Raw genomic sequence first — 115,343 nt, 5'->3', positions numbered from 1 at the left:
AGAGAGCCAGCCAGCAGCAGCGACAAAATCCAGCCCACAACGAGATATGGCAGTACGATGAGCAGATGATCGATTTGTCTGCCTGATACCGAACCAATCATCCAAAACAAGGCGGCCTCCAGCGATTGCTTATTCACCAGCATAATGCCAGAAGTCACAGAGGAAGCAAACGCTGCAACGGATGCGCCAGCTAGTGTGAGCCTGATCGGCTCAAAGCCGCCTCTGCCCTGGAAACCAAGCGTAAACACAAGCAGCGATGTGACTGCCGCACCCAGCAGAGCAATCCATACCATGCCGCTCATCGTCAGCGAAGAACCGAGAATGGCTAATGCGATTACGATAAACAACACCGCACCTGCGTTAATGCCGAAAATGGAAGGCGAGGCCAACGGATTTCTCGTCAGCACCTGCATGATGGCCCCCGCCATAGCGAGGCTTCCCCCTACCGCAGCCGCAATGAGCGCACGAGGCATCCGTGTGTTTGTAATGATAATATGAGCGTCGGAGTCATCAAATTGGGTATACGCCAGCCATACATCTCTAATCTCAAAGGTATGGATGCCATACAGGATACTGGCAAGCATGCCGGCAAGCAGAAGCAGAGAGCCAATGATCAAACCCGCAAGCTTGCTCCTGCGGCTGTGCAGCCCTAAAGCCATATTAATTCATTCCTTTCATCATAAATAAGCTGACGTCTGGTAGTCACGACGTCAGCTTGCGTATCCTTTATGCCAAATTACTTGATGTCAAAATAAGCAACAATCTCATCAAGCAGCAGATTTGCAGCCTTGTAGCCGCCAGCCGTATTCCAAATCGCTTCATCTACTTGCACAACCTTGTTGTTTTGCACGACATTTAATTTTTTGAATAGAGGATCATTCATCCACTCTTCCACCACTTTGGCAGCATCCGTCTTGCCGACTGCTTCTGTGACAAAATAGAACAACACGTCTCCGTCCATGCTAGGAATAGTTTCCTTGGACATGACTTCAATGAAGGAATCCTTGTCCTGCGATTCCGGACGCGCGAAGCCAAGATCGTTCAACAAAACGCCAGAGAACGTTTGCTTCTGGTAAATACGGACCTGGGAAGCTGAGAAGCGTGCTACGGATACTTTTGTATCCGCTTTGCTGCCAATTTTCGCTTTGACCTCGGCAACGCGCTTATCGAATTCAGCCATCGCCTTATCGCCCTCTTCGGTCTTATTGACCGTTTCCATATAAAGCTTGAAATTGATTTTCCAGTCTCCGCCTAAGTCTTCCGCAAAAACTGTTGGAGCGATTTGATTGAGCTGGTCATATATCTTTTCCTGTCTAACCTTGTTTCCAATAATTAGATCAGGCTTCAGGCTGGCGATCATTTCAATGTTCGGCTGCAATTCATCGCCAACTGCAGTCACATCCTGCATTTCATCCTTGATATGGTCATACCAGGGATCGCCAATCCAGGATTGGACAGCTCCGATCGGTTTAATGCCTACGGCAAGCAGTGCCTCCGTGCCTTCGTTTGTAAGAATAACGACACGCTCAGGCGTGCCTGTTAGCGTTGTTTCTCCCATCGCGTGCTTAATGACGCGCGGTGCTTCGGCAGATGCCGCATCCGTTGAAGCGGGAGCTGTTGTCGAGACATTCGTGCTCGTCGCATTAGAGCCGCCATTGGCTGAATTCGTATTTGACGTACCTGTTGAGCAAGCGCTCAGCAACAAAATAAAACAAAGCAATAGTGATGCAGCCATCGGTGTTCTTGTTCCTCTGTACATTGGAGATATTCCCACTTTCTTGTATTGATAATGATTTTCATAACCATTACCACTATAACGTCTGAGTCTGCGTGGGACAATTGCATATCTTGAACGATCGGCAGGATTATTTTGAACCTTTGCTTTAAATTGACCTAGCGACAGGCCAACCTGCTTTTTGAACATCCGGTTAAAATAACTGTCATCCGAGAAGCCAACACTCTCCGCAATCTCTTGCAGCGTGGCATCCGTATTCAGCAGAAGCTCCTTCGCCCTGTCGATGCGAAGCGCTATCATATAATCAATGGGGCTCTTCCCTACCGTTTGCTTAAACTTCCGCGACAAGTAGCTCACACTGCAATCAAGCAGCTCGGCCAGCTCATCGAGCGTGACCCGATCTGCATAATGCTCCTGAAGATAGCGCATCGCTTGCGAGACAAGATCTACCCTTTTGCCTTGAACGCCTTGCTTGCTTACCTGGCTTAACAGCTCATGTACAAATTGATAGAATAAAATTTTTATATGTAATTTCTCCAGCATGCTCGGCTGCAGCCACTCTTGCTCCATCCGCTCTACTCGATGATATAAAGGAATCGGATATTCTGGGGCAAAGCTGTATTGGAGCTGAAACGGGTTGTCCGTCTCCATCAGCTTCACCAAGGGCTGGCGTGCAGGCAAGGCCAGAATCGCTTTATAAAAAATCATATAATATTCAAAAAAGTCCTGGGCAGCAATATCCAGGCACATCCCCTTGCCACCATGCAGCACATGAAACCGATCTACAAAGCTTGCATTTCCATCCATCCACACCTGCGCGCTACCTCGAACCGTATATACGAAAGTACTCGCAGGCAATCGATAGGATCGCAGCTCATCCCCCGGCTCCATGACAGTGTGACGCACGTCCATCACTTTGATCGAGGCTTGATTCCATAGCAATAGGTGATCACTCATTTTCATTGAGCCATTTCATTCCCTTCTAAACTTGTCAGCCTAGCGATTACAACTATCATTATAAATGATAACGATTCTCATTTACAATAGATAGATGATTTTTTATCGCAATATCTCGATTAACGGCTCATCGCAAGAGCTACAGCCTGCCAATCGACCGATTTTTTGGCAAACTCCCCTTAATTCGCTCCCAATTCTTCATGTATAATGGTTGGAACAAGGAGGCCGTTACGTTGGAAATGGATCTACAGCTAGCAAAAGAAGAGCAGCTCACTTTCAAACAGGGCGTGCGGGACTGTATCCCTACTCTTCTTGGTTACATCGGCATTGGATTGGCTGCGGGGGTTGTTGGGAACTCCGCAAATTTAAGCATTATGGAAATAGGGCTATTGTCGGCGCTCGTGTATGCAGGGGCTTCCCAGTTCATTTTTTGCGCTATGGTCGCCGCCGCAAGCCCGCATTCTGCGATTATCGCCACCGTGTTTATCGTCAACCTGCGACATTTTCTAATGAGTGCGGCGCTGTCCACCCACTTCACCCGTTATTCGTTGCTAAAAAATATTGGCATCGGCGCGCTGCTGACAGATGAATCGTTTGGAGTCGCTTCACTGCGCACTTCCAAAGGCCTGCCGCTAAGCGACCGCTGGATGAATGGACTGAACGTCACCGCCTATCTCACATGGATCGCTTCCTGCCTCCTTGGAGGCTATATGGGCAGCTGGATCGGAAACCCTGAGGCGATGGGACTGGATTTTGCATTGACTGCGATGTTTATCGCACTTCTTGTTTTGCAATTGGTAGCCTTGCCTTCGTCTAAGCTGAGGCACTATCTTGTGCTCATTGCTTATACGTCTGTTGCCGTCTACGTTTTCTCTGCATTTTTCTCGATCTATATCGCAGTTCTGCTTGCAACAGTGCTATGCGCTGCCATCGGGGCGGTGACCGAAAAATGAAGGTTGATCTGAACGTATTGCTTATCATACTCGGCTGCGCCATCGTCACGTTCATTCCACGAATCCTTCCTTTTGTCGCCATACGTAAGCTAAAGCTTCCTGCTTCTGTGGTCAAATGGTTGGCGTATATTCCCGTTTGCCTGCTGACGGCTCTGATTGTCCAAGGAGCGATTCACCCCATTGAGTCCGTTCCTGCTTTGCCTGTAATTAACTGGGTATACCTCATCATGACCATTCCCACGCTAGTTACCGCCTTAAAAACGAGAAGCCTCCTGCTCACTGTGCTTGTCGGCATTGTTACCGCTGCTTTGGTTAGGTTGTTGGTTTGATGTTAGGGGGAAAGAGAGGTTAGTACTATAAGTGAGAGTGCGAGAGTCCCAGTGAGTGCCCCGCAATCCAAGGTAAAGAAGCTTGATACCTTTGCGCGTGCGAAAACGACTAACCTGATCAACTGGTTAGCTTAAACGATAGAAGGACGATTACCGGGTTCCTCCGGGCTATCGTCCTTTTTGATTTGGAGCCATGCATGTTCAATTGTTCGCCTTTGTGAATCAGTTAGCCGCCTCCATGTTGACTCTCAAACCATGGTAAAGCAGCTTGATTCATCTACATGCGCAAAATCTGTCACCCCCATTATATCCGTCAACCTATCTTGCATTCTCGCAGGTAAATGACGATTTGGGAGCTGTAATCGTTGGCTATGTTGTATTCCATACAAGATAGAAATGGTTCTTTGAGCCCTAAAGCCCCAAATCAAGGCAGGCTGCTGCATAGATACAGGATAGAGCTCAAGTAATGACTCGTTACTCTAAAGTTAATGCTAATCTGCAAGATACATTATTCCACACACTCTGCAGGATAGTATAATTCCACACACAAATGACAGAAAAGCGCAAACTCCTTTTGGCCGTATCTGAGTGAGCGATTATATCAGATTTGAAGTTACCATAGCTAACGAAAGTAAGAGAAGTAAGAGAACCAAGACAGGCACGACTAGTATGACAAGAAAGAAAACGCCATAATAGTACGCTGTTCTTCTTTGTTAAGGGAGCTTGCGTGGAGTGGTTAGGATTTAGCAGGATTTTCTCCCGTTAAAATTGCGCTATTCGCTGAGAAAAAGAAATAGATGGAATTCATCCCGTTAATCTAGCCTCTTTATGCCTTTTAGGGTTGGTTGTATGGGTTTAACAGGATAAATTCCTGCTAAATGACGCAAAAGAGTAAAATCTTCTAATATAGCGGTAGAAATTCCATCTAAAATAACAAAATCGAACTAGGAATAAGCGATTTGTCCACTGGGATACTTAGTTAGATGGAACTCGAACCTTTTCCCAGATGAGCCTGTTATTTGCATAACAATCTTTCTACATTTTAAAAAACCAGCTGAAATTTCGGCTCAAAGCCATATCTTCAGTTCCTAGCTTGCTATCAGAGTTGTATTCAACCAGCAGCTATCGCTGAGAAAAACTTATGCATACGCTCAAGATCAGTCGGATTCAAATCAAAGCCACCGAAAACTAGTCTCTTTTGGGATGAATGTTCCAAATAAACATGTCTGGATAGCTGATATTCGAGAACGAGATGCCCGCTTTGGTCCACACTTCTAATCGCAAGAAAACATTCGTCTGGACTTATGCTCGTTAGCGCTGCAGAACCTTTTCGCCCCCGGTCCATCTTTTGGAGCGCTGTAACAAACCTGGTAACTTCATCGGCTTCAAACCACACTTCCGGATTCTCTCCGCAAAACCCGTTATCGGCTACAGAAACGGAGAGACTGATACTAGGCAGATGCCGATGTTCGGATTGGATGTGTACCAGCTTAAGAACAGAGCTTTGATTGCTTGACTGTATTTTCATTTGTTACTCACCAGCTCCTCATCAACCGTGCTCTCAAACACTAAGAATGTTCCCTCTGAGCTCCATCAACGACCTCCTTCACAGTTAGGGGTCACTCACTCCGTCTTCTCGAACTTTTTCTTGTCGTGCTCACACTACTACCCGTATCTTTTCTCGCACGTTTACCCTTGCTTGTGCTTGCGCTTGCGCTCTCACTCACACTACCACTCGTGTCCTTGCTTACACTCTCGCTCTTACTAATGCTCACGCCAGTACTCGGGCTTGTCCCAGCACGTTTGCTCTTCTTCCCTGCCGTTTCTCCCATATCCAGCTCAATGCCAAACAATTCGGAAATGTCGGCATCTTCCATGACTCGTCGACTCCTGCCCTTCGACTTGCCGAGCATCGATTCCGATGTCTGCGCTAGAGACAAGGAGATTAAGTTGTCGATATCCACGCCGCGCAAGGAAAAGAACAACGCCGCATCTTCATCTAAACGAGCGCCCACGCCATAGAGCGCCGCTGCCACATGCTTGCACATTTTTGCCGAGTCTGGGCAGCTGCATGCCAGCTTAATTTCCTTAGGGGCTGGAAACAGCCCTTTGCCTTTCATCGTAAACAGCTCGGATAGCCCCTTCGGGAATTTACCGCCCATAAGCTCCTGCAGCGAATTAATTTTCCCCGCGCATTCCTTGACGATGTCATCCCATAGCATCTTAGACAAGGGGGCAATCATAATTTCGACTTTATACGGCTTAGAAGTGCTGCCTTGAACCAAAGAAGTCACATTGCCTTCGGAAATCTGAAGATCGAGTACCGCTCCATGACGAACATAGCTGCGTCCCCGATCGATTCGATTCGAATAATCAGAGTAGCTTTCCAGATTATCGCACCAGGACTTGCCCCACCACGTCTTCGTAATCGTTCGTCCCGTTATGACAATCGGTGAAATGTCCTGACCCTTCTCTTTAAGCTTTTCAACCGCTCTCTCCGCGATTCTCTTCTTCTCAGCAACAGGAACATATTCCGGGAACTCGTTGTAAAATGCCATCGTGCTCTCTCCCTTCCGCCATTATATGGACAATCGCATTAAATCCATGATTTGCTCGTTATCCATTTCCGTAATCCAGCTTTCCTGAATATCTGGAACAATCTCATCCGACAGCTTCTTCTTAGCCTCAATCATCAGATCAATTTTCTCTTCAACCGTACCCTGCGTGATAAACTTGTGAACGATCACATTTTTTAACTGCCCGATCCGAAATGCGCGATCCGTCGCCTGATTCTCGACAGCCGGATTCCACCATCTATCAAAATGAATGACATGATTAGCTGAGGTCAGATTCAAGCCCACGCCGCCTGCTTTAATAGATAGCACCATGAAAGGAACGTATTCCTTCCCTTGAAACTCCGCTACGAGCTCTTTGCGCTTGCTAACCGCCGTCTCCCCGTGAAGAACCAGTCCCTTATGCTCAAAAATTTGCTCCAAAAACGAGCGAAGCGATTCCGTAATTTCTTTAAACTGAGTAAAAATAATGACCCGTTCTCGCTTCTCGTAAATTGTCTCGCATATTTCCCTCAGCCGCGCATACTTTCCACTTTCTTCTTCCGCGTACATCTGCTGCCCCAAATACTGATCTGGATGATTGCAGATCTGCTTGAACCTCATCAGCGCCCCAAGAACAAGACCTTTGCGCTCGATCCCCTCGTCTGCCGACTCTATTTTTTTCTGCAAATCTTTGACGAGCTTGTTGTAAAGCAAGACTTGTTTTTTCGTTAAGGAGGCATAAGTCTTCATCTCAATTTTATCCGGCAGGTCGGAAATGATCGTCTTGTCCGTCTTTAATCTTCTTAGAATAAACGGGCTGACCACCTGCTTCAACCTTGCATAGCCATCTTGGGATTCACGCATATTTTTCGTAAATTGCGTAAATTCCTTGGCGGTACCAAGCAGCCCTTTGTTCAAGAAATCAAATAAGGACCATAGATCAGCCAAACGGTTCTCGATCGGCGTTCCGGTCATGGCGATTCGATAGGAAGCCTTGATCTGCTTCACCAGCTTGGTCTGCTTGGTGCCTGGATTTTTAATGGCTTGGGCTTCATCCAAAATTAACGTGTCCCATGTCCGGTTTAAGAGCCAATCATATTTGGCGAGCATGCCATAGGTTGTAATGAACAGCTCATGCGATTCCAGACTACCGTCATCCTCGGCTATTTCTTTATTTTCAGAAGGGTGATAGACATAATAGCGGAGAGATGGAGCAAATTTCCCGATCTCGCTCATCCAGTTGCCAATGAGGGATGCGGGCACCACCAGCAGCGCCTTCTCTTGATTTCGAGTTCGCACATAGTTCAGCAGCGCAATCACCTGAATCGTCTTCCCTAAGCCCATATCATCGGCAAGGCAGGCGCCTAAACCAATTGTTTTCATCAAATGCAGCCAGTTTAGCCCTCGCTCCTGATAAACCCGCAAATCGGCGTGGAAATCCGCTCCGGCAGAAACAAGCGACTCCAGCTCATTCGGGTGCCTCAAGCGATTCATCACCGATTCAAGCCATTCGCCATTCGAGATATCCAGCTCGACTACTTCCTCCGACACCTTCAGCAGCTTGCTTGCGCTTAGCTTCATTCGCATCGCATCAATTAGGGTCAGACTGGAATTGTCGTTCCATTGCTGGGCCTGTTCATACGCTTTGAGCGCCTCTTGAAGGCGCTTATGATTCACTTCCACCCACTTGCCTTTAATGAAGGCAAGCCCTTCTTCCTCTGCCAGCAGCTGCTGCAATTCAGCTTTCGAAATCGCATCTCCGCCAAGCCACAGCGCGGCATCGAAGCCGAGTAGGGCCTCGGTATTTACATAAGAAGGCTGCTTGTCCCCAATGCTGACGGACAATTTGAGCGAGTCTGATTTATTTTTCCACCATTTCGGTATGCGGCATAAGATGCCGGCTTCTTCATACTGGGCTACTTCCTTAAGAAACGTGTAAGCTTCCTCCACCGTCAAGCCGATGGGATAAAAAATATCGCCTGATTCAACAAGCTCGGCTATAAAGTCGCTCTGCTCGGATGCTTTATGGACCGTGGACAGCAGCTCTATCAGCTTCCGGCTATTTTCGCCGTATTCCAGCAAAGCGTTTTTGAGCGGAAGATGCCTGGACTTGCCCTCAGGCGAAAGCTCGGCTGCATACGTGGATAAGAAGGAGAAAGGATATTCTCCTTCCTTCTTATTTTCGACCAGATGAAAGTATACGCGCCCTACAAAATGGATGGGAGACTCACTTTCCATAAATAGCTGCGCTATGCTTCCGCTGTAGCTTTGAAGACGGTTTTTATACGCATCATGGATCGATTCCCATGCTTTCTCTATCCAGTGTTTGTCCAAATAATGCATGCCAATCATATAAGGGGCATTTTGAATGAAGCCTGCGATCTCCTCATCATCGATCTCTACGGTTGCCTGCTCTCTAAGCAATTCAATATCGGGATTTTGGACAAGCTTCCTTACAAAAGCGCCCGCTAGGCGTACAAGATAGCCCAGTGATTCCGATAAACCTTCAGAGCCTCGGACGAGTCCCAGCCAAAACCAAAATCGCTCACTATTTTGCTGGTACTGCTTATCTATTTCTATCTGGAGCGCAATAACGCCCGTATCCAGTTTCTGATTCGTTGCTTGCCAGTCCAGCATAAACAGCCCATCGGAATAAATAACCGCAATCAGCTGTTTATCTTTATGTTCATGCTTCTCACTATTCTCGATTTCCGTCATTTCAGAAGCCATTATGCATCCACTCCAATTAGTAATATGCTCTCTATGTTCTGTTCCTTCCATCATAACATATGCCTATAATACTCACCTATAAAGGGTCAATGAACCTCGCCGAAACGGTCTTCTCGCTTCGCTTAATGGCACACCAATTCCGTAGGTCTCATTGCCTATGCGAATAACGCTGAAAACTAGCAAAGTTTGTTCCAATATGTATTTTTTTCATATATACTAATCTTCTTAGAAGCCTACAAGCAAGAAGATAAATAGAGAGGAATAAGAAACATGTCCAGCAACCGAGTGACCAACCCGCTGACGCTATTCACGCGCCAATTCCAGTCCGACCGGGCGGAATATACCAAAATCTTTTCCTTATTCGGCTACCTCTTCTTTATCGTCTCCGCCTCAACGATCAGCCGAACAGCCGCGGACACCTTATTCCTCAGCAGATATGACGCTTCCGTCTTGTCCTACATGTATTTGCCCCAAGCGGCAATTCTCCTGCTCACCGGCTTTATCTATCAGAAATTATGCGGTCGTTTCAGGACCGATCAAATGGTTGTCAGCGTCATCATCACGGCCTCTGCTCTTGCGCTCCTCTCGAGAGTTGCAGTCGGGATCGGCTTTGGCTGGATCTTCCCCGTCATCTATGTCGGCTACGATGTACTCAACTTTCTCATGATCGTCTGCTTCTGGCAATTTGCCACCTCCATCATGGACCAACGCAAAGCGAAGCGCATGATCGGGCTTGTCGGAAGCGGCGGCCTAGTCGGCGGTATTCTGAGCGGCTTCGGCCTCAAGCTGCTTGTGCAGCCGCTTGGCACCGAAAATTTGATTTTCATCTATGCGGCGGCGCAGCTGCTCTGCCTATTGTTTGTTCTGAGGCTTTTGCGAGGCGTACCAAGTCCTGTAGAGTTTTTTGCAATCAAATCCAATCTCAAGAAAATCTCCAAAGCACGGACACGTGTAAAAGAAGAAAAACAAGGCTTATTCCAAAGCGTGCCCCATCTCAAATATGTAGCCATTATGGCCGGAACGCTCACGATTTCGCTTACGCTTATCGACTACCAATTCAAAGTGATTCTGCGGGGCACTCTGCAAAATGAAGAGCTCGCCAGCTTTATGGGCAGCTTCTACGGCTTTGCGGGATTGCTGGCGCTGTTTATCCAGTTATTCATCTCCGGCAAAATCATTACCCGTTTCGGCGTCATGCTAGCCATTCTCGTATTTCCCATTGCCTTGTTCACCGGCAGCTTCGCCCTGCTGCTTATGCCTGTGCTAGCCGTCGCAACTGCGGTTAAAGCAAGCGATAAAGTGCTCGGCGATACGATTTATTCCTCTGTCAGCCAGCTTATCATGTTCCCGGTCTCGCCGGAGTGGCGAGGCAAAGCCAAGGGGTTTCTCGATGGCATCGTACGCAATGGAGCCAAGGGGATTGCGGCGATTAGCCTCATTGTGCTATCGCAATGGTTCAGCATCGAGCAGTTCAGTTATTTTATACTCGCGCTGATTGGCTGCTGTATCTTTGCCGCTGTGAAAATCAAAAAAACCTATCTGAGCATGCTGCTCTCCACCTTGCAATCTAAGGGGATGGACCCACAGGACGAACCTGATTTCGTCGATCCCGCCAGCATTCAGATTCTTTCAACGGCCCTGCACAGCCATGACAAGCAAGAAGCGTTATATGCCTTCAAATTATTAAGCGGCATTAAGGAATTTGATATGAATGTGCCAATCACAGCGCTTCTCCAGCATCCGGTTCAGGAAATGCAGATCGAGGCTTTGAAATTCATACAGTCCGAAACGCCTGTAGGTGCAGATAGCTTGCTTGAAGAGCATCTCTCTAGCCAAAGCGCTGCTCTTCGCGCACCTGCCATTCTGGCTTTGGCTGCTTATGCGAAGGAAGAACAGTTGGAGCGCATAACCGCTTACTTGCATGAAGCGGAAGTTGAGATTCGGGCAGCTGCTATTGTCGGCCTTATTAAATACTATGGGATTGAGGGCATGTTCCATGCCGTTGGCGTCTTGAAGCAGCTGCTGGAGAACGGCCAGGAAGAGGAACGAATTGCTATGGCAAGCTTGTTTGGACAAATTGGCATCGCCAGCTTTTATAAACCGTTAATTCCGATGCTGGAGGATGCTTCGCCGCTCGTTCGTATCCGGGCATTGGAATCCGCTGCCGTTCTGCGGGTACCTGAGCTCGTTAAGCATGTGATTCCACTTCTTAATGACAGTAAGGTCAGGGAGCAAGCCACAGCTGCGTTAAAAAATTACGAGGAAGCCGTCATCCTCCCCTTGCTTGAAGGATACATGACTGCGAAAGAGCTCCATCTTCACCTGCCGCGCGTGCTGGAGGAAATCGGGACGCAGGCAGCGCTCGATTCCTTGCTTCAGCATTACCTGCTGTTCACCCATGAGCTTCGGGAGAAAGTACTCGAATCGGCTGCGCGGATCCATGCGGAAGATACTCAAGTAGATAAGAAACATGCGGAACATCTAATCGATCAAGAAATGGCCTACTACTTCGAATGGGTAGAGCATAGCAAGGCGATTAGCCTCACAGGCGATGAGGCCGAGCTCTCTGAAGCAATCGAACAAATGCGGCAGCGGCATGTGAAGCGGATTTTTCAATTGCTCGCCTTTCTTTACGATTCAAAGGCCATTCATGCGGTCTATACGAATTGGAAGGATGGCAATGCTAGGCAGCAGGCGAATGCGATCGAAGTCATTGACCAACTGCTGAAGGGTAAGCTGCGGACCGATATGACCAAAATCATTTTAGCAGCGGCTGTTGGCAGACATGATTCTACCTCTCTGGAGCGTAAGGAGAAAGCACTGCGCTGGTTTTATGCCCAAAACGATCCCTGGATCAATGTAAGCATCGACGACTTGAGAGCAACGGAAGAGGAACGCGCGCAAGCAACGTTAATGAAGCAGGTTCAACTGCTGAAGCGCGTCACCTTGTTTGCCGGTTTAACGGGCCGGGATTTCTATAATATCGCACAGCGGCTGCAGCCGCTATCGCTGCCCAAAGGAGCCGAAATCGTCCGCCAAGGGGAAAACGGGGATTCTCTATATCTGATTGAGCAAGGCAAGGCCGGCATCTATATTAACGGAAATAAAGTCAATGAGCTGGGCGCTTATGCTTATTTTGGAGAGATTAGCGTTATTACGGATAGGGTACGCTCTGCTACCGTCCTCGCGGAAGAGGATGTTAAGCTGTATGAGCTGACCTCGGATGCGTTTTATGAAATTATTTTCGACCGGACCGAGATCGCCATGGAGCTGATGAAGCTGTTGTCGCTTCGTTTGCGCTCTACGAATGACAAGGTCGCATCGAGCCAGCTAGAAGCTGCGTTAGAGGCGACTGTAGCTGAAGATACACCTGCGATAACGGCGCTGGCAGACGAGGACCGTAACGAAACGATGATAAGGCGCATTCTGGTGCTTCAGAAAATCAGCCTATTTGCCCATTGCTCGCAGGATGACTTTATCAGGCTTGCCCAAATGGTCGAGGAATCGGTGTATGAGGCAGGCGAGCGGGTTTGTGCAATCGGTGAGGATGGCGACAGCATGTATGGCATTATCGATGGCACGATTCAGGTGCATAAAGGCTCCGAGCAGCTGGCAGCGCTTGGCGTTGGGCAATGCTTCGGGGAAATGGCCATCATCGACGGCCAGCCCCGCTCAGCCGATTGTACCGCAAGCAGCCGCACAATTCTCCTAGAGCTGACGCGGGAGCAGGTATTTGCGTTCTGCTTCCAGAAGCTGCATGTCTTAAAAGGCCTGATGCGCGTATTGGTCGAGCGGACGCAGGATACGGAGCGGCTAAGCTAAAGTGGTCAAGCAAAAGCTCCTTTGGCGTCCATTAGACGCTAAAGGAGCTTTGACGGTGAAATAGAAGCTCATTTTATGCGTGAAGCCTTTAAATTCTTATATTTAGAAAAAGACCGTCAGGATGCATAGGCTGCATCGTTGACGGTCTTTCTCTTTCCACGCGGGGGCGGTTAGCCCATGTGCTTGACGGATGTTTTCTTGTGCTTCCGCTGCTGCTGGAGCTCGTCCAGGTAAAGCGTGAACTTCGAATCTCCGCTATAGGAGATGCACAGCCAATCCAGCGCGCGGGTCATCGCAAGGTAGAAGAGCGAGACCTCGCGCTCCTCGGCCTCCTCAAGCGAGAGCGGCATATTTTCCGCGTTTACGATGAATACCGCTCGAAAATCGAGGCCTTTGGCCTGGTCAACCGCCAGGATCTGAACGCGGTCGTTAGAGCTGCCTTTGGCCTGCGGCGTACCAGCAGCTGCTTCTGCATCGGCCACCCCTTGAAACGGGAGGTTCTGACGCCCCAGCTCCTTGCGGATCAGATCTATATAGGACATATGATAATTATTTTTCACACGGTACAAAATTGCCATTTCCGCATAAGCGACCTTCCGTTCGTGATGCAGATGCTGGATGCGGGTGGCGACAGCCTCCATCTCCTCTTTTAAACTATTGCAACGCAATATAGCCGGCTCGGGCCCTTTGCGCCGCGTGCTTTGGGGAGGGATGATATCGACGCCGTCGATCGAGCCCTCCTGCATGCTGCTGCGGAGAAGCGAATGCTGCTCATAAAAGCTCCATGCGAACTGGATGATTTGGGCGGAGTTGCGGTAATTCATCGATACGATGCGAGAGCGTTCTTTCGATTCGTGACTCGCGTGCTGCGAGCCCGGCCTCAGCATATGATGAAGAAGCTTCAACCACTCCTGATCGAACGCCTGCCCCTCATCAATGAGTATCACATCATAGGACGGCAGAATCGCCTCTTTCCTCTCCAGCTTTGCAGTAAGTTCAGCCACATCAGCCGCTCGGACATTTAACTGGTTGAACAGCCACTCATGAAAATGATAGACCTCTACATTATGCTCATGGGCCTTCTGATCCTTTTGCTCCTCGAGCATAAGCCAGTCAAACAGATCCTCGGGCTCATCCATGAGCTCGTCAATGAGATCCCGCAGGATGACGGATAAGGAATGATTGTTGCTTAGGACAAGAATTTTCCAATCGGGATGCTGCTTGGCAAGCGCCTTGGCTCGATGGGCAAGGAGGCTCGTTTGTCTAGTGCTGCCTAGACCATTGCGGCGGGTAGCGGCGAGCGGGCTTGGCCTATTTTCCGAATGGAGATCGGCCGCCTTCATCGGATGCAGCGACAGCAAGAGCTGATTCTGATCGTCCTTTTGCTGGCGATACTCGGCGCTGATGCGCACCTCTGGCTGTAGGCAAGAGCGGATCGCGTGAATTTCCTCGTGTGACAAAATCGCGCTGCTGCGGCTCCATACCGTAAACATGCTATGAATTTTCTCAATGAGAAGATCGGCTGAGAAACCCGCTTCATCAGTGTCAACCTCGTCACGGCAAAGCACAAACTCAGGCGAAATCACGTCGTACAGCTGGTACTTGTCGAAATCCTCCTGCCGCATGCGGGTGAAAACCGTACCAAAACCGCAGCGGAACCTCAGCTGGCGTCCGTTCTCCTCCGCAAGCAGCGGGTCTTGCTTCAGCCGATTGCCGACATGCCGCGCTTTGTCCTTGGCTTGCTTATAGGGGTTCGTGACAGTCTCTATCCGTCCCGAAGACGTGTGAAGCTGCCATTCGTCTTGATCAATCTGCAATAAAGCTGACCGGGTATAGTCCCAGACCTCAAGCACCACAACCCCAAGATCCGGACCGATGATGACAAAATCAAGCTGTATCCCTTCAATTTCCGGTTCGTAATAGACCAAGTAGTCATCCGCTAAATGCTCCTTCAGCGTCCGAAACAGCATTCGCTCTCCCGCAGCCGCACTCGTCCGAATCACCTCGGGGACCATGTAAGCCATCCTTTGCCACCTCCCGTTTCCGTTTTTTCTGGTTGATGATAGTATAAAGCTCGGAGCGGGAACAAGCAAAAATATTTTCCTTATCGAGGGGAATTTTCTGTTCGATATGGAGGTATATCTTGGAGTGCAGCTTTAGTCACGCAGCACTTCTCCATGCCAGCAGCCCCACAACAAAAAGAACAGGGAGACAAGCAGCACGCTGCTTATCCCCCTGTTCCTTTCAGTCGTTTCCGTTATTTATTAATAAGGTGAAGCAAATTCAATATCATTTGCGCGCTTTCCGCCCTAGAGCCGTTATCTCCCGGAGCAAACTGCTCCTTCGAGCGTCCCGTGATTAGACCAAGGTCCGCCGCTTTCGCAATCGCGGCTTGCGCCCATTCCGGCGCGGAAGCCGTATCCACGAAGCTTACGCTGCCGATTGGGGCATTCAACTTCTTGCTCAGCGCATATTCGTAGCCTCTCACGAGCAAGGCCGCCATCTCTTGGCGGGTAATGGCAGCGTTAGGAGCAAACGCAGCAGCCGATACCCCGCTTACAATTCCGGCTTGGTGAGCCAAGGCTACTTCCCCCGCATACCATTTATCTGCAGATACATCCGTAAAGGCTAGTTCGGCCTCTCCCGTGATTCGAAGCGTCCGCACTAGCAGTGCGGCGAACTCCGCGCGAGTTACGGCTTGGACTGGATTAAAGCGGTCAGCGGACACGCCTTGAATCAGCTGCTTAGCCGCAAGCTCCTTTACCGTTTGGGCGGCCCAGTGACTTGCAGGCAAATCGCTGAAGGCTTTGTTATATTCCAGCATAGCATATGAACTGAAATGATTAATCGAAGCGGTCAGCCTTCCATTTTCCAGCTTGCCGCCGATATATTGAAGCTTACCGTCATCCGTCACATAATAAATGCCGAGTAAGGACGCGTCTGCTGACGGATCAACCGCGAAAGAAATGGTGATGGGCTGCTGGAACTGGCTTAACGTGACTGTTTTACCAGCCTCGGACGTCATGCTCAAGGTAAAATCAAGCATTTCAGCGCCAGCAGTTAACTGCGCGCCTGCTTGGCTTCCAGCCTTGGCTAGCATAGCGTCAGCTTCACTTCTCGCTAATGGTTTGGCTGTCAGCGATATTTTGCTCTTGTCCACCTCATCAGCCGGAAGCTGCTGCGTAAGGCTAGCGAGCACCGTTGCCGGAATGGTGATTTCCAGATTGTTAGCTTCAAGCTTAATCGCTGCACCAGCAAGCAATTGCGCAGCATTGCCTGGTAACACCAATTCACTCATGTTACTTTCCGACTTGATAACCATCTCGCCGTTCGTATTTTTATCTGCGAGCTGCTTCTCCGTTACGGTGATCACGCCAGTCGGAGTGGCCGATGGCACTGCTGTAGGCGCAGGTGTCGTTGCCGGCGTTGGTGCTGTTGTTGGTGCTGTTGTTGGTGCCGACGTCGGTGTCGGCGTTGGTGCTGTTGTTGGTGCTGTTGTTGGTGCCGACGTCGGTGTCGGCGTTGGCGTTGGCGTTGGCGTCGCTGATGGTACCGGAGTCGGTGTTGCCTCCGCTGCTACGATAATGACGAGTTCTGCCTGTTTACCGCCATAGCTTGCCATAATCGTCGCTTGCCCGGTCTGCAAAGCTACTGCGATACCGCCATTCGCAATATCAATGATCGTCCGGCTGCTGCTTGTTAGCTGAGCCTCCTTAGTAGCATCCTTGGTGCTGCCGTCACTATATACCGCTGTCACCTTCGCTTGCGCCGACTGGCCCGGAATCATTTTTGCAGGCAATCCGCTTAGCTCCAGCTTGCTTAATGTGATTTCCGGCTTGTCAGTCGTAACTGTCAGCATATATTTGGCGCTAAAGCCTCTATAAGTAACTGATATTTCCGTCTTGCCTTCCTTCTTCGCATGAATCTGGCCCGCTTCATTAATGTCAGCGACTTCCTCATTCGAGCTGGCGTAGGCAAGCCCTACCGTTACCGGATCTTTCCAGCCTGAACTGTAGACCGCCGTTGTTACTGCCGTATCTGTCGCGCCAACCTGAAGCGCCGTTTGACCCACTAGCGTGATTTCCTTTAGTGGATCTGTTACAGTAATCACGCTTTCGGCATAAATCTCCGAATAACCGCTAACCGTTGCCCTTACTGTCGCTTGCCCCGGTGTTACCGCCGTAACTAATCCCGCCGCATCTACCGTTACTGCACCTTCTGGCGCTGCTTGAACGATGGACCAGACCAGCGCTCTCGCCGTCGCTTCCTCAGGCCATACCGCTGCATTTAATTTCAGGGACTGTCCCGGTTCAAGCTCAGCGCTTGCCATGTCCAGCTTAACGCTCTCCGGCTCAACCTTAGCAATGGCAAACCGGTCAATTTCCCTGCCGTCAACCGTTCGGCCAATGACAACAATCTCATTTTCCGTTATTTCAACAGCCGTAAAGATTTGAGCATCCTCGTCAAAAATCTGCTCCTGCCAATAACGCGGCGTAAGCGCATAGAACTTAGGGCCGGAAGAACCGCCGATGACATATCTTGTGCCTTGTCCTTCCGCGACCTTCTCGCCGCCCTTCATTGGATAAGACCTCATATAAATGTGGTCATGGCCGTTCATGACGAGATCCACGCCATGCTTGTCGAAGACCGGTACCCAGATGGACTGCACCTTTTCATTCGCGTAGATGCTGCCATAAGGCCCTTGATGGAAGAAAACAACCTTCCACTTCTTAGTTGATTTCGCCAAATCCTCATCCAGCCACTTCGCTTGCTCGTCGAAGACTTGGCTGGACATCTCCGTATTCATCACCACAAAATGCGTGTCTTTGACATCAAACGAATAGTTAGAGCCTTTTACGCTTGCGGCCCCGTTTTGCGGGTTATGGAACTGTGCCAGATAGTCGCCGGCCCCGTTCGTTCCCATGACCTCATGGTTTCCGATGATCGGTACGAGCGTCGTGTTCAGCAGCTTCTCTTGCGCCGCCTCAAACCACCAGTCCCACTGCTCCTGCTCATACCCTTTGTCAACGATGTCGCCTGCATGGACGAGCATTTCCGCATCCGGCATATAGGCCGAAGCCTTCTCCAGCGTATTGCCCCACAGCGCGAAGCCCGCTTTCGAATCGGCCTGTGAGTCCCCGATAAACAAAAACTTCATCGTATCGCCCGAAGCAGCGCTGGTTCGGAAGGTGCCTTGTGCGCTCACATTTGTCTTGCCATCGCCGACCCGGTACACGTAAAGCGTATCCGGCGCAAGCTGCGTGGCTTCCGCTTTGTGCACGCGCATCGTTCCGTCATTGTTCGTGTTGTAGATCGAGCTGAAGCCTGTTATTCTGGTCACCTGGCTGTCCTCGAAGCCTTTAAATTCCGATTGCTTCGCCAGCTCAACGACCGTATCCGTCGTAAGCGGGTCTGTCTGCCAAGTAAATTGACGAGAGGTGCTCGGATCGCTCCCCATCGTCACATTCATGTTACGCGGCGCTGATGTTCCAGCATGAGGCGAAACCTTAAAAGTCATAACTGGACTGTACGCATTACCTTTTACCGCCTGTAACGTATAGGTGCCTGCCGCTCCAGTCGCTGCCACGGTCGACAACGTACCGTCCGCGCCCGTGCTGGCATCAGCCACCTCGACTTGATTAATTAGCAGCTTTGCTCCCTCCACTGCGGCATTGCCTTGTATCTCGGTCACTTTAAAAGCGGCCGAATAACCCATTCCGATCGTATAATGATCCCAATTCAGCTTGAGCTGCGTCTTCACGCTCGCTTCCGCAGCCGCCCCGATGAAGCTAATTGGCGTCCCCGCCCCTTCGGTAGAGATAACAGCGCCGGATGTATTTTCAATGACAAACGGCTTCGATACATCAACCGCCGTCTGCTCAAGCGTGAGCGGCCCGACATAATCATTGCGAACCGTGTACTGAATCTGTCCGATCATATCCGTATCGGCAAGGTTAGCCTCATTAAGATTTAACAGGTTTAAACGAATGCTGCCTTGCTCCGCATCTAGGATAGCTTCCAGCTGGTTGGCTTGCACTTTGGCGCCGCGGATCAGTTGAATGTCTTTTACCGCTGCCGGATCAAATTGGAACGCAATATGGCCTTCCTTTAGCTTGCTTGCTTTCTCTGCGCGGACATTTAACGTGTACGTGTTCCCCGCGAACAGCTCGCTAGGCGTATCGTAGATATAATAAGGCGATCCAAGATTGACCATGAAGTACCATTCTTTAATCGTCTGATTGCCAGCCATGTCCCGAATGGCCATTTTCACCTTATGACGTCCTTCTGCAAGCGGGAGGGTTGGTTTATACGTAATAAGGCCAGCCGGCGGATGGAAGCCATGCTCTACGAGCTGGTCATCCACGTATACCCGGGTTTTGGCAGGGTCAATAAGTGTGGTGCCCGGATGCTGAACAGGGTCGTAGCCCGCATCCTCGCCATGGACCGCAATCGTCGGCGTTGCTGTTTTGATAACTGCGTTCTCTGCCGGATAAATATCCTTGAACACCGGAGGCGTCGTATCTTCCTCGAGCGGTCCGTAAATGGCGCGGATGTCATCGATATACAAGGCCCCATCCGTCTTCTTAAGGTTGCTGGTCTCCATGTAACGAACCGGCATGTCCATCGTGAGCGGCGTCGCTTTCCCTTTTGGCACAGCGACCTCTACATACTTCCAGCCGATCCAGTCCACGCCGCTCACATTATCCGTAAAATCAACCGGAATAGCCGCATTGTTGCCGTCCCTGAGCTGGGCACGCAGCCAGTGCTTCTTCCCATCCCCATAAACCCACATGCTGATTTTTTCCGGATAACCGGGAATTTGAATGCGGTTTTGTGTGGAAGAGGCGGCTAAGTAAGCGCCTGAGGTTCCCGTTTTGCCAATAAAATCATACTCCAGCTTGAGCGCCTTATTCCCGCTTCTTACAAAATCCTGATCCGTTACCTCCACAATTCTCGTGTAGTTTGCAGCCGCATTCGATGCGATGTATTTGCCGAGGCCCGCCTCAAAGTCCTCTAGCATAACCGGCGGCAGACCCACGTTCACTTCAAATGAAGTTTCCACATTGCCGTACTTCGCAAAAATTTTGCCATGCTGCCCGTTCTCCTCTGTCGCATGAAAAACACCGTTCTCATCCACGCTGCCAATGCTGCCTTCCACTCGCCATTCAAAGCTGTGGTTGTCGGCTTGCACCGTTTGGCCATTGCGCAAGGCTTTGACCATCAGGGGTGTCTTGGCTCCTGAGGTATAGGTCTTGATGACATCCGGAAATTGAAGCGCCGTTAGCTGATCGACGACCTCAATTTCCCCATGACCCTGTACAGAGCCAGCGGTTGCTGTGACGACTCCTGTTGCGGCCTTAGTACCTGCGGTGAATACGCCACTCGCATTTATAGTGCCAAGCGATGGGTCCACCTGCCAGCCGAGGTTACCTTCATACGCTGCCGGATGTCCATTGGCATCGACTCCCGCTGCTTTAAACGTATACGATGAGCCTTGCAAAATACGCTCGGCGTTCGGCTGAATCGCAAGCTTCGATGCCGCCTGAAGCTCTGGCGCGGTGTTGATGAGCAGCAGGCCGTTGCCCGTCTTCCGCTCCCCGCCATCGGAGCCTTGGTTCAGCATTTGCACCTTGTTCGTGCCCGGGAGCTTCGCTACAAATGTAGAAGATCCGCCGCCGTCGAGGTTCATCGCGTTAACGACACCCATGTCCTTTAACATTTTCGCTAGCTCATCGGTTTCAACGCCTTCGCTAAAGCCCGGTGCCCTGCCGTCAATCTCAAACAGCACAATGCTGCCATCGGCCTTCGTCCCAATCGCAGTACGCGGATGAACGCCCTCTGGCCCAACATTCAGCTGCGGAATGCCATCCTTCACAAGAGGACCTTGTCCTCCAATCGCTACCGTCACTTGGCTCCAGTCGCCATCTAAAGCAAAGTCTGCGGTTACCTCGTCACCCGTCTGAAGCCCCGCAACAACCGCGCGTGATGTGCCAGATGCCGATAATACGACCTTTCCTTGTACAAGTGGCGCGTCACCTTGATCCTTGCGGACCTCAGCCACCTTCAGCTTCATCGACTGTCCGCTTTTCACTTCCCCTTGCACGATATCCAGTACGATCTCATCGCCTAAATTGGTCGATTTGGTCGAAGCATTGTAATCCGCTGTATATAGCACCAGTTGGTTCGTATCCCTATAACGGTTAATGCTGGTCAGGTTGGTTTTCAGTCCGCCGATCGTGACCGTCTTGGTCAGCTTTGGAGCGCCATAAATGGACGAACCGTCGGCTTTCAATCCAAATGTATATGCCGAAATCGGGCTATTCAAAATGCGCCCGCCATCCATAAACAAGCCATTCGGAACACCCGTCGCAAAGCCGCTGATTTCATAAAAGTCGCCATTAATGCCCGCAATGACTCGGCTGCCCGGTGCGTCTGCGTATGCGGCCATTTCGGCGACGCCCTTCATGCCGTACACTTTCCCGTCCTTGGTGCCTGCGCGCAGCTCCAAATTCGGGTTTTTCGGATCAAACGATACCGTATGTATTTTTTGCAAGCCGCGTTCATTCTCCATATCCATCCACGTATACACCGCGCCCGGCGCCAGCTCCGCCTGACGAACGTCGATGACCTTACCGTACTCTGTGGATGGAAGTTCAGTGATCGCCGCATTAACGATTAGTGCTGGCTGTAGTAAAGAGATTAATAGAGCAAGAATGATGAATGAGTTTGTTTTCCTTAAATACCTACTCACGATTCATTTCCTCCTTATGAAATATAGCTTCCATCAATAGGAAGCCTCATAAGGATAATTATAGGCAGTGAGTATGTGTGGGGTGTTAGTGGGGGGTTAAGAGAATATGAAGGGTATAGAAAAAACGCACCCCCGACAATCCGGGAGTGCTTCCTTTCCTTCCAAGAATTTTAAGTATACGTAACATAAATCTAATACTAAGCCCTTCACATTCGTATTTTATGCCATTATCCCATCTTTGTAGAAGTAGATTTATTTGCTATACTGAGCTGCTGTACTCCATCCAAATAGGCTGTAAATTTAGAGTTTCCACTATAAGAGATATGTAACCACTCTAGTGCACGAGTAATAGCAATATAAAATAATGAGACTTCTCTTTCCTCAACTTCTTCTAATGAAAAGGGCATATTTTCTGCATTCACAATAAATACTGCTCGAAAATCAAGCCCTTTTGCGCTATCAATTGTAGATATTTTTATTTTTTCACTAGCTTTGTCAAACTCCCGTTTTGTCTCTGAATTTTCAGTAATCCATTTATAAGGAAGTCCTGCTTCCTCAACCTGCTTACGGATAATATCAATGTATGATGTTTGATAGTTATTCTTTACTCGATATAAAATCACCATTTCAGAGTAAGGAATATTTTTAATAGTGTGCAAATCTATTATATGTTTGATTACAGACTGTATTTCTTCACAAAAACTATTACAACGTTTAATTAAAGGTTCTGGGCCTTTTCTCCTTGTACTTTGTGGTGGAATAATCTCGATGCCATCTAACGATCCTTCCTGAACCTTATTTTGAAGTACGGAATGATGTTGATAAAAATCCCAAGCAAATTGCACGATTTGAGCAGTATTTCGATAATTTATTGAAAGAATACGAGAACGGCCTCTGAAATCCAGACCTGTATTTTGCAGTAAACTTGATTTCCGTTTAAAAATCGATTGAGCTCTATCCTCTACCAGCAATAGATTTTGTGTATTGGGATTAAGCATATGATTAAGAAGTCTTAACCATTCCGGATCAAAATCCTGACCTTCATCTATTAAAATAGCTTCGTAAGATGGCAATATAGCTTCTTTTCTCTCTAGCTTCTCAATAAGTACAGGTACATCAATATCTCGGACGTTTAAAACTTTTCTTAACCATTCATGAAAGTTATATACTTCAACATTATGATGCTGGGAGATAGTTTGATTTTCTTCAGCTAAATTAACCCAATCAAAAAGATCTTCCGGTTCGTCCATCATTCGATTAATCATTTGCTGCAAACTTCTAGACAATGGGATACCATAACAAAGAACAAGTATTTTCCATTCGGGATGTTGCTTGGCTAAGATTTTTGCACGGCTAGCAAGAACAAGCGTTTTTCCACTCCCTGCAACACCACGAATTAACCGATGCCTATCACCTAATTGCTTTGCCATATTTTCCTGATGCAGATCCATTGTTTTAATATTGTGCAAGGATAATAATAGTTGATCTTGATAATTCGTCTGTTGTCGGAACTCTGCACTTATTCTAACCTCAGGGAACAGATGGTATCTAATAGCTTGAATGTCGTCCTCAGATAATACATACTTTCTGTGACTCCAGATAGTAAACATACCTTGTATTTTTTCAATTAATATTTCTGCTGAAAAAATATCTTCGTCCTGATCAATTTCATCACGACAAAGAACGAATTGAGGCGAAATTACAGAATACAAATCATACTTTATAAAGTCTTCCTGTTTCATTCTTGTAAAAACTGTTCCAAAACCATAAGCAAATTTTAATCGACCTGAATAATTACCTTCTAATTGTATGAGATTATGATCCTTTTTGAGCTGGTCAACTACATGTCGAGCATTATCTCTTGCTTGTTTATATGGATTTTTCACCGTTTCCATTCGTCCAGAAGATGTATGTAATAACCATTCATCCTGATTAATTTGATATAGGGTTGATTTTGTATAATCCTTTACTTCAAGAACGACTAAGCCTAAATCAGGTCCTATAATTACGAAATCAGGTCTTCTTCCTTGAATCTCCGGCTCATAATATACTACATAGTCGCTTGGTAAATGATCCTTTAGCGTCCGAAATAATAATCGTTCCCCAGTAGTCGCACTCGTCCGAATAACCTCAGGAATCATATAAGCCATCCATTGTCACCTCTAGTCTAATTTTTCCAGTTGTGAATATTATATAGTCTTTTAGACTAGATGGATACGGAAAAATATGCTCAAAGAACTATGCGGAAGGTTTAAAGGACTAATATAGTGTGTAAACAGTCTGAATATTGCAATACGTAATATAGCTAAACTTATTTATCTATTAAAAGTTGATTAACGAACTTAATATCCGCAGGAGCAAAATCATAGTCTTTCAGCTCTTCTCGATATACCCAGCAATATTCGTCATGGTCCACAAGTTTAATTTCACCTTCTATATATGTTGCTTTATAAGCTAATAACCGAATACATGTTGTACCATAGCAATGTTCATTTTGCGCAAAAAAAGAAGTAGGCTCTATCGTTATGCTCATTTCTTCCAGTAGCTCTCTTCGAAGACAGTCTTCTGGCGTCTCATTCTCCTCTAGCTTACCTCCGGGGAATTCCCATAGCCCAGCTTGTGATTTCTCTGAAGAGCGCCTTGCAATTAATATTCGTCCCTGCTTATCATCAATGATAGCAGCAGCTACTTCAATCAATGAAATTCACATCCCTATACAATGACTTTATTAGCCGCTGGTACCAGTGCAGGCGGCATTTCGTCCATTAAACGCCAAACAAAGCTCATTGGCTTGTTTCCTTCGTGCCTTACATACTCTGCTTCACCAAGAAAAATAAATGGAGCCGTATAGTTATTTTCTTCTTTATATTCTCGGACAAATAAAGCAATTCGATTTCCAAGCTTTCGATGATGAATATAACGCTGGGCCGTGTTCGACTCTTCTGTTGTCCGGCTTTGTGTTTGCCAATGAAACAGACGCTCATTGATGGCATAATCCTCATATAAAGTGGATGGGGAAAAATCCTTGTCTGATTTATTTAATGTAATAAAAAAAATATCAGTAGCTTTAGACTCAAAATATTTTACACCCTCACGAAAGCTTGGCGCCTTTTCATCGTTCCAAAATCCGAAGGCCGACAATATCTGATCAGTTGAATACTTACAATGCAAATCTAAAGGGCAGCTATAAGGAAAGCTGTTTTTCTTATCAACAAACTCGATATGTGAGTTGTTATATTTTAAAATATCCAGTATTTCTGCTCGAAAAATTGCGTTAGATAGTATTGCTTGAATACCATCCACTATACTTTTATAGCCTTGCTTCTTTGGTTCGGTCCGATAAAAAGTATAATAAAATAAACCGAGCATTAATTGCTCCTCTTTTGTTTGAGGAGACTTCTGCTCTTCAATATAGTTAATTAGAAATGTTAACAGCCTTCTTGAATTGAGATTTAACAACGCAGGAATACGTTTGGTTAGATTCTCGATATGAATGATATCAAACGGCTCCAACAATTCAGCTTCAACCATTAGCCCGCGAAACGTCCGATTCCCTGTACGTCCACCATAAAACTCATGAAGGTTCATTCCATGATACCGAACGAAATTTTCCAATGTTAATTCCAGACCAGTATCTCCTTCGAAATATTTCATCTTATTAATAAGATTTCTACGGGTGTTCGCTACTTGCTTCAGACTTTTTAAAATATAGTCTTTTGTTTGCTTCTCAAGTTGAATGAAGCTCCCCCTTGGCAACGCTGAAAACCCGTGCTCGACATAATGCTGTACGGAATGTTTCGTTCTTCCTAGAAGAGCACGGAATTTATCATGAAAGTTATAATCCTTATGAGCTTGCCCAATGAAATCAAGTACAGTTAAACATTCCTTTCCTTCTGCCATACGCAATCCGCGTCCAAGCTGTTGTAAAAACACCGTCAAGCTCTCCGTTGGTCGAAGGAACAAAATCGTGTTTACAGCGGGAATATCAACGCCTTCATTGTATAGATCAACAACAAAGATAATCTTTACTTCTCCTCGGGTCAACCGCGCTTTTGCCTGTTCTCTATCTTCATGACTAGAACGTCCATGAAGTGCCATTGCATCAATTCCAGCATCATTAAATACCTTAGCCATATACAGGGCATGATCTACACTTACGCAAAATCCGATTCCTTTAACCTCATCAATATCTGTCACATATTTTCTTAGACTATTTAATATTTGTGTGACACGAATTTTATTATTCGTATATAGATTCTCAAGCTCATGCAGATCATAACCGCGTCGCGACCACTTCACTTGAGTTAAATCAACACTATCCGTTACACCGAAATAATGGAAAGGACATAGAAGCTTACGATCAATTGCATCGGTCAAACGAATTTCAGCAGCTATGGTGTCATCAAAGTAATTCAAAATATCCTTTCCATCCATCCGTTCAGGTGTTGCTGTTAAGCCTAACAAAATCTGTGGCTGATAGTAGTTCAGTAATTTCTGATACGAAGGTGCCGCTGCATGATGAAACTCATCTACAATGATAAAATCATAAAAATCGGTGGTCGTTATATTAGCTAACTTAAGAGAATTAAAGCTTTGAATGCTAATAAATAAATGATCTAATGATGCCGCCTGATTGCTACCAACATGAAGCTCGCCAAAATTCAAATCTTTAAGAATGTAACAAAATGCATCTCGACTCTGTTTGAGTATTTCTTCTCGGTGGGCAACAAATAATAATCGAGCCTTACCATTTCGTTCTAAGTACCGTTTGTAATCAAATGCAGAAACGACCGTCTTCCCGACGCCCGTAGCCGCAACAAGCAAGTTTTTCATTCTCCCATATAAAGTTCTTTGCGCTTCAAGCTTCTCCAAAATTTCCTTCTGATAGTCATACGGAACAATATCAAAATGAAAATTAAGAGAATTGCGCTCCTGTCCCTTTGTTCTACCAAGTGCTTGTTTAAGCAAGAGCTCATGCTCGACATCATCAGATACAAATGATTTAAACTCACGGTCATTCCAATAGCTTTCAAACGTTGCTTCAATCTTTTTGAGGACATCATATGAATCCTTCTCTGTAACCTTAAGATTCCACTCCAGACCGCTTGTTAGTGCTGGATTAGAAAGATTGGACGAACCAACATAAGCCGTAGTAAAACCCGTGTCACGCTTAAAGACATAGGCTTTAGCATGCAACCGAGTTCTGTCTATGTCATAAGAGATTTTAACTTCCGAATTTGAAAGCTTGCTTAACTCTATAATTGCTTTATAATCGGTTGCTTCCATATAAGTGGTTGTGATTACCCTCAGTCTTCCACCATTTGAAGTAAACTGCTCCAATTGCTCCATTAAGCCTCGTAACCCACTCCATTTAATAAATGAAACTAGCAAATCGATTCGGTCAGATGACATGATTTCATGTTTAAGCTCGCTCATCATATTAGGTTCAGAATGTGCGCCAGTAAACAATGAGCTTTGCGATAATGGAGTCGCAGGACGAATTACTTTTTCATTCTTAATTCCACGGATATGATTAAGCTTGGTATAGACGTAAGTAAGAACCTCACCTTGCTCTGTTAATCGAAGGTTATTATATTCTGTCTGCCCTAAGCTTTCTTTTAATGTTAATAGAATTTCATTACAAGTACGTACCTGAGCATATACAGCATCTTCATCATTGCTATTTTGCTCACGCACTACCTTCAATGCTCTTCTGGTCACTACAGCTAAATAATTGGAAAGCAACTTTCTTGCTTCCTCCGGGTCCAAGGGCTCTTTGCCAAACTCATACATGGCAGGATCCAGTGCAGAAAGCTGCTCACTTGTTACATGGTTAATAATCTGCTCGTACAGTCCTTCTTTCACAATGCACCTCTGATTCTGCTATAATGAATAGATTAGTTTATCTTAATTAATCCAAATCAACCTTCTCAGCCTTCCTCTCAAAATACCCATGAAGCCGATACTCACAAATCTCCTTAGTCCAAGCAAATAACAAATCAACATGCTCAGGTTCAATCTCCAGCTGCGGCTCAAACAACCCATTGTTAAAGGTAATCATTCCCTTTGAGCTTCTACTCCATTTTGTCATAGGCATATCTGCTATGATCGAAGCAACCTTTTCCTCATTAAATTCCTGTAGCCCCTGCTTGTCCTTATCGGAAAAGTCGATCTTTCTCCGATATTCCTTTTTGGTCAAATAATGATGGAAAAAGGGAGCAGCCTCACGTGCTGTCATGGACTTAAACCAGTCATTTGCACCTCGCTCCAACATGGTGAGCAGCAGCACCATTTTATAACTCTTGGTCATTCCCGTTGTTTCTACTTCCTTGAACCAACGTTCATACCGCACGTAGACCGACTCCTCATACACGTCCAGTTCCTTGCACCAATAAAGAAAACCGAAATAAGAGCCGAATTCTTGACGATATTCCTTGCTGCTTGCTTTCCCTAATAAGTGAAGCTCCAGATAATGCGGTCTGTGACCCACTTCTTCCTTCACTTCAAAATAATCGCTGCGCAGCTTGTCCTTGCGGGGCTGCTTCTTACGAGACAGCTCATCCAGCATGTCAACTACGCCAGTTTCTAGTTCCATCACACTCCCTGCTGGAGGAATAGGAACCAAGTTTCCTCTTTTTCCAACAGCAACTTCTACTTCCCTCGAATCAAACAAACTCAGCTTGATATCCGCATTGCGATAGTTTCCAATCAGATCGATGATTGCGCAATACTGCTTGTTCGCATGCAGCCTTAATCCTCTTCCTACCTGCTGCGTAAATACCGTAAGCGATTGCGTAGGCCTGACGAAAAGGAGTGTATCTACAGAAGGAATATCTACACCTTCGTTAAACAGATCTACCGTAAAAATCACGTGGAGTTCGCCATGATCCAGCCTGCGAATCGCTTCCTGCCTGCTCATAGAACGGGTGCCAGAGTGCAAGCTTAGACTTGCCACGCCCTGTCTCATAAAGTAATCCGATAAAAAATTAGCCTGTATAATCGACGAGCAAAATGCAATCGTTCGTGTTTGCTTATGTCGCTGCCAAGCTTTATAAATTTGGATAGCCATATCCTCTCTAAGCTGAACGGCAAGGAGCTCTTCTTCATCATACTTTGTTCCGAGCCAAGTAAGCTGAGAATAGTCCGTAGCGTCAAATATACCGTAGTAGCGGAAAGGCGAAAGCCAGCCTTTTTGTATAGCCTCGATAAAATGCAACTGATAGGCGACGTTCCCATCACAAATAGCATAAACATCCTTCCCATCCATACGATCAGGCGTTGCGGTTATGCCAAGAAGGAACTTGGGCTGAAAATAAGAAAGCACCATCTGGTACGATTTTGCCGCCGCATGATGAAATTCATCGATTACAATGAGATCAAAAGCCGCTTGTTCAAAGCGCTCGCGGTGCATCTTGGTACTTAACGTATAAATAGAGGCAAATATGAAATCCGTTTCGGTTTCCTTGTCTGAACCATTATATAATCCAGCCGTTTTGTCCGGCATAATATGCAGAAATGAATGTTTAGCTTGGTTAAGTATTTCTTCTCGGTGGGCAACAAACAGAACCCGCTTAAATCTTTCTTTGGCAAAAAAGCCAGCCAGGTACGTTTTCCCGAGTCCTGTAGCCATAACAACCATCGCTTTTTCGTATCCCTCGGCATAGGTGTTATCAAGAGCTTCCAGCGCCCCTAGCTGGGCTGGTCTTGGAGATATGACGATTGAATCCCCATCAGCCCCAACATCCTCCTGCTTACTCTCCTTATGGGGGAGCATGAGCTCCGACTCTTCCATTTCCGTTATCGCTTGAACGAGCTCTGGATATTTTTGATGATAAGCCTTATAGGCAGTTTCATAATAAGCTATCGTAGTTTCGTTTAAAGGCTGAGTAAACTCGTGATAGAAGTTTTTCATAAAGTTGTCCAGCGCCCGTCGGAACGTGAAGGGCTCGGCCTTGGCGTTTACAGCAAGGTTCCATTCCACGCCCATACGAAAAGCAGACAACGACAAATTGGACGAGCCCACAATGAACTGTCCTTGTCCGTCACCATAATCAAATAGGTATGCTTTTGGATGAAAGGAAGCCCCTTGGCTCCTCCATAATCTCGCTTCAATATCCGGGTGAATGTTCAACAATGATTTCAGGGCTTCCGGCTGCGAGACGAATAAATAGTCACCCGCCAGCAGCTTGACTTCTGCTCCCCGATCCATTGCCTCCCGCAGATACGGCGACAAGAGCCTTACACCGGAATCCATTACAAATGAAGTCAAAATATAAATGCCAGATGCTTTTCCAATACTCGGAATCAGCTCATCCGCCAAATTTTCCGTAATGAGCTTTACGTCAGGCATCCTCCACCTCGATCAGAAAGACTCGCTCTTTAAAACCGCCTCGCTTGTCTGCTTTCTCTGCGCGTATTCGCTCCAGCTCTTCTACCGTCACTCCGTGAGCTTCTGCAAGTGCATGAAGGAGCTCCATTATATCTGCTAGCTCTTCTACCGCCTCAGCATCAGTCTTCGCTTCCAGATATTCATTCGTTTCTTCCTGTAACTTAGTTCTTAGCTCCGTTAAATATTCATGTGTGTCTAGAATTTTGGTATTCAAGGCTAAGCCTTGCTTCGCTATAATTTCCGGTATCCGGTCTCGGACTAATTTATTATAAATAGGCATCGATGGCCTCCATATCAGCTAGGTTATGGTAGATTTCGACAAATTAGTACATTTGTCCTGCTTTAACTTATTAAAGAATAGGTACTTATTGTTTCCACAAAAAAAGAAGCAGCCCCCAGCTGCTCCTCCCTTAACGATTCCTAAAACGCTGAAGCAACAAATAGCCGCTTACATTAGACGTTTTTTTCTTGTACACGATTTTGAAATCGTCTAGCAAGCAGGCCAAAGCTGCGCTGAGTAAACCATTTGGTACTAATGTTGCTTTGCAGGGCTCAGCGCTGCCAATCACACGTACAGAAATTATTCTGCGTGCGGAGCCGGGGACAAGGGGATTTCTTGACCAAGTGATTAACACTAAATCAGGCTGACGAACAGCTTTTACACAAGCCATATCGAACACCTCATTCCTCTTAAACTTCTCTATATCAAATGCTAGAAGCTTGTGAATGGTGCTAGAGTTGAGGCGGAGATATGAAAACAATGCAGCACAGAAAAAAGACTCATCCCCTAGAATGAGTCCCTACCTTCTTATCCCTATTCCCTTAATCTCTTACGCTACTAAGCTCTTAATCCATCCCCTCACCGCCCCGACCGATAAATCTCCTTCACCAACCGATAAGCCAGCTTCGGCTTGCGATACTCGCTCAGCAAGCCCTTGTTATTAAAGCTCCGCGCTCGATCGCGGAAATATGGCCTGTCGCTCCGCACATCCACGCGGATGTCGGCGAAGTGCCAAATGAGCGTGCCGACAATGCGCGGATCGTCGCGGAATATTTTCAACGCACGCGTCACCACATCCGCTTGGTAGTCTTCGCTGAACAAGCGCGGCTCCCAGCCGGCATCGCCGAAGATCCCCGCCGCGCCGAACTCGCTCATGATGACAGGCTTGCCGCCAGCGCCGTGCTTCTCCGCATTCGTATAATAATTCTTCAGCATGGTGCTGAAGCCATCGACGCTGCCCTCGTACCAGCCATAATATTTATTAATGCCGATTACATCAAAGTAGGACAGCACGATATCCTCCTCCGGATGCATAGTTGCATAGGTGACGAGCCTGCTACTGTCCATGCTGCGGATTTTGCCGACGAAGGCTTTTGTCAGCTCCAGCGCTTCCTCCGTCAGCGTATCGATCTCATTGTGGGCGCCCCAGAAAATAATCGATGGGTGATGATAGTCGCGGGTGATCATCTCCTCCAGCATATGGATGCCACGTTCGATAAATATCGGGCTGGCGAGCGTCTCCCTGCTCATAAAACAGCCCCACATCGGTATCTCGCTCCAGAGCAGCATGCCATGCTCATCGAGCAAGTCGATCCAGAACTGGCTTTGCGGATAATGCGAGCCACGCACGATATTGCAGCCCATGTCGGTCAAAATATCAAGATCCTTCAGCATCAGCTTCGGAGGGAACGCAAATCCCCACTCCGGATGCTCCTCATGCCGATTCACCCCTTGAAGATAGACCTTCTTCCCATTCAGCAGTATGTCACTGCCCTGCACTTCAACCGTGCGGAAGCCCGTCCGATCGATAAGATCGTCCTCCCCCGCCTGAACGGTGAACGTATAAAGCGCGGGCTCACCTACCTCCCACCTGCGAACGTTATCCAGCTTCCCATGGAGCGTCAGCGTGGTTGAAGCTCCAGCAGCAACATCAACCTGCGACGAAGAGAAGGAATGTCCTTCTGTAGAGGCCTGTACCTCCACCTGGCAAGCTTCCTTGCTAAGTGATCGAAGCTGAACCTGCAGCTGAATATCTGCGGCAGCATCCTTTAGCTGATAATCGATTTTCATGGAATCGATGTACACATCCGGCAGCTCCTGCAGCTCAATAGAACGAATAATCCCCCCATAGGAATGCCAGTCCGCAATATCCGTCGGCAAGGTTTGCCAGTCAACCGTGTTATCTACGCGAATCACGAGCTCATGCTTGCCTTGAGCCAGATGGGGCAGAACAACAGAGAACGACGTAAAGCCGCCAAAATGATAGCCGATATGCTGGCCGTCCACGTACACATCCGCATGATGAAGGATGCCTTCAAACACCAAGCGAATATTCGCTTCCTGCAAGTTATCAAAATAAGTGCGGTACCAAGCTGCGCCAATATAATCATAAGTCCCCAATTCATTATTCCAACAGGATGGAACAACATGCTTCCTGGACCCTTCCGGAAATGATGAGGCCCAACCCTCTTCCATGCCTTTATTATCAGAATCGGTGATGAAATCCCATAATCCATCCAAAAGCCTTGTTGCCCGCAGACTATGCTGCTGAAAAGCTCGTATCACAACAATCAAGCCCCTTTCATGTATGCTTCGTAAAGCGTATCATAAATGATGAGCCTGCTTGAATGGATAAACCTGATCACCCTTTGTCAAAATCGCTACAAGGATGGTGTTCTTTTAACGTGAATAACCACCGGATTTACCATCATCGGCTTTCCTATGAGAAACCTCCCGTTCCGGGCTGGAAGGATATTCGCAACACGACGGATGTGCATTCGCTCTATTGGATTCAAAGCGGTGAAGGCGACTTTCTCCATGGATTAGAGGAGGAGCAGCTGCATGTGAAGGCGGGGGACTTATTGTATTTGAAGCATGGTTTTCCGCTAACGATGTTTTCCTCTGTGGACAAGCCGTTATGTATTCGGATGCTGCTGTTTGATGTGCTCGATATCCCTTATGAAATAGATCAATGGCAGAAGCCCATCGCTGTTGATTCGCTGCATTTGCCTTTCTATAAGTCATACTCGCCTGAGCAGGCGGATTGGCTGGAATCGCAATTCTCCCGCATCTGGTCGATCCAAGGGACCGATCCCCATGAACGGCAAGCCGAATTCCAATACGTGCTGTCGCGTTTGATTTATTTTATGAAAGATACGAACATATCCCAGAATCCTTACCTGAGAGCCTTCCAGCAAGCGAAGCTTTGGATGGAAACGAGCTATCATCAGCCGATTCGGCTGGAAGAGCTGGCCCGCGACCTTGGCATTTCCATCTCCCAATTACGCAAAATGTTCATCAAGCATACCGGCCTCTCACCCAAGGCTTATTTAAATAAGGTTCGAAACGAACAAGCGAAGACGCTGCTGCTCCTGACGGATGAGCCGATGAAGGTGATCGCGGATGCGTGCGGATTTGCGGATGAATTTCATTTTGGCAAAATGTTTCGCGTCTGGAACGGGATCGCTCCTGCTCGCTTTCGGGCCATGAACAAATCGGAGCGCCCGTCCTGACCTCACCCGGGATAATCCGTAATGACGCCATCGACGCCAAGCTGCTTCATCCGCACTAATTGCTCGTCGCTTTGGATCGTCCAAGCAATGACCTTCCGGTTGCGATCATGAATTTTCTTGACGATCTCTTCATCCAGCAGGTCTTGCGTGTAGTTGATATAAGCGGCATAGGAGGTAAGCTCATCGAGCACCTCATCCGACAGAGGATGCTTGTCCTCGTGGATCAGCGCTGCAACCGGAACGTCCGGCAGCAGGGAGTGAATCAGGCGCGTCGATTCGAAATCGTAGGACTGGATCATGATGGCGGCGGTGTTTTTCAGCTTCTTCATCCCATGAATGCTGCCCGTTTGGCCAAACGCGGTATAGTTTAAGCGGAACTCGTATTGACGCACCACGTTCGCGACCTTCTCTTCTACGCCCGGCTCATTCGGCGACTCCTTCACCTCAATGAGCATGCCCATTTTGCCTGCGAAGCGCTCCATGACAGCCTCGAACGATACGAGGTTCGTGGCCTCGTCGTCGGTATCCGTCGTTTTGCCTGCGGGCGCATCCATCTCTTCCAGTTCCCCGAGCGTATATTCATCCACTGGACCTGTATGCTCTGTCGTGCGGTCCACGGTATCGTCATGTATGACAACGAGCTCCCCGTCCTTGCTCAGCTGCACGTCAAACTCGATGTAATCGGAGCCCAAACGTTCGGCCTCCTCAAAGGCGGCCATCGTATTCTCAGGCTCGTTGCCGGAAGCGCCTCGATGCGCTATGACAAGAAACCCTTCAGGCGTATTCGGATTGGCCGCGGAGACGATCAGCACCGCGCAGCCAGCTACGATCAAGAGCAATCCGGCCCTGCGCCAAAAATAAGCTGTTTTTAGTCTGCTCATGCTTCCACCTCCTGTAGTCCTACTACTTTAAACACGCGCCGCAGCAAACGAAACAAAAAAAAGGAACAACCTCCGCATGGGGGTCGTTCCTTTCTGATGTGCATACGATTATTTCGCCGAATACTCCGATGTAGCTGTATCCAGCATCGACTGCCAGTTGTCGAACTTCGTTTCTCTGGCTACGTGACGATCAAAGAGCTCATCCGGAATATCTTTAATGTCCTCGCGTGTCTGGACTTGGAAGTTGCCCTTCTCCAGAAACTCGCCAAAGCTGTTCCAGTTCGAATGCTTGCTCATGAACGCTCCGTTAAACAACGCCTCCAAGGAGACATGGTCCGGATCCTCCTGAACCGTTTTCTGACCTTGCAGCTCTTTCAATAAATCCTCAAATGACATTGGCTTTTGCTTTCTCAGACGATCACCCCTAGTTTTAGTTAAACTGTTCTTGCTATTGTAACGTCATCTTAGCTTATTAGCATCGGATCCGATTGGTCCGTCACTACGGGAATCGTTTTTTTGATCATTTTCTGAATGTCCTTCAAATATGGCAATTCCTCCGACTCGCAGAAAGAGATCGCGATTCCGCTCAAGCCGGCTCTGCCCGTTCTTCCAATGCGGTGAACGTACGTTTCCGGGATGTTCGGCAGGTTGAAATTGATCACATGGGAAAGCTCATCGACATCGATTCCTCTTGCTGCGATATCCGTGGCTACCAATACTCGTGTTGCTCCGCTTTTGAAGCTGCTTAGCGCATTTTGGCGGGAGTTCTGTGATTTGTTGCCGTGAATGGCCTGCGCCGTAATGTTCACTTTATTCAATCCGCGCACCACGCGGTCGGCCCCATGCTTCGTACGGGTAAATACGAGCGCCGATACGATGGAGGGATCCTCCAGCAAATGGTTCAGCAAGCCCTGCTTATCGCTTTTCTCTACATGATACACAGATTGGGCGATTCGATCCACCGTGGAGGAAGCAGGCGTAATTTCTACCTTTACGGGGTTGACTAGCAGCGCTTTGACCAGCTTGGAAATTTCCGGCGGCATCGTAGCCGAGAAAAATAACGTTTGTTTTTTGCTAGGCATTTTGGTGATAATTCTCTTCACGTCGTGGATAAAGCCCATATCGAGCATCCGGTCCGCTTCGTCAAGCACGAGAATTTGCACATGCTGCAGGTTCACAAACTTCTGATTGATGAGATCAATCAGCCTGCCCGGCGTAGCTATTATAACATCTGCGCCGCGTTCAAGCGACCGCTCCTGCGCTTTTTGTGAGACGCCGCCCACGATTGCGACCGAACGCAGATCCGTAAACTGGCTGTAGGCTTGAATATTTTCTAAAATTTGCAAAGCGAGCTCCCGCGTAGGCGTCAAAATCAGGGAGCGCGTACGGCGCACGCCTTGCGGCTTGCCCTGCTGCTCGCTCAGCAGCTGAACGATTGGCAGTGAAAAAGCTGCCGTCTTCCCCGTTCCCGTCTGGGCGCAGCCGAATAGATCCTTGCCGGTCAATACGACTGGAATCGCCTGCTCCTGAATGGGTGTCGGTGAGGTGTAGTTTTCTTTGTCCAGCGCTTTTAATATCGCCGGTGAAAGCTTAAGGTCGTTAAATGTCATTTTGTCTCCTTCATTTTGCAACACACGAATTCTAATGCCTGTAGCCTGTTTTCTCTTAATTAAAGGTCATCCATGCCGTTTGGCCGAGCACTTCAAAGCCTTGTTTATACCAAAAATTACGCGTTACACCTAGGGTGTATACGTACATTTTTTTGCCAGGATATTTCGCTTTCAGCCAGTTCGTAAAGGAGGCCGCATAGCCCTTGCCTTCATAATCCTTGAGCACATCCAGCGCTTCTATAAAAATAAAATCCTTCTTGTTCTTAATTTCAATATAGAAGTCCTTCTGCAGATATTTCTCGTCATCGCTAAAATAGTCCTTCTCGGCCTTCTGGATGAGCTGCTTCCCGTTCTCGTACTCCCAGATGACGCCGTAGCCAACCATCGTCTCTTCGGCCTCAATCACATAAAGCTGTTCCGGCAGCTCGGATGGCTCCCTCTTGCTCAGCTCAGCCGCATGATAAGCGGTGACGATCTCGCCAAGCGCGGCTTGCATTTCTTCATCAAAGGGTCTAGCTATAATCGTAGACATTCCTGATCTCCTTTTGCTTCTTGAAGCATATACCGTCTCTAAATAAAAAGAAGCAAGGGTACTGCTTCGTTCCCAGCTTCTTCTATTGGTTGTTGTATATTCTATTGTCCTTAGCCATCTTACCATAAATCAGCGCTGTCAACTAGTAAATATCGCTTCCATACGATCCCAGTCGTGCAAGCTATGGTCAAATTTTACCCCCTGTGAAATGGAAATATCCCCCTTCCCAACCTACGCGGTTCGACTCATGATTATAGTAGGTACACAAAATCTTAATAAACCTCGCAAGGGAGGTGCAGATTCAACGAAGCTCTATCGCCATAAGGATGGACTTTTGCTGCTATCCATTTGCAGCCCCGCAGCACCCCACCATGATCAAACACCGGCACCCAGACCTTTATTCCCAAAGGCTACTGCAATGTTCGAATATGAATAATTGAGGTGATATGGTGAGTTTTTTGGCCCAAAAGAAGAATATGAAATTTTACGCCCTTATGCTCAGCTTCGTTCTTTTGTTTAGCCCCTTATTGAATGCCTCCGTGTCTTATGCCGAGGACGGCGGCGCTCCCGCGCTAGCAGACCCCGCTGCACCGCAAAACCTTAGAGTAGCCCAAGATTCCATCACGGCTACTGGCGCAACGATTAAATGGGATATCAACCCTGATATTAACGATATTGATGTATGGAATGCGGACAATAATGAATATTTAGACTGGGGCAACAGCGGTTCCCGCACCTTTGATAAGCTGAAGCCCAATACGACCTATCGGATGTACGTCACCTGGTACGAGAGGCCCGCAACGAAAGCGCATAAGAGCAATATCATCGAATTTACTACCCCCGATGGTGAAGTCGTAGCCCCTCCAGCCGTTGGCGCCAGAAATTTAACCGTGCTGGATGTTACTCATAACACCGTATCATTGGCATGGGACCCCGCTCCCGGTATCGCGCATTATTGGATATGGGACGTAAACAACAAATACATTTTATGGGCGAATGACGGCGCGCAAACCGTTGGCGGCCTAGAAGCCAATACCACCTATACTTTTTATGTCGGACCTGACGGCATACAAGCGGCAAACCTGACGCCTGAGCAAAAAAGCAATCTCGTGACATTCACGACAACGGAAGATGAGAGCGAATATGCGGAGCCTCCATTAACGCCTCCGCAGCACTTAAAGGTGTCATCGGTAACCGATTCGAGCGTCACTTTAAAATGGACCGGTAGCCCCGGCGCAGACGGCTATGACCTGTACGTGAACGGCCGCTGGAAAAGCGGTGTATGGGACGGCTCCAATACGGTTACCTACACGCTCTCCGAAGAGCAGACGGTAGCCGGTTCGGTTTATTTTGAAGTCGGCGCACAGGATTCCGTCAACAAGAAGGTATCCGCGAACAGCAATGCGGTAGCCCTCACTTGGGGCGAGCTTCTCGCTCCGCGCGATGTCCAGATCGTAACGGCCAACCGTACGACGGTTGCGCTAGGCTGGGCCCCGACACCGGGCGCCACCAGCTATGCGATTTTCCAAGATGGACAGCAAGTAGGCACTAGTGATACGAACCGCTATACAGCGACTGGCTTAACCGAGGGCCAAGCCTATTCTTTTACCATAGTTGCCAAAAACAATCTGTGGGAATCACCGGAAAGCGCAAAGCTCACAGCCGTTCCGGGCAGCGATTATAACATCGTAACGTATTACAGCTCCTGGTCCGTCTATGAGACAGGGCGCAATTACAAGCCCACGGACGTCGACGTTTCACAAGTGACCCATATCAATTACGCATTTGCCGATCTGTGCTGGAAGAAGTATGGCACAGGCGCAACCGCTTGCCAGAACGAGAATATCCCGCTGCAAAAGGATTATGTCTATGACGGGGAGATTGTCGTAGGCGACCAAGAGTTTGATTTGAGCAATTTTGCAACGTTCGCAACGATCAAAGAGAGCAATCCGCATCTGAAAATGATGATTTCAGTCGGCGGCTGGTCCTGGTCCAAAAACTTCTCCAACATGGCTGCCACCGAAGAAACCCGTCGCCGATTCGCTGACTCCACCGTCAAGTTCCTTCGCGAATACCAGCTCGACGGCGTCGATATTGATTGGGAATACCCGGTAGAGGGCGGAGAAACGCACAACATCCATCGCCCAGAGGATAAAGAAAACTTCACACTTACGATGCAGACGATCCGCGAAGCTTTGGATGCGGCAGGCACCGAGGATGGCAAATATTATTTGCTGACGATCGCCTCCGGCCAAGGCGATAACTTTGTCGTAAACGCCGATCTTGCGAATGCATCGAGCGCTTTGGACTTTATTAACATTATGACTTACGACTACAGCGGAAGCTGGGAGCTGCTTGCCCATCACAACGCCCCGCTCTACGCAGATAAGAACCATCCGAAGGATACCGCGCCACGGAACAATGTGACTGGCGGCGTGCTCGGCCATCTGAATGGCGGCGTGCCCGAACACAAGCTTGTGCTTGGCATTCCGTTCTATGGCAAGGCTTGGAGCGGTTGCCCGGATAACGGCGAATACGCGACCTGTACCGATATCCCGGCAGGATCGTGGGAGAAGGGCATTTTCGATTATTCCGATTTGGAAAATAATTTCGTGAACAAAAACGGCTTCGTCCGTCACTGGAATGAAGCGTCTAAGGTTGCTTACTTATACAATAGCGAGACTCAAACCTTCATTACCTATAATGATCAAACCTCGATGAAGTACAATGCTTCTCTCGTGAAGTCGCTCAACTTGGCGGGCGTCATGAGCTGGGACAACAGCGGCGACCGCAATCTGACGCTCGCCACTCAGTTGGTGCATGATTTGCCGATTGACGGCGTCGTAGACGCGTCTGCCTTGCCAGCGCCAGCTAAGCTGATCGCAGCTGCAACGGAGCAAAATGCGATTCACATCCATTGGGATGCCGCGCTGGGAGCCAACGATTATGAGGTATTCGTTAATCAGCAGTTTATTGGCCACACCAGCGACACGAAATATACGATAGGCTCGCTGAGCGCTGGCACGAACTATAAGATTCATGTGCTTGCCACTGTGAAAGAAGGAGAGCACATTGCGAAAGTATCACCAGCTAGTCCGGTGCTTTCCGTGACGACAACGGCTGCCCCTCCATCCGGAGGCGGCGGAGGATCCGTTGTAACGCCAAGCAAAGACAAGGATGAACTCGATACCACGATTACAAAAGACGGCAGCAAATGGACGGTGACTGTGCAGAGCGATGCCGCTGTTAAGACCATTGAGGCTTCAAGCTCCGCTGCTTTCACTGTAAAGATAGGCAATGAAGCCAAGCAAGCAGGCATCCTTGTCTCCAAGGCGGTGATTGAGGCAATTGCCAAAAAAGGAGACCATGCCGCGCTTACGATTCTATGGAACGGCAGCTTCTACAGCATTCCGATTCATGCGATCCATCTTTCCGCTGACATTCGAATTTCAATTAGTTCGCCAGAGGCGAGCGTCATTGATCAGATTACTGCTTTGTCGGAGAAAAACGGACTGAAGCTCCTTACAGCGCCGATTGATTTCAAAATCGAGCAGCTCAAGGCTGATCAAACCTATGCGGAGATCACCGATTTCGGCAAGCATCCGTTTAGCAGAAGCTTTACCTTGAACGGCAAAGACGTGAACATCAGCCGCGCGACAGGCGTCGTTTACCACCCTGAGACGGGTACCTTCCGCTCTGTTCCAACTAAATTCAAAAGCAACACAGACGGAACGGTAACGGCTGAATTAAGCCGCAACGGCAACAGTGTCTATACCATCGTTGAATCCAATTTCAGCTTCAAGGACGTAACGGCGGAGTGGGCGCGCAAGGATGTCGAGCGTGCGACTGCCAAGCTGATCGTGTCCGGTGAAACGGCGGATCGGTTCGGCGTTAACAGTGCAATTACCCGTGCAGAGCTGATATCGATCATCGTCAAAGGGCTAGGCATCTTGCCGGATACCGCAAGCCAACCTTTCCATGACGTAGATGCAACATCCAAGTATGCCGGGGACATTGCGGCTGCGAAGAAGCTCGGACTTATTAAAGGGACCAGCAATACAACGTTTAATCCAAACGGCACCCTTACGCGCCAGGATTTAGCCGTTATTTTGGCCAATGCTTTGCATTACGCAGGCCAGAGCGGTCAAGCGGACCTATCTACGCTCAGCCGCTTTCAGGACCAAGCAACCATTTCCGGTTATGCGAAGGCCTCGGTTGCTTTGGTCGTGGAGCAGCAGATTATGCTAGGCGTCTCCCCTACTGCGTTTGATTCGTTGTCCAAGGTGACCAAAGCGCAAGCCGCGGTAACGGTAATGAGACTGCTGGATTCGCTTAAATTAACGTAGGAAGCAGCAGTAAATGAAAGAAGCCCGAGCAGACGATGATCTCTGCTCGGGCTTCTTTTTGTTTTGTTATCGATTCTTCTTCGTAAAAGATTGAACCGCATGCTTCAGCTTATCGCGCGCATCTTTGTTTCGCATCAGATAGGTGACTCCCATTCCGATTGCAGTAAACAACACCTTTTTCTTGCTCATGATGGCTGCCTCCTTGGGTATGTCTTTTTATGAATATACCCTCTTGGACGCTGTTCTAAGCAGGGAAATTAGACTGGACTGCAAGAAGCCATCGGTGGAAATCTTATCGCCAATGCTAACTTGAGTGCTGCTTACGCTAAGGTCTCCTAGGAGCGAGTGCGCTTAAGGCCGCCGTGAGACTTGACTAGCTTCTCATATTTATTAAACTCGCCAGAGGCGTTCGTCGCCGAGCCTATGAAGGTGTAACCGCAGTTCAGATAAAAGCGGTTCAGCTTCTCATTGTTGGCTATGCAATCTAGCCGTATGCGGTCCTTCCCTGAAAAATGGATACCCGAATCCGCCCAATGTACGATGGCCTCGCCCAAGTCCTTGCCGGCCGCCTCACGGTTAATATTAAGGCGGTGCAGATAAACGGAGTTCTCATGCCCCTCGTCGCCCCAAAGCTCCCGGTCCCACGCACTTGCCTGCTGCATTAGCATAACCATCCCTACCAACACACTGCCCTGTATGAATATGTAGACTTCGCCGCGTTTAATTGCTTCCGGAGTCTGATGGGAATCCACGCCATGCAGCAGCCCGCCCCATTGCGTAGAGCCTTTGCTCTTCAGCCATTGCGCCGTCTGAATCAGCAGCTCAAGTACCTCCGCCGTATCCTCTGGCTTGGCTTGAAACACTTTAATATCATTTAGTATGGTCCCAATCGGGTCCGTGTGCGTATTCGCAGACATGCGTCTTACCTCCATTACCTTCTCATTTGTCTTATCCGCATACCTAGAACGAAAAACTTGCGTTTAGTCGCTGCGGGAATTGATTATTCTTACGGTCGCGGTTGCAACTGAATTCTTTGATCATGTTAGACATTTAAAGGTAAGGATTCAGCTGCAATGGCAACCTTTTCGTTTCTCCAAAACGATCTCCTCGCTATGCTAAAACTACATTTCTTTCGTTCAACCAATTTAGCGGGAATTTGTCCCACTATTTTAAGGGATTTCGGCTGTTCAAGGCATTTAGATGGAATTATTCCCACTAATTACTAGGAATTAGCTGAGATTCAGCAGGAATACTAAAATTAACGGGACGAATTCCATCTATTTCATTCACCATGCCCATAGCGCGATTTTAGCGGGAGAAATTCCTTCTAATTCATACAAGTGATCAAATTTGAAGTTAAAACGAGGGAGTAGATCATTCCGAACGAAAGAATTGCTCGTTTTGGAGCCAGTCCTATTCTTCCCTACTCATTTTAAGTTACTTAACTAATCTTGCTGCGACTGCACAGCTGCTGACGCCTCATTCCGTTCATCTCGTTCATTGTGATCATTTCGTTCATCGTGCTCATATCGCTCCATTACAATTGATACAACGTTACCTCGTAATCCTCGAACACTTCTTCAATGATGTTGCTCACGACGTTCCAATCCCCATTCGCCAACCCGCAGCCGATATTATAAGGCAATGCCACGCTCAGTTGAGCCTCGGCTGCTCTTTGTTTGAGTGTCGTCAGCGCTTTGCGCAGGGCATCATAATCGGTATAAAGCTGACTGCTCTTGCCAAAATAAAACTGACCAAACAAGTTGGCTATCTTCTTATCGCCCTTGCTGTCGATCAATTGACATTCGCCTAGCAGCTTTTTATGATTTGATGTGTTTTTGGATTTCTCTATAAAAGCATGATAAGCCTCCGGGTATTTCGTTCGAATGACTCTAGCGATGCCGGACCCCATGACGCCCTGGCAATTGACCTGATGTCCTAGAATATCCTCCTTAGCATTCGTTAGATCGCCTTGGATTATTTTTACGGCCATTCTGCTCACAACCTTTATTGGATATAGATTCATTTTGCTATATGAATGAACTTCTATCATAACATAATGCTATTGAGGTGGAATTTCAGAAACCTGATTCCATTCCCATTCTAATCATGTTTGATCTGCTATTGAAGAAATTATAATTGTGCTCATGAGACAAGAAAACAAAAAGGCTATCCCTCAAGCAGTTTTTACGCTGCCTTTGGGATAACCTTCTAGGGACTGACTTCTTAGATTTAGATCAGATCAGATTTCTGCAGCAACCGTTGGACGATCGCCGCTACCTCTGCACGGGTCATATTTTCTTTAGGTGCAATCCAAACGCTGCTTCTGCCTGTAACAACTCCTGCTTGCAAGCAAGCTAGAACGCTGTCTTTCGCCCATGTGGAGACGCTAGCCATGTCATTGAATGGAGTTAGCATTTCCGCCGTGCCTCCTGCTGCAAGCTTCGATTGAAGCTCCGTAATCTTCATCGCTTTGGCGATCATGACCATCGCCTGCTCGCGTGTAATCTTTTCTTGCGGTTTAAAGGTACCGTCCGCGAATCCAGTAATTAGTCCATACGAGAAAGCAGTCTGTATAGCTGCTGCATACCAGTCGGAGCTTTTGATATCCGAGAATGGCGCGGTTCCTTTATCCAATTCAAGCCCTAGTCCACGTACGATAATAGCCGCAAATTCGGCGCGCGTAATATCTTGGTTAGGATTGAATAGGTCATTGCCAACGCCGTTGATGATGAGTCTTGAACCCATATCATTAACCGCATCCTTCGCCCAATGCTTCGCTACATCCGTAAACTCGATTGGATGCCATACAACCGTGTATGTGCTGTTCGTAAGGCTGTTCACGATGGCAAAATATTTACCTTCTTCTTTCACGATCTTCGTCGGCACGTGGCGTACCGTTCCATCCGGCTCAACGACGATACCCGTCGTAATTTTATTAGGATCTACATTGTCCGGCAAAGCAATCTTGCGCTCGATATAAGCATTAAACTTGGTGATGTCTATTACCTTCGTTCCTGATTGGGCTGTAACTGTAAAGTCCAGCGGAGGAAGTACAAGGTCAAACTCACCTTTAAGCGCTGCATTTTCAACCAATTTAAACGTGTCTGCTAATGGAACTGAAATCTCAATATGAATAATAATATCCTGCAGCGCTACGTTTGTTCCAAGCTGAGCAAGAATAGCATTAATGTTAATTTGCTCCGCAGGCAGCGTGTATGTTGCTTTTTCTGTTCTAATTTCCAGAACGGCTTGCTTGTTCTCCATGTTTTTGATCATTTGGCCGTTCAGTTCGCCTACGATAACATCAGATTTCACATTCACCGGAATGGTAACCACGGAATGCTGTCCTTCTGCCGCAAGCTTCTCATCCAGCTTCTTCTGGTCAACAGCTATCGTCGTAACGGATTGGTTATTTACTTGCGTCGTTGTAGCTGTACCTGCTTTCTCGATCTTGCCATTCACCAAAACATCCACATCTGTTGTTGATGATGGAGGCGTTGTCGTAACAGGAGGAGTCGTAGGCGTCGGTGCAACAGGAATCACAGCTTGAGAGGCTGCCGAAGCGGCACTTGATCCCGATGCGTTGATAGCCTTCACCGTGAACGTATAACTTGTACCGTTAGTCAAACCTGTGAAAGTAACCGTGCTTCCTGCTCCCGTTAAAGTAAGATTACCAGGCAGCGCTGTTACCTCATAACCCGTAATCGGGCTATCGCCGCTAACTGTCGGCACTGTAAACGTAACGGTTGCCTGTCCATTTCCAGCAATCGCCGAAACGTTTGTCGGTGCTGACGGTGGATTTGGAACAAACGTCAATATGGTTTCTGCACCCGCTGGCGTGCCCGTTGCAGCATCTGCTGCAATACGTACCAGAACCGTGCGCGTGCCTGTTAAATTCGGAGCATTCGTTCCGTCATACTTCACATAGCTGCCACCGTCCACATTAAACTCCATCGTCGTATTCAAGCCCGTGATGGTGTTCGCTGCATCATTTGCTGTTACGCTAGGTGCTGCTGGCGCTGGCGGGTTTGGCGTAAATGTCAGGGTCGCCGCGGCTCCAGCTGGCGTTCCGGTTACCGCATCTTCCGCTATGCGTACAAGGACAGTATGTGCTCCTGATAAATCTGGCGCATTCGTTCCGTCATACTTCACATAGCTGCCGCCATCCACTTTAAACTCCATCGTCGCATTTAAGCCTGTAATGGTGTTCGCTGCATCATTTGCTGTTACGCTAGGCGCAGCTGGCGCTGGCGGGTTCAGTGTAAACGTGAGGCTCTTCACTGCTCCTGCTGGCGTACCCGTCGCCAAATCTGCTGGGATACGGACAAGCACGGTATGCGCTCCAGACAAGTCTGGCGCATTCGTTCCGTCATATTTCACATAGCTGCCGCCATCCACTTTAAACTCCATCGTCGTATCCAAACCATTGATGATGTTTGCTGCATCGTTAGCCGTTACGTTAGGTGCTGCTGGCGCTGGCGGGTTTGGTGTGAATGTCAGCGTGCTTGCTGCTCCCGCTGGCGTTCCGGTTACCAAATCTTCGACTACGCGAACAAGTACAGTATGTGCACCTGACAAGTCCGGCGCATTCGTTCCGTCATATTTTACATAGCTGCCGTTGTCCACCTTAAACTCCATCGTTGTATTCAAGCCTGTGATGGTGTTCGCTGCATCGTCAGCCGTTACGTTTGGTGCAGCCGGTGCTGGCGGGTTCGGCGTAAACGTCAACGAGATTGCTACTCCTGCTGGCGTTCCGGTTACCGCATCTTCCGCTACGCGTACAAGGACGGTGCGGGAACCAGTTAAATCTGGCGCATTCGTTCCGTCGTATTTCACATAGCTGCCGCCATCCACTTTAAACTCCATCGTCGTATCCAAGCCTGTGATGGTGTTCGCTGCATCATTGGCTGTTACGCTAGGCGCAGCTGGTGCTGGCGGATTCGTTGTAAACGTCAGGGTCTTAACTGCACCCGCTGGCCGACCTATCACTAGGTCTGCCGGGATACGGACAAGCACGGTATGCGCTCCTGACAAATCTGGCGCATTCGTACCGTCATATTTCACATAGCTGCCGCCATCCACTTTAAACTCCATCGTCGTATCCAAACCAGTGATGGTGTTCGCTGCATCGTTAGCCGTTACGCTTGGCGCGGCTGGTGCTGGCGGATTTGTTGTAAACGTCAGGATTTTGTCTGCTCCTGCTGGCGTGCCCGTCATCAAGTCTGCCGGGATACGGACAAGCACGGTATGCGCTCCATTTAAATCCGGAGCATTCATTCCGTCATATTTCACATAGCTGCCGTTGTCTACTTTAAACTCCATCGTTGTATCCAAACCAGTGATGGTGTTCGCTGCATCGTCAGCCGTTACGCTTGGCGCAGCTGGAGCTGGCGGATTCGGTGTGAATATTAAAGTCGCAACCGCTCCTGCTGGCGTTCCAGTTAACGTGTCTTCGGCTACCCGAACAAGAACCGTATGCGAACCTGACAAGTCTGGCGCATTCGTTCCGTCATATTTTACATAGCTGCCGTTGTCTAGCTTAAACTCCATCGTTGTATTCAAACCTGTGATGGTGTTCGCTGCATCGTCAGCCGTTACGCTTGGCGCCGCCGGTGCTGGNGGTGTTCGCTGCATCGTCAGCCGTTACGCTTGGCGCCGCCGGTGCTGGCGGATTGGGCGTGAAAGTCAAAGTCGCATCCGCTCCTGCTGGCGTTCCGGTTAACGTATCTTCAGCTACGCGAACAAGAACCGTGTGCGAGCCAGAGAGATCTGGCGCATTCGAGCCCGTGTATTTCACATAGCTGCCACCGTCCACTTTAAACTCCATCGTTGTACTCAAACCTGTGATGGTGTTCGCTGCATCGTTAGCCGTAACGTTTGGCGCAGCCGGCGCTGGCGGGTTCGGCGTAAAGGTCAATGTCTTTTCCGCTCCTGCTGGCGTTCCGGTTACCGTATCTTCAGCTACGCGAACAAGAACCGTGTGCGAGCCCGTAAGATCTGGCGCATTTAAGCCTGTGTATTTCACATAGCTGCCACCGTCCACTTTAAACTCCATCGTTGTACTCAAACCTGTGATGGTGTTCGCTGCATCGTTAGCCGTAACGTTTGGCGCAGCCGGCGCTGGCGGGTTCGGCGTAAAGGTCAATGTCTTTTCCGCTCCTGCTGGCGTTCCGGTTACCGTATCTTCAGCTACGCGAACAAGAACCGTGTGCGAGCCCGTAAGATCTGGCGCATTTAAGCCTGTGTATTTCACATAGCTGCCATTGTCCACTTTAAACTCCATCGTTGTACTCAAACCTGTGATGGTGTTCGCTGCATCGTTAGCCGTAACGTTTGGCGCAGCTGGCGCTGGCGGGTTTGGCGTAAACGTTAATGTCTTCTCCGCTCCTGCTGGCGTTCCAGTTACTTCGTCTTCAACGACACGAACGAGGACGGTGTGTGAACCAGCCAAATCCGGTGCATTCGTTCCGTCATATTTCACATAGGCGCCGCCATCCACTTTAAACTCCATCGTGGTATTCAAACCTGTGATGGTGTTCGCCGCATCATTAGCTGTTACGTTCGGCGCAACTGGTGCTGGCGGATTTGGCGTGAATGTCAACGTCGCATCCGCTCCCGCTGGCGTACCTGTAGTCAAGTCTGCCGGAATACGCACAAGCACAGTATGCGAACCCGTTAAGTCTGGAGCATTCGTTCCGTCATATTTCACATAGCTGCCGCCATCCACCTTAAACTCCATCGTGGTATTCAAACCTATGATGGTGTTCGCCGCATCGTTAGCCGACACGCTAGGCGCGGCTGGTGCTGGTGGATTTGGTGTAAATGTTAGCGTGGTTACTGCTCCCGCTGGCGTTCCAGTTAGAGCATCTTCAACGACGCGAACGAGGACGGTATGCGAACCGGACAAATCTGGTACATTCGATCCGTCATATTTCACATAGCTGCCGCCATCCACTTTAAACTCCATCGTGTTATTCAATCCTGTGATGGTGTTCGCTGCATCATTTGCCGTTACGTTAGGCGCAGCTGGAGCTGGCGGGTTTGGCGTAAACGTCAACGTCGTCGCTGCTCCTGCCGGCTTTCCGCTTGCTGCATCTTCTGCTACGCGAACAAGAACCGTGTGCGAGCCAGAGAGGTCTGGCGCATTCGCTCCGTCGTATTTTACGTAGCTGCCACCGTCCACTTTGTATTCCATCGTGGTATTCAAACCTGTGATCGTGTTGGCTGCATCATTTGCCGTTACGCTTGGCGCAGCAGGTGGAGTCGTATCTCTCACTGTAACTGCGAGCGGCTGGGCAGCGCCCGCGCTAAATTCAAACGAAAGGCTCAATAGCCCGTCAGCCTGACTTGCCAAATAAGCTTTATGAATCGTTACTACATCGCCCGAAACCGTATAATCGGTCCCCAGAGACAAGGGGGATGCACCGTTGCTTATCCCCGTTAACGTATTGCCATTCAATGTCAGGGTGACACTTACGTCTGCTTGAGCGGATGCTTCCTTATCAAAGCTAGCCACGCTTGTACTAAGCGTACTATCTGTAACAGGAGCAGAGCCGGAAGTTGCTATCACTAATTGAGATGAGCCTGAGATAATTACTCTATTAGCCATTTCCATTAGGGCCAGCGGGTAGTTGCCTGTAAATGCAACGCCAGCATCCTGCCAGTTTTGGCCTTGATCATTAGAATAATAGAGTACAGGGAAATAATTAGCATCGGATACGATCGTGTAAATGTTGCTGCCTTTCTGAGCTACCATCGTGGATGCGCCATAATAAGTGTAAGCATCGGTGACGGAGGCAGCGCTCCATGTTGTCAGATCATCGCTTGTACGCGAGAGCACATTATAATCCCCGTTGTTGCCTAATAAGATATACTTGCTTCCATCAAAAATAATATTAATTAATCCATCCGTCGGCTCTGGATAATTGCTAGAGCGATCCGTCCAGGTTTCACCATCCGCAGATGTCCATATCGCTACAGCTACCACATGACCTTGGTTATTATAGCTATTGCCTAAAGCGATAAACATATTGTTAGCGTAGGTTACCGAATAGAGGCTTTGTATGGATGTTGAAGGAATTTGTGCAGGCTCGCTCCACGTGATGCCGTCCGAGGACGTCCTTATCGCTTGGTGAGCTCCTTCAACCCCAACAACAACGAATTTCCCATTCCCGAAAGCCAAGTCATAAGCGTTCACTGTGTTGGATAAACCTGTACCTTGCGTCCATGAAGTACCGTTGCTAGAAGTCGCAAGGCTTGTTTTCCACGTGGATGAGGGATTTTCCCCGCCTACAGCAACATATATGCCATTTCCGATGGCGGCAGCCTTGAAAGCTGTCGTCCAGGCTGCCAGAGGCACCTTGCTCCATGAAGCCAAATCGGTCGACGTCCAGATTGTTCCATCGTTCCCTTGCTGTCCTACAGCAATGTACTGCGTTCCGTCATAGATAATTTCGTTGAAGCTGCCGCCCCACTTGTGGCTCCAATCGCTTCCATTGGATGCAACGAGCAAGCCTTCGTTACCTGCTCTGAAATATTTTCCATTTACATAAAAAGCCCGCTGGGCAACAAAGCTGTTCGTAAAGGGCTGCATTGTCCATGCCGTACCATTCGCCGATGTGTACACAGCGCCATAGCCGGTGGTACGGTCGAAACCGAACATATAATAATTGCTTCCGTCATAGAAGCCATCAAACATTTGATTGTCGACCTGCATAGCCGTTTGTTTAAAAGGAGCGCCCATTAAAGTGAAATTCACCAAATCGGTAGACGTCCAAATGTAAGCGCTTGGGTCTGAAACAAAATAACGATCCTTCATCCAGACAAGCATGTTCGTGCCGGTAGACGGCGCCGAATTAGGCTGCATAGGTTGCGCCGAAGTCCATGTCGAACCATTTGTCGTAGAATAAATCTTGCCGCGGTCGTCGCCAACCGCCAATTTCGTACCGTTATTGCCTACTGTTACTCTCGTCAAGTAAGAATCGGAACTCAACCCCGTAGGGGTAAGCGTAGTCCAGGTCAGGCCATCCGTTGAGGTTAATATTTTCCCCTTAAGAAGTGCATAGAAAGCATCGCTGCCATTGAACGTGAAATAGGAAACGTCAGAGATACTTGCCGATACTGTGGATTCTTGCTGAGTCCAGCTTTCTCCGTCGGCAGACGTTAAAATAACGCCTTCGTTGCCAACGGCAACAAATTTCCCGTTGCCATATGCCACCCCATTAAACATAAAACTATCTGGAGCTGTAACACCTGTATACGTATTGTTATCTGCTTTTGTCTTTACGTTCTTCCAATGCTCCGCATCTAGCGAATTAATGATTGCGCCGTAATATCCGACCGATACGTAAATATTGTTGCCGTAGGCTACCGACTTCATCGAAGAACCTGGCAGCATCGTCTCGCTGTGTGTCGTAAAACTATCCGGCCCTGCCGCAGCATATGTACTAGGAATAATAGCGGACCACACGATAACAATCGTGAGCAATAGGGATAATAATTGGCTTACTTTAAAATTTTTCACTAGTCTACCCTCCATGTTTATCTTATTTTCAAAACGCCAACCTATCCGATTCCTTTCTGTCCGATTCCCCCTCGATCAACTAACAAGATTCGACAAATACAAGTATCAAATTCGACATCCCTCTTGGAAATCCTTTAGCATTTTATGCCTCTTTTCACAAAATTTTTTCTACACTTTTTCTTGCACTTTTTTCAATAAAAGAGATTCGGTAACCGTTTACAAATTAGGAATTTATATTCCAAATGAAAACAAAAAGAGAGGAGCTTAGCCCCTCTCTCTTAACTTTTATCATGATGAAGTTATCTTCACTTTCTGCTTGAAATCCTCTTATTTTAATGCATCCACAATCGCTTCCACACCGCTGCTTCTGCTGATGGGGCCATATCCGAAGGCAAGCTCGCCGTTGATTCCGTACACCTGGCCTTTCTGAACGGCCTTCAGCTTTTTCCACACTTCGCTTTGTTCCCATTCGTCAGAGAGAGCTGGAAGGGAGGGATCATTATAGTTGAAATAACCAAGGAACAAATGATCCGGATCAATGGCGCTTAATCCCTCAAGTGTCAGCTCTATGCCATCACCCTTAGCCTCCTCTGGCGCAGTCAGGCCTAGCGGCTCGTAATATTCTCCGGTATAATTCATGCCTTGCAGCCAGATTGACTTATCCCTGACCTGGACGAATGCTACCGTTCCCTCTACGCTGTCTAATTGCTGCTTCGCTTGATCTACTTTGGCAGTAAAGGCATCAATCGTCTGTTGCGCAAGCTCTTGTTGCCCAAGAATGTCCCCAAACTGCGTGATGACCCCTTGCCAATCCAACCACACATTCGTTTTCTCCTCATCAATCATGACCGTAGGAGCGATCTGCGACAATTGGTCGGCAATATCCTTGTTGGTTACGCTGCCCGCCAAAATCAGATCAGGCTCGTACTCCAACAGCGCCTCTAGATTGACTGCCGTATTCTCGCCAACAACTACGACCTCGCTAAATTTATCGACGTATGGCTTGTATACCTCCGAATCAAGAAACGATTGCTTAGCCGAGAACGGCAGCGTTACCGCAATGGATGAGACATCAAAGCCTAATAAATCCTGTGTTAATCCCCAGTGAACCAGGGCAACCTTTTTCGGTTGCTCCGTTATCGTTATTTCTTTGCCGTCAGCGCTTGTCACCGTTCTTGGAAAAGCTTTGCTCGCTTCCGTATTCGTATTGGTGCTGTTGCCTGCTGTTTCCGTCCCGCTCGTAGCAGTTGGTGCGTTCGTCCCCGCATTGTTCACATTTCCAGCGTTCGAGCAAGCGCTAGCGAGCATTACGATAAGCATTAGCATACTAACGGCTGCCATAGGCAGTTTACGTGTTTTCATTTGATTCTTCCCCTCAATAACTCTCGTTTAATTGATAACGATTATCATTATCGAGTTATATAATACCATTGCTCAGCCCCTGTGAAAATAGATATTTTCCCGATGTCAGGATGGATTATTTCTATTTTTCTAACAGCTTAACGGCTGTCGGCGACATGCCGTAATGCTTCTTAAATAATCGGCTGAAATAATAGGCATCGGAGTAGCCTACGCTTCTGGCAATGTCACGCACCGAAAAATCCGCAGCCACCAGCAGCTCATAAGCGAGATTCATGCGAAACTGAATCAAATAATTGATCGGGCCAATACCCGTATATTTACGAAACAAATGGGAGAAATACTTGGCCTTCATCCCATGCTGCCCCGCCAAGCTGTCGAGCGTAATAGGCTCCATGTAGTGCTGCCGGATATATCCGATGGTCTGATCCATCATCGGCTGACTGTCGCTATTTTGCTGATAACGCTCATGCAGAAGTGCTTTGCTAAGCAATCGGTAAAATAACGTCTTTTTCTCCAACAGCTCGATATTGCCTAAAACCGCGGATTGCCTACGCAGCTGTTCCATCAATTGCAGCAGTGCCGCATCAAGCTCGATATGAAGCTCGCTGACCTTCTCTACTAACGCTTGCTTATCCCTATCAAGAGTGGACGGCAAATAGTGAACGAGAAAATATTCAAATTCAGCTGTATGAACTTCCAATTCCAAATGCCGATTAACGCCGCCGAGCAAGGCTTTCCCAGGATACATGACATGCTTGTTGCCATCGTAAATAAAATCAGCCTCTCCCTTCAGGGCGATCACCATCGCGCATTTGGCCGTAGGCTGGTATTTATGTCCTTGGTACAGGCCTTTACGAATCAGGGTCTGATAAACGCCAAATATGTCAATCGGGACCTGCAAGAAATAAGCCGCCAGTTCATCGTATGAGCTCTCCATGCCTACCGCCCCTCCTGTCCATTGCACCGTATTTACTCCTTATTGTACTCGAGAAGAACGGGCGGCTCAATGACTAGGAGGCTTTCACATACCGGTTGGCAGCGATTTGCTTGTAACCATAATAGAGTCCCAACGCGACAATAATAACCATGGATAGGATCGAAGAATGAAAGGCTAACATGCCGATAATAAATAAGGCAAGAACCGCTCCGCTAAGCTTAATGAATTTGTTCTTAATGAGGACAATTCCGGCCAAGATACCGATCAAGGCGTTGATGGTCAAAAAACTGTTGGCGAATGCCACAAGCTTCTCTAAGTCAAAAACCTTAACCTGGACAAGCAGAAGCACGATAGCATTCAACAAAACGATCGCTATAACCGCAATATACGGCACCTCTTGCTTCGTACGTTTGCCTAATAGGGAAGGAAGTACTTTCTCTTTTGCCAAGGAGGCCGCAAGCCTCGAAATCCCTCCGACATATAGAAAATAGGTCGATGTACAAAGAAATAGCGCAAGCACCGCCATAATGAGATTACTCAGCTTTCCAAATAAGGCGTAGAGAATGACCGTTATGGTTAAACCGCCATCGCCATACATGCTGGTATCTGTCCACTGGATGGAAGCTGCCACCACTAAATTAACAGCTGATATGGCGACAATGCTAATAAAGATGGCTTTGGTGATCGTTTTCTTCGGTTCAATCACATCCGCGCTGTAGTTACCGATAATTTCCCAGCCAAATATCGTCCAAAACAAAATGAGCAGCGCATAACTAAAATCCGAAAAGTCGAAGCTGCTGGCAATCGCCATCGATTTAGGATGGTCCAGCAAACTTTTGGCACCGCCAAGAAATAATACAGCAGCCGCAATGATCGACATGACAAACGCGATTTTCCCTAAAATATTAATTCGTGCCAGCAACATTCCCGTACAGATCGGCAGCAAGAAGTAACTGACCGTTAATGCTGATGCAAAATTCAGCTTCTCCATATATTGCCCAGCCGTAAGCAGCACCGCAGCCGCGCCAAAGGTTACCCCAATAATAAGATAAAATGCCGCCAACCGTTTCACTTGGGCACCGAACACACGCTCAATGGCCTGGGTAGCGCCGCCGTCTCCCGGAAACTGTATACTAATGAAGCCAAAAATAAAAGCCACGATAAAACTGACAACGATGATCAATGCCCATGCCAAAATGGCCCAATCCTTCGCTATGTTATGTACGATCGGCGGCAAGATTAAAATGCCTGATCCTAATATAGGGCCGATGATCAAGCCGCTCAGCCCGAATGCCCCCATCTTCTTCTGCTTCATTTCCTTTACATCCCTTCTGCTAAAAAACCTTCACACTCATAGGTTTCTACAGAAATTATACCGTGCTGATCCGCTGTGCGTTTAAACATAAAACATATCGTTTGTTATCGTTTTTACCGATAACCAATTGACCCTCGATAGGCAGTGAAATAAAATGGGACTAACGATAACCAGGAGGATGGCGAGTCATGACCTTTCAGCAAATGAAATACGTAGCCGAGATTGCAAGGTGCGGCTCGATTAACAAAGCAGCGAGCAAGCTATTTGTCTCTCAATCCAGTATTAGCGGCGCTTTGAAAGAGCTTGAAACGGAGCTTAACATTTCTATTTTCAAACGAAGCAATCAAGGGGTGGAATTAACTGTAGAAGGGCGACAGTTTCTAAGCTACGCAAGCTCTTTGCTCGAGCGTAAGGAATATATCGAGAGCCTCTACGCTTCCAATCATTTGGAGCCCGAGGCACAGTTCTCGATCTCTACCCAGCGGTATCCCTTCGCCGTGGACGCCTTTGTGCAGCTCGTCAATCAGATGAATAACCCGCGCTTTAACTTTACGATTCGGGAAACAAGCATGGATAAAGTGATCGAAGACGTTTACTCATCCGTTTCTGACATTGGCGTCATCTTCACCTCGAATTTGACGGACAAGGTGATCAAGCGGTTTCTCGCATTGCGCGGGCTTGAATTTCATCTCTTGAAGAAAATCCAGCCCTGCGTTTACGTCCGAAAGGGGCATCCCTTATCAGTGAAGAAATCCTTGAAAGCGGACGAGCTTTACCCGTATATCTATATGGCGTTTGAGCATAAGCAAGGAGAGTCGATCGATTTCTCGGAGGAGTTTAATTTAATTCCCGCCCGCCAACCGGACAGGATTATTGTCGTTAATGACCGAGCCACTGCCGTTAACCTGGTTTGTAATACCGATGTGGTCTCCACAGGCAGCGGGCTTCTTCTCGAGGAGTTTATGGATAGCCGCATGATGTCCATTCCTTTAGAGGATTATGGAGACACCATGAGGCTCGGCTGGATCAAGCTCAAAAACCGGGATTTAAGCAAAGAGTCCGAAATGTTTGTAGAGAAGCTGAAGGACTCCATTGACAAGGCGATCCTTTACACCGAGAAGATTAGAGCCGATGAACAAATGAACAGCAAGCCTACGCCTGCTTAAATGGACCACTTTCACAGCCATCTATGATGCCATTCACGTGAAGGATACGGGCTCTGGCAATCCTGAGGATGAGCAAGCGAACATTTTTGAAAGGTTTTACCGGGGGACGAACAAACAACTTGAGGTGTGGGGGCCAAATGCTTACGAACGCCATGGGCGGAAAACTTGCCTTAGAGGAAAACTCGCCTTAAGGAACCGCGTTTCAGTTGCTTCTACCCAAAGCTTAAGAAGAACGGAAATAGGGAATAAGATGCGGCAGAGGGACCACAGCATCTCCATCCCTATTTCTTTTTTTTCGCTTTCTTGTTCGCGGCTTTTTCAATATTTTCAGCTACTCTGTATTTTACGATCTCACTAATTAATTCGTAAGGTATCGGCTCGTCTAATGGGAAGCGAATCGAACCCTTTGCCCCTTTATACGGGGATAACTGCTGTTTAAAGGCCTCAATTCCGCTTGGAGCCGGATATAAGCCGATATGATTTTTGTAAGCTGCAAAATGAACTAGGTTTCCATGAAGCACAAAGGTCGGCATTTGATAGCCGATTTTCTCGGTGGCTTCCGGTGCAGCCTTCTTTATCACACTTCGTATCTGCTCCAATATGTCCTGAATCTCAGGTGGGTAGTTGGCGACATACTGATCAATTGTCTCAAACGTGATTTTATTTCCTTCCATGGCTGCTCCTTTCCGGACCTCTTGTTATTTGCGGCGCTTTTTAGCAATTCTAGAATAAATGATGACTGCTGCGATAAGCATGCTAATGAAACCGAGATTTTCTGCCGGTCCCTGTTCCATCCCAAACACCATACATAGATTCGTAATCAGGCTTTTGACAAGCAGTGCTATGACGATCAGCATTAATGGGCGAATAAAATTATATCTCTTCATCTTTTGTACCACTCCTGACGACACTACATAGTAGATCGGCTCCGTCTACAACTGGAAATTGAAATCGCTTTAACGGGAGCAATCCCGGCAAGTATACCAGTTTCCTGCCCAATCGTCCAACCTTTCCGTACAGCTTGGCTCTATAACGTCATCGCCTGCCCATACCTGGCCAGAAACTCCTCTTTTTCTTTGAAATCCGGCATGATGCTTCCCACACGACGCCAAAAAGAACGGTCATGATTCATATGCGTAAGATGGCAAAGCTCATGAATGATAACATAATCAATCACCTCAAGTGGCGCCATCGCAAGTCGATAATTAAAGGTTAAATGCTTATCCGAGCTGCAGCTTCCCCATTTCGTTCGCGACTCAACAATCTCGATGGTTTTTGGCTTCACTTTCAGCTGGGTTTGGTAGGTCTTGATTCGTTCAGCGATCAGCTTCTTGCAGCTGTTAAAATAAAACTTCTTCAGACTCGCTTTTAGCTCGTCTTCGTTTAAGTCCTTCGTCTCAATCAGCTCGTGGAGGTAATAGTATTTGCCAAGGTGCAGGAACTTTCCCTCGTCTTGATATTCCTTTGTTTTCGGAGCTGAGCGTGCGTTCTCTATCGCCTGTAATTTCTGCAGGATTCTAGCTCCGTGACGCTCCACCGCCTCCATCACCGCTGCATCGGTTGTCCCATTCGGTGCTTTAATGGTAATGTGGCCCGTAGAGTCGATATGGATGGACAGTTTTTTTCTATTTCCGTAAAGCACATTAAAATCAATCGTTTGGTTTTCAAATTCGATTCTCATGTTAACCTTCGTTCCTATAAATTAATTTCCTCAGCTCGGCACAAAGAGGAGACAGAGCCTTGGGCAAGGATTGTTTCTCTCCTATTGTAGCAAATATAGAGCCTGTATAGGCAGCATTCCGCTTATCGTTCAGTTGTTGTTTTTCAGCAGAAAATAAAGTGGTCTGTCAGACTCCAAGAAATAAGTTTTAGACTAACCTAAAAAATGGAATTAGCGACAGACAGGGACGAAAAATAAAGTCCTAGACCGTCGCTGTATATTAGAATGCGTTATTTTAATCAAGCTCTTAAGGGTTTTAATTTAATTATGCAAATCAGGCTGACAATTCGCTGCCGACACACGCGAAAAGTCGGCCTTTTTATTGATTTACCTTGTTGAATTAACCGGCACGATATCATAATCACAAAATCGCGTCTCGTCAAGAGATAATGTGCGAATGAGCGACATAACTAGAGATCCCCCTTTATTCTTTCTAAATAGGAACGAATTTCAGAGTATTTAGGGCGATATCGCTTTTTCTAATTCATCCGGCGTCATGTAAAATATTGTTCAGATTGATGAAGGATCAGGAAAGGAGATCTGCATGAACAGTGTGGTCAAAATCAAATTTTTGCTCTTTTACGGCGAAACGCCCGCGACAACTTGTTACGGATATCTGGAGCTGGATCGGGATGGCGATATGATCGCGCTCTATAATAGTTACGGCGAGGAAATCAACATGTTTGGCGAGCATGAATTTGTCAGGGTGCGGGCGCTTGGCAAATTCGATAATGAAGACCGCGATAATTTTTATTCCTTGCTAGAAAGTGATGGCGTAGGATAACTTGCACAACAGTCAGGTAAGATTCGGTGTCAAGAATACAACGTGGAACGCAATAAATATTCTCTGGAGGTGGAAGATGAAAAAACGGGTTCAAGAGACCAGCGAAATAAAGAGAGGGGCGATGTTAGCTGCCCTGCTCATCGGGGCATTTATTGCGTTTCTTAACGAAAATTTACTTACCAATATTTTTCCCGGATTAATGCGTGAGTTCAGCGTAGCTGCTTCGACCATACAATGGTTATCGACCGGTTATATGCTGATGATCGGCATACTGGTGCCGGTGACCGCATTGCTACAGCAATGGTTCACGACTCGCCGGATGTTTATGTCCGCGATGGTGTTATTTTTAGCAGGTACCTGCTTGTGTGCAGTATCCCCCGGATTCGAAGTTTTACTGATAGGCAGGATTGTTCAGGCTTGTGGGACAGGATTGTTGATTCCGTTGATGATGAATACGATTCTTGCCCTCTATCCTATGGAACGCAGGGGAGCCGCCATGGGTCTCATGGGGCTTGTCATCATGGTCGCTCCTGTCATCGGGCCAGCTTTGTCGGGGTTGGTTATCGATACCTTACACTGGCGATGGCTGTTCTACATGGTGATTCCTATCGCATTGTTTTCTATTATTTATGCATTCAATTACTTAAAGAATGTTACAGAAATAACCAAGCCAAGGGTCGATTTTTTATCAATTGTTATGTCAACCGTCGGGTTTGGTTGTGTCACCTACGGTTTCAGCCAAACTGGTAACTGGGCTGCTCCTGGTAGTTACAGTTTGATTGCCATAGGCGGCCTCTTCTTGCTCTTGCTTATTTGGCGGCAGCTCAAGATTAAAGAGCCTTTGATTGATCTTTCCGTATTCCGATATCCCGCATTTTCTTTAGTAGCGGTAATAATAGTAATGCTGATGATGGTTTTATTCGCCACCACGACATTGCTGCCGATCTATATGCAGGATGTGATGCAGTTGACAGCATTCGCGACAGGTTTACTTCTAATGCCAGGCTGCATTTTAAATGCAATGATGATGCCTGTGACGGGAAAATTATTCGATAAATTCGGACCGAGATTTGTTATCATGCCCGGACTGATCATGATCGCCTTTTCACTGTGGCTGTTTACCGGTATCGACAGTGATACAACCCGAGGCTCCGTTCTATTCAATCATGTCCTCTTATTCTTAGGCATATCGTTTGTCGTCATGCCCGCTCAGACAGCAGGAATGAACCAACTTCCACGTCACCTGGTCCCCCATGGCACAGCCATTTACAATACGCTCCAACAGATTGCCGGGGGAATCGGCATCGCTTTGTTCGTCGGTATCATGTCTTCCGGAGCCAATCGTAATCTTCATCATTCGTTCGAGCCCGCAGCGTTTCAAAATAAAACACAAAGTATCGTGGCCGGTTTGCAAACGGTTTTTTGGATTGAATTTATTTTCGCCATAGTTGTTTTGATGCTGGGCTGGTTTATAAAAAAGCCATCTGTACAAAATGAGATTGATTCATTAAAGGCAAGGAATGAGAGCTGACCCTGTATCAAACAACAGTGTAAAAGAAACCTGATTTTATTTGTTCAGTTCAGACGACTTATGTTGGAATCAAGTTGAAATCGAAAAAAATGTTAGGATGAAGAAAAGCGTAAAAATGAACATCTCCTTAGCCACAGTCTAAAGAAAGTGGTTACTTAGGAAAAGTATGGTTGCACTTATGGATCTCCACATACGGTTTGGAAGAGTTCGAGTTGTTCGTATACTGTCTTCGGAAAATGATGTCAGAACACGGATGGGGAGACACCATGGTAGGTACAGAACCTACCGGTCAGTAATGGCTGATTTTCGCACACTACCTGAGAGAACAATAATTAGAGGAAGTTAGTTGCCGTTATAATGGGTTAATACCATTATAGACAACTGAATGCATAATATTGTTTCGTTTTGCATGTAGCCTGTCACATCGCTTAATAACAATGGGAGTAGTCTGCCTATGGCAAACTACTCCCATTGTTCATTGAACTAAAGCTTCCCGTTAGTGAACGTGCAACAGAGTTTAATCGATATTTTGCAGGTATTGCAGGAGCCTCTTCAGCATAACGGCCGCCTGCGCCCGCGTTGCATATTCCGTCGGCCCGAAGCGTCCGTCTTCCATCCCCTTTATGATGCCGGCTTCCGATACAAGGGCTACCGCCGATTGCGCCCAGGAAGAGATGGAGTCGCGATCTGTGAACGCAGTAAGCGGACTGTCCGCTCGCCCATCATCACCGGTTACATGGCCGGTGAAGGTTAAGGCTCTGCCGATAATCACGGCCATTTGCTCTCGGGTAATCGGGTCGTTTGGCGCGAAACGGTCCGCACTGATGCCGGTCGCCAGTCTGTTCGCCACCGCCGCATTGACCGCTGGTGAATACCATGCGGATGCAAGGACATCTGCGTAATGGGAACTGTCCTCACCCTCCTTCACCGACAGCCCCAGCCCTCGAACGAGCAAGGCCAAGAATTCCGCCCGAGTAATGGTACCATCGGGCACGAAAAGGTCGGCCGTCGCGCCGTTCACCAACAGCTTGGACGCTAAATAATCCACATCCGCCTTCGCCCAGTGCCCGGTTAAGTCGGCGAAAGTTCGGGCCTTCACGTCTACGACCGTGTAGAGGCTGTTATGCGGCACATTCAGAATCGCTTCCGTTGAGCCGTCGGGTCTGGTGCCCAGCCGCGCAGGAACAAAAACGACTTTTCTGGTCGCCGGATCATACTGAACAGCAACCAGATTGCGGCTTGCCACCTCCCCGTCCAGTTTGATCGTCCGAACCATATAGGTTCCCCCGAAATCTTGCACTTCCATCGTTTGCCCGTTCGATTCCACCGTCACCTTATAATCGATGACGCCACCGAATACGGTAAATCCTTGAGAGACGCCGATCCGTTCGATTTCATGTCGAATATCCTCTCCAGCCTGCTCCTGAATGATGCTCACGGTCAAATCCGATGCTTCCGCATCGAGACGTTCCGCCAAACCGGGCAGGTCGATCGCACTTATTCGCAATTGGTAGCTGGATCCATTCAGCTTCACCTCAATAATCGCATTCGGATAACCTTTGGCCATCTCCGTGATCCAAGCAGCCGGAAGGCGTGTCTGCACGGCATGCTCTCGATCGTTTATCTCAATCGTGATAATTGGTTCCTTCGCCTCTCTCAAAAGCTCCAGCACTCGTTCCCGCATCCGTTCGGAGAGGATGACCTGTTCGATCACCGTGCCGTCAGGACGTGTGACTTGTTCGATGTCGGATGAACTAACAAGTGCGGTAATCCCGCCATCCGGATTAATTGTCAAGTTGGAATTCGATGCCGGTCGATCACCGCCAACCGAAGGAGACGGTGTTGAGATACCGGAAACGGTAAATACCTTCACTGCATCATTGCCTGCCTCGTCTCGGGCAAATACGGTATAATCGCCGTTCTCTGAGACAGTGAATCGAGGCTCAGACAAAATATCGGTTCCGCCTGTTCCGTCGGTGAAATCAGCCGCGTTGAGATTGCCCTTCAGCCATCGGAGCACCGTCAGTGTATTGCCCGCCGATTCACCGTATACGCGTGCCGCCGCTCTGATCACTTGCCGCGTCGATCCGTCAGGCTCAGCCGTCAGCGTCACTACGGGCGGCATCGCCACAATGTAGATTCCACTCGTATCCGGCGTCCCGTACGCCAGCGAAGCCGCTCCGCCGGAGGCGCGTACGATGCTGGCGCCGTCCGGAAGCTCCAGTGCAGCGGCAACTTCGATGCCATCCGCATCCGTAATTCCGGATGGAACTTTGTATTCGAAGGTCAGCACCGTCAATGACTCGTTACGTGCTCCCGTATATGCCGCGTACACCGTACGAGTATCGGAGCTGGCTCCAATTTTAAGCGGAATAACCGGCATCCCCGCAACAATTACTTCGTATCCATAGCGTACCGTAAAGTGAAGGATATTGTTCGGACCGTACAACTTATTGGCCGGTGCCGTCAGCACTAACCCCACCCAAGCGGCTTCGAACGTTGCCTTCGCCGTTTCTAGATTGGCGATGGCAGCATCCAACTGATCCTGCGTTTGGTTCAGAGCATCGTTGGCGATTGCCTGCGCGGCGTTGATCGCTGCCTGCAAAGCGCTGCGATCGATCGCCGACGCTTGCCCTACGCCGGAGCCTTCTGGATGGTTCGCCAACGTCTGGGCAGCATCCACCAACCAATCTTCCAGATCCGTCGCATTTCCTGCCGGAATAATCCCGGCTTCGAACGTAGCCATTGCCGTTTCCAAATCAGCAACGGCAGCATCCAACTGATCTTGAGTTTGGTTAGGCGCATCGTCGGCGATCGCCTCCGCGGCGTTGATCGCTGCCTGCAAAACGCTGCGATCATTCGCCGACGCTTGTCCTACGCCTGCGCCTTCTGGATGATCCGCCAACGTCTGGGCAGCATCCACCAACCAATCTTCCAGATCCGTCGCATTTCCTGCCGGAATAATCGCAGCTTCGAACGTAGCCATTGCCGTTGCCAAATCAGCGACGGCAGCATCCAACTGATTTTGCGTGTAATCGCTCGCGTTATCCCTAATTTTCCACGCCTTATCGAGGGCTGTTCCCAGCGCACCGCGATCGCCAGTTGACGTCTGCCCTACTCCCGTGCCTTGCGGATGCTCCGCCATCACCTGTTCCGCAACGATGATCGCTGCACCAAGCGCCTTCGGATTGCCGGGCCCGATGATCGCGACATTAAAGGCTTGAATCGCTAAACTTAACGAGCTGACGACAGCATCCAACTGATCCTGAGTTTGCTTCAGCGCATCGTCGGCGATCGCCTGCGCGGCGTTGATCGCTGCCTGCAAAGCGCTGCGATCGCTCGCCGATGCTTGTCCTACGCCAGTGCCTTCTGGATGGTTCGCCAGCGTCTGGGTTACATTCACCAACAAGTCTTTCAGATCCGTCGCATCTCCTGCCGGAATAATCGCGGCTTCGAACGTAGCCATTGCCGTTTCCAAATCAGCGACGGCAGCATCCAACTGATTTTGCGTGTAATCGCTCGCGTTATCCCTAATTTGCCGCGCCTTATCGAGGGCTGTTCCCAGCGCACCGCGATCGCCAGTTGACGTCTCCCCTACTCCCGTGCCTTGCGGATGATCCGCCATCACCTGTTCCGCAACGATGATCGCTGCACCAAGCGCCGTCGGATTGCCGGGCCCGATGATCGCGACATTAAAGGCTTGAATCGCTAAACTTAACGAGCTGACGGCAGCATCCAACTGACCCTGAGTTTGGTTCAGCGCATCGTCAGCGATCGCCTGCGCGGCGTTGATCGCTGCCTGCAAAGCGCTACGCTCATTCGCCGACGCTTGTCCTACGCCTGTGCCTTCTAGATGGTTCGCCAACGTCTGGGCAGAATCCACCAACCAATCTCCCAGCTCCGTCGCATCTCCTGCCGGAATAATCACGGCCTCGAACGTATCCATTGCCGTTTCCAAATCAGTGACGGCAGCATCCAACTGACCCTGAGTTTGGTTCAGCGCATCGTCGGCGATCGCCTGCGCGGCGTTGATCGCTGCCTGCAAAGCGCTGCGATCGCTAGCCGATGCTTGTCCTACGCCGGTGCCTTCTGGATGGTTCGCCAGCGTCCGGGCAGCATCCACCAACAAGTCTTCCAGCTCCGTCGCATCTCCTGCCGGAATAATCACGGCCTCGAACGTACCCATTGCCGTTGCCAAATCAGTGACGGCAGCATCCAACTGACCCTGAGTTTGGTTCAGCGCATCGTCGGCGATCGCCTGCGCGGCGTTGATCGCTGCCTGCAAAGCGCTGCGATCGCTAGCCGATGCTTGTCCTACGCCGGTGCCTTCTGGATGGTTCGCCAGCGTCCGGGCAGCATCCACCAACAAGTCTTCCAGCTCCGTCGCATCTCCTGCCGGAATAATCACGGCCTCGAACGTACCCATTGCCGTTGCCAAATCAGCGACGGCAGCATCCAACTGACCCTGAGTTTGGTTCAGCGCATCGTCGGCGATCGCCTGCGCGGCGTTGATCGCTGCCTGCAAAGCGCTGCGATCGCTCGCCGTCGCTTGTCCCACGCCGGTGCCTTCTGAATGGTCCGCTAGCGTCTGGGTTACATTCACCAACAAGCCTTCCAGATCCGTGGCATCTCCTGCCGGAATAATCGCGGCTTCGAACGTAGCCATTGCCCTTTCCAAATCGGCAACGGCAGCATCCAACTGACTTTCCGTGTAATTACCCGCGTTATCTCTAATTTGCCGTGCCGTATCGAGGGCTGTTCCCAGCGCGTCGCGATCGCCAGTTGACGTCTGCCCTACTCCCGTGCCTTGTGGATGATCTGCCATCGCCTGTTCCGCAACGATGATCGCTGCACCAAGCGCCGTCGGATTGCCGGGCCCGATGATCGCGACATTAAAGGCTTGAATCGCTAAACTTAACGAGCTGACGGCAGCATCCAACTGACCCTGAGTTTGGTTCAGCGCATCGTCGGCGATCGCCTGCGCGGCGTTGATCGCTGCCTGCAAAGCGCTACGCTCATTCGCCGACGCTTGTCCTACGCCTGTGCCTTCTAGATGGTTCGCCAGCGTCTGGGTTGCATTCACCAACAAGTCTTCCAGATTCGTCGCATCTCCTGCAGGAATAATTGCAGCTTCGAACATAGCCATTGCCGCTTTCAAATTGGCGACGGCATTATTCAACTGATCCTGAGTTTGATTTAGAGCATCGTCAACGATCGCCTGCGCGGCGTTGATCGCTGCCTGCAATGTGCTGCGATCGCTCGCCGTCGCTTGTCCCACGCCTGTACCTTCTGGATGATCCGCTAGCGTCTGGGTTACATTCACCAACAAGTCTTCCAGGTCCGTCGCATCTCCTGCCGGAATAATCACGGCTTCGAACGTAGCCATTGCCGTTTCCAAATCAGCGACGGCAGCATCCAACTGACCCTGAGTTTGGTTCAGCGCATCGTCGGCGATCGCCTGCGCGGCGTCGATCGCTGCCTGCAATGTGCTGCGATCGCTCGCCGATGCTTGTCCCACGTCTGTGCCTTCTGGATGGTTCGTCAATGCCTGCCCAGCGTTCGTCAACCGCATATTAAGCATTGATGAATCGCCAACCGGCACGATGGCTTGCTGGAATGCCGTGATCGCTGCATTCAATACGCTTGTTGCCGCATCCAACTGAGCCTGAGTTTGGTTCAACGCATCGTCGACGATCACCTGCGCAGCGTTGATCGCTGCCCGTAAAGCGCTGCGATCGCCAGTTGACGTCTGCCCTACTCCCGTACCTTGCGGATGATCCGCCATTGCCTGTTCCGCAACTGTGATTGCTGCACCAAGCGCCGTCGGATTACCCGGTCCGATGATTGCAGCTTCGAAGGCTTGAATCGCTGAACTTAACGAGCTGACAGCAGCATCCAATTGACTTTGCGAGTATTGGCTAGCATTCTGGAGAATCTGCTGCGCCATATTAATCGCCGTCTGCAACGCGATGAGCGTTCCCGACGACGTTTGCCCCACGTTCGTTCCTTGCGGATGATCCGTCATCGCCTGCTGCGCATTCGCTAGCGTATTGCCGAGCGCCGTCGGATCTCCGGCCGGTATAATCGCAGCCCTGAACGTATCCATCGCTGCATCTAACTCAGCGGCTGCGACGTCCAATTCATCCTGCCGGTAATTGCCGGCCTGATTATAAATTTGCCGCGCCATGTCGATCGCGGTCTGTAGTGCGCTGCGATCGCCCACCGATGTTTGTCCTGCGTTCGTGCCTGCTTTATGCTCAGTGAGTGCCTGCCCCGCTTCAGTCAGTGCCGACCCCAATGCGGCAGGATTGCCCGCCGGGATAATCTGCCCCTCGAATGCCGAGATCGCCGCGGTCAATGGGACTGCGGCAGTGACCAAGTCGGAGGCGACGGTCGCGTTTCCAATTCCGTAGATATATGCCGTGGCGGCGTTATACGCCGAGGTCAAATTGCTATGAGTATTGGCCGGCACTTGTCCTACGCCAGTACCCGGCAGATGATTTATCAACGATGCTTTAGCAGTCGCAACCGCTTGAAACAACGCCGTTCCGTCAACAAACGTGTGACCGTTATTCGCTGCATAAGCGGCTGCAGGAGAATTCGCGACTCCAAAAAGTTTGAGATTCCCCGGATTGCTCGTAAAGACACCTGTCCCAAAAGATGTCCCAGCGCCTAACACCGTTACGCTGGTCAACTTATTAGCATAGAATGCAGAACTCTGAACATTCGTCACGCCCGCCGGGATGACCAGTCTGGTGAGGTTATTCGTGTCGAAAGCCCCTCCTGCAATGGTCTTCAAATTTTCCGATAAAGTAATCGATGTTAAACCATTCATGTAAAAAGCATAGTTTCCGATCATCGTCACGCTATCCGGGAATACGACGTTCGTAAGTGGATTGTTCTCGAAGGCGCTGGAGCCGATCGTCAACAAGTTGTCCGGAAGGTCTATGGAAGTGAGGCTATTATAACGAAAGGCATACGTTTGAATCTCCTTCACGCTATTCGGAATAACGACGCCTGTGATTTTAGGTTTGACCGTCCCATTGGTATCGAACGCCGATCTCCCGATCGAAGTTACCGCCACCCCCGATAACGTGGCGGGAATGACCACATTCAAATCCGTACCCGAGTAACCTGTAACGGTGGCGCCATTGCTGCTCGTCGTGAAAACAAATTCTTCTTCGGCCGCGTGCGCGATTTGAATTTGCGATAATGAAGTCCCGAACGCTGTTAATGCAATCAATAGGGATATTAGTAATTTTCTCATGTTATTTCTCCTTTACGAATGAGCTTGTCGAATAAACGGGTACCACATTTCATTATAGAGACGGCCAATAAATAAATAATGAAAGATTCAGCCGAGTCCGCGTAGTATCAAGCTTTGCGAGGTTTTGAATTTTTTATGAAGTCGATATTCGAATCATTTCGGTATAACAAACGGCAGCTCATCGATTGATGAGCTGCCGTTATGTCCTTATTGAGCGAAAGTTCACCGTTAGGATTCTTGTAGAGCTTTATTCCTCTAAACAAAATTGACCAATACTTCAAAGTTACTTAGCTGGCTTTATGCAGTACAACCCATTCCCTCTGGTGATGAACGCCTAATTCTCCATACTTATAGCCTTCCAGCCGTTCCACTTTGCATATCAAAGTACTGCTGCGTTCGTTGGATTTTAAAATAATAAGAAAAAGGGAAGCAGGAAAATTTTCTTCCCCTCTCCCACCTATCAAATCCCCATCTTCAGCAGCCAAGCAGAAAGCTTTTCCTCCCGCCCTTTAATATCATCGCTATCCACATGATATTTCCCTAAATACTGCTCACCTACGATTTCTCCATCCTCCATCAACAGGACGCGCTCGGTTTTGGCAGCGACCTTGACGTCGTGGGTGACCAGCAGTATAGTGGTTCCGGATTCGTTGATGCTGCCTAGCAGCTCCATGATGTCAGCCGTCGCTTTGGAGTTCAGCGCTCCCGTCGGCTCGTCTCCGAGAATGATCTTCGGCTGGTTCATAAGCGCACGGCAAATGCTCACCCGTTGGAGCTGTCCGCCGGAGGCCTGGGTGATATCGCGATCTGCAAGCGCAGCGATTCCCGTTTTCTTCATCAGCTCCTCCGCTCGCAGGCGGATGGAGTCACGGCTCTCTTTGGCGGCAAAATATTCGGAGAGAATGATATTATCGAGCATGCTGAGATTTTTGAGCAGATGGATCTGCTGAAAAATAAATCCCATTTTGTTCTGGCGCAGCTGATCCAATGCCTTCTCTGAAAGGGAGGAAATATTTTGCCCATCGAACAGGACTTCTCCGGAAGTCATTCGATCCATGCCGCTGATGGTATAGAGCAAGGTCGACTTTCCCGAGCCCGATGCCCCCATGACCGCAACGAACTCACCCTCGTGTATCTGTAAATTAATATTTTTCAGCACGGCCTGTTCCTGCCCTTTGCTGATTGCATACGTTTTGTTCAGGTCCGTAATCTCCAATATGTGGTTCATGCTTTATCCCCTCATTCGGTTATCATTCTCGTCATGCTGTATTTTTTCATCGATAGCGTACCTACCAGCGTTGCAAGGGTCACAACTAAACCAAGTGCTAAAGGATACATGAAATAGGATACCCACGGGTTAGTAACAAACTGGATATTGGATGCCCCCATCGAAGACATCAGCATACCTACCAGACTTTGCCCAAACGTATGGGCCATAAGCGTACCCACGAGAATACCGCCTGCAAGCACAACCAGTATTCGTATCACATACTGCTTTCGAATATGTGCGACGGCAATGCCCAGGCTTCTCATAATGGCGATGCCGGAATAGTCTTTTGCGGTCAGCAGCTTTAAGAAAAGCGAAGTAATCAGAATGGAGATAAACACAGCAATAATAACGGCAAGAACAGTAACCATCCTGATCTGCTTAATCGTCGAGCCGAGTGTCTGATGCATATAATCTTCGAGATGCGTTACTTTCACCCCTGGAAAAAGACCCGTATATTCGGTTATTTTGGCCCCTATATCGCCGCCATGTCTAATGTCCGCATTGAGGGTATACCAGAGTACATCCTCCGGTTGATAGGGAAGCAGCGCTTTGGCTGTTTTACCGCCATTGGTCACGTCCTGATAAATGCCGCTAACGGTCATCTCATGCTGCTTACCGTTAATGACTAGGATCAACGCGTCTCCCACTTTTTTCGCCAAAGCGTCAGCGTTTAGAGTGGAGAGAGCCATATCGTTTTGGTTGATAGGAGCGTTGCCGCTGCTGTATTGCAAAGGGAAAATCGAGAAATCCCCCGTTTCCACCTGTATGCTCTCTAATGCCCCTTCACTCCCTACGACGCTGTATTTACTCGTCACGAGCGGAGAAAATTTCAAAATGTCCCTATCCTGCGCAAGGTACTGCTGCACTTCATCGAATCTCTCCTGCATGTGATCGGAATGCTGCAAATCCATTCGCATATCGCTTTGTCCGACACCCATGTACGAAACGAAGCTCGGCGACTGCATCGTATGGAGGAAATTGACCGGAACAATAATGATGAAGAAGCAAATAACAAAAATAAAAAATAATAAAAGATACATTTTAAACCGTCCGACGACATCTTTCAGCGCCAGGAATACGTTAACACTAGGAACCCTGCTCTTATAAAGCGGCATGCGATTCGTATTGATCTTTAGCTCGCCCATCGCACCGGCGCGCAGCGCTTCAACGGCTGAAATTTTATGAAATCGTCTCAGCACAATGCTGCAGCAGAGCAGAACGAAAGCAAACACCAGTCCAGCTACCAAAATAGGAATAAAGCTTTGCAAGATGCTTTGCGGAGCAATCCCGATATATAACGCCATATTGGATAGGAATAGCGGACGAATACAAAAGGATACCACATATCCAAAAATACTAGCGGCTCCCGCCAGAACGATATATTTGGTGAAATAGACGTTGCGAATATGCTGTTGACGGATGCCGAAGGCTTTCATGACGCCGATCTCTTTATAATCCTCTTCCAGCGTTGTCAGTATGGTGAATCTCAGACACAGTACTGCAATAAGAACTAATAAGCTGCTAACCAGGAAGATGATGACAGCGACCACCCCGTCCGTTAATGCATGAAGCATCTGGAACAAGGAATAGTCAATGGCAGGGCCTTTTGCCGGTAATTCGGCTGACTGGTAGGCTGTCTTGAATTCATTGAGCTTGCTTAGATCCTTAAGCTGAAATGCAATCATATACTCGATTTCTCCGGTCATGCTCTTCAACGCTTCATGATCCGCTGCGCTTACGACGAATCGCTTGGAGCTGATAATCGAAGGATTCATTTGAACATCCCGCACAAACTCTGTAATGGTAAACGTCATATCCGATGATCCAGCCGAAACTCGAATCGTATCGCCCAGGTTCAAGTGATGCTGCTGCCTATAATAAATAGGAACCGCAATCTCCCCGTCCAAAACCTCAATTCGCTTATTATCTAATGTAATTAAATAGTCGAAGCTCTTGTTCTGCACGACAAAGCCGTTATCCATAACGCTGCTTGTATCAGCTGCCGGATTGTCGCCAAAGTAAATATTCGCGTTATCAATTACCAGCATTTCAGAGATTTGTTCGCTCTTGACCAGAGAGTTCTCTGCCGCAAAACTAGTAATGGCATCTCTGTCCACTGTTCCGGCGTGCATTTGAACGTAGTGCGGCGCGCTGGACACGGCAAACAAATGGTTGATGGAGCGAAATAGCTGCGTCATCATCGTTGTCCCGCTGGAAGCAAGCAACACAGACAGCATAATGAACACGAACAGGATAATCGTAATCGCCTTATTTCGTTTAAAATCTTTTTTTAATATTTTCGCTAGCATGTTAGACCTCCTTTCCTTACTTCGTTTCCAGCGACCGAATCGACTTCAGCCTTGTCATAACAAGAGCTAATGCCATGACCAAAATGCCAGAAACTACAAATAATAAGGCAATGCCGCGCCCTTGGCCGCTGCCGATCCATTTTCCAACCGTGGAAGCTAGCCCCCCACCTTCAACCATCAGAGGATTAAATACATAGTCGGATAAAAGGCCTGCCGATGCATACGCAGCAATATAGCCGAATTGGGAAACCACTCCGATCATTCCCCAAGCCCTGCCTTGTGCTTCGTTTGGTATGTTTTTTCGAATCAATACATCTGCGCTTGTATTAACGAAAGGCAAGGTCGCAAAAAACAGAAAGCCTGCGGCTGCGATTACATAAATATTCGTTGATACTCCAATAAGCGAGAAGAAAATGCCAGTGACAAAAAGTCCAGCGGAAAGCACTCGTGCATACTGTTGATTAACGCTGAAGATACCAATAAACAAGCTGCCAAGCAGTAGCCCAGTCGCACTGACCGATTGGACGATTCCTAATGTCTTGGCGTTAGATAGCGGGAGCACCATGGGCGTAAATAAAGTTTGCAAAATGCCCATATAAAAGGTGACTACGGTCAGCAGCAGCGTGAGCGCGAAGACTCCTTTTCTAGAAACAAGAACTTGCCAGCCCTCTTTCAAGTCCTTTGCTAAACTGAACTGCTTCTTGCTGACAGAGTTAGATTTAGTAACCAAGCTTCGGCGAACGGCGGAAATCGTAATAATCGTGATAACTACCGTGCTTATATCGATAATCAGAAGTGCCTCGATATCCACCACAGCAAGCAGCATGCCCGCGAGGACAGGAGAAAGTAAATACTTAGAGGAGCCGGCAAGCTGCACCAGTCCGCTCGCTTTCGCAAATTGTTCTTCGGGCAGCAAATCGGTAATCGTCGCTTTATAAGCCGGATCGGTCAACGATGCGAATAGAGAGCTGATCGTCACTCCCACACAGAGCTGCCAAAGCTGTGCCTCGCCTGAGAGCATGACGATGACAATATAAATGAGCCCAAGCGCCGAACCCCCATCACCTAGCAGCATCATGAGCCGTCGATCGAATCGGTCCGCCAATACCCCGCCAACAGGACTTAACAGAATCATCGGCAAAAAGGTGCACAGCGTTACCAGTGAAACCGCCGTGGCGGAATGGGTCGTCTGGAAGACGTAAACCCCTAAGCCAAACGCGGTTAAGCCGCTGCCGATACTGGAGACCAGTTCCCCGAACCATAGAATGATAAACTTTCGAAACGCATTATTCGCCATTCGGCTTACCGTCCGCCGGGTCCGCTTGTTCAAACAGCCTAGCCACGTAAGCGAAGCTGCCTTTCTCTGCACCAAGCAGCGTTTCCATGGCATGAATGAAGCCTGCAATTTTTTGAGATAGCTCCTGTGGCTGCCAGTTGAATATGCCCTCGTCAAAAAGGGTCACAGCAGTTACAAGCAGTAGCTCTATTGCTTCCCTGGGGTACGGCGTGGCAAACAGCTTTTCTTGTATTCCTTGCTCCGTAACCTCCTGCAAAATAGGAGTCAGCTTCCGCACCGTTTCTGATAAGCTCTTTTGATGCATTTGGGCGTTGTTGACGTCATGCAGCGTTTCAATCAGTTGGCTTTTTGAGCTGTTGGATGCCGGCTTTTGCGCGAGCATGATGTATAGGAACTTTTCGTGGACGGTAAGGCTCGCGTTGGCGGCGATTTCTTTGGCTGCCAGCACTCCGCTATCCACAATCCTGACGACGATCGCATCCATCACTTCTTCTTTTGATTTGAAGTAATAATAGAAGGTTCCTTTGGCGATACCGATCTCTTTCAAAATATCGTTAATCGTTGTCTTGTCGTATCCCTTGCTATGGAATAAAGCTTCCGCCGTATCCAATATTTCATTTTTTCGTTCTTCCGGCTCTTTGAGCGTTCTCATCAGGGTTCCTCCGTTCTTTAGACCGACCGTCGGTCTATAAAAGGAATTATAGTATATGATCCTTATTTTGTAAATAGAGGGGCCGCATCACGCTTATTTTCTCTGTTTTTTTCATGTAAAATAAGGACCGCTGGGCTACTCACCCAGCGGTCCTTATACGTTTTAGCCGCGCAGCCTTGAAAGGAGCTTCAATCTCTGCTCTGTTAGTCCACCCGCATTATAATCCGCATATTCGAACGGTTCTGCGAATCTAACTTTCCCAGCCTCTTCAATTCCGTAATTCCGCTCAAGCGCCGGAAGCATTTCGTTCGATACCTGGAAGAACGTCGACCACCCTTCCAATATAAACTGCCGCTTCCCTTCCCAATCATGCGGCACCGGTTTCGTTATCCCCTGCTCAAACGGGGCAAACTCATAGAACTGAGTAGCATGGGAGTGACAGGCAAGCAGCTTCTTCTCCAGCACTTGACCGATATCGATGACGATATCCGCACTATACGATGTGCGCATGGAGTAATCCGGCATCAGCAGAAACAGCGGCGAATCATCCAAACAAGGCGTATCCGGAACGATATTCGGCACTTTGGCTACGAAGGCGGAAGCATCAGCGACGACCCGCCCCGCATATCGATTATCCGTATGCGTTCCCCCTTCCGGATGAAAGGCAATGACGATATCCGCCTTCCAGGAACGAATTCGCTGAATGACTGCTTCCCTTAGTTCCAACGTTGGAAGCAGCGCTCCGTCATGGTTGTCAAGGATCTCATATTCCGCAACGCCTAAGTGCTTAGCCGCTTCCATCGCTTCGGAAGCTCTTCGCTTGGCAAGCGCTTCGCCTGACATCTCATAATGCCCAGCATCCCCGTTGGTCAAGGAGAGATATTTCACCTGATGCCCTCTTTCGGCCAACAATGCCGTCGTGCCCCCAGCGTAAATTTCGGGCTCATCCGGATGAGCAGCGATGACTATGATTCGAAGGATGTCCTTCACACGATCACCTCTTCCGTCAAACTCTCAATAAACACGCGAACCCGCTCTACTGTCGAACCCGAGTTGTAGGAAGCGAGCTCGAACGGCTCAGCGTATTGAAAGCGGCCCGCCTCCAACTCCCCGTACAATTCCACGAGCGATGGTGTCATCTCTTTCGAAACGTGCAGAAAATCTGATAGGTCGCGCAGCAGCCACTCTCGTCTATCCTCCCAGGCTGCGGGTACCTCATCAAGCCTTCCTTTCGTCCATGGCTGATATTCGAAAAACTGCGACTCATGTGCGCCGCAGCCAAGCAGCTTGCTCTCCAGCGCTTCATCGATTCCGATGACAATATCTGCGCTGTATTTCTTCTTCATAGAATAGTCCGGCATAAGCAAATACAGCGGCGATTTGCGTAAGTCTCTTGTTTCCGGAACGACATTCGGAACAAACGCTACGAACGCCGCGGCATCGCTTACCGCCTTGCCTGCATACCGGTTGTCTGCATGGACGCCTCCTTCCGGATGGAATGTAATGACGACATCCGCCTCCCACTCCCTAATCCGTTTAATAATGGCGTTGCGCAGCTCAAGCGTCGGCAGCAGTGACCCATCCCGGTTGCCCAGAATCTCGTAATCAGCAATGCCTAAGGCAGCTTGCGCTTTCATAGCCTCCTCCGCTCTTCGAAGCACAAGCTCCTCTCCCGATAATCGAAAATGCCCTCCGTCTCCATTAGTAAGCGACAGAAACTTCACCCGATGGCCGCGCCTGGCAAGCAGAGCTGACGTGCCTCCGGCATACTTCTCTCCCTCGTCTGGATGCGCGAATATAACAATCACATTTAACGATTCACTCATTCATGATAGCTCCCTTCAGATTCGAGCGGTAATCGCTCGGCGTAACGCCTACTTCTTTTTTGAACACGGTGAAAAATGTGCTTCTTGATTGGAACCCTGACTGTGCAGCAATCTCAGCAATCGTCTTGTCCGTTTGGACGAGCAAATACTTGACGAGTTGAATGCGCTCATTCAGGATATAACCCGCAACCGTAATTCCTGTCCGCTCTTTGAATAGCGTGCGGGCATAATTGACGGATAGTGATACGTGATTAGCCATTTCATCGATCGTTAGCATAGGATTATGAATGTTAAGCCTCAAATATTGAAGCATTTCCTCCACTCGCTCGTCTCTTCTGTCACCCACGCGGCGCTCATACAAGCTGCCTATAATAACCTCGGTATCTTCCTTCAGCTTATCCATCGCTTCATCCAGCGTGTTAAATCGATCCAGCTCCGAGCGAATGCCGTTCATGCTAGAGGAATTCATTACTTTGCCGAATGCCTTGTACAAGTGATAGATCAGGAATGTTAGTTGCAGCTTGCATTCGTCATAAGACATTTGGCGCAGCCTGTTCGCAGCTTCGTCCAACAAGCGCTTCGCCTTATCGGTCTGTCCTAACCGAATGGAGTCAATGAGTTCTGGTGGAATTGTATTGTCGGGTAATTGTACCGAGCTTCTTGCTTCGTTTTCGTATTCTGATTCTTGATAAATACGGCTCTTTCCATCGATAAAGCTAAGCGTTGCAAGCTGAAAAACCTTGTCGTAGACAGCTTTCATGTCGCAGTCCGGCTTCTGGAGCTCACTTAATCCAACAGTCAGATTTAGCTTCAGCCACTTGTGCACACGGTCATTAATTTCTTCGAAGCAGTGCGGCAGCTCCTTCTTATCTCCTTCGGCACTGACTCCGATAATAAAGACGAGATGATTGCCTCCAAAATCAATGCTTTCTACCTTCCATGCCTTGTGGGCAACGGTCTCGCAGGCGATATTGACGATCGTGCCCTTAAGCGTTTTGCGGGAGGAGAAATCATATTTCTCGGATAACGCCATATAGGAATCGATTCTGCATACCGCGACAACGATGCTGGTGTAATCCAGAATCGTACTGGCTTCCTGAAGCCGCTTGCGGGCCGGGCCTTCCAGCTTGCCTTCATTGACCCATTCGCGCAAGTCGTCTTCCTTCTGCCTAAGCCGTCCATCCTGAACCGACTGGCTCAACTGCTCAATCCTCTCTGAGAGAATCCCGAAGCCTTGCTGAATCTGATGAACCTCGTTCTTCGGCAGCAGCCTTCTTCTCCAGCCGCTGTCCGTGGCCATTTCGACCATGCTGGATATTTGCCTTGCCAACTGGCTGACTGGACGATGATAGCTTCTCGCATTCCAAAACAAGATCACGATTAACGATAGCAATAACCCGAGAAACGAATACAAAATTTTGTGCTTAAAAGATTCCACTTTACGGAACCAGTCGTCCATTCTTGCCGAGTAATAGATCGTCCAATCCTCAACACCTGCCAAATCATAGGAAACGATCCACTGGCTGTCTTGGACGCTTGTTCGGAATGTTTCTTTGCGCTGTTTCTTGTCCTGCTCACTCAACTGATGGAGCAGGCCCTCGTCAGATTGGCCAATAATGGGCTCACCATTGCCATCTGCCACATGAATGAATACGCCGCTATCCTTGTTCAGCTGCAGCATAGACTTCTGAATGGCATCACTGTTCAACCGAATAACCAAAAAGCTCTTCGAACGGTCTTTCTCAAGTCCGAACGGCAGCAGGATGGCAAGACCTTTTTGGCCTTGGAACAGCAGCTTGGTCATATGAAAATAATTAGGAGAGTCCCCTTGCACGAGCTCTTCCATGCCATCAATCAGCATTTCATAAGCCGGAAGCATCCCCGTATCATAATCAAATACGCGTCCTAGGTTGGCGTTGTACACAACAACGGATTCGATGAAAGGCTCATTAACGAGTCTTTTCTTCAATAATTGCACCATGCCGTTAAGTGCGAACGAATCTTCTTCCCGCAATTGTACCCATGTCCTAATTTCCGGCTCTTCATATAGGCTAAGCGTTACCCGTTTCAGGCGGTCGAACGTAAAGACAAGATTTTCTTTCGTTTGTTCCAGCTTATAACGGTCATTTCGCTCAAGCTCCTGCGCAGCATACTTGGAATATTGGTTCGATAAATAGAAGGAGAAGGGAATAACGGTCATGCTGAACAAAATAACCAATATCAGAAAGACGTGCAGGTAAGCCTCAGCTTGGATGTATTTACGCATGTAATCCTCCCCTCTCCCTCTGTTTCTCTATGACGCTACTTGTTCAGGAATTCGTCGATTTGTTTTTGCCCTTCTTCCTGAATTTTTTTGATTGCGGGACCGGCCTTCTCGGAAAACTCCTTCCAATACGTATCCAGATCAACCGCACCGTTGTAAATCGGCAGCAAGTATTGATTTTCCAATGCGTAAAATTGGGAAAGCTCATTCTGAACAGCGCTTGTATCAAAGTTAAAGCCTGTCAGTACATCGACCGTAAAGTTGTCCGCGTTCATGATAAACCGATTTAGCTCGATAGCGGAGGGCTCTTGACTGGCATCAAGGCGGTCGAATTTCGGATTCCAAATCCAGTCGTACGGGAACCATGGGTATTTGTCCGGCGTCAACATCCTATACTGCCGATCCCCTGCGTCTTCCCAGTTCACGCCCTTGATTCCATACGCTAGCAGATCATATTTTTCTTGAGAGGCGTTTGCCCAATCGAGAAATTGGATCGCTTCTTTTTTGTGTTTGCTCGATTTCGGAACGGTCATGAAATTCCACTGCTTGAATGTCGACGAATTTTTACCCGGCGTCGGATCGAAAAGTGTATACGATTCTAGATCCGAACCCGGCAAGTTAGAGAGCAGCTTCTTGGCCAGGTCGGCTTTTAAGCCAAAATCCGTCGCTAAGTAAACTGCTGTAGGATGAGTCGTCACCCAGTTATCGGGGTCTTTGATCGCCATCACGTCTGGATTAATGATTTTGTCCTGATAAAGCTTGCGTGCGTTCTCAATCGCGCTCCAAATCACCGGGCTAGGGTCATCCAACATATTACGGATAATCGGCGAATTCGGAGCCCTATAGAGGATAAAATCAGTCAACATCGGCGTCATCATAACATCGGTTCCTTGCGCTAATCGGAAATGCACCTCCGACATTGGAATTTGTGTTTGCGGCGTCATTGGTGTGATGTCAGGGAACTGCTGCTGAACCTTTCTAGCAAACGAGATAATATCATCATAGGATTGCATAGGCGGCAAATCGAGCTTTTCTCTTAAGTCCTTGCGGATATAATAGGTCGTTGGTTTGTAAAAAGAATTTCCGAGCGGAATGGCGAGCACTTGGCCGTTAATTTTGTTTGCGTCCCACATTTGCTGCGGGCGCGCCGCCACTATATTTTTGCCGTATTCGTTAAGCAATTCCTCTAGCGGCTCATAATAACCTGCCGATGCCATGCTGTCTAAATGCATCCAAGGGGCTTCGAACATCAAGTCGACCGGCTCACCGCTCGTAAGCATGATCTGCGTTTTCTGATGAATGTCCGACCAAGAGGAAAAGATGACGTCGAGCTTTACATTGAGCGTACCCTTCATTCTATTCTCGATTTCCGCGATAACCTTATCCATATCGGCAGGACGATCTCCTGGCATAACAATCTTCAGCGTCACGGGATCTGTAGAAGCCTTCTGTCCATTATTTCCGTTTCCGGGCTCTTCCCCAGCATTACGAGAACAAGCGGTAATGAGCAAAGCGATTATGAGAAGCGCAGCGCTTAGTTTGGACCATTTTGTCATATCGTTAACCTCCACTGGGTTTAATCCCATCATCTATTAACCTTTCACCGAACCAATAGTTAATCCCTTTACGAAGTACCTCTGAATATAGGGGTACAGAAATACGATCGGACCGATCGTCAAGCAAACCGTCGCGAGCCGTACGCCTTGATTCGGCAATCCCCCTCCATAAGAACCGGGACTGCCTTGAATGTATGACAAGATATTGAGATTGGAAATGAGCTGCCTAATCATAAGCTGAAGCGGCTGCAATTTGTAATTGTCGACAAACAGCAAGGCTAGCCACCAGTCGTTCCAATAAAAAATCGCATAAAACAAACTGATCGTCGCGATTGCCGGCACCGAAATCGGCCACATAATGCGGAAGAAAATCCGATAATCACCTGCTCCATCCATGACAGCCGATTCGTAAATTTCGAAGGGAAGCGTACGGAAGAATGAAACTAAGATGAACGTGTAAAATGGATTAATAAGCGATGGCAGGATCATCGACCATATGCTGTCCTTGAGCCCCAACCACATCGAGATCACAATATAGAAGCCGACAAGCCCCGTACCGAACAAAATCGTAAAATAAGTAAAAAACGCGAGCTGGTTTTTGTACCTGATTTTCGGATGGGCCAGCACGTATGCGAACATCGCGGTAATGAGTACAGCGAGCACAGTACCTACGATCGTCACGAATAACGTCACACCGTAGCTATAATAAATTTGATTGCCTGTTAGCAAGTACCGGTACGCATCGAGTGACCATTTGCTTGGCAGGAGACTAAAGCCATGTAGACCTAGTTCACTTTCGGATGCGAACGAATTCACAATAACGAGCCAAAATGGAATAAAAGAAAATAACGCGAATGACGTAACGATCACATACACAGTGGTAATGACTAATTTATCGGAAGCGCCTATTTGTTTGATCGCGTTTAACATGGCGATTAACCCTCCTTCCTTTCTAGAAGATGCTCGATTCCTTGTCGATCTTCCTAACGATTAGGTTGAATACACAAATCGTAACCAACCCCAGCACCGATTGATAAAGTCCAATGGACGAAGACATGCCGAAATTACCCAGCTGGCGCAAAGCACGGTATGCATACGTATCGATGACGTCCGTCGTCTCGTATAGGACGCCATTGTCTCCGACGAGTCCAAAAATCATGCCGAAATCACCGTAAAAGATACGTCCAATCGCCAGCAATGTAAGCACGATAATTGTCGGGCGAAGAAGCGGCATTGTAATGTGCCTAATCCGCTGCAGCCTTGTTGCTCCGTCTATTTGGGCGCTCTCATAATACTCCGGCGAAATGCTTGTAATGGCCGCCAAATAGATAACAGCCTGGTAGCCTGCCGTCTTCCATACGCTAATGATCGTTAATATGGCCGGCCAATAGTGAGGCATGCTGTACCAGGATACAGCATCTAAGCCTAACTCCTTCAACGAACGGTTGATTAAGCCATCCGAGGTGTTAAGCAGAGAGAACAGCATCATGCTTACGACCATCCAAGATACGAAGAACGGAAGAAACGCCATTGACTGCGCGACTCTTTTGAATACAGCCTGCCTAATCTCATTTAGAAAAATAGCTAATATTACCGAGATGACAAGACCGAACGCAATAAACAATGCATTAAGAAACAATGTGTTGAACGTAACGCGCAGCCAGTCGCTTCCGCCGAAAAAAAACTTGAAATTATCAAGTCCCGTCCAAGGGCTCCCCCAAATTCCGTCAAAGTAGTTGTAATTTTTGAACGCGATCACATGACCGAACATCGGTAAATAGAAGAAAATAATAAGCACCAACAAGCCCGGGACCGCCAACGAATACAAAACCCGATTGCGCATAATTTCTCGAAAAACCATTTTGGTTTCACCCCCTTCACAACGTTATGATAACGTCATGTTGGGGTCACAATATAGTCTCCGATTCAATGATTCAGTTCAGATTTCATGGATTTCGGGGTATTTCACACGTTTTATGTCACTATTAATAACATAAAACTAACACCAAAACTCATTTACTGCAATTTAAACATCAGGAAGGTAGCTTTTTCGTGACCATTGAAGAAAACTCATGATTAAGAAAAGGGGAAATTTAACAAGGTGTTAGAGGTGAAACTCTACGCAATCGAGGAATATTTATTAGTATCTCTAAAAAAAGACGCAAAGAGCTCTGCTCCCTGCGCCTTAAATCCGATTTCCACTACATAGAAATGGTTATACACTAATCACTTGAAGATGAGGATGAACCATCATCTGAGCTGGATGAGTCATAAGATCTACTGTCGTTGCTGGAGGATGAACGGTCATCATCAGAGGAGGAATCCCTAGTATTTTGCCGCCAGGAATTTTCATTGTAGCTGATTTGATCCAATTCATCTTGGTAGTCTTGATCATCGTTGATAATAGAAGTAGATCCACTATCTGGATTTGCCGCGAATCGCCCTGGAACAATATGTCCTCTGCCATTACATTTGCTGCAGGTTTTGCTTCTGAAGAAGCCGCTGACTTTACCCGTACCGCTACATTTCTTGCATGTTTTCACGAAGACACACCCTCTACGATTCTCTTGTCTCTCTTACCATTAATTTCTATATGGTAGCACAGAGGGCAGTTTTCGAATAGCTACTTTTTCACCTGATTAGGCAATCGAACAATTACTGTGGTTCCTTGGCCCAACTGGCTTTCCATCGCAATGCTTCCTTGATGGAGGGTCACGATTTTTTTGGCAATCGCAAGCCCTAGACCATTCCCGCTCATATTGCGGTTTCGCGATGAATCGGTTTTATAAAATCGTTCAAACACATACTCCAGCTGCTCTGATGCTATGCCAATGCCCGAATCGGCGATAGAAAGAAATAGGTCATCCTCGGTTTGAGTCATGCGTATGGTGATATGCCCATTATCCGGGGTAAATTTAATGCTGTTGCCAAGCAGATTCATCCATACCTGATTCAACTGGTCCTGATCTGCTGTTATTTTGACCGCATCCGCCATTTCTAGGTCGATCCGGATCTTTTTGGCCGACCATTGCGGTTCGCAGGTCACTACAATCTGCCTGATTTGCTCATCGAGGCTATATGTGATGGGCTCAAAGGGATGATGCTCCGAGTCGAGCGAAGCCAGCTTGAGCAAATTATCGCTAAGTCTGGATAGTCGGCCGCTCTCTGCAATAATGATATCCAAATAATAATGGCGATCATTTTCCGCAACTAGGCTGTTATTTTTCATCGCCATAGCAAATCCGGAAATGGACGTTAGCGGGGTCTGAATCTCATGGGAAACATTAGAGACGAAATCCTGCCTCATCTGCTCCAGCTGTTTAAGCTCGCTGGCCATTTCATTGAAGCTTTGCGTCAGAACCCCCATCTCATCGGCACGTTTTGTTTTAATTTCCACATCGAAATCGCCTTTCGCAATCCGCTTGTTCGCTTCCGTCAAATTTTGAATCGGCTTCACTAAATAGCGGGCGGCGATGAGTATGCATAGGCTTCCGATCAGCAGCCCGAGTATTAATACGAGCAGCATCATCCGATTAATAATATTTTCATTCTCCGCGGAAAACTGCATAAACATCGCATGCGGCTCCCCTTCGAACCGGAAAGGCATGCCGACAAACGTCTGCCCGGCTTCATTAGGACTCCGATAAATTTGCCCCCGCAGCACTTGCTGCACCGCTTCCGGCGCTATAGCGAGGTCATTCCTATTGTCGATTCCGTAAAAAGTCACGTTCCCGGAGGCGTCAAACAGATGAATCGGATAGGCCGATAGCTTTACCATACGCTTGATGAATGCATCCCCATCGCCAGGGCCAGCTTGCTCATAGAGGCTGCTGATTTCCTCACCTACTGCGATCATGTCATTTTGCCCGATATGGTTAATGTCTTTCTTGAAGAAAGAATAGCCAATGAAAAAAGATGATAACAAACTGAAAATAATGACAGCCAAAAAGGTGAAAATGATGCGGGCATACAAGGTTTTGATCATGTGATCACTAACCGATAACCCAGACTGCGGGCCGTCTCAATCTGAAAATGCTGTCCATCATCGGCGAACCTCTCCCGCAGCCGCTTAATGTGAACGTCAACCGTTCGGTCATCGCCTTCGTAATTTTTGCCCCAAATATGCGTAATTAGCTGCTCCCGAGTAAAAATTTGCCCAGGATGGTTCGCCAGCTTGAACAGCAGCTCAAACTCTTTTAATGGGAGATTAAGCGTCTCGTCTCCGCGAATCACCTGATAGTTGCGACGATTCAGCGTAATGCCGCCTAACTGAACAGACTGGGAAGAAACGATCATATAGCGCTTCAGCAGCGCCTTTACTCTCATGACCAGCTCGATGGGATCGAATGGCTTCGTTACATAATCATCCGTGCCTAGCTGGAACCCCTTCACCTTCTGGGCTGATTCCGCCTTGGCCGTCACCATCAGGAGGGGGATATTCGAATCAATGCTTCTGATCTCCCTGCATAGGTCCCAGCCATTCAAATGGGGCATCATAATGTCAAGAATCACCATATCGATTTGAGCATTTTCCACAATGTCCAGCGCTTCCGCCCCGTCCTTGGCCTCCATGATTTCAAAGCCTTCATTCCTTAAAAATAAAGATATCAGCTCGCGGATATGCGCATCATCGTCCGCAATTAAGATTTTAGCCATGAGCCTCCCCCTCCTCTCTACTCGCAATCATATTCCTCCCATAGGGGAGGACTCTTGCTTCAACCAAATTGCCATCCGAGCAAATTCCAGTGATAGAAAAACAAGCTTAGCATAACGGCTGCCAGCGCTACGAGCGAGTAATGCACCCGCTTCAGCACGGTCCAATATTTATATTTCCATGCGATTATACTTACAACGATACTTGCTACGGTTAAAATAACAAAAATAATAGGCAAGAATAAATATACCACTAACGAAGGCGTAATTTGGCTAAGCCGCTGCAGCAAATCCATGCCCATAACGACGAGCAGCGCTCCGGCAATGGCTACTAACGCCCAAGCAGCAGTTAAAGCAGACAAGCGGACAGCCCACTTTTGTGCCAGTGGCATATCCTTGATTTCTTGTCTTCGGTAAACAAATCCAAGCAAAGCAGTAAGGAACAAGAAGGCCGAGATGCCAAGCACTGGAAACCAGAACTTTGTTTGATTGAAAAGCGTTGAGCGCTCAAGCGGCATGGATGACAGAATATCCAGGAACATATGCGTCACTTTTCCCGAATCATCCGTACGAAAAGCTAACTTCCCTGTCCCCCCAACCTCTTGAAACAAATTTGGCTCAATCGGAACAAAAACCTCCTGCTCCGCCCCGCTGCCGATCACAAGCTTGTTATCTTCAACCCCGATGCTGAGTTGGGCCATAAAGCTGAAAAATTTATCAATATCGCTATGATTGCGGCGCGTGAACTGATAGCTGCCGGCATATTTCTGAACCGACTTCTCAAGCTCAGGGGAGACCGCCGGGGGCAATTCCACTTCACCTGCCGGCAAATACCGGTCAAAGAAAGAATTCAGCAGTCCAGCAGCCGCTGTCCCGCCGTCACCGCCGCTGAAAGATACAAAAACGCCGATTTGTTTATCAGGCACAAGATATAATTCCGTGCTGAATAGCGTATCTGCGCCTCCGTGGGAAAGCACTCGCAGCCCGTTCTTTCTAAGGTCTTCAAAGCCAAGGGCCATCGCTGGCAAACGCTCGTCGAATCGGAATGCGGATGAATGCATCAAGTTGGCCGTTTCGGGCTTGAGCAGCTGCGCTTCTCCATATCGCCCCTCCTGAAGATGGGCAATCATGAAATGCGCCATGTCTACCGCAGAGACGGAACCGGAGCCCGCAGGGCGGAATCCGCCTTCAAATGTCGGGGGCTTGGCTGCGAATTTGCCTCCCTCCTTGGCATAGCCTAGTACTTCATAAGGCTCCAAGGCTGCCGGAATTGGCTCATGCACCGTCGCGTATTTCATACCGAGCGGTTCGAAAATATTTTGCTGAATATAGTCATCATACGAAATACCGCTGACTTCCTCAACGATAAGTCCTGCCAGTGTGGCTCCATAGTTGGAATAAGACATCATCTTGCCCGGAGGCATGACGCGAGCCAGCATATGCTTGTTCAACGTTTCCGAGATTGATCCAGGTAGCTTCTTAGGGTCCGTCGTAATTTGATACCCGACTCCGCCTTCCTCAAACCCAGCGGTATGGGTCATTAGATGCCGCATCGTAATCGGCTCTTTATAGGTTTTCGGTATTTTTACCGATTTCAAGTAGGTGTTAATGTCAGTGTCGAGATCTATTTTGCCCTGCTCGACTAGCTGCATAACAGCTGTCCATGTAAACAGCTTCGTGGTCGAGGCGATCCGAAACAGGCTCGTATCAGGATCGATAGGTGTTCCTGTTTCGTAATTAGATTGACCATAGCCTTTAGCAAGCAGCAGCTCTCCATCCTTGACGATCGAGACGACCGCGCCTGGAATATTATAGCTGTCCATCTGCACCTTCATAATCCCATCAATGAACGCCGTTAGCCGTGTTGTGTCGTTCAAATCGGGAGTCTCAGATGATGATAAAGCCGATGCCGACACGGGAGCCAAAATGCTGAGCATGCTGGAACCCATTAATACAACCAATAGCGCTGCTACAATCATTTTGTATGATATTTTGTGTATATACAATGACATAATTACCCTCCAACGTTCCAAATAGTTTAGATCTATCTCACTCGCGAGTTAATGGAGATCATATCATAAACGTGTGAACGGAGAGTGAACCATGGCTGGTTTATCGAAAAGAGGGGTTAGACGGAGGGGGCGAGATGGCTGATATTTCGAATAGGGGTAGACGGAGAGAATGAGATGGCTGATTTCTCGAATAGAGAGGGGTAGACGGAGGGGCGAGGTGACTGATTTCTCGAATAGGGTTGAGATGGAGGGAACGAGGTGGCTTATTTTCAAATAGAGTGGGTAGACGGAGTGGACGAAGTAGCTTGATATGCTGCAATAGATTAAACGGGCTTAAGCCAGTGACAAGAGCTATGGCTTTTCATCCGTTTTCTGGGGGCGACTGTGGCATGGTTAGGATTTAGATGGAATTTCTCCTGCTAAAATAACGATATTCATCAGGCAAAACAAATAGCTGGAATTTATCCCGTTAATCTTAGCGTTTCAACTCGTTTTCAGCAATTTGCCTAGAATTAGAAGGAGAAATTCCTGCTAAACGTGCAAAACATGCAAAAACATCAAAATTAAAGGGACAAATTCCTGCTAAACGTTGAATTAACCATTTGTGTGTTTTAATTGCTGCGCGAGTAGTTCCTCTTAGGGTTGCGGTAAGAGCTAAATAGTTTGAGCGACTTATATATTTAATGGTAATAATTTAGCTACAAAGGCGAACACATCGTTCTCCAGAACGATCTGATCGCTTCGTATATATTTAAAATGGAGAGAAGGTATAACTCAACACGATGCGAGGTTCGACGAAGAAGATACTCAGAGAAATACAGTAGACGATGTACATGCAGCAGCTGCTTACACTTTCACCGTCCATATTTACCTTATTTAACGTGCGAGATCGTTAGCCACTCACTCCGATACTACCTTTTTGCTAAAAAATCGTTTATCCCCAGCTCGCTTAAATATCGGTTGTTCATGACCAAGCGCTTTACCTTCCCCATCGTGTTTGACCCTTTAGGCGTTCCTCCGCTTCTATTCAGCAGCAGCCATCGGATACATGCCAATGCTTCGAAAGCCTCCAACTCTTCCCGATCCATTTCATTCTCGAGCAAATAAGCATTCCGGAAAGCCTCAGCGTTCCGCTCTGACACGTATATTTTGATAAGAGCAAGCGACCATGCAAAATCATACCTTGGATCGCCTAATTGTCCGTTCGTCCAATCAATTACTGTATATCGACCATTTTCCTCTAGAAAATTAGCCATATGAAAATCGCCATGAATGATATGTTCTTGTGTGATTGGTGTCTTTTCAACAAGTGCCTCTAACGCTTGAGCTAGATCCGAATGCTCTCTTACCCCTGGGAAAAAATAACCGATAAAATCATACTTAGGAAGTTGTATCTGCTCAAGCTCTTCCACACGAATCCGATGTATGCTTGATAATATTTTTGCAATATCGGCCATTTTCTTACCATTTAATTTAAGCACAGGACCACCATCAAAGGTGGTTAACAGCACCTGGTCTCCGTTTGGATCAATTCCCCAAGCCACTGGCCTTGAGACGGACAAGCCTCTTTCAAATAAGGCATTCAATAAATGATATTGAAACTGGATATCCGGCTTCGAGCTTTTACTCCACGTTTTCAGCACAAAGCTCTCTTCGTCTGAGCTAATCCTCATCACTTCAGCCTCAAAACCATGATTCATAGCATGTGTGGTTAAGGCAGCTTCTTGCTTTATTAATTCATTTAGCTTTTCATTTTTTTCTATCCATTCCACTGTACCTATAGGGTTTCCCACGCTCGCTCTTCCCTTCGAATGGTTGTTTTAGTATAAAGGACTCTACTTACCATTCGACATCATGAGACGTCCACCTTCCCAATTTTATAAAATAATGGAATCAACCACGTGGAGTGCGACAGCTAAAATGGCTATCATTCCTTGCAAAACAAGACCGGTACAGCCTTTCTTCTTTCTCATCTTACACGCAGCAAGAAACACAATCAGGACCACCCTGTTCGGGTAGTCCTGTCTGCATGCGAATGGTGTAACTATTTTTATGCCTCTTCCTCCACAACGCCTAGCGCGCGGTTCTTCTCTTTGAAACGGTCGTTATGGGAAGAAACGTAGGCCATGTAAGGAGCTTCCGGTTCCATATACCTCTTCGCGCTATTTAACGCCAAAATACCGCTGGTGAAGGTGCCCGCAATGAGCTCCACCTTGTTTGGATAGGTAACGAAATCACCCGCCGCGTAGATGCCCGGAATGTTGGTAACCATCTGATCGTCTACCTGCATGTTCCATTCATTCATATTAAGTCCCCAATGACGGATCGAACCGTAATCGCATCTCATCCCATGACTGACGACCACCGCGTCGACCTCAAGCTTCTGCTGCTCGCCTGTAGCCGAATGGGCTACGGTGACGGTGTCTATCATCGTACCATCCTGGCTATGAAGCGCTTCTACCGTATAGGGGGTAAGGATGGCCACGGAAGACTGCTTCATTTGGCTAACCGTCCGTTCATGCCCGCCAAATTCGCCGCGCCGATGAACAATCGTCACGCTAGCCGCAATCGGCTCCAGCTCAACGGCCCAATCCACCGCGGCATCACCGCCGCCAGAGATTAATACCCGCTTGCCGCGAAAACCGTCCAACTGCTGCACCGTATAATGCAGATTGGTCACTTCGAAACGATCTGCTCCCTCGATCTCCAGCTTTGCCGGCTTGCGAGCGCCATAACCGATAGCTAGAATAACCGTCCGGGTGAGATGCTGGTCACCGTCTTCTGTTGTCAGCAGGAAATTCCCATCCTCCTGCCGCTCACAATGCTGGATACGCTGGCCGAGTACAATCGTCGGCTCAAAGGTATGGGCTTGCTGAACCAATTGATCAATCAGCTTCTCCCCTCGTACAGGGGTGATTCCCCCAACATCCCAAATCATTTTCTCCGGATAGGTTAGTATGCGTCCGCCCAATTCGTCCTGTGCTTCTATAAGCTTTGTTTTTAATTCTCTCATGCCACTGTAAAAAGCCGTATACAATCCCGTTGGGCCGCCGCCAATAATTGTGACATCGAATAATTCTAGGAATTGGCTCATGACTGCTCTCCCAATATAACCGGAAGCTGCTTAATTAAAGCTTCTCTCGCCAGCGGATCTGTCGTAATGCCTAGCCCCCCATTTATAAAATAAACTTTCCCCGCTTTCACGGCCGGCAAATCTCTCCAGATTGGCTCAGTGATCATTTGCTTAACCGCATCAAGCTCAGGCCCATCAAAATAAACAATAAAGATCCGGTCTCCTGCTATGTTTGGAAGCAATTCAGCCGATATGTCTGAGTATCCGTAATTTTCAGGATCATCAATCAGTTCTTGGATGCCTGCCGTTGGCTTAAACCCTTTCTCATGATAGACAAAGGTTGGCAAATAGCTGGTCGTATACACGCTAAGTCTTTTTTGGCCTAGCATATATTGAAAGACGGAAGCCGTTTCGCCACTCTGAATGGTACCTTTCTGAAGCAAAGAATCCCACATCTCATCGATATCTGACTCATGCTTCGCTAGAAATTCATCCGCCTGTTTCTCAAAGCCGAGCCAGTCGCCAATTCTCTTTACGCGGACAGGCATCGGGTCCCACTCATTCGTCTGAATAACCGGTGCAACTTTTCTCATCACATCAAGCTGCTGGGCGTCCGTCATGGATGTAATAATCAAATCAGGCTCTAGCTCAATCAGCTTCTCCGTGCTCGGCGGCCAGCCCACATCGGCCACATCTTTCACATCATCCCGGTACACGGCATATTCAAGGCCATCTTGAATTAGACCAATAGGTTGAACGCCAAATAACAAAATATCCCCTACCGTGTTATCTGTATAAACAATCCGCTTGGGCGAGCTTGGAATCTCCACCTGTTTATCGTAAGCATCTGTCACAAACTTGGTTGCAGACCCATTTTCTTGTTCGTTTCCTTGGTTCTCAGCAGCCGTTGCTGTATTTGTTGGTTTCGCCTCACTGCCACCTTCGTTATTGCCACACGCACTTAATGCCATTGCAATACAAAGCACAGCAAGACCTTTCCGTATATTTTTGCTTTGAATTCCCATCATTGTCTCCGCCCATCTCTCTGTTTTATTGATAATCATTATCAACTATAGTCAGTATAGCTTTTGCTATTGACACCGACAAGGATAGAATGGGACGTTATTTTATACTAATGAGCTGCTTAATAACCAAAAGGAACCGATTGAAATTAATGAAGCTTTACGGTATGATTTCTTTAATTGATAATAATTCTCAACTACGCTTGGAGGTTTTCACTTGAATCGGAATGGATTGGAGGTAACTCAGCCGGTACATACCCTTTATTTCGAATTGCACCATTTGCAACACATTGTCGCTCCCTTAACAAGTGAAATGCTAGGCCAGCCGCTGTCCTCCTATATCCTGCTTGTCATGGAAGAAGGGGAAGGCGAGCTGCTGTGGAACGATAAGGAATACGCGCTTAAGGCCGGTAGTTGCTGGTTGTTTGATCCTGGGTCGATGATCGACGTGAACCTACTTCACGGTCAGTGCACCTCGTTTTGGCTGCTCAGCTTTTCCATCCTAGGCCACACAGCCAGGCCCACCACGACCTATTTGCAAACCGGTGAATGCCGTATTTCCTCTATCAAAGCTCTGCTGAGCATAATTATGGAAATCAGCATTCACCAGAATGATAAGTCTGCAGCCCGGCAAATGGATAATCACGCGAGATTCCAAAAGCTGATGCGAATGATAATAGAGAGCACGGAAGTTCAGCCCGCTGCCGAAACAACACGTCAAGCTGTGCTAGCCATTATTGAACAGCTTAAAGAGCATTTTACCGAAGACATCTCCGTAGAAGAGCTTGCTTCGCAAGCCCAAATTAGCAAACGAAGATTTACCCACTGGTTTAAGCAAATTACAGGCAAGCATGTGTTGGAGTATATCACGGCCTTACGGATGGAATCTGCAAAACAACTCTTATTAAAAGGCGAGCGCCTGCAAGAGATCTCCGTCAAGGTCGGCTATCGGGATGAATTTTATTTCAACCGCCGGTTTAAACAGACGGAGGGGCTAACGCCCGGACAATTTGTCCGCAACTATGAGAACAAACCCGCCCATATTTGTGCACTAACCTGCCTTGGGCATTTACTTGCTCTTGGCATTCGGCCCATCGCAGCCGCCAAAAATTTAACCAATAGGCCTTATTTGCGGAATCTTAGTCTGGATATTCACCGTGTGAACAATATTCCTTATCAACTGGAAGAGATCGCCGAGCTGCATCCGGAATATATCCTGGTATCGAACGAACAGGAATGCGAAGAGCTGTCCACCGTTGCCTCTACGATGATCTTCTCACAAAACGATCATAAACCAATGACGTTGCTGGCGATGCTCGGCGAAGCTTTTAACAAACAGAGGATAGCACAGCAGCTTATTTTGCAATATGAACACAAGGCTGAACGTCACAGAACGGAATTACGGGGATTCATATCCAAGGAAGAAACGGTTTCTGTTATCGAAATACGCACTGATTCCATATATGTGTTTGGCAACTTCTGGTGCCGTGGAGCTTATAATTTATACGATGGGCTAGGCATGACGGCCCCTCCCATTATTGAGCAAGAGATGCTTAACCGCGAGGCTTATCGCCTAATTACAGAGGAGCAGCTTTCACTATACGCAGGCGACCGATTATTTGTAAGCATCCTTGATCCGGTTCGATTCCGCGCGCTGGAGAAAACTTTCATCTGGAAGCAGCTGAAGGCTGTTCAACATCATCGAATCTATTTCATAGACCCGGAGCATTTCGCTGTCAGCGACCCCATCTCCATGCACAGCCAAATGGACGTGCAGATGAAGCTGCTGCTTGCCCGCTAGCCTGAGAGGAGTCTGGTTAAAGAGTCCCTCTACTCTATTGAATGAGACCAAGATTATAATAAAAAAAGCCAGCTATAGTAGCTGGCCAAATCTGCATATGAATCTATAGAAGTTGAACGAAAGAAATGAAGTTTAAGCGAAGCGAGAAGATCGTTCTGGAGAAACCTCGCATAGCGACCATAACGAAAAATTCAATTCAACCTATATCGTTTTTTTCACTCGTTATTTCACTAGCGTAATACCGAAAGTAGATCCTGCGTTTCCAGCAAATACGATATATCCGTTCACAGGCAGCACGACTTCATTTTTACCGCTAATGACCGTATTATTCACCAGGGCTCCCGTTTCATCGTATACCATAAAGCCGCCTTTAGCCGGCATCTTGACTACCATTTTCTTGCCGGCAGCTGCTTCGGGAACGCTGAACCATCTGGCATAACCATCCGCTTGAATCGTAGTTATCGACGATTTGCCTTTATACAGCGGCTTCACTCCGTCCTCGCTCATATACACGGTTGTAGCCGCATCAAAGTACTCTACGCCCTCTTTAGCATAAAAAAGAATACTTAGTGTATCTCGGCCTGCTGTGCCAGGAATCTGATGCTGACTCTCAGCTGTTTGGGGTCCTGTTATTTTTATATCATTGAAATAACCTTCCAACTTGTGACCACCGCTTGTCTGTATGGTTGGCCTAATCATGCTCATGTAATTGACTGAGCTAAATTTCTCATTGACTGGGTAGTAGGATTTGCCTTCTCTCTTGGCCCACGCATCTGTCGTCTCTTTATTCAGTACTACAGCTTCCAATTTCTCCGCCTTGTAATCTGAAAACGCAAACTGCCCTAATTCTGGCACCGAAATATACTGGCTCATCCACAAATAAGTCCGTCCGTTACTTTCTTTGACAAAACTAACCTTTGTGCTTCCATCTTCATCGACAAAAGTTCCATCCTTGGTGTAAATAAATTTCTGATCTGGCGCAGTCACTCCTGACAATGCCAGTTCACCATCTTTGATAGCTGCATTCCACTGATCGCCTAGAGTACTATAATAACCTGCGTACTTCACAAGATCTTGTGGCATGTCAGCCTTCGCTGGCTTGCCAAATGATTTATCCGGCTTGATTTCTTTAATTGTGCCCTTCTCTTTCATCGCCTGAAGGAGCAATTCACTCGCTATCAGCTGATTTAATACGGCGCTCCCGCCTGAGGTAATAACGGCTGCAGCCATGTTCTGTCCGGGAAGCACGACCAGGGAGGAATGATACATCTGAGTGTCTCCTCCTTTGACGAGTGCTTTTATCCCATAATCATTAAACGGGAATAAGCGTACGCTGTCCCAACCAAGTCCGAAGTCCATCGAGTTATCCGCGTCTTTGGGCCAAAATCCTCTTCTATACTCTTCTTGCTCCATGGCCTGTGCTGATTTGATGGAGAGTACGTCCGTTCTCTTCCCAGTAAAGATTTGCGAGAATCGGACCAAATCCTCCGCAGTAGAGTAGACTCCGCCTGTACCAATCGCATTGGTCGTCTCCGTTGGAAGCTGGCCCTCATATGCAGGAGAGTAAAGGCCGGCAAATTTGCTCGTCTCTATCCTGTCTTGTGGCGTCATGGTATGGTTCATTCCCAAAGGTACAGCAAAATTATGATGAATGAATGCCGTGAAAGTCATATTGCTGACTCTTTCTACAAGAATCTCTGCTAGCGTGAATCCATCATTGCAATACACGGAAAAAGCTCCCGGTTCTGCCTTTAATTTCTGTGTAGACAAGTTCTCTAGCAGCGAATCGTGTACGTGTGTATCTGGATCATTGAATAAGAATGCACGGTTTAAACTCGAACCCTGCAAACCAGATGAGTGATTCAACAACATGCGCGGAGTAATCTTTTTATAACGTTCATCTTCCATCTTGAAATCCGTAATATATTGTACGACAGGGGTATCGAGATTGATCTTACCTTCATCCACTAGTTTCATGACTGCCGACGCGGTAAACACTTTGCTCGTAGAGCCAATACCATAGATGGTTTCGTTCGTTAACGGAGTTTTCCCTTCTATATCGTTAAATCCAGTTTGTCCCGATACTTTGATTACTCCATTGTCGATCAAGGCATACTGCACGCTGGTTATTCCATATTGTTCAGTTAGAAGCGCTGCTTTCTCAGAAGCAATCTTCTCTAGCGTCTTAGAAGAAACTGCAGTTACCGTGCTGGAAGCCATTGCGTTCGTAGGAATAAGCGGGGTCAGAACTAAGGCCGCTGCAAGCGTCCATATGAAGCTTTTTTTCAAATCATCCACATCCTTTTGTCTCTAGTTTTGATCGGTTAAGAATTTAGCTTGAATCTCCTTCCTTACCGTCATTCTAGCATTCCGGCCTTACGCGCTATTAAACATAGGCTTAATTTTCAACTGCGATATCTAGATGACTGTTCAGCTTCTGTTAAGGTCATGCTCCATAATTGAGCGGTAGTCAGTATTATGATTCCTAAAAATAAAAAAACCGCGTTAAGCGCGGCTTTTACAGAACTAACGTTTTATATGTCCTTTCTATTGGTAAAGCTAAATTTCATCCTTATATAGCTCATCTACATATCGCTTATAAACCAAAAAACTCTTCCGAAGTCTTTCTCGTTGCCTCAGCTACTTCTTCCACTGATCTTCCGATACATCGTGACACGGCCTGCAAAATGTGCGGCAAGAAGGCTGGCTCGTTTCGTCCATCTTGCGGTTTCTCCTTCAAATCACGCGGGGTCAGGAATGGCCCATCCGTCTCGATCATAAGCCGGTCCAGCGGGATCAGCCGTACAAGCTCTTTCAGGTGTTTGCCTCTACGCTCATCGCAAATCCAGCCCGTAATCCCGATATAGAGGCCCATTTCAAGATACGCCTTAAGCTCGGGCAAAGTCCCCGTAAAACAATGGACGACCGCTTTCTGAACCGATTGCTCCTTAAGAATGCCCATAAAATCCGAAAAAGCTTCCCGTTCATGCAAAAACAGCGGCATATTCTGCTCAAGCGCTAAACCAATTTGCTCGGTGAACCATTTACGCTGTATATCCCTTGGGGAGAAATCCCGGTTATAATCTAATCCGCATTCTCCGATAGCAACCACCTGCGGCTGTATCGCCAGTTGTTTAAGCTTCTTGATTGTCTCATCTGTACAGCTCTTCGCATCATGAGGATGAACACCCGCAGTAGAGTACAGCTTTCCCGGTAAACGACCTGCATAGCGGGCAGCTTCCAAGCTGTTTCTCAGGCTTGTTCCCGTGATAACAAGTGGAGAAACCTCATTCGCTGCCGCTCTCTCAACCACCTGTTCACGATCCTGATTATACGACCGGTGCATCAAATTGACGCCAATATCTATTATTTTATGCTCCATCATTTATTTGCTCCATTCCATTTCATTTCTTGGTGCTTCTTAATTTATAAACTTGCTAGTTGCATCCAATTTCTTCTAATTTATATTATATGCATTTCAAACAAATGGAGGGTAGGGACTATTTGATTAAAATCATTTTTTACAGTCAAATCAATAAATACGATCATATATTACTACCTCCATTATCATTTATATGTAAATTTTGAAAATGTTTCTTGCTTCTCTATTAACTATTTAGTAATGTTAATTCATTGCATTTATCTGGTAAATTTTGATAATCACATCATTGAAGGAGACTTAACATGAAGAAGGCCACCATCATTTCAATCACAGCTGTATTACTCATTGCATGCGTAACAGGTTTTACTTTTTGGAAAATTAACGATGCTAAGGAGAAAAAAGAGCTGGCTATCCTAGCAGACATTGCTAAAATTCAGGAAAGTGTAAATTCACTTTATAAAGACGAACAAAAAACAAATCTTGCCGATAATATTGACCAAGCTTCGATTCAAACCACACATGACTTATATTCTACTTATGCTGATCAGAAATTGTCCTCACAAGCTACCACATTATTAGAACAGGCTTCTTTAGATATCAATCATGTCGATAAAATGTTCGCTTTAAAACAAAGTATAGATCATCTTTTTGATGAGACTGGCGCTATCAAGGTAGCAGCTGACATAGATTCTGCCAAAAGCCAATTAGAGGCTTTAAAGTCAGATAAGCCCGTCTTTGCGGAAGAGCTTAACTTAAAATTAATTGATGCCGAAACTCAAATAAAACGGATTGCTGCTGCATCCACGATGGTTGACGCTTTATTTACATCACCAGAAAAGTCTGCAGTCAAAGAATCCATTATACAAACAGAAATCAATGTAGCCAAAGAAAATGTAAATCAGATTAAACAAAATCAAACAAAAAACAGTTTATTGTCCCATATACAAGTAGCAGACGATTATTTGGATGCCAAGATCAAGGCAGCAGCAAAGGCAAAGGCAGAAGCAGAAGCTAAAGCCAAAGCGGAGGCGGAAGCAAAAGCAAAGGCCGCAGCCGCTAATAAAAATAAGCCAGGCAAATCGTCATCCTCTACCAAATCTGACGGCACCATAGATATAACCGGATGGTATCCTTATGACACCGGAGATCCCGCCACTTTATTGAAATATTTGTTATCTGGCGATGTAGTCAAGTATAACGGCCAATACTATGCCTCGCCGAAACTAACCGATATGTTGTCCAACCAAGAGGTTGTCTATTTTCATGATATCGCAAATGATTAGGGTAAGCCTATAAAACCGCCCTCCATCGCTAAGAATGGAGGGCGGTTTCACTGTCTTGTTCTTCATCGTTTAATAAGCTCAGAACGAGGCGGAATCGTCCCTGCTCTTCATTAGCCTTTTACAGCCCCAGCAGCTATTCCGCGGACAATATGCTTTTGCATAACGATAAAGAAAATAAATATTGGCACCAATGTTATAATCGTAAGCGTCATGAACATTGGCCAGTTAACGGTAAATTCACCTTTGGCTTTATAGATCTCTAGAACGAGCGTCGATTTGGAAGACGAGTTTAGAAACAGCATCGGTGCCAAAAAGTCGTTCCATATCCACATCGTCTGAAAGATGACACTAGTAATTGTAATCGGCTTAAGCAGCGGGAAAATGATTCGCCAGAAGATGCCCCATACATTGCAGCCGTCGATCACAGCCGCTTCAGACAGCTCCTTTGGGATCGTCTTCATATAGCCCATCATCAGGAAAAAGACAAACACAGAGCCGCTCATATATAGAATAATCAAACCGTATATCTTATCGACTAGCTGTAGTCCACTCATCAATTGAAATAAAGGAATGAGTGTCGCCTGAAAAGGAATCATAAATCCAGCAAGCAAATAGAGCATTGCAAATCGTGTAAGACGATTTGCATTAAACACCACCGGGTATGCCCCCATCGCCCCGATAATCACGATCAGCGATACGGAAAAGAAGGTGATTGTCAAACTGTTTCCAAAGCTGCGCAAAATTGATGTTTCCTCAAAGACTTGGACATAATTCGAAAAGATCCATTCGGATGGGAAAGCCATCGGTTTCTTTGCGGCATCTTGCATCGTTTTAAATGTATTGATAATGATCAGATAAAATGGGAAGAACGCAATGACTCCCGCAGGAATCATTAATATATCGAGAATCCATATCCGTTTATTCGAGTTTGTCATTGCATGCTTTGCTCCCTTCGTTGCATCACTGTGACTTGGAAGACAGCAATCGCTAACACGATTAGGAAGAAGATTATCGACATCGCCGATGCAAGGCCGTATTGGGTTTCTGATATTCCTCTTAACACAATTACCTGAGTGATTGAATAGGTTTCATAACCAGGCCCGCCCTTTGTCAATGCAAATGGAATTTCGAATACTTTTAGCCCGCCGGTAAGCAGCAGCATGACGCTTATCGTCATCGCGGGAGCGAGCAGCGGCAAAGTTATAAATCGAATTTGCTGAAAACGGTTCGCTCCGTCTATCGAAGCAGCCTCGTAATAATCCTTCGGAATCGATTGCAGAAAAGCCAAATACAGTACAGCATGCCATCCTGTGATTGCCCATGTTGCTACGACAATCGTAGACAGCTTTGCGAGCAGCGGATCGGCGAGCCACGGCTGCGGTCCGATGTTAAACAGCTCTCTGAGGATGGTATTCAATACGCCTGACCCGATGGGCGCAAGGATAAATCCCCAAATGTAAGCAAGCAATAGACCGCTCGGGATCGACGGAAAGAAGAAGATCACACGAAGCAAATTTTTGGTAAAAAACTTTTGATCCAATATCATAGCGAGTGGAATCGCTAATACTGTAACGAGCAGCGCCTTGGAAAAAGTAAAGAATAGAGTATAAGAAATTGCGGAAATGATGGCATCGTCAGCAAATATCCGCACATAATTTTTCATGCCTACAAAATCATATACCTTCGAGTATCCATCAAAATTAGTAAAACTAAGAAAAAATGATTTGATAAGCGGATAGATCGTAAACAATGAATAGATGGCAAGAATCGGAAGCAAAAATAATTGAAACTGCAGTTGACGAACAAATTTGGTCATAATTTGCCTCCTAATATGACTTTTATTTCATGATAACTGTGTTGGAAGCAACGGATTGGCATGGATAAATCGGTTTTTCATCGATAAGAGGGCAGCAGGATTACCTCTGCCCTCTACATGACCTAAATCAGCTTATTTATTATCCATTTCTCTCAGTTTCTTATCCAGTGCAGCGGTTGCCTGCTCAGGGGTTATTTTGTTTACCGCTATATCCTGTAACCCTACAAGGAATTGGTTGCGCAGCGCTTCCTGATGTCTACCCCACGATACCATTGGCAAGTAAATACGTCCTGCCATCAAGCCGTCTTTATAAGCCGGCTCATACGCCGGATGTACTTTGGTTTCATAGCCGTGAGCTGTAATGATTCCGCCCGTGCCTTCCTCAAATTGCTTCAAACCTTCCTGTGTTGATAAATAATCGAGAAATAGCAGCGCTTCTTCCTTATTTTTCGTTTTGTTATTAACCGCGAAGCCTACGCCAGGTGCCCCGTTAAAATATTTGTTGCCTGGTTCTTTTCCTGGAATAGCCATGATTTCGAATTCGATATCAGGGTTAGTTGCCTCAATCGTACTGATGTTCCAAGGACCGCCAGGGAACATGGCTACATTGCCCAGGGCAAACTCATTCATGACTTGGTCACTCGTCATTCCAATCATATCCGGTGTTAATATTTTGTTGTCGATCAGCCCTTCCTTCCACATCGTCAACACTTCCGTCCAGCCTTCGGCAAAGGTCGCTTCGCCATTAAACAGCTTTTCGTCGAACGATGGATCCTTCGTTAATACATTGCTGCCGAACATAGCGGAATGAATGATCGTGATATCATGCATTCTGTCATATAGGGGAAGGATGCCGGCTTCCTTTAACTTCAAGCAGGCTTGGACGAATTCATCCCACGTTTCTGGCAATGTATTGATGCCGGCCTTTTGGAACAATTGCTTGTTATAAAACAAGCCGCCTGCCCATCCCGTTTGCGAAAAGGCGTATGTTCTTCCATCCTTGCTCAGCATCGGCTTGTTGCTGTCGAGCATAACGGACATGAACGGTTCGTCGGTCAAATCAAGAGCGTAGCCTCCGTTAATGATTTCATTGCGGTTTTCCGCGGCGATGATGAATAGATCCGGGGCCGTATCCGACAACAGCATCGTTTGCAATTTGGCAATATAATCTGTTACAGGCGGAGCAAATTGAAAGTCGAATGAAATATGTGGATATTTCTTCTTAAAGCCGTCTAACACGGGTTTCATCTCTTTTTCATTGTTCCAGGCCAGAATGCTGAGCTTGACTGATTTAGGCGCATCTCCACCTGTGGAACCCTCGTTTTTCTTGCCCCCATTATTGGATTGGCTACATGCAGCTAGCATGACTGACAAACAAATAATGGTAATTAAAAGCAACAAAGACTTTTTCTTCATGTTAACTAACCCCCTAGTTATCTGGTTTAATGTAAGCACTTACAATACTAGTATAGTAAGAACTACTTCGAATCTGAATTCAAATTATTGCATGGTTTATTGTCAATTGTTGCGCTTGCTGCATGAATGATCAATCGGTGTGAGCTGGTGAAGAACGATATTCTTTAGGCGTCATGCCATAATATTTTTTGAAGACACGGCTGAAGTGGCTCTCGTCCAAAAAGCCGGTATGCTCTGCTATACGGCTGTTCTTCCAGCTCGTTCCGACAAGCAGTTGAGCAGCTTTCTCCATCCGCACCTTGATCACATAAGACCAATAATTTACGCCGAATTCCTGCTTAAACGCCCGGCTTAACTGATACTTGTCAATGTCGAACCTCCCTGATACAGATTGTAATGTTAAATCCTCTTGGTAGCTTCTATCTACATACGGTTTAATCCGCAGCATCGCATCCCTCAGCTTGGAACCGGTTTCGGCAGGCCCCCCTATATCTTGCGCGCTTTCCGCAATTAACTGCGGCAGGGATGCGGCATCCTGGGCAATCGTGCTGATTCCAACTGACCACTGTTGGTTGGGTGATAGGACTGACGCTTTTTCTAGCACAAACTCGCGAAATTCTCGCAATTGGCTGCTCGTTAAATCGTCTCCCCCGCCAACAAGCACCACCATTTCCTTTTTATTTTTGCAACAAATCACACAGCTAATTTTATTGTCCACTTGTTCTTGCAGCCAGCAAGAATAGTCGGTCTCTGAAGGCAAGCCATCCACAAAGGTCAAAATTGCAAATCGGTCCACCGAGAGAAATTCAAGTCCTTTCCGGACGATGGACAACGATTCTGCTTCTATCGAGCCGGAATAGATCGTCTGATTTAGTTCATTACGAATCGATTGCCGTCCAGCCGCTGCGGACTCTTGAATCAGCTCCACCAAAACATCTCTAAGCTGATCAGCATCGACCGGCTTTAGCAAGTAATGGGAAACCTGCAGCCGGAGCGCGTCTCTTGCGTATTCAAATTGATCATAAGCGCTCAGAATAATGGTCCGCGGTAAATGACCCGACTGCTGCATCCGCTTCATCGAATCGATTCCGTTCAATAACGGCATATGAATATCCATGATCATCATATCCGGACGAAAGGTATCGACCATTCGGGCCGCTTCCACGCCGTCATAAACATGCTGTACTTGCGTAAACCCCATTTCGCTCCAACTGATTACCTTATCCAAATAGCGATGCAATGATATTTGATCATCCACGATAAGCATCTTCACGCTCATCACCTCCACCTAATGATTTCAAGCCTTTGGCAAAACGACATAAACCGTGGTATAAACCCCTTCTTTGCTTCTGAGCTTCAATCCGTAATTAGAGCCGAACTTCAACCGGATACGCTGATTGACGTTATATAAGCCAATACCGTCCGGTTTAAAATCCCGCATGCCTAATTGTCGAGCCAATTTTTCGCATCGGCTTTTCTCTATTCCTCTGCCATTATCTCGGATTGCGATCATGATCCCTTTTTTGACTGCCACAACACTGATTGTCATTTTAGCCGACTGCGGGTTTTCGCCAAATCCGTGGAGAACTACATTTTCAACGAGCGGCTGCAAAATTAACTTAATCGTTCCATGTTTTAAAATCGACTGATCCGGTATGCAAAACTCGATATCAATTCGATCATCATATTTTTTATTCAATATATACAAATAGTCTCTGACATTCTGAACTTCCTGCTCCAGCTCCACCATTTCTTCCGATTGTTTCATTGAGTACCGCAGAAGACTGCTCAGCGACAATACCAATTGGTTGGAATCCTCCGTACTGCCGCATACAATCTCGGTTTGCAGCAGTTGCAGCGTATTGAAGAGAAAATGCGGATTAATTTGCGATTGCAGCGTTTTGAGCTCTACCTCTTTTAATGCAATTTCTGATTGATAGTTCTGTTTGACCAGCGTTTCGATTCGGATCACTAGCTCTTTAAATTTGTTGCCTATCAGGTTTAGTTCGCGATATTTATAGTTATTCGTCTTAACATACGTACTGTCTCCCCCGATTTTATCCAATGTGAAAAGCAATCGTCCGAACGGTCGGGAGATTCGAACGGTAATCAATATGGAAATGAGAAGGTTAAGCAGCAAACAAAGATAAATAAAACCAATTAGATTAGATTTCAGCGAGTCTGCCTGTCCACTGATGACAGACATCGGAATCGTCGAGATCATTCTCCAGCCCTGAACAGCAGTAGGATGAAAGATAACAAGCGTCTCCTTCCCGTCCAGTTCCGTTACTATGCTTCCAGAGTCGCTGGCATAAATAAGCTCAATACCTGCGAAGTCGAGCTTTGTACCGATGGCCGCAATATCTTTATGAACGATGATTGTCTGCTGAGTATCAATCATAAATATGCTTTCATTATTTTGATACGACGTAAACTCGAACATGCCGTTAATTTTGTCTAAATCCAAATTAGCGATGACAGCTCCAATCGGCTCACGGGCGTAATCCTTGACCGGTAAGGCGATGGATAGCGTCGGTCGGTTATATTTTGAAATATTATTTTCCAGATAGTAATCCTGCTTGTGGAGCCCAAGCGTAATAAAGCCTTTGTTCGGAGTTCCCGAAATCGCCTGCTTAAACCAATCTTGCTCGATAAAAAGATAATTCCATCGGAGTGATTTTCTTCCATCCAGGTTATTTACATAGCCGTTTTCCCCCAATATTAAAATATCGCTAACCAGTGATTGCAAGGAAGATACACCAAAGGCGACGTCCGCTATATTTCTCTCATGCTGGATGCGTCTTTCAACATCCATTTCCTTGCCCGGATTCATCATGGCGCCAAGCGAGTAGTGACTCGCCAGAAGAACGAGTGGACGAGTAGCCTCTTCCAGATTGAAGCTGAACCCGCGCGCCGCTTGCTCCATCATTTTATAGCTCGATTGAGTGATTTCCTTGGTAAGGCTCGTCGTTGAGTCTCGAACAGATAACAGTCCAAGCAGTAATAAGAGCAAAATGTTGACCAATAAATAAGAAAACATAATCGTACGTATGATGGTTTTTCCCGTTAGGGAACGACTTAAAAAATTTGCCGCATTGTTCATATCAGCACGATCTCCCATGGGTGAATGATTTTACATAAAAACCCATAACAAAGTTATGGGTCGTTTCAAAGGCAATGCTCATTGTCCTCTTTTATTGATGATCCATTGACTAAACATCATGCTCAACATAACGGAAATAATCGAAGTCTGCATGTTTACGTTCTCCTATCAAGTCTTGAACGCTCATACCGATAAAATTGCCTGTAAAGCGGATATAATCCGCATATTCATCAGATAAATGACTGACATCAAGCTCAGGTCCGATGGCGTTCCATTCCCCGTCCTCCACCGCGTACATAAACTGAGCTTTCTCATTCTGAATTATAACTTTCAAATGATAAGTTCCAGCACCAACCGAGATATCCCGCTCCAGTACTTCATTATAAACACCATTTATCGATTGAATAATGCCTATGCAAATCCCTATTTCCTCATGAAATGTCACACGTAAATAAACATAATCATTCGTATCGTAGAACAGAATCAATCCCGCCATTTGCTGATAATGCTCGGGATTGTATTGCATCGCTGTCTCCGCTTCACAATACATCGATTGTTGCCGGCGTGCGACAAGACTTTGGCGATGCGTTGAGCTCATAGATTCTTGACCCCATAGTCGCAAGTAACCTTGTCTATCTGTTAAGGATAACCACTCCGGACTTGCGGGTATGCGAAGGGTGTTCCATTGCAGTCCAAGCTCCGCGTTATCAAAGTGGTCTACATCCGGTTCAACCGGGAACGGATGTAATGGCAATTGAGGCGCTTGCACCACAGATTGCGGCCAATTGCCTCCTCCATCAATCGCAATCCAATCATCATTCGTCCAATGACAGCGCTGAATCGCGGTTTCTCTGCCTAGCATGCACAGCTTATCTTTCACAGGGCGACCAACGAGATGAACCATATACCATTCCCCGTTTTGCGTTTCTACCAGCGAAGCATGTCCTGCTTTCTGCAGCTCCAGCTCTGGCTTGCCCGCAGACGTCAAGATGGGATTCGCGGGATCAACTTCATAGGGGCCGTCGATATGCCGTGAACGCGCCATCGTTACCGCATGTTCATATTGTGTTCCGCCTTCGGCGGTCAGCAAGTAATAATAGCCATTCCGTTTATATAAGTGCGGCCCTTCTGTAAGTCTAAGCTCTGTGCCTAGAAAAATATTTTTCTTAGGACCGACAAGTTTTTTCTCTTCCTTCGAATATTCCTGAAGAATGATGCCGGCGAATGAGTTTTTCGCTTTCCGATGATCCCAGATCATATTGACGAGCCATTGCCGACCATCCTCATCATGAAACAAGGAAGGATCAAAACCGCTGCTGTTCAAATAAATAGGCTCTGACCAGGGCCCCAAAATATCATTTGCCGTCACCATGTAATTATGAGTATCCTTGAAAGCCCCCATACGACTTTTTACATCCGTATAAATAAGATAGAAAAGGCCATCATGATAGCTTAGGCATGGCGCCCATGCACCGCCCGAGTTAATATTGCCCTCCATATTCAATTGAGAGGACTGTGTTAATATCGAGGTAAGCGGACGCCAATTCACCAAATCTTTGGAATGATGAATGAGTACCCCAGGAAACCATTCAAATGTCGAAGTCGCAATATAAAAATCATCTCCTACACGTACGATTGACGGATCAGGATGAAACCCACGTAATATCGGATTGCTAATCATATTTTCCACTCCCTTAATTGTTTTGTTTACCATCGTGAATACGCTTTAAATAAGGCCAAATAGAACTATCAAATACCTTTCATCATTGCTCATATTTGTTTTATAATATAAAACAACGTTCTTATATAGTGGCGCAAACGACCCATCTTTCAGTACGCTTTGATCTATATCGTACTAAATTGTATAGCCTAAGTTGCCTTTTCCATACTCTTGTACCATGCTTATCAAATAAGTCAAATATTTTAAAGGAACTATACTGTGCTTGAATTACGGGCTTATTTCTTCTCTGAGTACTTCTCGGAAATTGTTTTACATTATAAAACAACGTTCTGTTTTTTATAGTTAAATAATAGCAGACAAGGATTTCAATGTCCATCTTCTAATATCTCAATAACGAGTTTTGAAGAGCCTGCGAACCATTTTGCCCTGGGTGCAGCTCTCCAGACTCGCTTATTCTTTGTTCATACATTGAATGCGCCAGCGTTTTCCATAGGCCCCTTACGCATTTTCTGGCATGTCGTGACGGTTGCATATGATGAGATAGGCTCCCTTGGCCGCGTCTATGAATTAACACCTAACATGTTTGCGTTTGAACCCCAGCCGGTTTTTCACTACTGCTGTCTGGATATTTTCTGAGGCGTTTATCCATTTGCTTTTGGGCTTGTCCTTATTAACTTCTACCGGGCCCACTGCCTTTGCGGTTTCCACAGCCTTATCATGCAGCGGCAAATAGGATACTCCCACAGTGTAAATGAAATTATTCATGGCGTATTTCGTTCGTTCAGGAGAATCATGAATCGTATTTTCCACCAAATCAAGCATGTTCGAAAGTTTGGCTTGGGAAAATTCACTGTCCGGTCGGTTGCCTAACAACCAGCAATAGCAGCTCCAACCCGCAGACATTTTAAGTTCATCTCCGCTTGCGATCCATTTATCCGATACCTCTTGTGCAATCTCTGCTTCTGATAACGTGACGGCTACCACAAAATCAGACAGCATAAAAAAATAAGCCGCGTCTATCCATCGATCAAAATCCGCTTCACTCATCGCATCTGGATCTGCAATGACGCCTGCAAAATACATGGCGTCGTAATTTCCTGTGGCGTACAGCTGCTCAGCCAGCTGCTGGTCTTTTTTGATTTTTTTTGCAATGGGCTTCATTGCACCTGTAGCCACGCCAAAAAGCGGCTCATGCGCCCCATTGGATCCGTATATTTTCTTGGTCCGTTCCTTGCCGAGAGCCTCAAGCTCCTGCATAACCGTATCTACATTCATTGCTCAACACGTCCTTTCAGAGGTACCTCCTACTACTATCATCTCTTTCCAACAATATAATATCACAAACGGAAGGATATCAAGTTAATTAGCTGACCAAGCTTCACTTTCACATTAAAAGGCTCATCAACTGCCAAAATGGCATATGCGGTAAATATTAGGCTTATCCTCTGAGAAGGCAAGATGAAAAAGATCAGGATTAGATAATGCTTCCCACTCCTTAAAGCCAATTTGGCCATCAAAATGCTTAAGTAGTAGTGAGATTAGGTTCCCGTGTGATACGAGCACGATATTCTGGTACTCGCTATCCAGCAACTCCTTCACTACGCTAATAGCACGGCTCATGGCCGTGTTACTGGACTCCCCACCCTCATAACACAGGTCTAAGTCATCATATGTCTTTCGTAGCATGGTAAGCCAATCCGGTTGATTCTCGTTTGATAAGACCCTCTCGGCCAATCTATCATCCAGAACAACTTCTATTCCGAGTTTTTCAGCTAACGGTGTTATCGTATGGCGTGCTCTTTGAAAAGGACTTGAAATAATGAAATGAATGTCTTTTTTTAATAGAACATCAGTAAGCTCCTCTGCTTGTATAACACCTAGATCAGTAAGCCTAGCTTCAGGCTCCTGCCCTTCTGCTTTGCAATGTCGCACAACATAAATATTCTTCTTTAACATTTATATCCCCCTTAACGATATCTAAAAAAACCTTCAGAACTAGCTGAAGGTTTTCTTTTTATCTCGGCACGCCCAAAAGTCACTATACGCCCCTTCGATCACGAAATTCTTGCGGGGTCATGTTCGTAAAAGCCTTAAACAGCTTTATAAAATGAGGAACGGCCTGATAGCCGATCACTTCGGCAATCTCATATATTTTTTTATCAGTGCTGCGCAGCAAATAAGAGGCCAATTCCATCCGATAACGCATAATATAATCGCTCAAATTATTTCCTGTCTCGGCCCGATAGGCTCTCGACAAGTAAGCCGGATGAAGACCGATATGCGCCGCGATCGTCTGGAGGGTTAAGTTGCCGTCGGTGTTCACCCCGATGAAATGGTGGACCTTGTCAACTAAACCTGTTTGCTTCTCTGATGAATCTTTTGATTGCTCTCTAAGGCTTCGGAGCATGAAAAATGCCCACTTCTCTAGCTGTTTAAGCGATGGAGCGGCCGGCATAAGCCCAAAGGAAGACTCGCCGAACTCGCTTAGCAGCTTCCCTTTCTTGTGCGCCATATACTGGTAGGCGTTGGCGATAGCAAAATAAGCTTCGTTAGCATGCTCGGGCGGATAGTTCTTGCTGTTCAGCTCAACGAAAATTTCGATTAGCTTCTCCTCTGCCTGTACCCAGTTTCCTGTATCCAGCAAATGAATCAGAAGGGGCGGTCGATACAGCGAAGTTAACGTACCGATCTGAACCTGATCAGTATGGTCTGCAATCCGCAGAAATACGCTTTGCCTCTTCTCTTCGATTACCCTCATCCCATCGATTACTGACCGATACAGCCCGGGGACGCCTTCAGGAAAGTTAGCCCAGTTTTCCGCCAATACGATAGAAATGCTGCCGCTTAAGAGAGATTCCACTTTTTTCTTAAACGCTAGCATCCGGTCGTCCATCCCAGTTCGAACCATTTGCTCGTTCGCGTCCGTTCTATTTTTGGCCGAAACAATAAAAACGAGGTATTCGTTTTGATCTCGGCAAAACCACAAATGAAAGTCGTCTCGCAGCAATTCCTCAGCCATATTCGTAACCGCATATTCGATCAGCTCTTTATCCATTCGCTCGTAATCTTGCAGCTTTCCCTCCAGCCTTACGAGGAACAGCCCCACTTGCTGCTGTAAGGCAAAAGGCAAGTTTAACAGGAAAAGCTTTCTCTCCAGCTCTGCATTAGGGATACCGTAACCGTATAACAGACGATTCAACAGCTCGCCCTGCAGTGCAGGCAAATTTTCCCGAAAGGCATACACGTCGCGCTGCTGCTGTTGTTGAAGCTTTCTCTCGCAAGCGATTTCTTCAGCTAATTTAGCCAGCGTCTCTCGCAATTGATCCGGGTTTACTGGTTTCATCAAATACTCGGAAGTATTGTAAGGAACTACGCTTTTCGCATATTCGAAATCCGCATACCCCGAAATAACGATAATCTTAACTTTACGCCCTATTTCGCGGATCTCCCGAATCAGCTCGATTCCGCTCATCTCTGGCATCCGTATATCCGTAATGACGATATGGATGTTTTGTTCCCGGTATAGCGTTAAAGCTTCTCTACCGGAATAGGCTTTATGAATACGAGTAATCCCAAGCTCTTCCTTCGGGATCGTAGCGGCGAAACTATCCACTTGAGAGGGGATATCGTCTACGATCAGTACTTCCAACATCGGAATCGCCTCCATCCTTAATCACCAACGCCACCCGGAGCCCGCCAAGGTAGGACTGTTCAACCTGAAGTCCCGAGGATTGCCCAAAGTAATGCTTTATACGCTGATGAACATTTCGCATGCCGAGGCTGCGATCCGAGCTCGCCTGCAAAGATAAGGTGCGCCTTAGTGATTCTAAATCTTCTTGCTGCATGCCAACTCCGTTGTCTTCTACGGTAAGCTCCCAACCCTCCTCGGTTCTGCTGCCGGTGATAATGATTTCGAATTTTCCTATCTTGCCTTCCATACCGTGCACGATTGCATTCTCGACAAGCGGTTGAAGCAGCAGCCGCGGCATAAGAATAGACATCATGCCGACTTCGATATGTTCATGAAATAACAGCCGTTCGGACTGCATTCGATGGATTTCCAAGTAATTGCGAATTAACTCCATTTCTTCAGCCAATGAAGTTAATTGCTGTTCCGTCCGAGTCGTATAACGGTAATATTGACTCAGGTGCTGCGTGAAAGCGACAATCACCTTCGTCCGTTCGAGCTGCGCCATGCTTTGAATGTAGGCGAAATTATTATACAAAAAATGCGGGTTGATCTGTGCTTGCAAATGCTTAAGTGAGGATTCTTTCGCGTGAAGCTGTTCCACGTACACTTTATCGATAAGCGTCTGAATATCCTCAGACATTAGGTTAAACTGCTCGATCAAATAATGGAATTCGTTGGATGGGCCGAGCTTGATCCGATAATCATACGCGCCTCGCCTCAGCGATTTCACCGCCCGAATCAGATCGTTGATCGGTTTCTGTACATTGCGGTACAGCAGCGCTGAGGAGGCAATGCCCATAAGCAGCAATAGCAGCCCCGCGGCATAAAACATCCGTTTACTGTGATCGATGGGAGCAAGCACCTTTTTCATCGGCTGGAAATCGACGATATACCAGCCTATCGAGTCTGAGATCACGTAATTAACCAGATACGGTTCATTCTTAAAGGTAATCTTGGTAGACCCTTTGACTCGATTCTGTGCGCGAATGATATCGAATTGCTTCGCCATCGCTTTTGCCAATTCAGGGTCGAGCTCCCGCGGTATGATCGGTTCAAAGCCCGGCTGGTAGAGAAACGGCTGTCCGACCGTGCCTTGCATGAACCTCTCCAGCATCTTCACAAGGTTACTCGACGTGAACGCGACTTCAACATACAAATTCGGATCGCCCATTGTGGAAAGCGACTCGAAAGGCGTGATCAAATCTCTTACGAACGCCTTCTCCGGCCCCCGGTCCGACACGATGACGCGATAATCCCAACGTTCCTGTATGGCATTCTTGAAATACTCCGAATCGTAAATTTGCTTCAAATTCGTAGAAACGGCGATATCCGAAAGAGGTGAATATACGGTAAAATCATTCACCCATTCGAAGGAGTTCGATTGCATAGCAATCTTTTGCTGCAAAAGCCTCATCGAAGCGAGTTTGGAATAATCCGGCTCGGATGAGGTCTTAAGCTGCATTTGCAGGGTATCCGGATCGGCCGCTATGACGAAGGCCGATCTCCACAATCGGTCCGCTTCGACGTCCATCTGGTCCACGAAAAATTGGATTCGATTCAAATTCATCTGAAGCAGCTCTTGTTCGACAACATCGGTGCTGGTCTTATTTGAAGAATTGTACATGACTATGATAGGGATAAGCATCAGGACGATCACGATCATGACTTTTGTGAAAATATTCATTTTGCCGACCGTGCCGCGTCTGATTTTATAAATAGGGCTCACCCGATTCGATCTTATTTTAGAGCTGGCTACCGTCCCTCTAGGACTTTACCGAGCCAAGCACGATTCCTTTTACGAAATACTTTTGCAAAAACGGATAGACGAGTAAAATAGGCAGCGCCCCGATAAAAATCTGCGCGGATTTAACGGTTCGATTTGAAAAATTTGCTACACTTTCCAATGTTACACCAACCCTCGACAGGTTGTCACTAACAATCATGGAGTGCAAATAAGTGGCTAGAGGATAACCGTCAGGGTTGGACATATAGATCATGCCGTCGAACCATGAATTCCAATGAAAGACCATCGTAAATAAAGACAACGTTGCGATGGACGGCATCGATACGGGCAAATATACACTCCACAGCACCCTCAGATGGCCCGCTCCATCGATATAGGCGGCCTCTTCCAGCTCCTGCGGAATCGTCCGGAAGAAATTAAGCATCAGAATCATATTCCATACACTGACGGCTGAAGGCAACACCAACGCCCATAGGGTATCGATCATTTTTAGCTTGCTTATTAATACATAAGAAGGAATCAGCCCTCCCGAGAACAGCATCGTAAAAACAAACACCCAAATATAAATTTGGCGTCCTGGGAATTTATAAATGGATTTCGATAAACTGTAGGCTGCCATCGTAATGACGACCATCGATAGTACGGTGCCTAACACGGTTCGTTCTACCCCGGTCCACAAGGACTGGAGGAACATAACGTTGCTGAGCGTCTTCACGTAGGCATCCGTCGTAAAGCCGATCGGCCAGAAATTGACGATATTCGCCGTTGCCGCGGCCCGCGAGCTGAAGGATAAAGCAAACACGTGAAGGAGCGGAAGAATGCAAATGAGCGACAGCAGGCTAAGAAAGATCGTGTTGGAGATCGTAAATACGGTGTACCCTCTAGAGCGATAGCGCATGGTCATCCTCCTTAAAAAATGCGGTAATTGGCTAGTTTGAAAGCCATTCTATAACTGATTACGATCAAGATAAATCCGATCGCTGATTTGAATAGTCCGACCGCCGTTCCAAAGCTGAACTGTCCGTTGTTTAGGCCCTCCCTATAGACGAACGTATCGATGATATCTCCATGCGAATAGACAAGAGGGTTGTAAATATTTAAAATTTGGTCGAATCCGGCATCCAAAATCCTGCCGAGCGACAAGGTCGCGACGACGATGACAATCGGCATCATAAGAGGAACGGAGATCAATTTAACCTGCTGCCAACGTGTAGCCCCGTCGATCTCTGCCGCTTCATACAAAGCCGGATTGATGCCCACCAGCGTAGCCAAGAAAATAATCGCTGAAAATCCGAATTCCTTCCACACGTCGCTTAAAATGACCGTAAACCGAAACCATCTGCCATCGCCTAAGAAGAAGACGCTCTGGATGCCGAACGAATTCAGAAGCCGATTGATGATTCCGCCCTCTGTCGACAATATATCGATTAAAATGCCCCCTAGGATAACCCATGATAAAAAGTGCGGCAAATAAACGAACGTCTGCACGAATCTCTTAAAAAACATCTTGCGAACTTCATTGAGCAAGAGAGCGAACACGATCGGGACAATTAAATTCGCGATTAATTTAAACCCCGCAATGATTAACGTATTCCATATAATCTGCTTGCCGTCCGGATACGTGAACAGGTACCGAAAATGCTCAAAGCCTACCCAAGGAGAACCTTTGATCCCAAGCCATGGCTCATAGTCCTGGAAAGCGATTACGGCTCCGAACAAAGGAACATATTGAAACAAGAAGACCAACACTAAAGCCGGCAATAATAGAACATGAAACGGCCAAGTTTTTCGCCAATACGCTGCCATTATGCATCCTTCCTATCTCCAGAAAAATAGAGGAGAAGAGAGCCAAGGCTGCCCTCTCCTCCGTCATCGATGTATGATTTCTTCACAAGTTGTCAGCGATTATTATTGGTTTTTCGCATACCATTCGTTGACTTCGTCCGTGATCTTCTGGCCACCGTTATCTAGCCATTGTTTAACGAATTCATCGAAGTACTCTACCGGCTTTTCGCCATAAATGATTTTAAGATAACTTTCCGTAGCAAGTTTCTTAAGCAATTCGCCTTTCGATTTCATCGTTGGCGTCATTGGACCGGTGAAATAGTTTTTGCCTTCGGTGACGGTTTGGTTAATCCGAACGCCTGCGGCGTCAAGCTGCCTTTTCTTCATTTGCTTGGTGTCGAATTCCATAGAGGTTAAAGGCTCAGCGTTTGGATCGGCCAGAAACTTCTTGACTGCTGCCACGTTGGAGTGCGGGATGCTCGTAAAATTGCCAAGTATATTCGTCATCATGAACCTAATATCCATGGTGCCGCCGTCTTTGAGCGGCCATTGGTCTGCCGGTACGCCTGCTTCTTCGTAGTTGCCCTTGATGACTTTGCCATCCAATTTGACATAGTCGTAGCCTTCATGATATCCGTCTTTCCAACGCGGATCAGCTAACGGATCGCCTTCCATCTCCAATTTTTTCGCAAATATTTTGTTGAAGTAGGCGAACCAAGCGTCGATATGCTGGAAGTCTTTGTTGAAGACCGTGAAGCCCTGGGTCAGCGGCTTCTCAGCACGGCCAACCAATCCGTTCGGCCCTGAAGGAAGCGGATACGGCTGGAAGTCCGCATCCGGATTGTTTTTGGTCGCGTCACTCAGCGGCCAGTCGCCCATCCAGAACGGTCCGAACATGATTCCGGCCTTGCCGCTGGCTGCCAATTCGGAAGCTTTTCCCGGATCCTTGATGCCGGCTTCCTTATCCACGAAGCCTTTGCTCATCCAATCGCTCATCTTTTGTAAATACAGTTTGGCGTCCGGATGGATCGCACCGTAGCTAAGCTTGCCGTCTGCGCCCTTGTTCCAGAACAAACGCACGTCGTACGTATTGATCATTTGATCCGTGAGAGCGGAGACGATTGCGTCTGTCTGCCCCATCCACGTCCAAGGCCCTTCTTTAAGCGGCACAGCTAGGCCAATGGTGTCGTTCTTACCGTTCTTATCGGGGTCGCCCTCCGTAAATTGTTTGAGAACGTTTTCGAAATCATCCAGCGTTTTTGGCGGCTCCAGCCCTAGATTCTCAAGCCAATCTTTGCGAATCCACATGACGGTGCCTTCGTCGCCCATGAAGAAGGCTGGCAAACCATAAATCTTGCCGTCTTTCTTCACTTCGCCAAGCGCGTAGCTATACTTCTCCAACAACTTCTTATACTCAGGATGCGCGTATTTATCGATAGCTTCGTCTAGCGGCATCAGCTTATTTGCCGCGAGCAAGTTTTGCAGCGGGTCATTCCCTGCGGCGAATGCATCAGGCAGCTTGCCGCCGCTGGAGAGCAGTAGGCGCAGCTTCGTATCATAATCTTCCGGTTTCGTTACGATAAAATCGAATTTTACGTTAATGCCCATATTTTCTTTCATCCAGCGGAGATTCGCGTTGTCCTCCATGGATTCGCCAGGCTTGAACGCATTGCCCCTCGAAGTTCCATCGTCTACAATAGCCGTCGTAATCGTAACGGGAGGGTCGAACTTCTGATTCCATTTTTCCGCTGACTCTTCTTCTTTAGCGGGCTCCGTTGCGGATGGAGTACTGTTTGAGGCTGCCGGACTTGCCGAGTTTTGATTGTTGCTGTTCGTGCAGGCAGCTAATGTCGGCAGCAGTGCAATGGCAACCGAAAGCGTTACTAATCTTGCAACCTTCACATATCGAATCATAAAATTCCCCTTTTCTTTGACATTGGTGGTACGCTTCAAATTATATGGATTTGGCAGAATAACGTATATATTCGATTTTTAACGTCATATCAAAAAACGTACATTCCTTGTCGATCAAAATAAATATTTCTTTACTATTAGGCCTTTGCAGCTGGATGTTTTCAAAATAAAAAAATCCCTTCCTAACCATGTAAACATGGGTTAGGAAGGGATGATACATTATATTTTCATCGCATACGGATGTCTCTACTGTCTCTACTTAGATCAGGTTTGATGTTTGCAAAAGTCTTAGAATAATAGTTGCAACCTCAGCCCTCGTCATAAATGCTTTCGGTGCAAGCTCGGCTTCACTGCGTCCAGATACGAGGCCAGCCCATACGCTATCTGCAACGCTGCTGTGCGCCCAGCCAGATATGTTTGACGCGTCTCCAAACGAACGAAGTGCTTCATCTGCCGACTGAGCGGGCAGTTTTTCCTTAAGTCCGGTAATCATCATGGCTCTAGAGAGAATAACCATGGCCTGTTCTCGGGTGATCTTGTCGGTCGGTCGGAACGTGCCGTCTTCAAACCCTTCAATGAGTTGATAGCCATATGCCGTGTTGATCGCGCTGCTGAACCAATCAGACGTCTTCACGTCAGAGAACGTTGTTAAACTATCTTCCGGTTTCAGTCCCAGTCCGCGTACAAGAATGGCGGCAAACTCTGCTCGGATGATATCGCGATCGGGACTGAACAAACCGCCGCCCGTACCATCAATAACCATCCGGGATCCCATGTCGTTAACCGCGTCTTTCGCCCAGTGTTTCGCGACATCAAGGAATTCGATCGGATGCCAGACGACAGAATAAGTGCTATTGGTTAAGCTGTTTATCTGAGCATAATACTTGCCTTCGATGGTAACAAGCTTAGTCGGTACATGGCGTACCGTTCCATCCGGATCAATCACGACGCCTGTCGTAATTTTATTCGGGTCAACTCCGTCAGGGATGGCGATCAATCTTTCCATATAAATATTGAACTTTGATACTTCAACGCTTGTATTTCCGTGAGTGGCTCTTATCGTAAAATCCAGTGGCGGAACCACAAGCGTGAACGTGCCCTTTACCGCCGAGTTCTCTACAACCTTTAATGTATCCGCCGTCGGCGAGGCGATTTCGATATGCACATTGATATCTTGCAAGGCGATTGCCTTGCCTAGTTTATCAGCTAAAGCGGCGATTTGAATTTGTTGTGCAGGGATCGTAAATGTCGCTTGGTCCGTCTTAATCACGACAACAGCTTGCTTGCTCTCCATGATTTTAACCATTTCGCCGTTAAGTTCACCAATTACGACATCTGCCTTTGCACTGACCGGAATCGTGACAACAGCCCCTTGCCCTTCCGTCGCGAGCTTATCCTCCAGTTTCTTCTGATCGATGGAAATCGTCCTGACACTCTGGTCGTTTCGCTTGCTTGTCGTGGACGTTCCTAAATTCTCGACTTTCCCATTAACAAGGATGTCAACACCTGTAATCGGACCGGCAGGTGTCGTCGGTACGGAAGGCTGGGATGGCTCAGGGTTGCCATTATCGCTAGATGATGCTTTCGGTATAACTGCATTCGATTCGGCGGATGCAGCGCTTTTCCCTGTGCGATTGATCGCTTTTAACGTAAAGGTATAACTCGTGCCATTCGTTAATCCTGTTATCGTAATCGGGCTTGCAGTCCCGATTAAGACCACATTGCCCGGTGAAACAGTCACTTCATATCCCGTAATTGGGCTGCCGCCGTTATCGAGCGGAGCCGTAAAGGTAATGACCGCTTGTCCGTCACCAGCAACTGCCGTCACATTAGTAGGACTTTGCGCGATGGCTGATGGGGTCGCACTTACTTGATTAGACGCTGCGCTCAAGCCCCCCGAGTTTTCCGATTTCACCACAAAGTAATAGGTTGTGCCGTTAGTCAGGTTTTGTACGTTGTAGGTAGATGAAGTGACGCTCGCAACCTCGGCAGTGCTCAATTGACTCGGATCCGTTGCCACATAAATACGGTATTGCGTCGCATCCGCTACGGCATTCCAACTCAATGTTGCTTGACGGTCTCCGCTCGCAGCTACAAGGTTTTGCGGATTCGCCGGAGCATCTGGCAAATTCACTGCTTGCGTCACCATAAACGTTACAGGCGTCAAATGATCCGCAGCTATCGTAACCATTGCCTTGTAAGTACCTGCCGGCAAATCGTCTTTGACATGAATATTTAAGTTTGTTGCTATTCCGCTAGTTAAGTTCGATGATGGCTGTGTCGTTACAAAATCGTTAGCGTTCGTACCGCTAAGTGTTACTGACAAGTTTAATAAATCGCCTGTACCACTATTTGTGATGGTAACGAGTCTAGTTTCTTGAGTTCCTGGATCGTACCCCTGAATAAGGGCCGTTAACGATTGATCCGTTATTGGAGCTATCTTATAAGTAAGTGCTGCTGTGACGGTAATCGTCGCATTTCCTTTTTTGCTGTCGTTCACCGTCGAAGTCGCGGTGACCATATATTCTCCTGGCGGCGTATCTGCTGCCACGGTTACTTTACCCGTGCTGTCCACAGACACCTTAGCGTCGCTGCTCTTCCAAGTGACGGTTGTCGCTGCGCCACCTACTGCATCTACCAATGCCGCAAACTGCTTGATTCCGCCCTGGATCATGCTCGCCGTGTTCGGGCTAACGCTCACGCTGTTGATCGCTGGCGCCGCCGTTACCGTAATCGTCGCATTTCCTTTTTTGCTGTCGTTCACCGTCGAAGTCGCGGTGATCATATATTCTCCTGGCGGCGTATCTGCTGCCACGGTTACTTTACCCGTGCTGTCCACAGACACCTTGGCGTCGCTGCTCTTCCAAGTGACGGTTGTCGCTGCGCCACCTACTGCATCTACCAATGCCGCAAACTGCTTGATTCCGCCCTGCAGCATGCTCGCCGTGTTCGGGCTAACGCTCACGCTATTGATCGCTGGCGTTGCCGTTACCGTAATCGTCGCATTTCCTTTTTTGCTGTCGTTCACCGTCGAAGTCGCGGTGATCATATATTCTCCTGGCGGCGTATCTGCTGCCACGGT

Annotated in this window: 71 protein-coding genes and 1 pseudogene (1 of these 72 cut by a window edge); 10 read left to right on the top strand and 62 right to left on the bottom strand. The window is 47.5% G+C overall.

Annotation, left to right across the window (positions count from 1 at the left end):
- Nucleotides 1-659, bottom strand: the 5' portion of a protein-coding gene (locus FJQ58_RS07580) for a FecCD family ABC transporter permease (RefSeq protein WP_139991883.1). The gene continues 352 nt to the left of window position 1, outside the view; only the first 659 of its 1,011 coding nucleotides appear in the window; the start codon lies at nucleotides 657-659; the stop codon falls past the left edge of the window.
- A gap of 77 nt (nucleotides 660-736) precedes the next feature.
- The gene (locus FJQ58_RS07575; protein ID WP_139991881.1) at nucleotides 737-2,698 is read right to left on the bottom strand and encodes an AraC family transcriptional regulator; all 1,962 of its coding nucleotides are present in this window, start codon (nucleotides 2,696-2,698) and stop codon (nucleotides 737-739) included.
- A gap of 233 nt (nucleotides 2,699-2,931) precedes the next feature.
- Here FJQ58_RS07575 and FJQ58_RS07570 point away from each other — a divergent pair, with 233 nt between their 5' ends.
- Both FJQ58_RS07570 and FJQ58_RS07565 read left to right on the top strand, forming a co-directional pair.
- On the top strand, nucleotides 2,932-3,645 hold the full coding sequence (locus FJQ58_RS07570; protein ID WP_139991913.1) for an AzlC family ABC transporter permease: 714 nt from the start codon (nucleotides 2,932-2,934) through the stop codon (nucleotides 3,643-3,645).
- Nucleotides 3,642-3,974 carry an AzlD domain-containing protein gene (locus FJQ58_RS07565; protein ID WP_139991879.1) on the top strand — a complete coding sequence of 111 codons (333 nt, stop codon included), beginning with the start codon at nucleotides 3,642-3,644 and terminating at the stop codon, nucleotides 3,972-3,974. The genes FJQ58_RS07570 and FJQ58_RS07565 overlap by 4 nt, the downstream gene beginning before the upstream one ends.
- Nucleotides 3,975-5,085: 1,111 nt before the next feature.
- Here the strand turns inward: FJQ58_RS07565 and FJQ58_RS07560 are convergent.
- The 3 genes from FJQ58_RS07560 to FJQ58_RS07550 all read right to left on the bottom strand — a co-directional run bounded on the left by FJQ58_RS07560 (nucleotide 5,086) and on the right by FJQ58_RS07550 (nucleotide 9,259).
- Nucleotides 5,086-5,502, bottom strand: a complete 417-nt coding sequence (locus FJQ58_RS07560; RefSeq protein ID WP_139991877.1) for a WapI family immunity protein — start codon at nucleotides 5,500-5,502, stop codon at nucleotides 5,086-5,088.
- A 91-nt stretch (nucleotides 5,503-5,593) separates the two neighbouring features.
- Entirely contained in the window at nucleotides 5,594-6,532 is a 939-nt protein-coding gene (locus FJQ58_RS07555; protein WP_139991875.1) for an SWIM zinc finger family protein, read from the bottom strand.
- Nucleotides 6,533-6,553: 21 nt separating this feature from the next.
- Nucleotides 6,554-9,259 carry a DEAD/DEAH box helicase gene (locus FJQ58_RS07550; protein WP_202915229.1) on the bottom strand — a complete coding sequence of 902 codons (2,706 nt, stop codon included), beginning with the start codon at nucleotides 9,257-9,259 and terminating at the stop codon, nucleotides 6,554-6,556.
- 270 nt (nucleotides 9,260-9,529) lie between these two features.
- On the opposite strand from FJQ58_RS07550, the gene FJQ58_RS07545 reads away from it, so the two are divergent.
- Nucleotides 9,530-13,081, top strand: a complete 3,552-nt coding sequence (locus FJQ58_RS07545; RefSeq protein WP_139991873.1) for an Npt1/Npt2 family nucleotide transporter — start codon at nucleotides 9,530-9,532, stop codon at nucleotides 13,079-13,081.
- A 170-nt stretch (nucleotides 13,082-13,251) separates the two neighbouring features.
- On the opposite strand, the gene FJQ58_RS07540 is transcribed toward FJQ58_RS07545, so the two are convergent.
- The 8 genes from FJQ58_RS07540 to FJQ58_RS07500 all read right to left on the bottom strand — a co-directional run bounded on the left by FJQ58_RS07540 (nucleotide 13,252) and on the right by FJQ58_RS07500 (nucleotide 32,788).
- Nucleotides 13,252-15,105, bottom strand: coding sequence for a nuclease-related domain-containing DEAD/DEAH box helicase (locus FJQ58_RS07540; protein WP_139991871.1), 1,854 nt, complete (start codon nucleotides 15,103-15,105; stop codon nucleotides 13,252-13,254).
- Nucleotides 15,106-15,338: 233 nt separating this feature from the next.
- A complete protein-coding gene (locus FJQ58_RS07535) occupies nucleotides 15,339-21,833 on the bottom strand; it encodes a phosphodiester glycosidase family protein (protein WP_139991869.1) in 6,495 nt (2,164 codons plus the stop codon).
- 227 nt (nucleotides 21,834-22,060) lie between these two features.
- On the bottom strand, nucleotides 22,061-23,983 hold the full coding sequence (locus tag FJQ58_RS07530) for a 3'-5' exonuclease (RefSeq protein WP_139991867.1): 1,923 nt from the start codon (nucleotides 23,981-23,983) through the stop codon (nucleotides 22,061-22,063).
- A 161-nt stretch (nucleotides 23,984-24,144) separates the two neighbouring features.
- The gene (gene mutT / locus FJQ58_RS07525) at nucleotides 24,145-24,531 is read right to left on the bottom strand and encodes an 8-oxo-dGTP diphosphatase MutT (RefSeq protein ID WP_139991865.1); all 387 of its coding nucleotides are present in this window, start codon (nucleotides 24,529-24,531) and stop codon (nucleotides 24,145-24,147) included.
- Between the two features lie 14 nt (nucleotides 24,532-24,545).
- Nucleotides 24,546-27,698, bottom strand: a complete 3,153-nt coding sequence (locus FJQ58_RS07520) for a DUF3427 domain-containing protein (RefSeq protein WP_139991863.1) — start codon at nucleotides 27,696-27,698, stop codon at nucleotides 24,546-24,548.
- Nucleotides 27,699-27,744: 46 nt separating this feature from the next.
- Nucleotides 27,745-30,183 carry a DEAD/DEAH box helicase family protein gene (locus tag FJQ58_RS07515; RefSeq protein ID WP_139991861.1) on the bottom strand — a complete coding sequence of 813 codons (2,439 nt, stop codon included), beginning with the start codon at nucleotides 30,181-30,183 and terminating at the stop codon, nucleotides 27,745-27,747.
- Nucleotides 30,176-30,502: a nucleoside triphosphate pyrophosphohydrolase gene (locus tag FJQ58_RS07510; protein ID WP_139991860.1), complete on the bottom strand. Its 327-nt coding sequence runs from the start codon at nucleotides 30,500-30,502 to the stop codon at nucleotides 30,176-30,178. The genes FJQ58_RS07515 and FJQ58_RS07510 overlap by 8 nt, the downstream gene beginning before the upstream one ends.
- Before the next feature lie 579 nt (nucleotides 30,503-31,081).
- A complete protein-coding gene (locus FJQ58_RS07500) occupies nucleotides 31,082-32,788 on the bottom strand; it encodes a glycoside hydrolase family 2 protein (RefSeq protein ID WP_139991858.1) in 1,707 nt (568 codons plus the stop codon).
- 119 nt (nucleotides 32,789-32,907) lie between these two features.
- On the opposite strand from FJQ58_RS07500, the gene FJQ58_RS07495 reads away from it, so the two are divergent.
- Nucleotides 32,908-33,735, top strand: a complete 828-nt coding sequence (locus FJQ58_RS07495) for an AraC family transcriptional regulator (RefSeq protein WP_162341370.1) — start codon at nucleotides 32,908-32,910, stop codon at nucleotides 33,733-33,735.
- A gap of 2 nt (nucleotides 33,736-33,737) precedes the next feature.
- On the opposite strand, the gene FJQ58_RS07490 is transcribed toward FJQ58_RS07495, so the two are convergent.
- From FJQ58_RS07490 to FJQ58_RS07475, 4 genes and pseudogenes are all read right to left on the bottom strand, one after another.
- Nucleotides 33,738-34,616 (bottom strand): glycerophosphodiester phosphodiesterase, encoded by an 879-nt coding sequence (locus tag FJQ58_RS07490; RefSeq protein WP_139991854.1) that lies wholly within the window; start codon nucleotides 34,614-34,616, stop codon nucleotides 33,738-33,740.
- 108 nt (nucleotides 34,617-34,724) lie between these two features.
- On the bottom strand, nucleotides 34,725-35,012 hold the full coding sequence (locus FJQ58_RS07485) for a hypothetical protein (protein WP_139991852.1): 288 nt from the start codon (nucleotides 35,010-35,012) through the stop codon (nucleotides 34,725-34,727).
- A 71-nt stretch (nucleotides 35,013-35,083) separates the two neighbouring features.
- Nucleotides 35,084-36,226, bottom strand: a pseudogene (locus tag FJQ58_RS07480) (DEAD/DEAH box helicase); the annotation flags it as partial.
- Between the two features lie 55 nt (nucleotides 36,227-36,281).
- A complete protein-coding gene (locus tag FJQ58_RS07475; protein WP_139991848.1) occupies nucleotides 36,282-36,758 on the bottom strand; it encodes a GNAT family protein in 477 nt (158 codons plus the stop codon).
- 476 nt (nucleotides 36,759-37,234) lie between these two features.
- Between FJQ58_RS07475 and FJQ58_RS07470 the strand changes: the two genes are divergently transcribed.
- Nucleotides 37,235-41,104, top strand: coding sequence for a glycosyl hydrolase family 18 protein (locus FJQ58_RS07470; protein ID WP_238403874.1), 3,870 nt, complete (start codon nucleotides 37,235-37,237; stop codon nucleotides 41,102-41,104).
- 66 nt (nucleotides 41,105-41,170) lie between these two features.
- Here the strand turns inward: FJQ58_RS07470 and FJQ58_RS33165 are convergent, their stop codons facing one another.
- The 8 genes from FJQ58_RS33165 to FJQ58_RS07435 form a co-directional block, all read right to left on the bottom strand.
- Nucleotides 41,171-41,293 (bottom strand): hypothetical protein, encoded by a 123-nt coding sequence (locus FJQ58_RS33165; protein ID WP_256709976.1) that lies wholly within the window; start codon nucleotides 41,291-41,293, stop codon nucleotides 41,171-41,173.
- Nucleotides 41,294-41,439: 146 nt separating this feature from the next.
- Nucleotides 41,440-42,021 (bottom strand): GNAT family N-acetyltransferase, encoded by a 582-nt coding sequence (locus tag FJQ58_RS07465; protein ID WP_139991844.1) that lies wholly within the window; start codon nucleotides 42,019-42,021, stop codon nucleotides 41,440-41,442.
- 620 nt (nucleotides 42,022-42,641) lie between these two features.
- Nucleotides 42,642-43,097, bottom strand: a complete 456-nt coding sequence (locus tag FJQ58_RS07460; RefSeq protein WP_139991842.1) for a macro domain-containing protein — start codon at nucleotides 43,095-43,097, stop codon at nucleotides 42,642-42,644.
- Between the two features lie 239 nt (nucleotides 43,098-43,336).
- Nucleotides 43,337-45,061, bottom strand: coding sequence for an S-layer homology domain-containing protein (locus tag FJQ58_RS33485; RefSeq protein WP_476641271.1), 1,725 nt, complete (start codon nucleotides 45,059-45,061; stop codon nucleotides 43,337-43,339).
- Nucleotides 45,062-46,694: 1,633 nt separating this feature from the next.
- On the bottom strand, nucleotides 46,695-50,336 hold the full coding sequence (locus FJQ58_RS07450) for a X2-like carbohydrate binding domain-containing protein (protein ID WP_476641270.1): 3,642 nt from the start codon (nucleotides 50,334-50,336) through the stop codon (nucleotides 46,695-46,697).
- Between the two features lie 621 nt (nucleotides 50,337-50,957).
- The gene (locus FJQ58_RS07445) at nucleotides 50,958-51,992 is read right to left on the bottom strand and encodes an ABC transporter substrate-binding protein (protein WP_139991836.1); all 1,035 of its coding nucleotides are present in this window, start codon (nucleotides 51,990-51,992) and stop codon (nucleotides 50,958-50,960) included.
- Between the two features lie 121 nt (nucleotides 51,993-52,113).
- Nucleotides 52,114-52,956, bottom strand: a complete 843-nt coding sequence (locus FJQ58_RS07440) for a helix-turn-helix transcriptional regulator (protein ID WP_238403871.1) — start codon at nucleotides 52,954-52,956, stop codon at nucleotides 52,114-52,116.
- A 46-nt stretch (nucleotides 52,957-53,002) separates the two neighbouring features.
- Complete coding sequence (locus FJQ58_RS07435) at nucleotides 53,003-54,244, bottom strand: APC family permease (RefSeq protein WP_139991834.1); 1,242 nt, start codon at nucleotides 54,242-54,244, stop codon at nucleotides 53,003-53,005.
- A gap of 188 nt (nucleotides 54,245-54,432) precedes the next feature.
- Between FJQ58_RS07435 and FJQ58_RS07430 the strand changes: the two genes are divergently transcribed.
- Nucleotides 54,433-55,410 carry a LysR family transcriptional regulator gene (locus tag FJQ58_RS07430; protein WP_139991833.1) on the top strand — a complete coding sequence of 326 codons (978 nt, stop codon included), beginning with the start codon at nucleotides 54,433-54,435 and terminating at the stop codon, nucleotides 55,408-55,410.
- A 281-nt stretch (nucleotides 55,411-55,691) separates the two neighbouring features.
- Here the strand turns inward: FJQ58_RS07430 and FJQ58_RS07425 are convergent, their stop codons facing one another.
- The 3 genes from FJQ58_RS07425 to FJQ58_RS07415 all read right to left on the bottom strand — a co-directional run bounded on the left by FJQ58_RS07425 (nucleotide 55,692) and on the right by FJQ58_RS07415 (nucleotide 57,091).
- On the bottom strand, nucleotides 55,692-56,084 hold the full coding sequence (locus tag FJQ58_RS07425) for an iron chaperone (RefSeq protein ID WP_139991831.1): 393 nt from the start codon (nucleotides 56,082-56,084) through the stop codon (nucleotides 55,692-55,694).
- A gap of 24 nt (nucleotides 56,085-56,108) precedes the next feature.
- Nucleotides 56,109-56,297 (bottom strand): hypothetical protein, encoded by a 189-nt coding sequence (locus tag FJQ58_RS07420; protein WP_139991829.1) that lies wholly within the window; start codon nucleotides 56,295-56,297, stop codon nucleotides 56,109-56,111.
- Between the two features lie 140 nt (nucleotides 56,298-56,437).
- On the bottom strand, nucleotides 56,438-57,091 hold the full coding sequence (locus FJQ58_RS07415; RefSeq protein WP_139991827.1) for a M48 family metallopeptidase: 654 nt from the start codon (nucleotides 57,089-57,091) through the stop codon (nucleotides 56,438-56,440).
- Nucleotides 57,092-57,674: 583 nt separating this feature from the next.
- Here FJQ58_RS07415 and FJQ58_RS07410 point away from each other — a divergent pair.
- Nucleotides 57,675-57,914: a hypothetical protein gene (locus FJQ58_RS07410; protein ID WP_139991825.1), complete on the top strand. Its 240-nt coding sequence runs from the start codon at nucleotides 57,675-57,677 to the stop codon at nucleotides 57,912-57,914.
- 76 nt (nucleotides 57,915-57,990) lie between these two features.
- Entirely contained in the window at nucleotides 57,991-59,445 is a 1,455-nt protein-coding gene (locus FJQ58_RS07405) for an MDR family MFS transporter (protein ID WP_139991824.1), read from the top strand.
- 517 nt (nucleotides 59,446-59,962) lie between these two features.
- Here FJQ58_RS07405 and FJQ58_RS07400 read toward each other — a convergent pair.
- The 18 genes from FJQ58_RS07400 to FJQ58_RS07310 all read right to left on the bottom strand — a co-directional run bounded on the left by FJQ58_RS07400 (nucleotide 59,963) and on the right by FJQ58_RS07310 (nucleotide 88,648).
- Nucleotides 59,963-66,712 (bottom strand): S-layer homology domain-containing protein, encoded by a 6,750-nt coding sequence (locus FJQ58_RS07400; protein ID WP_139991822.1) that lies wholly within the window; start codon nucleotides 66,710-66,712, stop codon nucleotides 59,963-59,965.
- A 287-nt stretch (nucleotides 66,713-66,999) separates the two neighbouring features.
- A complete protein-coding gene (locus FJQ58_RS07395; protein WP_139991820.1) occupies nucleotides 67,000-67,197 on the bottom strand; it encodes a hypothetical protein in 198 nt (65 codons plus the stop codon).
- The gene (locus FJQ58_RS07390) at nucleotides 67,173-67,940 is read right to left on the bottom strand and encodes an ABC transporter ATP-binding protein (protein ID WP_139991818.1); all 768 of its coding nucleotides are present in this window, start codon (nucleotides 67,938-67,940) and stop codon (nucleotides 67,173-67,175) included. The genes FJQ58_RS07395 and FJQ58_RS07390 overlap by 25 nt, the downstream gene beginning before the upstream one ends.
- Nucleotides 67,941-67,951: 11 nt before the next feature.
- Nucleotides 67,952-70,291 (bottom strand): ABC transporter permease, encoded by a 2,340-nt coding sequence (locus FJQ58_RS07385; RefSeq protein WP_139991816.1) that lies wholly within the window; start codon nucleotides 70,289-70,291, stop codon nucleotides 67,952-67,954.
- A gap of 16 nt (nucleotides 70,292-70,307) precedes the next feature.
- Nucleotides 70,308-71,621 carry an MFS transporter gene (locus FJQ58_RS07380; RefSeq protein WP_338016129.1) on the bottom strand — a complete coding sequence of 438 codons (1,314 nt, stop codon included), beginning with the start codon at nucleotides 71,619-71,621 and terminating at the stop codon, nucleotides 70,308-70,310.
- Nucleotides 71,578-72,240 carry a TetR/AcrR family transcriptional regulator gene (locus FJQ58_RS07375; protein ID WP_139991813.1) on the bottom strand — a complete coding sequence of 221 codons (663 nt, stop codon included), beginning with the start codon at nucleotides 72,238-72,240 and terminating at the stop codon, nucleotides 71,578-71,580. Before FJQ58_RS07375 ends, FJQ58_RS07380 begins: the two co-directional genes overlap by 44 nt.
- A 162-nt stretch (nucleotides 72,241-72,402) precedes the next feature.
- Nucleotides 72,403-73,230, bottom strand: coding sequence for a PIG-L deacetylase family protein (locus tag FJQ58_RS07370; protein ID WP_139991811.1), 828 nt, complete (start codon nucleotides 73,228-73,230; stop codon nucleotides 72,403-72,405).
- Complete coding sequence (locus FJQ58_RS07365) at nucleotides 73,227-74,066, bottom strand: PIG-L deacetylase family protein (protein ID WP_139991809.1); 840 nt, start codon at nucleotides 74,064-74,066, stop codon at nucleotides 73,227-73,229. The genes FJQ58_RS07370 and FJQ58_RS07365 overlap by 4 nt, the downstream gene beginning before the upstream one ends.
- Entirely contained in the window at nucleotides 74,059-76,332 is a 2,274-nt protein-coding gene (locus tag FJQ58_RS07360) for an AraC family transcriptional regulator (protein WP_139991808.1), read from the bottom strand. The genes FJQ58_RS07365 and FJQ58_RS07360 overlap by 8 nt, the downstream gene beginning before the upstream one ends.
- Before the next feature lie 35 nt (nucleotides 76,333-76,367).
- Complete coding sequence (locus tag FJQ58_RS07355) at nucleotides 76,368-77,885, bottom strand: extracellular solute-binding protein (RefSeq protein ID WP_162341368.1); 1,518 nt, start codon at nucleotides 77,883-77,885, stop codon at nucleotides 76,368-76,370.
- 36 nt (nucleotides 77,886-77,921) lie between these two features.
- Nucleotides 77,922-78,815, bottom strand: a complete 894-nt coding sequence (locus FJQ58_RS07350; RefSeq protein WP_139991804.1) for a carbohydrate ABC transporter permease — start codon at nucleotides 78,813-78,815, stop codon at nucleotides 77,922-77,924.
- 22 nt (nucleotides 78,816-78,837) lie between these two features.
- Nucleotides 78,838-79,746, bottom strand: coding sequence for an ABC transporter permease (locus FJQ58_RS07345; RefSeq protein ID WP_139991802.1), 909 nt, complete (start codon nucleotides 79,744-79,746; stop codon nucleotides 78,838-78,840).
- A gap of 762 nt (nucleotides 79,747-80,508) precedes the next feature.
- Nucleotides 80,509-81,870 (bottom strand): sensor histidine kinase, encoded by a 1,362-nt coding sequence (locus tag FJQ58_RS07335; protein WP_139991798.1) that lies wholly within the window; start codon nucleotides 81,868-81,870, stop codon nucleotides 80,509-80,511.
- Nucleotides 81,867-82,541: a response regulator transcription factor gene (locus tag FJQ58_RS07330; RefSeq protein ID WP_139991796.1), complete on the bottom strand. Its 675-nt coding sequence runs from the start codon at nucleotides 82,539-82,541 to the stop codon at nucleotides 81,867-81,869. The genes FJQ58_RS07335 and FJQ58_RS07330 overlap by 4 nt, the downstream gene beginning before the upstream one ends.
- 59 nt (nucleotides 82,542-82,600) lie before the next feature.
- Nucleotides 82,601-84,550, bottom strand: coding sequence for a serine hydrolase (locus FJQ58_RS07325; protein ID WP_139991794.1), 1,950 nt, complete (start codon nucleotides 84,548-84,550; stop codon nucleotides 82,601-82,603).
- A 911-nt stretch (nucleotides 84,551-85,461) separates the two neighbouring features.
- Complete coding sequence (locus tag FJQ58_RS07320) at nucleotides 85,462-86,343, bottom strand: aminoglycoside phosphotransferase family protein (protein ID WP_139991792.1); 882 nt, start codon at nucleotides 86,341-86,343, stop codon at nucleotides 85,462-85,464.
- 257 nt (nucleotides 86,344-86,600) lie between these two features.
- Nucleotides 86,601-87,644: an NAD(P)/FAD-dependent oxidoreductase gene (locus FJQ58_RS07315; RefSeq protein ID WP_139991790.1), complete on the bottom strand. Its 1,044-nt coding sequence runs from the start codon at nucleotides 87,642-87,644 to the stop codon at nucleotides 86,601-86,603.
- A complete protein-coding gene (locus FJQ58_RS07310; RefSeq protein ID WP_162341366.1) occupies nucleotides 87,641-88,648 on the bottom strand; it encodes an ABC transporter substrate-binding protein in 1,008 nt (335 codons plus the stop codon). The genes FJQ58_RS07315 and FJQ58_RS07310 overlap by 4 nt, the downstream gene beginning before the upstream one ends.
- Nucleotides 88,649-88,862: 214 nt before the next feature.
- On the opposite strand from FJQ58_RS07310, the gene FJQ58_RS07305 reads away from it, so the two are divergent.
- Nucleotides 88,863-90,446 carry a helix-turn-helix domain-containing protein gene (locus tag FJQ58_RS07305; RefSeq protein ID WP_139991786.1) on the top strand — a complete coding sequence of 528 codons (1,584 nt, stop codon included), beginning with the start codon at nucleotides 88,863-88,865 and terminating at the stop codon, nucleotides 90,444-90,446.
- Between the two features lie 222 nt (nucleotides 90,447-90,668).
- On the opposite strand, the gene FJQ58_RS07300 is transcribed toward FJQ58_RS07305, so the two are convergent.
- Together FJQ58_RS07300 and FJQ58_RS07295 are read right to left on the bottom strand one after the other, a co-directional pair.
- The gene (locus tag FJQ58_RS07300) at nucleotides 90,669-92,735 is read right to left on the bottom strand and encodes a serine hydrolase domain-containing protein (protein WP_238403868.1); all 2,067 of its coding nucleotides are present in this window, start codon (nucleotides 92,733-92,735) and stop codon (nucleotides 90,669-90,671) included.
- Nucleotides 92,736-93,042: 307 nt separating this feature from the next.
- Nucleotides 93,043-93,828: a TatD family hydrolase gene (locus FJQ58_RS07295; RefSeq protein ID WP_139991784.1), complete on the bottom strand. Its 786-nt coding sequence runs from the start codon at nucleotides 93,826-93,828 to the stop codon at nucleotides 93,043-93,045.
- A 302-nt stretch (nucleotides 93,829-94,130) separates the two neighbouring features.
- Between FJQ58_RS07295 and FJQ58_RS07290 the strand changes: the two genes are divergently transcribed.
- The gene (locus FJQ58_RS07290; RefSeq protein ID WP_139991782.1) at nucleotides 94,131-95,111 is read left to right on the top strand and encodes a toxin Cry1Ac domain D-VI-related protein; all 981 of its coding nucleotides are present in this window, start codon (nucleotides 94,131-94,133) and stop codon (nucleotides 95,109-95,111) included.
- Between the two features lie 110 nt (nucleotides 95,112-95,221).
- Here FJQ58_RS07290 and FJQ58_RS07285 read toward each other — a convergent pair whose 3' ends face one another.
- The 14 genes from FJQ58_RS07285 to FJQ58_RS07220 all read right to left on the bottom strand — a co-directional run.
- Nucleotides 95,222-96,046: a carbohydrate ABC transporter permease gene (locus FJQ58_RS07285; RefSeq protein WP_139991780.1), complete on the bottom strand. Its 825-nt coding sequence runs from the start codon at nucleotides 96,044-96,046 to the stop codon at nucleotides 95,222-95,224.
- Nucleotides 96,043-96,927 carry a carbohydrate ABC transporter permease gene (locus FJQ58_RS07280; protein WP_139991778.1) on the bottom strand — a complete coding sequence of 295 codons (885 nt, stop codon included), beginning with the start codon at nucleotides 96,925-96,927 and terminating at the stop codon, nucleotides 96,043-96,045. Before FJQ58_RS07280 ends, FJQ58_RS07285 begins: the two co-directional genes overlap by 4 nt.
- Nucleotides 96,928-97,059: 132 nt before the next feature.
- Nucleotides 97,060-98,343 carry an ABC transporter substrate-binding protein gene (locus FJQ58_RS07275; RefSeq protein WP_139991776.1) on the bottom strand — a complete coding sequence of 428 codons (1,284 nt, stop codon included), beginning with the start codon at nucleotides 98,341-98,343 and terminating at the stop codon, nucleotides 97,060-97,062.
- 130 nt (nucleotides 98,344-98,473) lie between these two features.
- On the bottom strand, nucleotides 98,474-99,610 hold the full coding sequence (locus FJQ58_RS07270) for a response regulator transcription factor (RefSeq protein ID WP_238403877.1): 1,137 nt from the start codon (nucleotides 99,608-99,610) through the stop codon (nucleotides 98,474-98,476).
- Nucleotides 99,611-99,640: 30 nt separating this feature from the next.
- Complete coding sequence (locus FJQ58_RS07265) at nucleotides 99,641-101,446, bottom strand: cache domain-containing sensor histidine kinase (protein WP_139991772.1); 1,806 nt, start codon at nucleotides 101,444-101,446, stop codon at nucleotides 99,641-99,643.
- Nucleotides 101,447-101,555: 109 nt separating this feature from the next.
- Nucleotides 101,556-103,127 carry a glycoside hydrolase family 43 protein gene (locus tag FJQ58_RS07260; protein WP_139991770.1) on the bottom strand — a complete coding sequence of 524 codons (1,572 nt, stop codon included), beginning with the start codon at nucleotides 103,125-103,127 and terminating at the stop codon, nucleotides 101,556-101,558.
- Nucleotides 103,128-103,694: 567 nt separating this feature from the next.
- Nucleotides 103,695-104,402 carry a DNA alkylation repair protein gene (locus FJQ58_RS07255; protein ID WP_139991768.1) on the bottom strand — a complete coding sequence of 236 codons (708 nt, stop codon included), beginning with the start codon at nucleotides 104,400-104,402 and terminating at the stop codon, nucleotides 103,695-103,697.
- A gap of 126 nt (nucleotides 104,403-104,528) precedes the next feature.
- Nucleotides 104,529-105,083, bottom strand: coding sequence for a histidine phosphatase family protein (locus tag FJQ58_RS07250; protein WP_139991766.1), 555 nt, complete (start codon nucleotides 105,081-105,083; stop codon nucleotides 104,529-104,531).
- An 82-nt stretch (nucleotides 105,084-105,165) separates the two neighbouring features.
- Complete coding sequence (locus FJQ58_RS07245; protein ID WP_162341364.1) at nucleotides 105,166-106,779, bottom strand: response regulator transcription factor; 1,614 nt, start codon at nucleotides 106,777-106,779, stop codon at nucleotides 105,166-105,168.
- Nucleotides 106,733-108,544 (bottom strand): sensor histidine kinase, encoded by a 1,812-nt coding sequence (locus FJQ58_RS07240; RefSeq protein WP_139991764.1) that lies wholly within the window; start codon nucleotides 108,542-108,544, stop codon nucleotides 106,733-106,735. Before FJQ58_RS07240 ends, FJQ58_RS07245 begins: the two co-directional genes overlap by 47 nt.
- Before the next feature lie 37 nt (nucleotides 108,545-108,581).
- Nucleotides 108,582-109,460, bottom strand: coding sequence for a carbohydrate ABC transporter permease (locus FJQ58_RS07235; RefSeq protein WP_139991763.1), 879 nt, complete (start codon nucleotides 109,458-109,460; stop codon nucleotides 108,582-108,584).
- An 11-nt stretch (nucleotides 109,461-109,471) separates the two neighbouring features.
- Nucleotides 109,472-110,368 (bottom strand): ABC transporter permease, encoded by an 897-nt coding sequence (locus tag FJQ58_RS07230; RefSeq protein ID WP_139991762.1) that lies wholly within the window; start codon nucleotides 110,366-110,368, stop codon nucleotides 109,472-109,474.
- Nucleotides 110,369-110,470: 102 nt separating this feature from the next.
- Nucleotides 110,471-112,261 carry an extracellular solute-binding protein gene (locus tag FJQ58_RS07225; protein ID WP_139991761.1) on the bottom strand — a complete coding sequence of 597 codons (1,791 nt, stop codon included), beginning with the start codon at nucleotides 112,259-112,261 and terminating at the stop codon, nucleotides 110,471-110,473.
- 259 nt (nucleotides 112,262-112,520) lie between these two features.
- The coding region (locus FJQ58_RS07220) for an S-layer homology domain-containing protein (RefSeq protein ID WP_238403866.1) at nucleotides 112,521-115,343 on the bottom strand (2,823 nt) is incomplete at its 5' end.

It is taken from the genome of Paenibacillus paridis, assembly GCF_006345825.1.
GTDB classification, from domain to species: Bacteria; Bacillota; Bacilli; order Paenibacillales; family Paenibacillaceae; genus Pristimantibacillus; species Pristimantibacillus paridis.
The sequence above is the reverse complement of the archived record's forward strand: the minus strand, read 5'-3'. Positions and strand labels throughout refer to the sequence as shown.

Excerpts from the sequence above, each read along its gene's own strand:
- FJQ58_RS07575 (WP_139991881.1), bottom strand. The coding sequence starts at position 2,698 with ATGAAAATGAGTGATCACCTATTGCTATGGAATCAAGCCTCGATCAAA.
- FJQ58_RS07570 (WP_139991913.1), top strand. The coding sequence starts at position 2,932 with ATGGATCTACAGCTAGCAAAAGAAGAGCAGCTCACTTTCAAACAGGGC.
- FJQ58_RS07565 (WP_139991879.1), top strand. The coding sequence starts at position 3,642 with ATGAAGGTTGATCTGAACGTATTGCTTATCATACTCGGCTGCGCCATC.
- FJQ58_RS07560 (WP_139991877.1), bottom strand. The coding sequence starts at position 5,502 with ATGAAAATACAGTCAAGCAATCAAAGCTCTGTTCTTAAGCTGGTACAC.
- FJQ58_RS07555 (WP_139991875.1), bottom strand. The coding sequence starts at position 6,532 with ATGGCATTTTACAACGAGTTCCCGGAATATGTTCCTGTTGCTGAGAAG.
- FJQ58_RS07550 (WP_202915229.1), bottom strand. The coding sequence starts at position 9,259 with ATGGCTTCTGAAATGACGGAAATCGAGAATAGTGAGAAGCATGAACAT.
- FJQ58_RS07545 (WP_139991873.1), top strand. The coding sequence starts at position 9,530 with ATGTCCAGCAACCGAGTGACCAACCCGCTGACGCTATTCACGCGCCAA.
- FJQ58_RS07540 (WP_139991871.1), bottom strand. The coding sequence starts at position 15,105 with ATGGCTTACATGGTCCCCGAGGTGATTCGGACGAGTGCGGCTGCGGGA.
- FJQ58_RS07530 (WP_139991867.1), bottom strand. The coding sequence starts at position 23,983 with ATGGCTTATATGATTCCTGAGGTTATTCGGACGAGTGCGACTACTGGG.
- FJQ58_RS07515 (WP_139991861.1), bottom strand. The coding sequence starts at position 30,183 with ATGCCTGACGTAAAGCTCATTACGGAAAATTTGGCGGATGAGCTGATT.
- FJQ58_RS07510 (WP_139991860.1), bottom strand. The coding sequence starts at position 30,502 with ATGCCTATTTATAATAAATTAGTCCGAGACCGGATACCGGAAATTATA.
- FJQ58_RS07490 (WP_139991854.1), bottom strand. The coding sequence starts at position 34,616 with ATGAGCAGACTAAAAACAGCTTATTTTTGGCGCAGGGCCGGATTGCTC.
- FJQ58_RS07485 (WP_139991852.1), bottom strand. The coding sequence starts at position 35,012 with ATGTCATTTGAGGATTTATTGAAAGAGCTGCAAGGTCAGAAAACGGTT.
- FJQ58_RS07475 (WP_139991848.1), bottom strand. The coding sequence starts at position 36,758 with ATGTCTACGATTATAGCTAGACCCTTTGATGAAGAAATGCAAGCCGCG.
- FJQ58_RS07470 (WP_238403874.1), top strand. The coding sequence starts at position 37,235 with ATGAAATTTTACGCCCTTATGCTCAGCTTCGTTCTTTTGTTTAGCCCC.
- FJQ58_RS33165 (WP_256709976.1), bottom strand. The coding sequence starts at position 41,293 with ATGAGCAAGAAAAAGGTGTTGTTTACTGCAATCGGAATGGGAGTCACC.
- FJQ58_RS07465 (WP_139991844.1), bottom strand. The coding sequence starts at position 42,021 with ATGTCTGCGAATACGCACACGGACCCGATTGGGACCATACTAAATGAT.
- FJQ58_RS07460 (WP_139991842.1), bottom strand. The coding sequence starts at position 43,097 with ATGGCCGTAAAAATAATCCAAGGCGATCTAACGAATGCTAAGGAGGAT.
- FJQ58_RS33485 (WP_476641271.1), bottom strand. The coding sequence starts at position 45,061 with ATGGAGTTTAATGTGGACGGTGGCAGCTATGTGAAGTATGACGGAACG.
- FJQ58_RS07445 (WP_139991836.1), bottom strand. The coding sequence starts at position 51,992 with ATGAAAACACGTAAACTGCCTATGGCAGCCGTTAGTATGCTAATGCTT.
- FJQ58_RS07435 (WP_139991834.1), bottom strand. The coding sequence starts at position 54,244 with ATGAAGCAGAAGAAGATGGGGGCATTCGGGCTGAGCGGCTTGATCATC.
- FJQ58_RS07430 (WP_139991833.1), top strand. The coding sequence starts at position 54,433 with ATGACCTTTCAGCAAATGAAATACGTAGCCGAGATTGCAAGGTGCGGC.
- FJQ58_RS07425 (WP_139991831.1), bottom strand. The coding sequence starts at position 56,084 with ATGGAAGGAAATAAAATCACGTTTGAGACAATTGATCAGTATGTCGCC.
- FJQ58_RS07420 (WP_139991829.1), bottom strand. The coding sequence starts at position 56,297 with ATGAAGAGATATAATTTTATTCGCCCATTAATGCTGATCGTCATAGCA.
- FJQ58_RS07415 (WP_139991827.1), bottom strand. The coding sequence starts at position 57,091 with ATGAGAATCGAATTTGAAAACCAAACGATTGATTTTAATGTGCTTTAC.
- FJQ58_RS07410 (WP_139991825.1), top strand. The coding sequence starts at position 57,675 with ATGAACAGTGTGGTCAAAATCAAATTTTTGCTCTTTTACGGCGAAACG.
- FJQ58_RS07405 (WP_139991824.1), top strand. The coding sequence starts at position 57,991 with ATGAAAAAACGGGTTCAAGAGACCAGCGAAATAAAGAGAGGGGCGATG.
- FJQ58_RS07400 (WP_139991822.1), bottom strand. The coding sequence starts at position 66,712 with ATGAGAAAATTACTAATATCCCTATTGATTGCATTAACAGCGTTCGGG.
- FJQ58_RS07390 (WP_139991818.1), bottom strand. The coding sequence starts at position 67,940 with ATGAACCACATATTGGAGATTACGGACCTGAACAAAACGTATGCAATC.
- FJQ58_RS07385 (WP_139991816.1), bottom strand. The coding sequence starts at position 70,291 with ATGCTAGCGAAAATATTAAAAAAAGATTTTAAACGAAATAAGGCGATT.
- FJQ58_RS07375 (WP_139991813.1), bottom strand. The coding sequence starts at position 72,240 with ATGAGAACGCTCAAAGAGCCGGAAGAACGAAAAAATGAAATATTGGAT.
- FJQ58_RS07365 (WP_139991809.1), bottom strand. The coding sequence starts at position 74,066 with ATGAGTGAATCGTTAAATGTGATTGTTATATTCGCGCATCCAGACGAG.
- FJQ58_RS07360 (WP_139991808.1), bottom strand. The coding sequence starts at position 76,332 with ATGCGTAAATACATCCAAGCTGAGGCTTACCTGCACGTCTTTCTGATA.
- FJQ58_RS07355 (WP_162341368.1), bottom strand. The coding sequence starts at position 77,885 with ATGACAAAATGGTCCAAACTAAGCGCTGCGCTTCTCATAATCGCTTTG.
- FJQ58_RS07350 (WP_139991804.1), bottom strand. The coding sequence starts at position 78,815 with ATGTTAAACGCGATCAAACAAATAGGCGCTTCCGATAAATTAGTCATT.
- FJQ58_RS07345 (WP_139991802.1), bottom strand. The coding sequence starts at position 79,746 with ATGGTTTTTCGAGAAATTATGCGCAATCGGGTTTTGTATTCGTTGGCG.
- FJQ58_RS07335 (WP_139991798.1), bottom strand. The coding sequence starts at position 81,870 with ATGATCAAAACCTTGTATGCCCGCATCATTTTCACCTTTTTGGCTGTC.
- FJQ58_RS07330 (WP_139991796.1), bottom strand. The coding sequence starts at position 82,541 with ATGGCTAAAATCTTAATTGCGGACGATGATGCGCATATCCGCGAGCTG.
- FJQ58_RS07325 (WP_139991794.1), bottom strand. The coding sequence starts at position 84,550 with ATGTCATTGTATATACACAAAATATCATACAAAATGATTGTAGCAGCG.
- FJQ58_RS07315 (WP_139991790.1), bottom strand. The coding sequence starts at position 87,644 with ATGAGCCAATTCCTAGAATTATTCGATGTCACAATTATTGGCGGCGGC.
- FJQ58_RS07310 (WP_162341366.1), bottom strand. The coding sequence starts at position 88,648 with ATGGGAATTCAAAGCAAAAATATACGGAAAGGTCTTGCTGTGCTTTGT.
- FJQ58_RS07295 (WP_139991784.1), bottom strand. The coding sequence starts at position 93,828 with ATGGAGCATAAAATAATAGATATTGGCGTCAATTTGATGCACCGGTCG.
- FJQ58_RS07290 (WP_139991782.1), top strand. The coding sequence starts at position 94,131 with ATGAAGAAGGCCACCATCATTTCAATCACAGCTGTATTACTCATTGCA.
- FJQ58_RS07285 (WP_139991780.1), bottom strand. The coding sequence starts at position 96,046 with ATGACAAACTCGAATAAACGGATATGGATTCTCGATATATTAATGATT.
- FJQ58_RS07280 (WP_139991778.1), bottom strand. The coding sequence starts at position 96,927 with ATGACCAAATTTGTTCGTCAACTGCAGTTTCAATTATTTTTGCTTCCG.
- FJQ58_RS07275 (WP_139991776.1), bottom strand. The coding sequence starts at position 98,343 with ATGAAGAAAAAGTCTTTGTTGCTTTTAATTACCATTATTTGTTTGTCA.
- FJQ58_RS07270 (WP_238403877.1), bottom strand. The coding sequence starts at position 99,610 with ATGCTTATCGTGGATGATCAAATATCATTGCATCGCTATTTGGATAAG.
- FJQ58_RS07265 (WP_139991772.1), bottom strand. The coding sequence starts at position 101,446 with ATGAACAATGCGGCAAATTTTTTAAGTCGTTCCCTAACGGGAAAAACC.
- FJQ58_RS07260 (WP_139991770.1), bottom strand. The coding sequence starts at position 103,127 with ATGATTAGCAATCCGATATTACGTGGGTTTCATCCTGATCCGTCAATC.
- FJQ58_RS07255 (WP_139991768.1), bottom strand. The coding sequence starts at position 104,402 with ATGAATGTAGATACGGTTATGCAGGAGCTTGAGGCTCTCGGCAAGGAA.
- FJQ58_RS07250 (WP_139991766.1), bottom strand. The coding sequence starts at position 105,083 with ATGTTAAAGAAGAATATTTATGTTGTGCGACATTGCAAAGCAGAAGGG.
- FJQ58_RS07245 (WP_162341364.1), bottom strand. The coding sequence starts at position 106,779 with ATGTTGGAAGTACTGATCGTAGACGATATCCCCTCTCAAGTGGATAGT.
- FJQ58_RS07235 (WP_139991763.1), bottom strand. The coding sequence starts at position 109,460 with ATGCGCTATCGCTCTAGAGGGTACACCGTATTTACGATCTCCAACACG.
- FJQ58_RS07230 (WP_139991762.1), bottom strand. The coding sequence starts at position 110,368 with ATGGCAGCGTATTGGCGAAAAACTTGGCCGTTTCATGTTCTATTATTG.
- FJQ58_RS07225 (WP_139991761.1), bottom strand. The coding sequence starts at position 112,261 with ATGATTCGATATGTGAAGGTTGCAAGATTAGTAACGCTTTCGGTTGCC.